Genomic DNA, 111,990 nt, shown 5'->3' on the forward strand with positions numbered 1-111,990 from the left:
GTGTCCCGGTCGATCCCGGTGCAGAACGCCCGGCCGCCCGCCCCGGTCAGGACCACCGCCCGCACCGTGTCGTCGTGCCGGAACGCCCGCCAGGTCGCGGCCAGCTCACCCGCCGTGGCCAGGTCGATCGCGTTCAGCCGCTCCGGCCGGTCCAGGGTGACGAGCGCGACCCCGGTCGCCTTGTCCGTCTCGGTGCGCAGCGCCATCGACGCTCACCGCTCCAGCAGCCAGCGCACCAGCGTCCGCCCGGAGGCGTCCGGGCAGAACACCGCCCGCACCGTCGCGCCGATCCGCAGCCGCGCCGGGTCGACCGAGTCCAGCGGGGCGTCCGGCCCGCTCACCACGTTCCCGACCAGCCGGATCGACGGGGCCTCCGCCAGCTCCACCACCACCGCGTTGTACGGGGCGTGGGCCGCGTAGGCGGGCAGCAGCGGCGGATGCGGCAGCACGTACGACCAGATCCGGCCCCGCCCGCTCATCCGCCGCCACTCGCTGTCGAAGGACTGGCAGTGCGGGCAGCACGGCCGGGGCGGGAACCGGAGCTTGCGGCACCCCTCGTCGGCGCAGGCCTGCACCCGCAGCTCGCTGCGGGCCGCGTACTCCCAGAACGGCGCGCCGTCCTCGTCCACCACGGGCGTCAGCAGCCCGTCCGTCTCCGTTGCCATGACGACTCCTCAGCTCCTCAGCAGTACGGCGGAGGTGGGCACACCCTCACCGGCGGTGACCAGGCACGTCCCGGCGTCCGGGACCTGGGCGGTGGAGACGCCGCGCAGCTGCTTCACGCCCTCGGTGATCAGGTTGAAGCCGTGCACGTACGCCTCGCTCAGCCCGCCGCCCCCGGTGTTGATGGGCAGCCGCCCGCCGCTCTCCAGCGCCCCGCCCTCGGTGAACGCCGCGCCCTCGCCGCGCCCGCAGAAGCCGTACCCCTCCAGGGAGAGCGGGATGAGCGGGGTGAACGCGTCGTAGATCTGTGCCACGTCCACGTCCCCGGGCCCGAAGTCGGCCTGCTTCCACAGCTGCCGGGCGGCCGTCCAGGCGGGGCCGGAGAGCGGGTCGTCGTTCCAGTAGTTGACCATCCCGTGGTGCTGGGCGGGCAGCCCCTGCGCGACGGAGTGGATGTACACGGGCTTCTGCCGGCAGTCCCGGGCCCGCTCGGCCGAGACGATCACGCAGGCCAGCGCGCCGTCCGTCTCCAGACAGTTGTCGAAGAGGCAGAGCGGCTCGCTGATCCAGCGCGAGGTCATATACATGTCGCGGGTCAGCGGCCGTTCGTACATCATCGCGGCCGGGTTCTGGTTGGCGCGGTTGCGGCAGGCGAGGGCGACGTTGAAGAGGTGGTCGCGGGTGGCCCCGTACTCGTGCATGTACCGGCGGGCCAGCATCCCGATCTCGTCGGCCGGCCGCAGCAGCCCGTACGGGCGGGTCCACTGCGCCGGGGTGGGCAGTTGCGCGGTGGTGTTCTTCCAGGGCCGTGGCCCCGAGCCCCGCTTCCTCGACCGCCAGGCGACGCCCACGCTCGCCTGCCCGGTCGCGACCGCGGCGGCCAGATGGGCGATGGTCGCGCAGGAGCCGCCGCCCCCGTACCCCACCTTGCTGAAGAAGGTCACGTCGCCGGCGCCGATGGCCTTGGCGATCTCGACCTCGTCGGTCTCCTCCATCGTGTACGAGGCGAACCCGTCCACCTCGGACGCGGGGATGCCCGCGTCGTCGAGCGCCGCGACGATGGCCCGGCAGGCCAAGGTCTTCTCGGATTCCGGCAGTTGTTTCGCGAAGGCCGTCTGCCCTATTCCGGCTATCGCCGTCGCGTCCTTGAGCGCCGCCACCGCCACCTCCCAGGCCGTCATGACTGCTGACAGCGGCAGAGGCTACAGCTAATCTGACGGATAGTCAGCTACTGCGTCAGGGAGGGCGAGCGATGCGCGGCGACGAGGAGTGGGGCACCATCCCGGAGCTGGTTCAGGCGGCGGCGCGCCGGTACGGGGACCGGGAGGCGGTCGTCGAGGGCCGCGTCCGGGTCTCCTACGCCGAACTGGGCGAGCGGGTGGAGCGGGCCGCCGCCGCGTGCCTGGCCTCGGGCGTCGAGCCGGGGGACCGGGTCGCGATCTGGGCCCCCAACACCCTGGACTGGATCGTCTCCGCGCTCGGCGCCGTCACCGCGGGCGCGGTCCTCGTCCCCCTCAACACCCGCTTCAAGGGCACGGAGGCGGCGTACGTCCTCGACCGCAGCCGGGCGAAGCTCCTCTTCGTCACGGGCACCTTCCTCGGCACCTCGTACGTGGCCTCACTGCGCCGCGCCGAGGCCGAACTCCCGCACCTGGAGAAGGTGGTGGTGCTGGCCGACACCGCCCCCGACGACTACCTCACCTGGAAGGACTTCCTGGCCGCGGGGGAGGCCGTGCCGACCGGGGCGGTCCGGGCCAGGGCCGCGAGCCTCGCCCCCTCGGACCTCTCCGACATCATCTACACCTCGGGCACCACGGGCCGCCCCAAGGGCGCGGCCATCACCCACGCCCAGACGCTCCGCTGCTACGCGATCTGGAGCGAACTGGCGGGCCTGCGCGAGGGCGACCGCTATCTGATCGTGAACCCCTTCTTCCACACCTTCGGCTACAAGGCGGGCGTCCTTGCCTGTCTGATGCGGGGCGCCACGATGGTCCCGCAGCCGGTGTTCAACGTGGACACCGCCCTGGCCAACATCGCCGCCGAACGGATCTCGGTGCTGCCCGGCCCGCCCACCCTCCACCAGTCGCTGCTGGACCACCCGGCCCGGGACGCGCACGACCTCTCCGCCCTCCGCCTGGTGGTGACGGGCGCGGCGGTCGTCCCGCTGCGGCTGGTGGAACGGCTCCGCACGGAGCTGCGGGTCTCCACGGTCCTCACCGCGTACGGCCTCTCCGAGGCGAGCGGCATCGTCACCATGTGCCGGCGCGGCGACCCGGCGGAGACCATCGCCGCCACCTCGGGCCGGGCGATCCCGGGCACGGAGGTCCGGGTGCTGGCCGAACCGGGCCAACCCGGCGAGATCCTGGTCCGGGGCTTCCACGTGATGGGCGGCTACTTCGAGGACCCGGAGACCACGGCCGCCGCGATCACCCCGGACGGCTGGCTGCGCACCGGCGACGTCGGCGTGCTCGACGAGCACGGCAACCTGAGGATCACCGACCGGATCAAGGACATGTTCATCGTCGGCGGCTTCAACGCGTACCCGGCCGAGATCGAGCAGCTCCTCGGCCTCCACCCGGACGTGGCCGACGTCGCCGTCATCGGCGTCCCGGACCCCCGCCTGGGCGAGGTCGGCAAGGCGTACGCGGTCCGCCGGCCCGGCGCCACGCTCACCGCCGACGACCTGATCGCCTGGTCCCGCCGCGAGATGGCGAACTACAAGGTCCCGCGCGCCGTCGAGTTCGTCCCCGACCTCCCCCGCAACGCCAGCGGCAAGGTCCTGAAGGGCGAACTCCGCGCGCGCCGCGCCTGAACCGGGCGGCCCGTGCGAAGAGGGGTACGGGCCCCCAGCCCGTACCCCTCTTCCGGTGCGCGGTGCGCCCACGTCCCCCGTGGCGCGCCCGCGCTGTGCGGCGATCGCGACGGCTCCCCCTCCGCGCCGCCGCGGCCGCTCCCCCGTGCCCCTGAAGTGGCTCTAGTTGGCCGGCTCGCTCGTGGCGTGGGTGTTGTCGGTCGTGTTCTCGGCCTCACCCTCCGGCGCCGTGGTGGCGTGGGTGTTGAGCGGCTTGATCTCGCCGTTCGTTCCCCGGACGTCCACCGGAGCGCTGGTGGCGTGGGTGTTGAGCGGCTTGATGGTCGGCTTGGTGCTCTGAGCATCCGCCATGATGTGTCTACTCCCCTAGATGGTTCGGAGTTGCCGGGGTCGGCGAGGCCCGTCCAGCTGTTCCCCCGTTGGACGGCCGGACGGGCCCTGTGTGGGGCCGTTCACATTAGTGCCACGGCCTTCAGTCGCCCCGTCTGCCCCCCGACGCGACGGATCGACTAGGCAGAGAGTGTCGCGCGCGGATAAACGAACGATGAACGACCTGGCCGGAACGCGTTAGGTGACCGGAGCCCCGTCGAGAAGGTCCTGGACGGCGGCGGCCTCCGGCGAGTCGAGGGACTCGAAGATGGTCAGTGCCTCGCGCCAGCAGACCTGGGCACGGCCCTCCTGCCCTATGGCGGCCAGCGCCTTCCCGAGTACCGCGAGCACGTTGCCGCGCCGCCATTCTCCGCCGATGCCCCGGAGGACGGTGAGCGCTATCTCGGAATTGGTGGCGGCCTGGGCCGGGCGCCGGGCCGCTATGTCGACCTCGGCCAGGCGGAACAGCGCCATGCCTTCCCAGAGCCGCTGCCGACTGTCCTTGAAGACCTGGTACGCCCTCTGCAGGCTTTCGGCGGCCGCCTCCAGCCGTCCGCTCTGGGTGAGCGCGAGTCCGAGCGCGTAGCGGCCGTTCGCGCCCTTGAGCGCGTGGTTCATCTCGTCGTACATCGCCGTTCCCCGCTGCGCGAGGGACACGGCTGTGGCGGTCCGCCCCATGGCGAGGTGAACGCGCGACAGGTTGCACAGGGCGGACGCCTCTCCCGGTCGGTCCGCGATCTCCCGGAAGTTGTCTATGGCGCGCGTCAGGTGCTCCTCGCCGTCCGCGTGCCGGTTCTCGTAGAGCGCGACGATGCCCAGCAGGTTCGATGCCCAGCAGGCGGGGAGCGGGTCCTGGGCGACGGCGGAGAGCCGCAGCGCCCGCTCGCATTCCTCACCGGCCAGGTCGAAACGGCCGGAGACGTGGTGCACATTGGCGAGCGTGAGAAGTGCCCGGCCCTCCGACTTGGCGTCCCCAGCGCGTTCGGCGGCCTCGCAGGCGACGGTGACGGTCGCTTCGTACTCCTTCGAATTCGCCCCGGACTCCGCCAGGTCGATGGCCACCCAGAGCAGGTCGACGGCGTACGGCAGAGTCTGCGCCCGCGCGGACTGGCGGGCGCAGGCCAGCAGCGGCCCGGCCTCCGCGTAGAGCCAGTCCTGGGCCTGGCGTCTGCTGGCGAACGCCAGACCACTCGCGGAAGTGGGCGAGAGATGGCTGACCAGGGTGTCGCCGGGCTTCTCCAGCGCACTGACCCGTGCGACGGTCGCCAGGTAGAAGTCCAGCAGCCGGGAGAGCGCCGACTCGCGCTCGTCCGGGCCCCGTTCGTCCCGTTCCGCGCAGGAACGCGCGTAGAGGCGCACCAGGTCGTGGTAGCGGTACCGGCCCGGTGCCGCGGACTCCAGGAGGCTGGTGTCGACCAGGGCCTCCAGGAGGTCCTCCGTGGTGTGGGGCTCCAGGTCGAGCAGGGCGGCCGCGGCGGCCAGCGAGATGTCCGGGCCGTCCGCCAGGCCCAGGAGCCGGAAGGCGCGGGCCTGGGCGGGCTCCAGCTGGCCGTAGCCCAGCTCGAAGGTGGCCTTCACCGCGAGGTCGCCCGCCTGGAGTTCGTCCAGGCGGCGCCGCTCGTCCGCGAGCTTGGCGGCCAGCACGGAGACCGTCCAGGTGCGGCGGGCGGCCAGGCGGGAGGCGGCGATGCGGATGGCCAGCGGGAGGAAGCCGCAGGCGGCGACCACGTCGAGGGCGGCCTCCCGCTCCGAGGTGATGCGCTCCTCGCCCACGATCCGGGTGAAGAGCTGGAGCGCCTCCTCCGGCGACATCACGTCCAGGTCGACCAGATGCGAACCGGCCAGGTCGACCATCCGCACCCGGCTGGTGATCAGCGCCGCGCATCCCGCGGTACCCGGCAGCAGCGGGCGGACCTGGGCCGCGTCGTGGGCGTTGTCGAGGAGGATCAGGACGCGGCGGCCGTCGAGCGTGGAGCGGTACAGCGCGGCGCGCTCGTCCAGCGAGTCGGGGATCGCCGAGTCCGCGGTGCCCAGGGCGCGCAGGAACGCGCCGAGCACGGTCTCCGGCTCGGCGGCCCGCGCCCCGGCACCCTGGAGGTCCACGTACAGCTGGCCGTCCGGGAAGTGCTGGCGGGCCTGGTGGGCGACGTGCACGGCGAGGGTCGTCTTGCCGACGCCCCCGATGCCGGCCAGCGCCGAGACGGCCATCACGGAGCCCTCGGCGGTCGCCAGCCGGTCGCCGAGTTCGCGGACGAACGAGGCGCGGCCGGTGAAGTCCGGCACGGTGGCCGGGAGCTGGGCGGGCCGCACCGGCGCGCCGGCCGGGGCCGGTGCGGCGGCGGAGCGGGCCAGCTCCTCGTCGGCGCGCAGGATGCGCTGCTGGAGCTGGGCCAGCTCGGGGCGCGGGTCCACGCCCAGTTCCTCGGAGAGCAGCCGCCGGGTGTCGGCGTAGACGGCGAGGGCCTCGGCCTGCCGGCCGCTGCGGTACAGGGCGATCATCAGGAGCTCGCGCAGCCGCTCCCGCAGCGGGTGCGCGGCCGTCAGCGCGGTCAGCTCGGAGACCGCCTCCGCGTGGTGGCCGACCTCCAGGTCCAGGTCCAGCCGGGTCTCGGTGAGCTGGAGCCGCCACTCCTCCAGCCGGGTGCGCTGGTTCTCCGCGTACGGGCCGGGCACGGAGGCGAGCGCCTCGCCGTCCCACAGCCCGAGCGCCTTGTCGAGCAGGGCCCGGGCCCCGTCGCGGTCCCCGCCCGCGGCGGCCTTCTCCGCCTCGGCCGCCAGGTCCCGCACGACGTCGACGTCGAGACCGTCCCGGCCGGCCCGGATCGCGTACCCGCCGGCATCACTGACCAGCGTCTCCGGGTCGAGGACCTTGCGGAGCCGGGAGGCGTACGTACGTATCGCGGCGAGCGCCTGCGAGGGCGGTTCCTCGCCCCAGATCGCGTCGATCAGCTCGGCGGCGGTGGCCGTGCGGCCGCCGCGCAGCAGCAGCGCCGCCAGCAGGGCCCGCTGCTGCGGCGAACCCGAGGACAGGGCCTCGCCGCCGCGCCAGGCCCGTACCGGACCGAGCACGGCGAACCGCAGACCGGCGCCGCGCGCCTCCCGCTGTTGCGGAACGCGTTGTTCCGGAACACGCGTGTGCGGTTCGTTGTCACGGTCCATTGCCGCCCCCTGCCCTGCTCGCCCCGCCGGTGCTGCCCTTCGCGCTGACGCGGTCCGCCTGGATGTGCCCGCCCGTGCGCCGGTTGGGGGCGGGTGGATCCGGATTGGCCGGTACCGCTGGTATCGCGCTCAACAGTCTGCCTTGTCCGGGGCGGGCGCGTCAGCAGTGGGTGGCTCTCTGCACAAGCCCTACAAGCCCTCGGCGACGTTTCCGGACGGGGTCCGGTCCAGGGAGCTGACGGTTCGTCAGATCAGCGCTACCGTGGAAAGCATGGAGACCTTCCCGAAGATCATCTCGGTGGACGACCACACGGTGGAGCCCGCTCATGTCTGGCGGGACCGGCTCCCGTCCAAGTACCTCGACCGCGGCCCGCGGATCGTTCGTGCCCCGCTGAAGGAAATGACCTTCATGGGCGGAAAGTTCGCGCCCGTGATGGGGGAGAAGGGCGACGACGGGCCGGTCGGCGACTGGTGGGTGTACGAGGACCTGCATCGCCCGCTCACCCGCCTCGACACCGCGGTCGGCTACGACCGGGACGAGATCAAGCTGGAGATCATCACCTACGAGCAGATGCGTCCCGGTTCGTTCTCGGTGCCGGAGCGGCTCGCCGACATGGACGTCAACCACGTGCAGTCCGCGCTCTGTTTCCCCACCTTCCCGCGCTTCTGCGGCCAGACCTTCACCGAAGCGAACGACCGCGAACTGGGGCTGCTCGGGGTGCGGGCGTACAACGACTGGATGGTCGAGGAGTGGTGCGGCCCCGAGGCGCGGGGCCGGCTGATCCCGCTCACCCTGATCCCGCTCTGGGACGCGGAGCTGGCCGCCGAGGAGGTCCGGCGCAACGCGGCACGGGGGGTGCGCGCCGTGGCGTTCTCCGAGATACCCCCGCATCTGGGGCTCCCGTCGATTCACACGGACGAGTGGGACCCCTTCCTGCGGGCCTGTGACGAGACGGGGACGGTGATCGCGATGCACATCGGTTCGTCCTCGAAGATGCCGTCCACCTCGGCCGACGCCCCGCCCGCGGTCGGTTCCACGATCACCTTCGCCAACTGCTGCTTCTCCATGGTCGACTGGCTGATGAGCGGCAAGTTCGAACGGTTCCCCAACCTCCGGATCATGTACGCGGAAGGACAGATCGGCTGGATCCCGTACATCCTGGAACGCGCCGACGTGGTCTGGGAGGAGAACCGGGGCTGGGGCGGCGTCGCCGACAAGGTGCACCGTCCGCCGTCGGAGCTGTTCGCCGACCACGTCTACGGATGTTTCTTCGACGACGCCTTCGGGCTGCGGAACCTGGACGCGATCGGTGTCGGCAACGTTCTGTACGAGACGGACTACCCGCACTCCGACTCCACCTGGCCCAAGTCGCGCGAGGTGGGCGAAACGCAGATGGGGCACCTGGACGCGGACGTGGTCGACCGGATCGTCCGGCGGAACGCGATCGACCTGCTGGGACTCACGGACGACGGTCTGTGGCCGGGCCCCGGCGGCGGGCGGTAGCGGGGCAGAGGCAGGGGGGTGGAAAAGAGATGTGACACTTTCAGGGGAAGTGTCACATCTTTTTTTCCGGTACCCCCTCCCGGCGGCCCGCCGGGAGCCCGGTGAGGCGTCCTGCCGTCAACTCTTCCGATGGGATCCCCGGTTCGGGTGAATTCCGCCCATCGCCGCCGACGCCGGTGTCCGAACGGACGACCGCGACCCGCCCCCTCGGCGGTGCCCCGGTCCCGGTTCCGGGACGGCCCGACGCCGCGTCGGCTCTGACAGGATCCCGGGCATGCCCCACCACCAGCCCCCGACAGCCGGCCCCGACGACGCTCCGTGGAGCGCCCTGTACGAGCAAGCCGCCGACCGGTACAGCGACCTCGTCACGGAGGTGCGCGACATGGTCGAGCACGGTGTGCACGACCCCGAAGGATCGACGGAGATGGCCTGCGCGGCCGCCGAGACCGCCGGAGCCGCGGCCCGCGCCCTGTCGGATCCCTGGTCCCTCTACACCACGCGGGACGCCGCGACGGTCGCCTCGGCACTCTTCGTCCAGCTCCGGCACGGCGCCGACGCGCTCCGGGAACTCGCCCTCGCCACCGGCCGGATCGCCGAACGCGGCGAGGCCGGACCGTCGGCGGACCTGGACGACGCCCTGGAGGCGCTGCGGTCGGCGTCCGAGACGGTCCACGGACTGGTCGCCCGGCACGCCGCCACCACGGTGCGCGCCCTGCACGCGACTCCCTGCTCGGCCCCGGTGCCCGCCGACGTCCACCGGACCGTGGTCGCCGTGGCGGCCCTGCTCGACGCACGGCACGACGGGGCCGTGACGCTGAACACCCGCCACGAGGACGGCGCGTACGACCCGGACGACGACGAGGGGTTCGGGTGCGGTTGCGACGTCACGATCGTCGCCGACCACGACACGTACACCTTCCACCGCGGCGACTCGGAGTGGTCGGTCGTCAAGAAGTCGGACGGTGTGGCGGGCCCGGGAGGATCCGTCCACTACTCCACCTGGATCGGCCTGAGCACGCGCCTGGAGACCGCCCACCCGCAGCAGCTCGCCGACGAGATCCTGAGCCTCGTCGCGCACGACCGCGACGAGGCCCGGAGCTCCGACGGCGCTCCGGTCCCCGCCCCGGCCGGCACCCTTTAGGGCGGGTCCGGCGGTACGGGGCGGAGGGAAAGCGGCGCGCCCGCCGCCCCGACCCTCCGCGTCACGCCCCGGTGATCGGCTCCTGGAGCTCCGTCACCCACTGGCTCCGGTCCTCGGGGCACTCCAGGCTGACCTCCCGGCTGTACCCCCGGGACCGGTAACCGTTCGCGTCGATCCAGTGGGCCAGGGCCTGGGAGGTCGGCAGCACGCCGTCCATCGAGCCGTGGTGGACGATGGTCGCCGCCTCGATCGCGGGCAGCTCGACCACCGTGATCCCGGTGTCGCCCACCGGGCCCACCGGGGCGGACACCGTGACCCCCGCGTGGACGACGACCGCGCCGCCGCCCTCCGGGGCGTCCTCGTAGTACGCGATCCCCGGACCGCTCGGGCGGACGCCCGTGCCGCCGAGCAGCGGGAACAGCCGCTCGTACAGCGGCCCGATCACGGGCGTGATGTGCTCCGGCCCGTAGCTCGCCGCGATGCCGGACAACTCGGCGACCCGTACCGCCGGGACCTGCTTGACGACGACGTCGTTCGTGGACATGCGTCCCTCGCTCTCGATCGACCGGAGCCTCGCCTCGACCTGCGCCAGCCGTGCGGCCGCCGCCCGCATGGCCTCCTCCAACTCGGCCCGGCGCAGCCGCAGCATCCCGCGCAGCTCCTCCGGCCCCACCTGCTCGTCGAGGATGGCCTGCACCTGCTGAAGGGTGAAGCCGAGATCCTTGAGAGCGATGACGCGGTTGAGGCGCGAGAGCTGGGCGGCTCCGTAGAAGCGGTAGCCGGTGGCGGGGTCGGTGCGGTCGGGGTGCAGCAGCCCGATGGCGTCGTAATGACGCAGCATCCGGGCCGATACCCGCCCGTACCTGGCGAAGTCTCCGATGGTGAACATGACGTCTCCGAGTCGACCGCTTCACACGGTGTCAAGGTCAAGCACCGCCCTCGCACGCCCGGCGGCGGAAGAAAGGAACGCGGCGGAAAGGGGGCGGAGAAAGGCGCACGGAACGCCGGCCGGCCGACGCGTGAACGGCGGGAGAAATGCGCCGGGAAGGCGGGAGGGCGGGCGGTGGAACAGGGCGGGAAAAGGCAGGAGCCCCGTTCCCCGCCGAAGCGGAGGAGCGGGGCTCCTTGGGTACTACTAGCCGGCCGCGATCGGCCGACCCGGGCAACTAGGCCGGGGTGACGTTCTCAGCCTGCGGACCCTTGGGTCCCTGAGTGACGTCGAAGTTCACGACCTGGTTCTCCTCGAGGGAGCGGAACCCGGACGCGTTGATCGCGGAGTAGTGGACGAAGACATCCGGGCCGCCGCCGTCCTGGGCGATGAAGCCGAAGCCCTTTTCAGCGTTGAACCACTTGACGGTTCCGGTAGCCATAAGCCCTCCTTGGGCCAAAGGGTTGCCCTGCTCCAGAACCTGCATAGAAGTCTGAAAACTACAAAAGCCTGCGGGTTACATGCTCCGCAGGCTCTGTACTGCAAGGGAAACCAAACTGCAACTTGCGTCGAGCCTAGCACGCAGCGTGTATCGAACGGTAGAGGGAAAGATCACTTCACCCGGATGTTTGATTGGCCCCTCCACCCGCCACTTGAAGTGGGCCTACGGGAGGGTGTCGCACGGGTTACTTCTCGGCGTACGAAGTGACCCTTCCGGGTGGCTTCCGGCCGGTCCCGGAACGTCTTCGGGGGTGGTGCGGGGCGCGTCCCGAGCCCCCGGTGGCGTCGGTTTCGGGTCACAGGTCTAGCCTCGCGATGTGGACAATTCAACCGTCTCAACCGTCTCGGCCGTCGAAGGCGACGACCGCCGCAGCCGGCCGCGCGTCGGCCACATCCAGTTCCTGAACTGCCTTCCCCTCTACTGGGGCCTGGCACGGACCGGAACCCTGCTCGACCTGGAGCTGTCGAAGGACACCCCGGAGAAGCTCAGCGAGCAGCTGATCAAGGGCGATCTGGACATCGGCCCCGTCACGCTGGTCGAGTTCCTGCGCAACGCCGACGACCTGGTCGCCTTCCCCGACATCGCGGTGGGCTGCGACGGGCCCGTCATGTCGTGCGTGATCGTGTCGCAGGTGCCGCTGGACCAGCTGGACCGGGCCCGGGTGGCGCTCGGCTCGACGTCGCGGACCTCCGTGCGCCTGGCCCAGCTGCTGCTGGCCGAGCGGTACGGGGTCACCCCCGACTACTACACCTGCCCGCCGGACCTCGGCCTGATGATGCAGGAGGCGGACGCCGCGGTGCTCATCGGCGACGCCGCGCTGCGCGCCAATCTGCACGACGCGCCCCGGCTCGGCCTCCAGGTCCACGACCTGGGCCAGATGTGGAAGGACTGGACGGGGCTGCCGTTCGTCTTCGCGGTCTGGGCGGCCCGCAAGGACTTCCTGGCGCGCGAGCCCGAGCAGGTGGCCAAGGTGCACGAGGCGTTCCTGGCCTCGCGGGACCTCTCGCTGGAGGAGGTCACCAAGGTCGCGGAGCAGGCGGCGCGCTGGGAGGCGTTCGACTCCGAGGTGCTGGAGCGGTACTTCACCACCCTGGACTTCCGCTTCGGCCCGGACCAGCTGGCGGGCGTGCGGGAGTTCGCCCGCCGGGTCGGCCCCACGACCGGCTTCCCGGCCGATGTGACCGTGGAGCTGCTCGGCGGCTGACCCGGCGCGGAGCGCACGCCGCACACCCCCGCCATGGGCCCCTGCCCGGGCCGGTCCCGTTCCGGCCGGGACAGGGGCCCCGAGGCATGCCCCCGGGCAGGGGCCCGGGGCATGCCCCAAAGGCGCGGCATGGATGAATGTCGTACTTTCCCGGCCGCTTATCCGGGGCCGTCCTTCCGGCGTTCTCCCGGGCGTTCTTCCCGGTGTTCTCCCCGGCGTTCCCCCGACGTTCCTTCTGCCGTCCGCCCGGTCGTCCGGTGTTCCTTCCGTCGCGCCCCGCGCTCCGCGGTGTTCCTTCCGTCGGTCCGCCTGGATTCGGACGAATAAGCGATGAATAACCGATTCCCGGACGGGTCTGGACCAGGTCCGGACCCTGGCTCGGAATCGCTCGGATGAACGACTCATTCGCGCCTTTTGTTGTGCCGAAAGTTGTTCTTCGTTCCCTTGGGGGCGAAATAGGCGGATGGTTTCCCCTGGGACCTGATGACCTTCGCCCCCTAGGCTTCGGTCGGAGGTCGGGCCGGTACAGCAGGGGAGTCCACATATGCAGCCGCTGGAAGCCGGCGAACCGCTGACCGTCGGTTCCTACCGATTGCTCGGCAGACTCGGTGCGGGCGGCATGGGACGGGTCTATCTGGGGCGCAGCGCGGGCGGACGCACCGTCGCGGTCAAGGTCGTGCACCCGCATTTCGCGCTCGACGAGCAGTTCCGCGCCCGGTTCCGGCGCGAGGTGGACGCGGCGCGGCGGATCGGCGCGCAGTGGACGGCCCCCGTGCTGGACGCGGACCCGGACGCGCCCATTCCGTGGGTCGCCACCGGCTACGTGGCGGGTCCGCCGCTCTCCGACGCGATCCAGGAGCACGGTCCGCTGCCCGAGAGCGCGGTACGGACCCTGGGGGCGGGGCTCGGCGAGGCGCTGGCCGCCGTCCACGAGCAGGGCGTCATCCACCGCGACGTGAAGCCGTCCAACGTAATGCTGGCCGTGGACGGCCCCCGGCTGATCGACTTCGGGATCGCCCGCGCGCTCGATGCCACCGCCTCGCTCACCTCGACCGGGGTCTCGGTCGGCTCGCCCGGCTACATGGCGCCGGAACAGATCCGGGGCACCGACATCTCGGGCGCGGCCGACGTCTTCTCGCTCGGCGCGGTACTCGCGTACGCGGCGACCGGCAGCGCCCCCTTCCTCGGCGACTCCTCGGCGGTGCTCCTCTACAAGGTGGTGCACGAGGAACCGGAGCTGGGGGAGCTGACCGGGGATCTGCTGGAGGTCGTCGCCGGGTGCCTGGAGAAGGAGCCCGGGGACCGGCCCACGCCCCGGGAGCTGGCCCGGCGGCTGGCGCCGGACGGGGCCGCCGCGCTGGTGACGGCGGGCTGGCTGCCCGGCCCGGTGGAGCGCGAGGTCAGCCGGACCGCGGTGGCGCTGCTGAACCTGGAGCCGCAGGACACGCCGGAGCAGTCGGGTCCGGTGCCGTTCAGCGGCGCGGCCTGGGGGCCGGGCACCACGCAGGGCGACGCGGGCGGGGCGACCGGGACCAGCGGTGTGGGCGGCGGGTTCGGCTCGCCGGCCAGGCCGTTCCCCACCCACGACCCGACCCGGCTGACCCACCCGGGCGTGCTCCCCTCATGGCCGGCGGAGCCCGGCACGGGCGGCGGGCCGGGCGGGACGACGAGCGGCTACGGCACGTCGGGGAGCCTCCGCGCGGCGCCGCGCGGCGGTGCGTCCGGGTTGCCCGGACCGCGCAGACGTGAGGTCCACGGCGCCCTCACCGCCGGGGTGGGCCGGGACCGGGACGGGGACGGGGGCCCGGACCGGCGCCGGAGGGTGAGCTGCACCGTCGCCCTCGCCGTGGCGGGCGCGCTCGCGGCGGTGACCGTGGGCGGCGCGTTCCTCCTCGACCTGTTCCCGGGCGGCACCACCCACTCCGACGCCGGGCACGGCGGGGAGGCCGCCAGCCCGCCCGCCGCGACCGCGGGCCCGGAGGAGATCGACGAGCTGCCGAAGGAGTTCGTCGGCACCTGGAAGGGGCCGGTCACCGAGAAGACCACCGGCCAGGCGCACGGCACGCTCACCGCCGTCTTCACCGCGGGGAAGCGGGGCACGGACGTGGTCCGCATGACCACCGAGATCAGCAGCCTCGGCCTCACGGTCCGCTGCAACAGCGTCGCCAGCCTCACCTCCGGCACCGCCCGGGAGCTGAAGCTCCGCGAGCGCGTCGACCCGGACCGGCCCAGCACCCCGGCCCTGTGCACCGCCACCACCACCGACGTCCACTTCACCCGGGCCGCCGACGGCACCCTGCGCTTCCAGTCCGACGAACGCGACGCCGGACTCCCGTACGCCACGCTCAGCAGGTCCGACGACTGAGCCCGAAGACGGCTGGCGTACGCTGACCCGGTCCGTGGATCCGCTCAAAAACCGCCGAAAGGTGACGCCCGGTGACCGAGAAGGCCGACCTCCAGCCCATCCTCGACCGAGCCGCCGAGGGCGGCCGGATCACCCCCGAGGAGGCGCTCGACCTCTACCGCTCGGCGCCGCTGCACGCGCTGGGCGCGGCCGCCGACGCCGTGCGCCGCCGCCGCTACGCCGGTACGGAGCACATCGCGACGTACATCATCGAGCGCAACATCAACTACACGAACGTGTGCGTCACGGCCTGCAAGTTCTGCGCCTTCTACGCCGCGCCGAAGGACACCGCCAAGGGCTGGACCCGCGACCTGGACGACATCCTGCGCCGCTGCGCGGAGACCGTCGAGCTGGGCGGCACGCAGATCATGTTCCAGGGCGGACACCACCCGGACTACGGCGTCGAGTACTACGAGAAGCACTTCTCCGCGATCAAGAAGGCGTTCCCGCAGCTGGTGATCCACTCGCTGGGCGCCTCCGAGGTCGAGCACATGGCCCGGATCTCCAAGGTCTCCGTCGAGGAGGCCGTCCAGCGGATCCACGCCGCCGGCCTCGACTCCTTCGCCGGTGCCGGTGCCGAGCTGCTGCCCGCCCGGCCGCGCACCGCGATCGCCCCGCTGAAGGAGTCCGGCGAGCGCTGGCTGGAGATCATGGAGATCGCCCACCGGCTCGGTGTCGAGTCCACCTCCACCATGCTCATGGGCACCGGCGAGACCAACGCCGAACGCATCGAGCACCTGCGGATGATCCGCGACGTGCAGGACCGCACCGGCGGCTTCCGCGCCTTCATCCCGTACACGTACCAGCCGGAGAACAACAAGCTGAAGGGGCAGACGCAGGCCACGCTCTTCGAGTACCTGCGGATGATCGCCATCGCCCGGATCTTCCTGGACAACGTCGCCCACATCCAGGGCTCCTGGCTGACCACCGGCAAGGAGGTCGGCCAGCTGTCGCTGCACTACGGCGCCGACGACCTCGGCTCGATCATGCTGGAGGAGAACGTCGTCTCCTCCGCCGGGGCGAAGCACCGCTCCAACCGGCTGGAGATCATCGACCTGATCCGCCGGGCGGACCGCGTCCCGGCCCAGCGCGCCACCACGTACGAGCACCTCGTCGTGCACGACGACCCGGCCAACGACCCGGTCGACGACCGGGTGGTCTCGCACATCTCCTCCACCGCGCTGGAGGGCGGCACCGCCCACCCGGAGCTGAAGCTCCTCGACGCCAACTGAGGCGGCGGCCGTGCTGACGGTGCACGCCGCCGACGCGGTGCACGGCGGGCCGGGCGGCGACGTACCGGCGGACGCGGACGCCGTGGTCGTGGAGGGCTCCGCGGTCCTGGCCGTCGGCACGTTCCGGGAGCTGACCGCCGCGCACCCGGGGGCCCGGGTCCGGCGGTGGTCCGGCCTGATCACGCCGGGGCTGCTCAACGCGGCCGCCCCGGCGCTGCTGGAGGCCGCCTACCACCCCGACCCGCGCGAGGCCGGTGAACTCGGCACCGAACCGATCACCGGCACCGCCCTCGCCGCGCTCGGGATGGACGACACCCGCTGGGGCGCCGGCGCCCGGCGCGGCCTGCAACGGATGCTGCGGCACGGCACGACCGCCGTACGCGGCCCGTTCACCCGCCCCGCCGTGCGCACCGCCGTCGCCCGCTCGGGGCTGCGCACCTACCCGCCCGGTCCGGCCGCCGCACCGGCCCTCCTCGACCCGCTGGCCGCCGGTACGGGGGACGAGGTCTTCGCGTCGGGCCTCACCGCGGGCGGCCCCGCCGACCTGGCGGTGTTCGGCGTACCGGACCTGGCCGCGCTGTACGCCGGGGGCGCCGGGAGCTGTGTGGCGACGGTGCTCGGCGGGCGGCTGGTCTTCCGCCGGGGCTGACACCCCGGGCGCGTCCGGCTCCGGGCCGCCGACTACGGAACGGCGGGGCCGCCGAGGTACCGGCCGTCGGCACCGTACGGCCAGGCGTTGGCGACGCACCCCTTCAGCCCGTAGATCTGCTGCATCATCGCGGGGGCGGGGCGTCCGGGGCCCGGGCACGTCTCGTGGCCGTGGCCCAGCCAGTGGCCGACCTCGTGGTTGACGATCAGCGCCCGGTACTCGGCGAGCGGCCCGTGGAACTCGGGCGAACCCTGCCGCCAGCGCTTCAGATTGACCATGACGTCGGTGCCGACCCGGCAGTTGACCTCGCCGTGGGTGTCGAGGCCGCTCTTCCCGCAGACGGCGTCGGTGGTCGCCGGGGTGGCGATGCGGATGACGAGCCCGGCCGGGCCCGAGGAGACCCGGTGGAAGCGGTGCTCGCCGTGGTGCGCCCAGCCCCGGGGCGCGGCCAGGATCCCGGCGATCTCGGCGGCGGCCCCGTCCGGGTCCACGCCCGAACCGTCCTCCACCTCGACCCGGTACGCCTTGCTCCCGCGCCCGCCGGAGCCGTCCGGGCCGCCCCGGGCGACGGTGAACGTACCGGTGGCCGCCGGGCCCGCGGACGAGGTGGGCGACGCGGACGCGCCCGACGCGCCGGAGGCCGCCGCCCGGTCGTCGGCGTCCGTGTTCCACCGGGGCCCCAGCACGACGGCGGCACAGATCACCGCGACCGGCACGGCGGCACCCAGCAGCCGTCCTCGACGTCCACCCGGCCCCTGCCCGGCCCCCGTGCGTGCACCTCGTGCGGACATCTGGGCTCCCCCCGGCTCCGGGCGGCGGCGCGCCCCCCTGCCTGTACTGACCGTCGGCGCGGGCGATCGGTTCAGTCCGCCCGGGTACCGGTCCGGGCCGGACCCACCACCGGGGCCGGGCGCCGGGGAGCGGGCTGCTTGAATGGGTGGGTGACCCGAGCTTCCCTGGACAAGCAGCCGCACGAAGTCGCCGAGATGTTCGACGGCGTGGCGGCGAACTACGACCTCACCAACGACGTGCTGTCCCTCGGCCAGGCCAGGCTGTGGCGCAAGGAGGTCGCGAAGGCGGTGCACGCCCGCCCTGCGGAGAAGATCCTCGACCTGGCCGCGGGCACGGCCACCTCCTCGCTGCCCTTCGCCGCGACGGGCGCGTACGTCGTGCCCTGCGACTTCTCCCTCGGCATGCTCCAGGAGGGCAAGAAGCGCAACTCCTGGCTGCCGTTCACGGCGGGCGACGCGACCCGGCTGCCGTTCCGCGACGAGACCTTCGACGCGGTGACGATCTCCTTCGGGCTGCGCAACGTCCAGGACACCGAGGCGGCGCTGCGCGAGCTGTACCGGGTGACCAGGCCGGGCGGACGGGTGGTGATCTGCGAGTTCTCGCAGCCGACCTGGGCGCCGTTCCGCACCGTCTACACCGAGTACCTGATGCGGGCGCTGCCGCCGGTCGCGCGCGCCGTGTCGTCGAACCCGGACGCGTACGTCTACCTCGCCGAGTCCATCCGCGCCTGGCCCGACCAGCCGGGGCTCGCGGCCGCGCTCCAGCGGGCCGGCTGGTCGAAGGTCGCCTGGCGCAACCTCACCGGCGGCGTGGTGGCCCTGCACCGGGGCGTACGCCCCTGAGACACCGGTCCGGCGGCTTCCGCCGCGCGGAACCGGACGGCCGGAAGGACGGGTCGGTGGAGCAGCACGGGCTCCACCGACCGTCGCGGACACAGGCCCGCTCCGGCTCCCGCCACCCGCCTACCCGTCACCGAAGCGAAGTCCGGAAGGCTGTACGAGAGCCGGGCGAAGGCCGTAGGACGGCTTCGTACGAAGGTCGGGCGAAGTCGGCTGACGCCGTGAACGTCTAAGCCTCCGCCCGGTCCGTCAACGTCAGCCGGTAGCAGACCGCTTCCTGGCCCGGCCGCGCCGTCGGGAAGGTCTCCGCCCGCTCCATGCCCAGGCGCCGGGCCACCGCGATCGACCGCTCGTTGGCCACGTCGATCACCGCCACCACCCGCTCCACCCCGGCCGCCCGCAGCCGCTCCAGCGTGAGGCGGGCCGCGGCGGTGGCGTACCCCCGGCCCCAGGCGGAGCGGGCCAGCCGCCAGCCGATCTCGATCTCGCCGACCGGGCCGAAGTCCCGGGGCCAGGGCTGGGCACCGGCGAACCCGGCGACCTCCCCGTCCTCGCCCAGGACCGTCCACAGGCAGTAGCCGAGTTCGGCGTCGAAGCGGCGCTGCCGGGCCGTCAACTCCTCGTACAGCGAGATCTCCTCCGGCACACCGCCGAAGAACTTCATCACCTCGGGGTCGTCGAAGGCACGGTGCCAGGCCAGCGCGTCCTCGTCGGTCGGGACACGCAGTTGCAGGGCGGGAGCGCCGGGAAGCACGGTCGACATCGGGGAGCCCTTCGGAAAGTCGATCAGCCAACCCCCCTAGACTGCATGGGACAGGTGCCGCGCGGCACGCGATTTCGAGTCTTCGGGAGATCCGACCGTGACCGAGCAGCTCCTCTCCGAGCACAGCGCGGATGTGATCGTCGTCGGTGCGGGCCCGGCCGGCTCCACCACGGCCTACTACCTCGCCAAGGCCGGGCTGGACGTCCTCCTCCTGGAGAAGACGGCCTTCCCCCGCGAGAAGGTCTGCGGCGACGGCCTCACCCCGCGCGCCACCAAGCAGCTCGTGTCGATGGGCATCGACATCTCCGAGGAAGCCGGCTGGCTGCGCAACCGGGGCCTGCGCATCATCGGCGGCGGCGTCCGCCTCGAACTGGACTGGCCCGACCTCGCCGCGTACCCGAACTACGGACTGGTCCGCAAGCGCGACGACTTCGACGAGCAGCTGGCCCGCCAGGCGCAGAAGGCGGGCGCCCGGCTGTACGAGCGCTGCAACGTCGGCGCCCCCGTCGTCGACGACCGCACCGGCCGCATCACCGGCGTCCACGCCAAGCTCGGCGAGGAGAAGACCCCGGTCACCTTCCACGCCCCGCTCGTCGTCGCCGCCGACGGCAACTCCACCCGGCTGTCCCTCGCCATGGGCCTGCACCGCCGCGAGGACCGCCCGATGGGCGTGGCCGTGCGTACGTACTTCACCTCGCCCCGCCACGACGACGACTACCTGGAGTCCTGGCTGGAGCTGTGGGACCGCCGCGGCCCCCAGGACCGCCTGCTGCCCGGTTACGGCTGGATCTTCCCGATGGGCGACGGCACGTCCAACGTCGGCCTCGGCATCCTCAACTCCTCCTCCGCGTTCAAGGAGCTGGACTGGCGCGAGGTCCTCAAGGCGTGGTGCGCCTCGATGCCGGAGGACTGGGGCTACACCCCGGAGAACATGACGCAGCCGATCCGCGGCGCCGCCCTCCCGATGGCCTTCAACCGCCAGCCGCACTACACCCGGGGCCTGCTGCTCGTCGGCGACGCGGGCGGCATGGTCAACCCGTTCAACGGCGAAGGCATCGCGTACGCCATGGAGTCGGGCCAGATCGCCGCCGACGTCATCGTCCAGGCGCACGCCCGCTCCACCCCCGCCCAGCGAGAACTGGCGCTGAACAACTACCCGAAGGTCCTCAAGGAGACCTACGGCGGCTACTACACGATGGGCCGCGCCTTCGTGAAGCTGATCGGCAACCCGAAGGTGATGAAGATCGCCACCCAGCGCGGGCTCACGCACCCCCTCCTGATGAAGTTCACCCTCAAGATGCTCGCCAACCTCACCGACCCCACCGGCGGCGACGCGATGGACCGCATCATCAACGGCCTCTCCAAGGTCGCCCCGAGGGCCTGAACCGCCCATCCGCCCGAACCCGTCGCGACGCGGCGCACCTGTTCCGTAACGTACGGTAGTGACGGCGCGAACGGGGGAGGGCCCTTATGGCATGGGACGAGTGGGAGCGGCTGAAGTCGGAGGCCGCCGCACGGCGCACGGATCCGCCCGGAGGCGGCGACGGCGGCGGCGGAACGCTGCGGCACACGCGTGGCCCGTGGACGAAGGCGGCCGCCACCGCCGACGAACTCCAGACCCGCACGATCACGGCCAGGACCGATCTGCGAGGGGCCCACGACGGCACGGCGGACGGCCTGGCCGGGCTGTCCTGCCGGCGGACGCTCGGCACCGTTCTCACCTCGTGGGACGAGCGCCTCGGCCGGGTCCGCGACGAGTGCGGCAGCCTGGAGCCGAAACTGCGGCGGGTGGCCGTGGAGCTCGGCGAGGCGGACGCGGAGGCGGGCAGGAGCGTCGGGGCCGTCGTGGTGCCGGGTACGAGGAGGGGCGAGTAGCCCATGAGTACCGCACCCGGGCTGAGCTGGCAGCAGCTCCGCGACCTCGAACTGTCCCGGCTCACCGGCGCCGCCGACGGCTGGCGTGCCGCCTCCGCGTTCGCCGACGACGCCCGTGAGCGTGTCGACAGGGACATGGCCGGCAGGCTCGCCAGGACCCAGGACAGCGAATCCGCCCGCGCGGCGGTCGAGCGGTTGAAGCGGCTGAGCGAGAACTACCACTACGTCCACACCGAAACCGCCCTGGTTCGGGGTGTCCTGGACGGCCTCGCCGGTGAACTCGGCGCGCCGCAGCGCCGATTACGCGACGCGCTCGCGGACGCCGCCTCCCTCGGATACTCCGTCAACGACAACGGAAGCGTCGGCTTCCCGGCCGGCGGCCGGAACGAGCTGACCGGAGAGCCGCTGCCCGGCGGCTCGGCCGTGGGTGACAACGGGCTGATCGGCGCCGGGAACCCCGGGCTGTACTTCGACGCCAACGGGATGTACGACCCGGCCAGGGCATCGGGCGCACCGGCCCTGAAGAGTCCCAACCCGCACCGCGCCAAGGCCCAGGACATCGCGGACCGCCTCGCCCACGCGTTACGGGAGGCGCGCGAGATCGACGAGCGGTACGACACCGCCCTCGCCAGGCTCAAGGCGGCCCCCGGCCTCACGGTGGACACCGGAACGTGGGCGGACGCGGCGGCGGACGCCGACGCGGTGAGCGGCGCCGCCCAGCAGTACCTGGAGAAGAACATTCCGCTCGACGCCTCGCCCGCGGAGCGCAAGGACTGGTGGGACCGCCTCGGCGAGGAACAGCGCGAGGAGTACATCTCCGCCTTTCCCGGGCTGATCGGGAACCTGGACGGAATTCCGGCGCTGGCACGAGACGAGGCGAACCGGGAGAACCTCCACCTCCTCATCGGGGAACTCGGCGCGAGGCACGACGAAGCCTCCCGGGACATGCTGGGCGGTCTGAAGGGCATCCAGGAGAAACTGGAACAGGGCGGCGAACCGCCGATGTACCTGCTGGGCATCGGCGACGAGGGCAACGGCCGCGCGATCATCGCCTACGGCAACCCCGACACCGCCGACAACGTCTCGGCGTACGTGCCGGGTCTCGGCACCAAACTGGACGCGGATTTCGCCGACGGAACGGTGAACCGCGCGCTGCAGACGGCTCTTGGCGCGCAGGAGGTCGACCCCGGCAGCAGAAACGCGTCGATCGTGTGGCTCGGCTACGACGCGCCCCAGCTGACACCGGGCGACCTGACCAGTGGCAAAAGCGTGATGTTCACGAATGACGCCGCGGCCGGAGCCCCCGACTACAACGCCTTCATGGCGGGGATCTCCGCAACGCATGAAGGTCGCGCTCCGCATACCACCGCCATCGGGCATTCCTACGGCTCCCTCACGGTGGGGCTGGCGGCCCGGTCGGAAGGAGGAATCCCCGGCGCCGACGACATCATCCTGGTCGGAAGCCCCGGAACCGGCGCGGACAACGCCGGGGAGTTCCATGTGGGCAAGGGGCATGTGTTCGTGGGTGCGGCCGAGAACGACATTGTCACCAAGCTCCCGAGCCATGCGGAAGCAACCGGAATGGTCTCCGGCGCGGTCGGCGGAGGCTCGACCGGACTTGTTCTGGGCGCCGGCATCGCCGGACCTCCGGGCGCGTTGATCGGGGGTGGTTCCGGCGCCATCGTCGGAGGGATCGGCAGCTTCATGGCGCAAGACGCGCAGACCGACCCCAGTGAGCGCTGGTTCGGTACGGACCCAGCGAGCAAGAACTTCGGGGCGACCCGATTCTTGGTGGCCGATGGGGAAACCGTAGTGGAAGACCGGGGGCAAATGTCGGCTCATTCGAATTACTTCGACCCGACGAAAGATCAGGATTCGGCCGACAACATCGCCCGGATCGTGGCCGGAAAACCGGAGGCGATCAAGCAGGAGACGCCTCGATGAAGAAATGGGGATCCGTGATCCTGGCAGCCGGGATGCTGTTCGCGGCCGGATGCGGGGCGGGTGGCGATTCGACGAACAGGGGAGTGAGGATGGACATGCAGGAGGCGGCGACGAGGGCGGACGACATCCTCGACGGCACCTTCGCCGCCATCAAACCGGCAGTGCATTGGACGCATGGGCGTTCGACGGAAGGTAGCTGCGACGTGCAGAGGCGCCGGGCGGTGATGACGATCATCTCCAAGGAGCGGCGAGGAAGCTTCCTGGGGGTGATCGAACGCTACTGGGCAAGCAAGGGATACAAGCAGCTCTCAGTGAACACCTCGGAGATCCCCGCCATGTATTACCGGACTCCCGATCAGTTCAACGTGCGCGTCCTCATCGGCAGCAACGGACAGGCTTTCTTCGAAGTTGCTACACCGTGTGTGGATCGTTCCGAGGTCGCGCCGCCGAAGGCAGAAACGGTCGGGCCGAACTACGCCGACGGGAAGATTCCGTTCCCCGATGTCACGTCGGACTTCTGGTCCGCGAAGAGCCCGCTTCCTTCACGGACCTGACCCAAGAGGCGTCCGGCGCGCTCGTCAGTGGCGGCTTGCTCGGGCGTAGCAGCGGGACAGGGCGTGGAAAGCCTGCTTCGGCTCCCAGTGCCAGTCGGACGCCGGGTCGTCGAACCGGTTCTTGACCGGCTTCACCACGGCGTAGCTCGCCATGTCCAGGTCGTAGCGCGGGTCGGGGGAGTACGGGGCGTCCGGGGTGAGGAACTCGAAGGCCATCGCGGCGTAGAGGCCCAGCTCCTCGAAGACGCCGAGAAGTTCGGTGAGGTAGGCGGCCTGGGTGCGTTCGCTGCGGACCAGGTCGCCCTTGATCTCGGGCGGCTGCTTCGTGTAGTCGACGGTGTCCCAGCCCATGCCGCCCAGTTCGGGCGCTCCCCGGTACGCGCACGTGCCGAACTCGGTGATCGCCAGCGGCTTGCCCCAGCGCAGGTAGCGGCGGAGTTCGCGGGCGTACTGGGCCCGGTCGGGGAAGTACGAGTAGTAGTCGATGCCGACGATGTCGAAGAGGTTCCAGTCCACTTCGTCGTCCTGGGCGGCCGCGTACGACAGCTTGCCGCCGAAGACCGACCGGCCGACCGCCGCGGCCCGTTCCGTGAACGCGGCCAGGCGCCGCATCATCAGCTCCGGGTCGAAGTTCCCGTCCATCAGGTTGCGGATGCGTTCCTGCGCGTTGTCGCCGGGCACGATGCCCGGTACGAAGAGCCAGAACTCGCATCCCACGCTCAGGTCGGCGCGCGCCCCCTGGCGGCGGAGCCGTTCCAGGTGGCGGCCGGTCTCCGCGAGGTGGTCGAGGATCTCCTCGGCGGGACGGTCGCCCAGGGTCGGCTGGAGCCAGATGTGGAGGCCGAGCTCGGCGGCTTCGGACGCGGTGGCGTTGAGGCGGTCGACGCCGTCGCCGGTCACCTCGACCGACGTGGCGTGCAGGTCCTCCTTGATGGCGCGGAGGTCCGCGCGCATACGGGTGGTGCTCCAGGCGGTGCCGGGGGTCTCGCCGGCGCCGATCGTGTAGCAGACCCCGCGATGGGTGAGGCCCCGGCCGGACTTCGGTGCCGGGGTTGCCGCGGCGGGGGCGCTGGTCAGGAGCGGTCCGGTGGCTGCGGCGGCCCCGATCGCCCCGGCCCCGGCCAGGAACCCGGCTCGGCTGATCCTCGCGTTGGGCTTGCTGTGGTGACGCACTTCGGCTCCCGGATGGTCGGCTGCTCGGGCGGTACCGTCAGCATGCCGAGCGGGTCCGGGCGGGGGCGTCCGCCGAAAGTCCACGACGGCCCGACCAAAGGATGAACCGGCCGCGCGGGGAAGGGCCCCGGGACGGTCCCGGAACCGCCGGACCCGTCAGGCGGCTCGGTTCCCGGCGTCCACGGAGGCGCGGGGGGCGTCGGCCGGGGTGCTGCCACTGGCGATGACGCGGCCCTTGCGGCGGCGGGCGAACAAGCGCCGGGGGAAGCGGTTACGGGGGAACAGACGGCGGGTGAGGCGGGCCTCGTAGCGCGGCTGGAGCAGCAGGAACAGGCCCAGCGCGCAGACGCCCGCGATCCCGTACAGCATCCAGGACTTGGCGCCCCGCGCCGAGAAGGCCACGATTCCGAACGAGAAGAGCGCCGACCAGAAGTACATGAGCAGCACGGCCCGGCGGTGCGAGTGGCCGAGCTGGAGCAGCCGGTGGTGGAGGTGGCCCTTGTCGGCGGCGAACGGGGACATCCCGTTCCAGGTGCGCCGGACGACGGCCAGCACCAGGTCCGCGACGGGCAGCGCGATGACGGAGAGCGGAAGCAGCAGCGGAATGTAGACCGGCACCATCGCGGCCGAGCCGGACGTGCCGTCCACCGACTGGTTGAGGAGGCTCGGGTCGACGTCCCCGGTGACGGAGACGGCGCATCCGGCGATGAGCAGGCCGAGCAGCATGGAGCCCGAGTCGCCCATGAAGATGCGCGCCGGGTGGGAGTTGTGGATGAGGAAGCCGAGGCACATGCCCGCGAGGATCGCGGAGACGAGCGTGGTGGACGCGGCGGCCTCGATCCCGTAGCCGTACCAGAGCCGGTACGCGTACAGGAAGAACGCCGTCGCCGCGATGCCCATCGTGCCCGCGGCCAGTCCGTCGAGTCCGTCGACGAAGTTGACCGCGTTGATGGAGACGACGACGAGTCCGACGGTCAGCAGGGTGCTCTGCCAGTCGGAGAGGTAGATGCCGTCCGTGCCCGGCACCGGGAGCCAGGGGATGGTCAGCCCCTGGAAGACCATCACTCCGGCGGCGAGGACCTGTCCGCCGAGCTTGACCAGCGCGTCGACGCCCCATTTGTCATCGAGCACACCGAGGAGGCAGATCAGCGTCGCCCCGGACAGCAGGGCCCGGGGCGTGGAGCTCTGGGTGAAGATCTCTTCCAGCTGCGGGAGGTGCGAGGCGACCAGCAGTCCGGCCAGCAGTCCGCCGAACATGGCCATGCCGCCCAGGCGCGGGGTGGGCTCGCGGTGCACGTCACGCGCCCGGACCTCGGGGACCACCCCGATCGCGATGGCGAACTTCCGTACCGGCGCGGTCAGGAGATGCGTCACCGCAGCCGTGACGAACAGCATCAGCACATAGTCCCGCACGGGCCGCCTCACATCCTGGCCCAACAGGCCGGTACCTGCACAGGCGCCCGGTCCGGGGCCCCTGATCGCACCCCGGCGAGCCTAGCTCATACGGATTCCCGCGCTGCGGGGAGCGGGGAGCGGGGCGGCCAGGGCGGGCTTCTTGGGTACGGCCTTCCCGGGCACGGGGTTCTCGCGTACGGGCTTCCCGGGCACGGGCCTCTCGGCCACGCGCCTCTCCTGCGCGGCGAACAGGGCCGCCAGCACCAGCAGCACCCACAGCACCGGAGTCGGTGTCCCGTCGGGGGCGACGAAACCCTGGGCGGCGAGGCCGAGGAGACCGGCGGCGGCGAGCACCGCGGCGGCGGCGACCCGGCCGGGGCCCGTCCGTACCACCGCACCGGAACCGGCGGAACGGCGCCGGAATTCGAAGCGGCCGAATATCCGGGTGAAACACACCAGGAAGAATCCCGCGGTGGAGACCCAAATCGGGACCATCGCGAACCACAACGCGCTGCCGGGGGCCGGAGTGGCGAAACCGAATCCGACCACGAATATTCCGGCCGTCATGACAAGAGCGGGCATGTGCCAGAGATACAGGGTCATGAACCGCGCCCCGCACCAGCCCAGTACGGCCGTGACCCGGGGGCGTCCGGCACATCGGACGATCAGCGGCTTGAGCGTCAGCCAGAGGCCGAGTTGTCCCGCCGTCAGCGTGAGCATCACCGCGGTCGGCGGGCTCATGTTGGAGACCGGTGCCCCGGGCATTCCGATCATCGACGCCGGATACGGGCCGAGGACCACGGCGACGGCGGTGAGTCCGAAACCGGCAACGGCCAGGGCCGGGGCCGTCCAGCCGCTCCGCATGCGCAGCCCGCCGTCGGCGTAGTGGAAGCCGAGCTGATGGGCGGCCAGCCAGACGAACAGGGCGTTCAGGAAGCCGACCGCCGGGCCGATCTGGAACCGCAGCACGTCGATGACCAGGGCGGACGCGGCGAGCACGCCGAGCACCCGCCAGCCGTGGCGGCGGTACCACCGGTACATCAGCGGGGTGACCGCGACGACGAGCACGTACACCGCGAGGAACCAGAGCAGTTGCCCCGCGATCTTCCCCGCCATCAGCACCGGCTGCCGGGGCACGCCCGCGCCGATCAGGAGGTGGGGCAGCAGCAGCCATACGCCGGCCAGGGGCACGACCGGCACCAGGAGACGCGCGATCCTGCCCCGGAGCCATTCGGGAACCGAATCCACCGAACGGAACGAGAAGAAATTCGCCGCGCCACCGGCGAAGAAGACCATCGGCATCACCTGGGTCAGCCAGGTGACGATCCACCAACCGGGACCGGCGAGTGCGTTCCCGGTATTCAGCCGGCCGTTCTCATAGGTCAGTACCGGCATGAGCCAGTGCTGGGAAATGACCGCCAGAACGCACAGGGCTCTGATGATGTCTATGAAGGGATCACGGGCGCGACCGGGTGAATGCGCGGGCGTTGACTGCATGTATTCATCGTGCTGTCGGCAGTCGGAACAGGCAGTAAAGCGGCCCCCCGAATAGTTCGGGGGGCCAGCACCGAGCCCATGGTGGGGGCAGCACCACCCCGGCCGGGAACGGCGAAGGGCCGTCGCTCCCGAGCGGGGGAGGCGACGGCCCTTCCACGGCGTACGGCCCGTGGGCGTCGGCGTGCCGACGTATCGGCCAACGGACGCGCCGACGCACCGGCGTGCCGGTGCGCTGGTGGATCAGAGAACGCGGACCGCGCCCGACGGCGGGTCGTAGGAGAGCGGACGCTGCACCACACCGGTGCTGGAGTTCTGCGCACCGACGAACTGGCCGCCGCCCACGTAGACGCCGACGTGGTACGCGCTGCCCGCGCCGCCCCAGTACAGGATGTCGCCCGGCTGGAGGTTGCTCAGCGAGACCTGGGTGCCCGCGGTGGACTGGGCCTGCGAGACGCGCGGCAGGTCGACGCCGACCGTACGGAACGCGGCCTGGACCAGGCCGGAGCAGTCCCACGAGTTGGGGCCGGTGCCGCCGGACACGTAGGCGTCGCCGACCTGGGCCTTCACGAAGGCGATGACGGACGCGGCGGAGCCGGTCGCGTTCGACGAGACGGACGGGGCGCCGGCGGTGCTCGTGGAGCCGGCGGACGCGCTGAGCGTCGTACGCGTGGCGGTGCGGGAGGCGCGCTCGGCGGCCTCGGCCTTCGCCTTGGCGGCGGCCTCCGCCTTCTTCTTGGCCTCGGCCTTGCGGACCGCCTCGGCCTTGGCCTTCTTGGCGGCCTTCGCCGCGGTGGTCGCGGCGGCGTCCTGCTGGGCCTGCGTCTGCAGGTCCTGGGCGACCTGCTGGGTGGCCTCGGCGGACGCGGCGACGGCGGTGGAGAGCCCGGAGGTGAGGGTGGGCATCTCGATGGTCTGGGTCACCGGCTCGGCCTGGGCCGAACCGGCGGTGCCCGCCACGGCGATGGTGCTGAGGACGCCACCGGCAACTCCGGCACGCAGCGCCGTCTTCGGGGCGTTCCGGCGGGGCTTCCGGTGGCTGGGTATGTGAGCGGTGTGGGACATGGGTACTAGCGCTATCAGGGCTCCGGGCCTCCCATCAAGAAACGTGTGTTGCGACACAGTTACGTTCGGAATCTGTGAATCCGCTTCCTGGAGGGCTTTATTGACGCCGTAACGGGCAAAACGGGCATGCCTGATCACCGCTGTGATCACGGACTTTCGGCAATACGCCCGAATTGCCCGGCGCCTACCATCCGCCCGCACTGATGGCCAAGCCCGCTTTTACCGCGCCCCTGGGTGCGTGACGCAGGTCACAGTGCGATCGGCGCATGAGGGGCAGTTATGCGCCATGCGCCCAAGGCGGCGCCTCGCGGGGGAGATGCTCCATTCGTCCGTAAAGGCGCACATGTTCGCGTGGGTCCACTTTGCTCTCCGGGCTGCCATGCGCGGGTGAGTTCCGGTGGCGCGGGCGGAGGGGGCGCCGCCCTCGGGGTGTGGCCGGGGCGTCCGGGGGCGGGGTTCGGAGCGGGGGTCTCTATCACCCCGTGACGTCCATCGCCAATTTGCTTGGTAAGGCCATCTCTTGATAGGGCGACAGCCGTTTGACCAGCGGTAACAACCTCGGATGTCACGTCTCGTGATCACTCGACCGCTTCACGTGTGAAGATCACCGCTCATCCGACTTCATGATCCTTCGTCAGGTGGTGGAGATCACAAAGACGTTGCTGCACCCCGTGTCGCAGATCACAGGATGGCGGGCATAGGATGCGGGGCAGTCGGGCTTGTGAACTGCCTCACATGAGCACGATCTTGGTGAGGCGGTGAGCCGGTCGCCCGATGCGGTCCAACGGTCAAGGACGACTGGAAGGAGCGAGGAGCGTGAATGCCTACGCGCCCATCCTCGTGCTCGGCGCCCTCGGGGCAGGGTTTGCGATCTTCTCCGTGGTCATGGCCACGCTTATCGGCCCCAAGCGGTACAACCGGGCAAAGCTCGAAGCGTACGAGTGCGGGATCGAACCCACCCCCACTCCGGCCGGAGGCGGCCGCTTTCCCATCAAGTACTACCTGACGGCGATGCTCTTCATCGTCTTCGACATCGAGATCGTCTTCCTCTATCCCTGGGCCGTCTCCTTCGACGCCCTGGGGATCTTCGGGCTCGTGGAGATGCTGCTCTTCGTGCTCACCGTCTTCGTCGCCTACGCCTATGTGTGGCGTCGCGGCGGCCTGGACTGGGACTGAGGACTAGGGGCTGAGGAGCACACCATGGGACTCGAAGAGAAGCTGCCCAGCGGCTTCGTACTGACCACTGTCGAACAGGCCGCCGGCTGGGTGCGGAAGTCCTCCGTCTTCCCCGCCACCTTCGGCCTCGCCTGTTGCGCCATCGAGATGATGACGACCGGGGCCGGGCGGTACGACCTGGCCCGGTTCGGGATGGAGGTCTTCCGCGGATCGCCGCGGCAGGCGGATCTGATGATCGTCGCAGGACGGGTCAGCCAGAAGATGGCTCCCGTCCTGCGGCAGGTCTACGACCAGATGCCCAATCCCAAGTGGGTCATCTCGATGGGCGTTTGCGCGTCATCGGGCGGAATGTTCAACAATTACGCCATTGTTCAGGGTGTTGATCATATTGTCCCGGTCGATATCTATCTGCCGGGCTGTCCGCCCCGGCCCGAGATGCTGATGGACGCGATCCTCAAGCTCCACCAGAAGATCCAGGGCTCCAAGCTCGGGGTCAACGCGCAGGAGGCCGCCCGCGAGGCGGAGGACGCCGCGCTCAAGGCACTGCCCCTGATCGAGATGAAGGGGCTGCTGCGGTGAGCGAGAGCCGTAACCAGGACGAGCAGAACCCGAACGCCGTGCCCGCCCCCCGCGCGGACACCGGCGAGGTCATCGGCGTACGCAAGGGCATGTTCGGCGCCGAGAACGGCGGCGACACCTCCGGCTACGGCGGCCTCGTCCGCACCGTGACCCTGCCCGGCGCGGCCTCCCGCCCCTACGGCGGCTGGTTCGACGAGGTCGCCGACGAACTCGAAGGCGCCCTGGAGGAGCAGGACCTCCTCCCGGAGAACGCCATCGAGAAGACCGTCGTCGACCGGGGCGAGCTCACCTTCCACATCGCCCGCGAACACCTGCCCCGGGTCGCCCGGACCCTGCGCGACGACCCGGCGCTGCGCTTCGAGCTCTGCACGGGGGTGAGCGGTGTCCACTTCCCCGGCGACAAGGGCCGCGAGCTGCACGCCGTCTACCACCTGCGCTCGCTCACGCACGGCCGGCTGATCCGCCTGGAGGTGTCGGCCCCGGACGAGGACCCGCACATCCCGTCCCTCGTCGCGGTCTACCCGACCAACGACTGGCACGAGCGCGAGGTCTACGACTTCTTCGGGCTGGTCTTCGACGGGCACCCCGCCCTCACCCGGATCATGATGCCGGACGACTGGCAGGGCTTCCCGCAGCGCAAGGACTACCCGCTCGGCGGCATCGCCGTTGAGTACAAGGGCGCCCAGATTCCGGCTCCGGACCAGCGGAGGTCGTACTCCTGATGACCACTCCCCACGCAACCCCGCGCGCGACGACCGAGGGCACCGTATATACGGTCACCGGCGGCGACTGGGACGAGGTCGTCGACTCCGCGGTCAAGTCCGACGACGAGCGCATCATCGTCAACATGGGCCCCCAGCACCCCTCCACCCACGGCGTGCTGCGGCTGATCCTGGAGATCGACGGCGAGACCGTCACCGAGGCCCGCTGCGGCATCGGCTACCTCCACACCGGCATCGAGAAGAACCTCGAATACCGGAGCTGGACCCAGGGCACCACCTTCGTCACGCGCATGGACTACCTGACGCCGTTCTTCAACGAGACGGCGTACTGCCTCGGCGTCGAGAAGCTCCTCGGCATCGAGGACCAGATCCCCGACCGGGCCAGCGTCCTGCGCGTGCTCCTGATGGAGCTCAACCGGCTCTCCTCGCACCTGGTGTGCATCGCCACCGGCGGCATGGAGCTCGGCGCCACCACGATCATGATCTACGGATTCCGCGACCGAGAGCTGGTGCTCGACCTCTTCGAGCTGATCACCGGCCTGCGCATGAACCACGCGTTCGTCCGCCCCGGCGGGCTCGCCCAGGACCTGCCGCCCGGCGCGGTCGACCAGCTCCGCGAGTTCGTGAAGACCATGAAGAAGAACCTGCCGGAGTACGACAAGCTCGCCACCGGCAACCCCATCTTCAAGGCCCGCATGCAGGACGTCGGCTACCTCGACCTGACCGGCTGCATGGCGCTGGGCGCCACCGGCCCGATCCTGCGCTCCGCCGGACTCCCGCACGACCTGCGCAAGACCGACCCGTACTGCGGGTACGAGACCTACGACTTCGACGTCCCGACCGCCGACAGCTGCGACGCCTACGGCCGCTTCCTCGTCCGCCTGGAAGAGATGCGCCAGTCGCTGCGGATCATCGAGCAGTGCATCGACCGGCTCGCCCCCGGACCGGTGATGGTCGCCGACAAGAAGATCGCCTGGCCGGCCCAGCTCGCGCTCGGACCGGACGGACTGGGCAACTCGCTCGACCACATCAAGAAGATCATGGGCACCTCCATGGAGGCCCTGATCCACCACTTCAAGCTGGTGACCGAGGGCTTCCGGGTCCCGGCCGGGCAGGCGTACACCGCCGTCGAATCGCCCAAGGGCGAGCTCGGCGTGCACGTCGTCTCGGACGGCGGCACCCGCCCCTACCGGGTCCACTTCCGCGACCCCTCCTTCACCAACCTCCAGGCCATGGCGGCGATGTGCGAGGGCGGCCAGGTCGCCGACGTCATCGTCGCCGTCGCGTCCATCGACCCCGTGATGGGAGGCGTCGACCGGTGACCGAAGCACCCAAGGAAGTCAGTCTGGGGATGCCGCAGCTCCCCGCCCCCGCCTACCCGGCCGAGGTGCGCGCCAGGCTCGAAGCGGACGCGAAGGAGGTGATCGCCCGCTACCCCGGCAGCCGCTCCGCCCTGCTGCCCCTGCTCCACCTGGTGCAGTCCGAGGAGGGCTACGTCTCCCGCACCGGCATGGCGTTCTGCGCCGACATGCTCGGCCTCACCACCGCCGAGGTCACCGCCGTCGCCACCTTCTACACGATGTACCGGCGCCGCCCCAGCGGCGACTACCAGGTCGGCGTCTGCACCAACACGCTGTGCGCGGTGATGGGCGGCGACGCCATCTTCGAACGGCTCCAGGAACACCTCGGCGTCGGCAACGACGGTACGGACATGACCACGGTCGACGGGAAGATCACCCTCGAACACATCGAGTGCAACGCGGCCTGCGACTTCGCCCCCGTGGTGATGGTCAACTGGGAGTTCTTCGACAACCAGACGCCCGAGAGCGCGACCCGACTGGTCGACGACCTCATCGCCGGGCGCACCGTCGAACCCACCCGCGGCGCCCCGGTCTGCTCGTACAAGGAGACCGCCCGCATCCTGGCCGGATTCCCCGACGAGCGACCCGGCGCCGTCGAGGCCACCGGCGGCGCGGGCCCCGCCTCGCTGGTCGGCCTCCGGCTCGCCAAGGGCGAGGAGCCGCACGCGCGCGTCGTCGCCCCGCGCGGTGAACGCCCGACCGACGAGGAGGGGGAGTGATGACGTTGACGACCGAACTCGACGACAACGGAGGCGGGAACGGGGACAGCCCCGAGAAGCTCCTCTCCCCCGTCCTCTCCGCGTTCTGGGACGCACCGGAGTCCTGGACGCTGGAGACCTACCGGCGCCACGACGGGTACGAGGGGCTGCGCAAGGCCCTCGCCATGACGCCGGACGACCTCATCGCCTACGTCAAGGACTCCGGCCTGCGCGGCCGGGGCGGCGCGGGCTTCCCCACCGGGATGAAGTGGCAGTTCATCCCCCAGGGCGACGGCAAGCCGCACTACCTGGTGGTCAACGCCGACGAGTCGGAGCCGGGCACCTGCAAGGACATCCCGCTCCTCTTCGCCAACCCGCACAGCCTCATCGAGGGCATCGTGATCGCCTGCTACGCGATTCGCTCCTCGCACGCCTTCATCTACCTGCGCGGCGAGGTCGTCCCCGTACTGCGCAGGCTCCACGAAGCCGTGCGCGAGGCGTACGAGGCGGGCTACCTCGGCAAGGACGTCCTGGGCTCCGGGCTCGACCTGGAACTCACCGTGCACGCGGGCGCCGGCGCGTACATCTGCGGTGAGGAGACCGCACTGCTCGACTCGCTGGAAGGACGACGCGGCCAGCCCCGGCTGCGGCCCCCCTTCCCCGCCGTCGAGGGCCTGTACGCCTGCCCCACCGTGGTGAACAACGTCGAGTCCATCGCCTCGGTTCCCGCGATCCTGAACCGGGGCAAGGACTGGTTCCGGTCGATGGGCAGCGAGAAGTCCCCCGGCTTCACCCTGTACTCGCTCAGCGGGCACGTCGCGACCCCCGGCCAGTACGAGGCGCCGCTCGGCATCACGCTGCGCCAGCTGCTCGACATGAGCGGCGGCATGCGCCCCGGCCACCGGCTGAAGTTCTGGACCCCGGGCGGCTCGTCCACCCCGATGTTCACCGACGAACACCTCGACGTACCGCTCGACTACGAGGGCGTCGGCGCCGCCGGATCCATGCTCGGCACCAAGGCGCTCCAGTGCTTCGACGAGACCACCTGCGTCGTACGCGCCGTCACCCGCTGGACCGAGTTCTACGCCCACGAGTCCTGCGGCAAGTGCACACCCTGCCGCGAGGGCACGTACTGGCTCGTCCAGCTGCTCCGCGACATCGAGGCGGGCAAGGGGCGGATGTCCGACCTCGACAAGCTCAACGACATCGCCGACAACATCAACGGCAAGTCCTTCTGCGCCCTCGGCGACGGCGCCGCCTCGCCGATCTTCTCCTCGCTGAAGTACTTCCGCGAGGAGTACGAGCAGCACATCACGGGCAAGGGCTGCCCCTTCGATCCCGCCCGGTCCACCGCCTGGGCCGACGACAAGAACGCTCACCAGGGGGTGAACGCATGACAGTCACCACGAGTGCGCCCTCCGGGGGCGGCGAGGCGGCGATCCCGCCCGAGGACCTGGTCACGCTGACCATCGACGGCATCGAGATCAGCGTGCCCAAGGGCACCCTGGTCATCCGGGCCGCCGAACTCCTCGGCATCGAGATCCCGCGCTTCTGCGACCACCCGCTCCTCGACCCGGTCGGCGCCTGCCGCCAGTGCATCGTCGAGGTCGAGGGCCAGCGCAAGCCGATGGCCTCCTGCACCATCACCTGCACCGAGGGCATGGTGGTCAGGTCGCAGCTCACCTCGCCCGTCGCCGAGAAGGCCCAGAAGGGTGTGATGGAGCTGCTGCTCATCAACCACCCGCTGGACTGCCCGGTCTGCGACAAGGGCGGCGAGTGCCCGCTGCAGAACCAGGCGATGTCGCACGGCGAGGCCGACTCCCGCTTCGAGGGGAGGAAGCGGACGTACGAGAAGCCCGTCCCGATCTCCACCCAGGTCCTGCTGGACCGCGAGCGGTGCGTGCTCTGCGCGCGCTGCACCCGGTTCTCCAACCAGGTGGCGGGCGACCCGATGATCGAGCTGATCGAGCGCGGCGCGCTCCAGCAGGTCGGCACCGGCGAGGGCGACCCCTTCGAGTCGTACTTCTCCGGGAACACCATCCAGATCTGCCCGGTCGGCGCGCTGACCTCGTCGGCGTACCGGTTCCGCTCCCGCCCCTTCGACCTGGTCTCCTCGCCTTCGGTCTGCGAGCACTGCTCGGGCGGCTGCGCCACCCGCACCGACCACCGGCGCGGCAAGGTCATGCGGCGGCTCGCCGCCAACGACCCCGAGGTCAACGAGGAGTGGGTCTGCGACAAGGGCCGCTTCGGCTTCCGCTACGCCCAGCAGCGCGACCGGCTCACCACCCCGCTGGTCCGCAACGCCGAGGGCGTCCTGGAACCGGCGAGCTGGCCCGAGGCGCTGGCCGCCGCCGCGACCGGACTGGCCGCCGCGCGCGGCCGCACGGGCGTGCTCACCGGCGGCCGGCTGACCGTCGAGGACGCCTACGCGTACAGCAAGTTCGCCCGGGTCGCCCTGGACACCAACGACATCGACTTCCGGGCCCGCGTGCACAGCGGCGAGGAGGCCGACTTCCTGGCCGCCCGGGTCGCCGGCCGCGGCCGGGACCTCGACAACACGGGCGTCACGTACGGCTCGCTGGAGAAGGCGCCGACGGTGCTGCTGGTCGGCTTCGAGTCGGAGGAGGAGGCCCCCGGCGTCTTCCTGCGGCTGCGCAAGGCCCACCGCAAGCACAAGCAGCGCACGTACGCGGTCGCCTCGCACGCCACCCGGGGCCTCACCAAGGCCGGCGGCACGCTGCTGCCCGCCGCCCCCGGCACCGAGACCGAGTGGCTGGACGCCCTCGCGGGCGGCGTCGGACTCGACGGCGAGGGCGCGGCGGCAGCCGAGGCCCTGCGCGCCGAGGGCTCCGTGATCGTGGTCGGCGAGCGGCTGGCCGGAGTGCCGGGCGGGTTCACCGCCGCGCTGCGGACGGCCACCGCGACCGGGGCGGCGCTGGTGTGGATCCCGCGCCGGGCCGGGGAACGCGGCGCGGTGGAGGCGGGCGCGCTCCCGTCGCTGCTGCCCGGCGGCCGTCCGGCGACCGACCCGCGGGCCCGCGGCGAGGTGGCCTCCATCTGGGGCGTCGGCGAACTCCCCGGCCGCTTCGGCCGCGACACCGGCCAGATCATCGAGGCCGCCGCCACCGGCGAACTGGCCGCGCTGCTGGTCGCCGGGGTCGGGACCGAGGACCTGCCGGACCCGGCCCGCGCCCTAAAGGCCCTGGACCGGGTCGGATTCCTGGTCTCGCTGGAGCTGCGGCCGAGCGAGGTCACCGACCGCGCCGACGTGGTGCTCCCGGTCGCCGCGGTGGCCGAGAAGCCCGGCACGTTCCTCAACTGGGAGGGCCGGGTGCGGATGTTCGACGCCGCGCTGAAGCCCGAGCAGATGACCCGTACGCTCGCCCCGGCCGACGCCCGGGTGCTGCACATGCTGGCCGACGCCATGGCCCGTACCGGGAACGTGACGGCCGCCGCCCGCTTCGCGCTGCCCGACCTGAAGTCCGTACGCCGCGAGCTGGACCGGTTCGGCGGCTGGACCGGAGCGCACGGCGCCGAGCCGAACGAGGCGGCGCGCCCGCTGCCCCGGCCCGGCGACGGCGAGGCCGTCCTCGCGGGCCACCGGATGCTGCTCGACCTGGGCCGGCTCCAGGAGGGCGACGAGGCGCTGGCCGGCACCCGGCACGCCGCGGTCGCCCGGCTCTCCCCGGCCACCGCCGCCGAGGCCGGGGTGAAGGACGGCGACCTGCTGGCCGTCACCGGCCCGACGGGCAGCGTCACCTTCCCGCTGCGGGTCACCGACATGCCGGACCGGGTGGTCTGGGTGCCGCTGAACTCCGCCGGGCGGGGCGTGCTGGCCGACACCGGTGCCCTCCCCGGCGGCCTGGTCCGGATCGGCCCCGCCACGCCGGGGACCCCCGACGTCACACCGGAGGTGGGGGCGTGAGTGCCTTCGCGCAACTGGCCGCGGCACCGCACAGCGTCGTGCTCGCCGCCGAGGACCTGTCGATGTTCGGCACCGACCCGTGGTGGCTCGTCGTCATCAAGGCGGTGTTCTGCTTCGCGTTCCTGATGGTGACCGTGCTCTTCTCGATCGTGTGGGAGCGCAAGGTCGTCGCCTGGATGCAGCTGCGCATCGGCCCCAACCGGCACGGTCCCTGGGGCATGCTCCAGTCGCTCGCCGACGGCATCAAGCTGATGCTGAAGGAGGACGTGATCGTCAAGCGCGCGGACAAGGTGGTCTACGTCCTCGCGCCGATCATCGCCGCCGTCCCGGCGTTCATGGCGATCGCGGTCATCCCCTTCGGCCCGTCCGGCAACGAGGTCTCGATCTTCGGGCACCGCACCACGATGCAGCTCACCGACCTGCCGATCGCGATGCTCTACATCCTCGCGGTCGCCTCGGTCGGGATCTACGGCATCGTCCTGGCCGGCTGGTCGTCCGGATCGACGTACCCGCTCCTGGGCGGTCTGCGCTCCTGCGCCCAGATGATCAGCTACGAGATCGCGATGGGCGCCGCGTTCGCCTCGGTCTTCCTCTACTCCGGGTCGATGTCGACCTCGAAGATCGTGGAGGCCCAGCAGGACCGGTGGTTCATCCTTCTGCTGCCGGTCTCGTTCATCATCTACATCGTCACGATGGTCGGTGAGACCAACCGGGCCCCGTTCGACATGCCGGAGTCCGAGGGCGACCTGGTCGGCGGCTTCAACACCGAGTACTCGTCCATCAAGTTCGCGATGTTCATGCTCGCCGAGTACGTCAACATGGTCACCGTCTCCGCCGTCTCCACGACCCTGTTCCTGGGCGGCTGGCGGGCCCCGTACCCGATCAGCACCTTCTGGGAGGGCGCGAACCACGGCTGGTGGCCGATGCTCTGGTTCGTCATCAAGGTCCAGCTGCTCCTCTTCTTCTTCATCTGGCTGCGCGGCACGCTGCCCCGGGTCCGCTACGACCAGCTGATGAAGCTCGGCTGGAAGGTCCTCATCCCGGTCTCGGTGGTCTGGCTGATGCTGGTCGCCACCGTGCGGGCGCTGCGCAACGAGGGGTACGACTTCTCGGGGATCGTGCTGTACGTGGCCGGGGCGGTGCTCGCGATCCTGCTGCTCTCCTTCGTCGCCGACCTCTTCCGCGACAAGAAGGAGCGGGCCGCCGACGCGGCCGCCGGGCCGGAGCCGGCCTTCGACCCGATGGCGGGCGGATTCCCGGTGCCGCCCCTGCCCGGACAGACCCTGCCGCCGGTGCCGCGCCGCAGGCCGCGGGGCGAGCGGGAGCTCGTTGTCAGTGGCGGGGCGGATACTCAGAGTGACGGAAACGCGAGTGACGGAAAGGAGGCCGACGGTGTCTGAGTCGCCCAACTCCCCGGGGACTCCGGGGTCCGAGGGATCCTCGGGATCTTCCGGATCCTCCGGAGAGAAGTTCCTGAACCCCGTCGCCGGCTTCGGCGTGACCTTCAAGGCCATGTTCAAGAAGCGGCTGACCGAGCAGTATCCGGAGACGCCGAAGGTGACGGCGCCGCGCTTCCACGGCCGGCACCAGCTCAACCGCCACCCGGACGGGCTGGAGAAGTGCGTCGGCTGCGAGCTGTGCGCCTGGGCCTGCCCGGCCGACGCGATCTACGTCGAGGGCGCGGACAACACCGACGAGGAGCGCTACTCCCCGGGTGAGCGCTACGGCCGCGTCTACCAGATCAACTACGCCCGCTGCATCCTGTGCGGACTGTGCATCGAGGCCTGCCCGACCCGGGCGCTGACGATGACCAACGAGTTCGAGCTGGCCAACACCACCCGCGAAAGCCTCATCTACACCAAGGACGAGCTGCTCGCGGGCCTGGAGGAGGGCATGGTCGACACCCCGCACGCGATCTTCCCGGGGATGGACGAGCAGGACTACTACCGGGGTCTGGTCACCGAGGCCGCCCCCGGTACGGAACGCCAGACCGCCGTCTCCAAGGGCGAGAAGCCGGACGACGACACCCACCACGAGAACAACGGCTCGGCGCAGGGGGTGGGCGCATGACCGCCCTGGCCGCCGCGGCCTCCCAGACCTCGACCGGCGAGGCCGTCCAGTTCTGGGTGCTCGCCGTCGTCGCCGTGATCGGCGCGCTGTCCACCATCCTCATGAAGAAGGCCGTGCACAGTGCGCTGAGCCTCGCCGGGACCATGATCGTCCTGGCGGTGTTCTACCTCGCCAACGGCGCGTACTTCCTGGGCATCGTCCAGATCGTCGTCTACACCGGCGCGATCATGATGCTCTTCCTCTTCGTGGTCATGCTGGTCGGCGTCACCGCCGCCGACTCGCTGAAGGAGACCCTGAAGGGCCAGCGCTGGCTGGCCGCGGGCTGCGGCCTCGGCTTCGGGGTCCTGCTGATCGCGGGCATCGGCAACGCCTCGCTGAGCAGCTTCAACGGGCTCGGTACCGCCAACACCGAGCACGGCGGAAACGTGGAGGGGCTGGCCAGCCTCATCTTCACCAAGTACGTCTTCGCCTTCGAGATCACCGGCGCCCTGCTGATCACCGCGACGGTCGGCGCGATGGTGCTCACCCACCGGGAGCGCACCGAGCGCGCGAAGACCCAGCGCGAGCTGTCCGAGGAGCGGGTGCGCGGTACGCAGCTCCCGCCGCTGCCCGCCCCCGGCGTCTACGCCCGGCACAACGCGGTGGACATCCCGGGTCTGCTCCCCGACGGCACGCCCTCCGAGCTCACCGTCATGGGCACCCTGCGCGACCGCGGCCAGATCCGCGACGTCTCGCACGAATCGCTGGACCGACTCCGGGCGCTGGAGCAGCGCTCCGAGGAGCGGCTCGGCCGGGACAACGAAGAAGAGGAGGTCGCCAAGTGAATCCGGTCAACTACCTCTATCTCGCTGCCCTGCTGTTCACCATCGGTGCGGCCGGTGTGCTGATCCGGCGGAACGCGATCGTGCTGTTCATGTGCGTGGAGCTGATGCTCAACGCCTGCAACCTCGCGTTCGTGACCTTCTCCCGGATGCACGGCAATCTCGACGGCCAGATCATCGCCTTCTTCACGATGGTCGTCGCCGCCGCGGAGGTCGTGGTCGGGCTCGCGATCATCGTGTCGGTGTTCCGTTCCCGCCACTCGGCCTCGGTCGACGACGCCAGCCTGATGAAGCTGTAAGGGGACGTTGAATCGTGGAGAACCTGATCGCGCTGCTCGTGGCGGCGCCCCTGCTCGGAGCGGCGGTCCTGCTCTGCGGCGGACGACGGCTGGACCGCGCCGGGCACTGGCTCGGCACCCTGCTCGCCGCCGCCTCCTTCGTCATCGGCGTCGTGCTCTTCCTCGACATGCTCGGGAAGGGCGCGGAGGACCGGGCCCTGCACCAGAAGCTGTTCAGCTGGGTACCGGTCGAGGGCTTCCAGGCCGACGTGGCCTTCCAGCTCGACCAGCTGTCGATGACGTTCGTCCTGCTGATCACCGGTGTGGGCACCCTGATCCACATCTACTCGATCGGCTACATGGAGCACGACGAACGCCGCCGTCGCTTCTTCGCCTATCTGAACCTGTTCCTCGCGGCGATGCTCCTGCTGGTCCTCGCCGACAACTACCTGCTGCTGTACGCCGGGTGGGAGGGCGTCGGCCTGGCGTCGTACCTGCTCATCGGCTTCTGGCAGCACAAGCCCAGCGCGGCCACCGCCGCCAAGAAGGCGTTCCTGGTCAACCGGGTCGGCGACATGGGCCTGTCGATCGCGATCATGCTGATGTTCACCACCTTCGGCACCTTCGCCTTCGGCCCGGTCCTAGAAGCGACCGGGGAGACGAGCGAGGGCAAGCTGACGGCGATCGGCCTGATGCTGCTCCTCGCGGCATGCGGCAAGTCGGCCCAGGTGCCGCTCCAGTCCTGGCTCGGTGACGCGATGGAGGGCCCGACCCCGGTCTCCGCCCTCATCCACGCCGCGACCATGGTCACCGCGGGCGTCTACCTCATCGTCCGCTCCGGCGCGATCTTCAACGGGGCGCCGGACGCCCAGCTGGTCGTCGTGGTCGTCGGCGCGGTCACCCTGCTCTTCGGGGCGATCGTCGGTTGCGCGAAGGACGACATCAAGAAGGCCCTCGCCGGTTCGACGATGTCGCAGATCGGCTACATGATCCTGGCCGCCGGGCTCGGCCCGATCGGCTACGTCTTCGCGATCATGCACCTGGTGACGCACGGCTTCTTCAAGGCCGGGCTCTTCCTCGGCGCCGGTTCGGTCATGCACGGCATGAACGACGAGGTCGACATGCGGAAGTTCGGCGGCCTGCGGAAGTACATGCCGGTCACCTTCATCACCTTCGGCCTCGGCTATCTGGCGATCATCGGATTCCCCGGACTGTCCGGCTTCTTCTCCAAGGACAAGATCATCGAGGCGGCGTTCGCCAAGGGCGGCACCGAGGGCTGGATCCTCGGCTCCGTGGCCCTGCTGGGCGCCGCGATCACCGCGTTCTACATGACGCGCGTGATGCTGATGACGTTCTTCGGCGAGAAGCGCTGGCAGCCCGACGCGGACGGCAACGAGCCGCACCCGCACGAGTCCCCGAAGTCGATGACCATCCCCATGATCGTCCTCGCCTTCGGCTCGGTCTTCGCCGGCGGGCTGTTCTCCATCGGCGACCGCTTCCTGAACTGGTTGGAGCCGGTCACCCAGCACAGCCACGGACACGCGCCCGTCAGCGCCACGACGGTCACCGCCGCCACCATGGTGGTCCTCGTCGTCGGCGTCGCCCTCGCCTGGGCGATGTACGGACGCAAGCCCGTTCCGGTCACCGCCCCGCGCGGCTCGCTGCTCACCCGGGCCGCCCGCCGCGACCTCCTCCAGGACGACTTCAACCACGTGGTCCTGGTCCGCGGCGGCGAGCACCTCACCCGCTCCCTGGTCTACGTCGACCACACCCTGGTCGACGGCGTCGTCAACGGCACGGCGGCCTCGATGGGCGGTCTCTCCGGCCGGCTGCGCAAGCTGCAGAACGGCTACGCCCGCTCCTACGCGGTCTCGATGTTCGGCGGTACGGCGGTCCTCATCGCCGTGACCCTGCTGATGAGGGCGGTCTGATCACATGTCCTTTCCCCTCCTGACAGCGACCGCGGCGCTCCCGGCGATCGGGGCGGTCGCCACCGCCGCCGTCCCGGCCGCGAAGCGCACCGCCGCGAAATGGACGGCGCTGGTCTTCTCGCTGGCCACGCTCGTCCTGGCGGGCCTCGCGCTCGCCCGCTTCGAGCCCGGCGGCGAGCGCTACCAGCTCACCGAATCGCACGCCTGGATCAAGGACTTCGGCGTCCGCTACGAACTGGGCGTCGACGGCATCGGCGTCGCGCTCATGGCGCTCACCGCCCTGCTGATCCCCTTCGTCATCCTGGCCGGCTGGAACGACGCCGATCCGTCCCCAAGCTCTCAACTCCGTTCGAGCGGGGGAGGCCCCAACGAGACGAAGCCGTATCGATGGCGCCCGACCCAGGGCTTCTTCGCCCTGATCCTCATGGTCGAGGCGATGGTGATCCTCTCCTTCGAGGCCACCGACGTCTTCCTCTTCTACATCCTCTTCGAAGCCATGCTCATCCCGATGTACTTCCTCATCGGCGGCTTCGGGGACCGGGCGCACTCCGGGAGCGACGAGAACGCGGCGGCGCAGCGCTCGTACGCCGCGGTCAAGTTCCTCCTCTACAACCTGGCCGGCGGGCTCATCATGCTGGCCGCCGTGATCGGCCTCTACGTCGTCGCGGGGACGTTCTCGCTGTCCGAGATCGCCGAGGCCCGCGCCAACGGCTCGCTCTCCATGGCGACCGGCACCGAGCGCTGGCTCTTCCTCGGGTTCTTCTTCGCCTTCGCGGTGAAGGCCCCGCTGTGGCCGCTGCACACCTGGCTGCCCAACGCGATGGGCGAGGCGACCTCCCCGGTGGCCGTCCTGATCACCGCGGTCGTCGACAAGGTCGGCACCTTCGCGATGCTCCGCTTCTGCCTCCAGCTCTTCCCGGAGGCCAGCAAGTGGGCGACGCCGGTGATCGTCGTCCTGGCGCTGATCAGCATCGTCTACGGGGCGCTGCTCGCCGTCGGCCAGCGCGACATCAAGCGCCTGATCGCCTACGCGTCGATCTCGCACTTCGGCTTCATCATCCTGGGCATCTTCGCGATGACCAGCCAGGGCCAGTCCGGCGCCACGCTCTACATGGTCAACCACGGGATCTCGACCGCCGCGCTGATGCTGGTGGCGGGCTTCCTGATCACCCGGCGCGGCTCCCGGCTCATCGCCGACTACGGCGGGGTCCAGAAGGTGGCGCCGATCCTGGCCGGCACCTTCCTGATCGGCGGTCTGGCGACCCTGTCGCTGCCCGGGCTCGCCCCGTTCGTCAGCGAGTTCCTGGTCCTGGTCGGCGCGTTCAGCGCCTACCCGGCGGCGGGCATCGTCGCCACCACCGGCATCGTGCTCGCCGCGCTCTACGTACTCGTCCTCTACCAGCGGACGATGACGGGCCCGGTGAAGGCCGAGGTCCAGGGCATGGCGGACCTCAAGGTCCGGGAGCTGGCGGTGGTCGTCCCGCTGATCGCGCTGCTGCTCTTCCTGGGCGTCTATCCGAAACCGCTGACCGAGATCGTCAACCCGGCGGTGCAGCACACCATGTCGGACGTCCAGAAGAAGGACCCCCAGCCTGAGGTGGAGGCCGCCAAGTGAGCGCAACAGCTGTCCACGGTCTGTGGACGACGGCGGGCGGGGTGACGGCGGCCGCCCCCGTCGAGAGGTTCAAGGCGCCGGTCATCGAGTACACCCAGCTCATGCCGGTCCTCATCGTGATCGGTGTCGCCGTGGTGGGCGTGCTCGTCGAGGCGTTCGTGCCGCGCCGGGCCCGCTACTACACGCAGGTCTTCCTCACGGTCGTCGCGCTGGCCGCCGCGTTCGCCTCGGTGGTCGGCCTGGCGGCCAGCGGCTACGCGACGACGAAGGCGCACATCGCCGCGATGGGCGCCATCGCGATCGACGGGCCGACGCTCTTCCTGCAGGGCACCATCCTGCTGACCTCGCTGGTCGCCGTCTTCACCTTCGCCGAGCGCAGGCTCGACCCCGCCTCGCACGGCAACCACGTCGACTCCTTCGCCGCCCAGGCCGCCTCGGTCCCCGGCAGCGACAGCGAGAAGGCCGCGGTCAAGGCCGGGTTCACCACCACCGAGGTCTTCCCGCTGGTGCTGTTCTCGGTGGCCGGGATGCTGGTCTTCCCGGCCGCCAACGACCTGCTGACGCTCTTCGTGGCCCTGGAGGTCTTCTCCCTCCCGCTCTACCTGCTCTGCGCCGTCGCCCGCCGCAAGCGGCTGATGTCGCAGGAGGCCGCGGTGAAGTACTTCCTGCTCGGCGCGTTCTCCTCGGCCTTCCTGCTCTTCGGGATCGCCCTGCTCTACGGGTACGCGGGCTCCGTCTCGTACGCCCGGATCGCCCAGGTCGTCGACGGCTCGGTCACCCAGATCGACCCGGCGCTCGCCGCCACCATGGGCAACGACGCGCTGCTGCTGATCGGCGGCGCGATGATCCTCACCGGCCTGCTCTTCAAGGTCGGCGCCGTGCCCTTCCACATGTGGACCCCGGACGTCTACCAGGGCGCCCCGACCCCGGTCACCGGCTTCATGGCCGCGGCCACCAAGGTCGCCGCGTTCGGCGCGCTGCTGCGGCTGCTGTACGTGGTGCTGCCGGGCCTCGCCTGGGACTGGCGCCCGGTGATGTGGGCCGTCGCGATCGTCACGATGCTGGGCGGGGCGATCGTCGCGATCACCCAGACCGACATCAAGCGGCTGCTGGCCTACTCCTCGATCGCGCATGCCGGGTTCATCCTCGCCGGTGTGATCGCGACGACCCCGGACGGCATCTCGTCGGTCCTCTTCTACCTCGGCGCGTACTCCTTCGTGACGGTCGGCGCCTTCGCCGTCGTCACCCTGGTGCGCGACGCGGGCGGCGAGGCCACGCACCTGTCGAAGTGGGCCGGGCTCGGCCGCCGCTCGCCGCTGGTCGCCGCGGTCTTCGCGGTGTTCCTGCTGGCCTTCGCCGGTATCCCGCTCACCTCCGGCTTCTCCGGGAAGTTCGCCGTGTTCAAGGCGGCGGCGGACGGCGGCGCGGGCGGACTGGTCGTGGTCGGTGTGATCTCCTCCGCGATCGCCGCGTTCTTCTACATCCGGGTCATCGTGCTGATGTTCTTCAGCGAGCCGAAGGCGGACGGCCCCACGGTCGCCGTCCCGTCGCCGCTGACGATGACGACGATCGGGGTGGGCGTCGCGGTCACGCTGGTGCTGGGCCTGGCCCCGCAGTACTTCCTGGACCTGGCGAGCCAGGCGGGGATCTTCGTGCGGTAGCGCACCGCGCACGCCACGAACAGCGCCGGACGGGCCTTGCCGAGTCAAGCCCGTCCGGCGCTGTCGTATGCGGCGCCTATCGTGGCAGGGAGACGGCAACACGGAGCAGGGCAGAGCGATGGGCGCGGGCGGAACGATGGATGTGACGGAGAGCGACGCACGGCGGACGCTGCACAAGGTGTTCGGCTACGAGGCGTTCCGCGGTGAGCAGGAAGCGATCGTCGACCATGTGGTGGCCGGCGGCGACGCCGTCGTGCTCATGCCCACGGGCGGCGGGAAATCCCTCTGCTACCAGATCCCGGCCCTGGTCAGAGCCGGTACGGGCGTGGTGGTCTCCCCGCTGATCGCCCTCATGCAGGACCAGGTCGACGCGTTGCGGGCGCTCGGCGTGCGCGCCGGGTTCGTCAACTCGACGCAGGACTTCGACGAGCGCCGCTCGATGGAGGCGCAGTTCCTCGCCGGTGAGCTCGATCTGCTCTACCTGGCCCCGGAGCGGCTCCGGCTCGACTCCACGCTCGACCTGCTCGCGCGCGGCGAAATCTCCGTCTTCGCGATCGACGAGGCGCACTGCGTCGCCCAGTGGGGCCACGACTTCCGCCCCGACTACCTGGCCCTCTCGGTCCTCGGCGAGCGCTGGCCCGACGTACCGCGCATCGCGCTGACCGCGACCGCCACCGACGCCACGCACCAGGAGATCACCCGGCGCCTCGGCATGCCCGACGCCAAGCACTTCGTCGCCAGCTTCGACCGCCCCAACATCCAGTACCGGATCGTGTCCAAGTCCGACCCGAAGAAGCAGCTCCTCACCTTCCTCAAGGAGGAGCACGCCGGGGACGCGGGCATCGTCTACTGCCTCTCGCGCAATTCGACGGAGAAGACCGCCGAGTACCTCTCCCGCAACGGCATCGAGGCCGTCCCGTACCACGCGGGGCTCGACGCGGGCACCCGCGCCGCCCACCAGTCCCGGTTCCTGCGCGAGGAGGGGCTGGTCGTCGTCGCGACGATCGCCTTCGGCATGGGCATCGACAAGCCGGACGTGCGGTTCGTCGCCCACCTCGACCTGCCGAAGTCGGTCGAGGGCTACTACCAGGAGACCGGCCGCGCCGGCCGCGACGGGCAGCCGTCCACGGCCTGGATGGCGTACGGCCTCCAGGACGTGGTCCAGCAGCGCAAGCTCATCCAGGGCGGCGACGGCGACGAGGCGTTCCGCCGCCGCGCCGCCTCCCACCTCGACGCGATGCTGGCCCTGTGCGAGACGGTCCGCTGCCGCCGGGCGCAGCTCCTGACGTACTTCGGCCAGGTGCCCACCACGACGGACTGCGGCAACTGCGACACCTGCCTGACCCCGCCGGAGAGCTGGGACGGCACGGTGGCCGCGCAGAAGCTGCTGTCGACGGTGGTGCGGCTGAAGCGGGAGCGCGGGCAGAAGTTCGGCGCGGGCCAGATCATCGACATCCTGCTCGGCCGCCGCACCGCGAAGGTCATCCAGTTCGACCACGACCAGCTCTCCGTCTTCGGCATCGGCGAGGAGCTGAGCGAGGCCGAATGGCGCGGTGCCGTACGGCAGTTGCTCGCGCAGGGGCTGCTCGCCGTCGAGGGCGAGTACGGGACGCTGGTGCTGACCGAGGAGAGCGGCTCGGTCCTCGGGCGGCAGCGCGAGGTCCACCTGCGCAAGGAGGCGCCGAAGCCCGCGTCCCGGTCCACCAAGGCCGAGCGCAGGACGAAGTCGCAGGCGGCCGCCGCCGAGCTGCCCCCGGAGGCCGTTCCGGTCTTCGAGGCGCTGCGGGCCTGGCGCGCCGCACAGGCGAAGGAGCAGGGCGTCCCGGCGTACGTCATCTTCCACGACGCGACCCTGCGCGAGATCGCCGCGGCCCGGCCGGACTCGGTCGCCGCGCTGGGCGGCATCAGCGGCCTGGGCGAGAAGAAGCTGGCGACGTACGGGGAGGGCGTGCTGGAGGTCCTGGCGGAGCTCGGCGAGGCGGCGCCCCAGGAGTCCCCGGCGCCCCAGGAGTCCTTGGCGGCTCCGGAGTCCCGGACGGCCCCGGAGCCCCGGGCGCCCGAGGCGACCCCGGCGGCCCAGGATCCCGCCCCGGCGCCCCGCGCCCAGGCCCCGGCGGCGCCCTACGACGACGCGGAGTTCGGCTGGGACGAGGAGCCGCCCGAGTACGCGTGAGCGCGCGGGCCGGGTGGCGGGCGGTCCACTACCGCTCCGCCGCCCGGCGCCGCGCGGTGATCTCCGTGAGGTCGAGATCGACGGGGAAGGGGACGGAGACCTTCATCCGGTCGTGGAAGATCCCGGTGGAGGTGTAGGCCCCGGTCGACGGCTCCAGCTCGAAGACGTAGACCACGGCCCGGTCGTCGTGGTTCTCCACCCGCCAGTAGTGCGGGATCCTCGCCCGCGCGTACTTCACGGGCTTGGTCTCGCGGTCCCGGGTGACGGATTCCTCGGACACGACCTCGATCGCCAGCAGCACGCTGTCCGCGGGGAAGCGGGTCTGCCGCAGCCCCTCGACGACGTCCGCCCGCACGATGACCACATCGGGTTCGGGCCTGTTCTGGAAGTCGACGTCGATGGTGAACTCGCGGAAGACCTCCAGGTCGGCCGGAGCGAGGGACTGCAACTGCCACTTGAGGTAGTCGATCGCACGCTCGTGAAATACGGTCTGCGGACTCACGAAAACAAGGCTCCCGTCGATCAGCTCCGTGTGTGGAGGCAGATTCGGGAGTGTGTCCAGGTCATCGGCGGTCCAGCCGCCCACGGGCGGAACCGCCCACCGCGGCTCGTTGGCCTCGGGTCCGACGCTCATCAGTGCTCCCATGACGTGGAGTCTCGCGGGGCTTTTCAGCGTATCCGTCGGGAACGGGACATGGCTCCCCCGAACGCGTGAACGCCTGGTGCGTGGCTGACCAGGGGCTTTCCAGGGGAGCCGGGTCCGTCAGTCGTCGCTGGAGGAGGTCTTCGAGGTGAAGGACGGGGCGCGGTGGGACGACCGGTCCCGGCGGACGTTGTGGTGGACGGCGCGGGCGGCCCAGTCGTCGTCGATCAGGCCGTGCATCGTCCAGCTGGACCGCAGCCCGCCCCGCCCCACCTCCGACGCCAGGCCGACCGCTGCGACCAGGGCGGCCAGCGCCCGGCCGCGCGGTTCCGGGAAGCCCGCGGCCTGTGCGGCGGCGAAGCGGTCGCGGACCGCGAGCGGCAGGCCCGGGTCCTCGGCCAGATGGCGGTGGAACGGCAGCAGGCCCAGCAGGCGGCCGGTCTCCCGGCGCAGCACCGAGCGGCGCACCAGGTGCTCCAGGCAGAGCTCCCCGGTGTACTGCCCGGTCTGCCGCACCCAGCCCCGCGCGCCGAGTCCGCGCGCCCGCGGGGTCGCCAGGCTGTCCAGCACCTGCCCGAGAAAGGGGTCCGCGGGAGCGGGCAGGCCGGTCACCCCGACCCGGCCGCGCTCCTCGGTGACCCGCCCCTGGAGCTCCAGCTCCCGCAGGGCCGCGCCGGCCGTCCCGTACTCCAGGGACCGGGCGCGGCACAGCGGCCGGCCGCGCAGCGGGTGGAGTGCGAGCAGCAGCAGTTCTTCGGGGAGCGTGAGCTCCGGGGCGGGCTGGGTCATGACGCGGGGACGATCCGGCCGGTGACCTCGCCGATGCCGATCCGGGTGGAGTCCGGCCCCGGCGCCCAGGCGGTCAGCGTCACCGTGTCGCCGTCCTCCAGGAAGGTGCGCTTGCCGTCCGCGAGTTCCAGCGGCTCGGTGCCGTTCCAGGTCAGCTCCAGCAGGGAGCCGCGCTGTCCGGGCTCGGCGCCGCTGACGGTGCCGGAGCCGTACAGGTCGCCGGTGCGCAGCGAGGCGCCGTTCACCGTCATCTGGGCCAGCATCTGGGCGGCGGTCCAGTACATGGTGGAGAACGGCGGCTCCGCGACCGTCTCGCCGTTGATCGCGACGGAGATCCGCAGGTCGAGGCCGCCGGGCTCGTCCGCGTCGGCGTCGTCCAGGTAGGGCAGGAGCGGGAGGTCGCGGGCCGGGGGCGCGATCCGGGCCGCCTCCAGGGCCTCCAGCGGGGTCACCCAGGCCGACACGGAGGTGGCGAAGGACTTGCCGAGGAACGGGCCGAGCGGGACGTACTCCCACGCCTGGATGTCCCGCGCCGACCAGTCGTTGAGCAGGCAGAGCCCGAAGACGTGGTCCCGGAAGGAGCCCAGCGGGACCGGGGTGCCCTGCGCGGAGCCGACGCCGACGACGAAGCCGACCTCGGCCTCGATGTCCAGCTTGACGGAGGGGCCGAAGACCGGGGCCGGGTCGGCCGGGGCCTTGCGCTGGCCGGACGGGCGGACCACGTCCGTGCCGGAGACGACGACGGTGCCGGAGCGCCCGTGGTAACCGATCGGCAGGTGCTTCCAGTTGGGCGTCAGCGCCTCGGCGTTCGGGCGGAAGATCTTCCCGACGTTGGTGGCGTGGTTCTCGCTCGCGTAGAAGTCGACGTAGTCGCCCACCTGGTACGGCAGGTGGAGGGTCACGGCGTCCAGCGGGTGGAGCAGCGGCTCGATGTCCGCGCGGTGCGCCGGGACGGTGACCCAGGCGGTGAGGGCCCGCCGGACGTCCCGCCAGGCGGTGCGGCCCGCCGCCAGCAGGGCGGTCAGGTCGGGCTGGGCGAGGAGGCGCGCGTAGGGCGAGCCGAGCGCGTGCGCCGCGGCCCCGGCGTCCAGGACGTGGTCGCCGATGCGGACGCCGACCCGGCGGTCCTCGGGGTGGTCGGGGGTGGAGAACACACCGTAGGGAAGGTTGTGCGGGCCGAAGGGGTCGCCCTCGGCCAGATCGAGCGGGCTGCTCTGCTCGGGCATGTGTTGCTGCCTCGCTTTCCAGGTCGCTTGGGGGACACGTTACGTCGGCGCCGCCCCGTCGCGGGAGTGTCCCAACTGGGGCCGATGCCCGGAAAGTTCCACGGTGTCCGGGCACCGGCCCGGCTCACCCCGCCGTGCGCGGGATGCGCCGCTCCCAGGTGCGGTGGAAGACGACCTCGCCGCCCTCCGTGCAGACGACCTCGTCGGAGGTGACGAAGTCGTCCGCGTCCGCGGTGATCTCCGAGCGGGTCGAGATCCGCACGTCCCAGGCCAGTTCGGGCCGGTGCAGCCGGACCGTCCAGTCGGAGCGGGTGCGGGCGGAGAGCGGGTCGTCCTCCTGGATCGTGTACGTCTCCAGGGCGTCCTCGGTGAACTCCAGGCCGTCCGGGTAGACCCGGGTGCCGCCGTAGCGGGGGTCGACCTCCAGCCGCCACTCGCCCTTGGCGACGTCCCGGACCACCAGCCGCTCCGGGCGCTGCTCGTCGAGGGTCGCCGGGTACACCACGCCGAGCGGCTCCGACTGCTCCGGTTCCTCGAACCGGATCTCCGGCTCCGCGGCGGCGCGGCGCACCGGCAGCTCGACCTGGCTGCCGTCGGCGTCGAGGGTGAAGCCCACCGAGCCGGCCTGCGGCCAGATCCACGGCCAGTACGCGGAGGAGACCGCGAGCCGGATGCGGTGGCCGGGCGGGAAGGTGTGCCCGATCCCGTTCAGCTCGAAGGTGACGTCCTCGGTGGCGCCGGGCGGCCACTCCACCACCCGGTCGCGGCCGTGCCGGGCGGAGAGGTTCAGCGCGCCCCGGGTGACCAGGGTGGAGGAGCCGTCCGGGGCCACGTCGCAGAGCCGGGCGATCGCCTGGCCGCGCGGTACGTCCATCCGGATGCGCAGCGTCACCCGGGGGCGGCCGAGGATCTCGATCGGGGCGCCCTCGACCGGGAACTCGAAGCAGACCGACTTGGCGTCCTCGTCGCGCTGGTCGGGCGGCAGGTCGGCGTCGTTGCCGAACGGGAAGAAGCGCCCGGCGTCCAGCCCGGTGCGCTGCGGCGAATCGACGGTCTGCGGGCCGCCGCCGAGCGCGTACGCGACGGGGGAGACGTTCGGGGACGGCCAGGCGTCGTCCCCGACCCAGCGCCCCGGCAGCGTCTCGTAGACCGTGGCGGGGCGGTGCGAGGCGCTGATCCAGGACCGCAGCAGCGGCTCGGCCATCACGCCGGTGTCCTCGTCCTTCAGGTGCTGGTCCCACCAGCGCAGCGTCTCCTGGAGGAAGCCGATCGACGGCCCCGGCGGCAGCCCCCGGTCCGGGTACTGGTGCGACCAGGGCCCGATCAGCCCGCGCACCCGGTCCGCCGGGAGGTGCTCGACGAGCCGGAGCACGGTGTCGCGGTACGGGTCGTGCCAGCCGCCCACCGCGAGGACCTTCGCCCGGATCGCGGAGTAGTCCTCGCAGACGCTGCCGTGCTTCCAGTACGCGTCGCGGGTCTGGTGGGCCAGCCAGGTGTGGATGAACGGCTCGACCTTCTCCAGCCGCTCCAGCCACATGTCCTTCCAGCCCGCGCCGACGTGCGCCGGGTCCGGCGGGCGGGAGACGAAGGCCAGCATGGTGGCCGCCCAGGCGTGCATGTCGACGCCGAGGACCGAGCCGCCCATGTAGTGGACGTCGTTGTCGTAGCGGTCGTCGGTGGAGCAGACGGTGACGACCGCCTTCAGCGGCTCGGGGGCCAGCGCGGCGATCTGGAGCGAGTTGAAGCCGCCCCAGGAGATGCCGAACATGCCGACCCGGCCCGAGCACCACTCCTGCTCGGCCAGCCAGTGGACGACGGCGACGCCGTCCGCCAGTTCCGTCGCGTCGTACTCGTCGCCCGGCATCCCCTCGCTGTTGCCGTGGCCGCGCACGTCGACGCGGACGGAGGCGTAGCCGTGTCCGGCGTACCAGGGGTGGCGCTGCCAGTCGCGCGGCGCCGTCCAGTCGGTCAGCCGGTACGGCAGGTACTCCAGGAGCGCGGGCACCGGCTCCTCGGTGACCGGGCGCCAGACCCGGGCGTACAGCAGGGTGCCGTCCGGCAGCGGGATGCGGACGTCCTCGCGGACGGTCTCGTACGGGAACGTGGTGCGGATGTGCATGGTGGTACCTCAGTGGACGGGGTGCATGGTGCGCCTGAGCCAGGGGGCGGAGGCGACGACGGCCAGGCCGCCCACCACCGCGATCGCGCCGTTGACGCCGAAGTAGACGGGGTTGGAGACCTCGCCGTAGACCTTCACGACCTGGGCCTGGATGCCGTTGGCGAGGGCCAGCGAGAGGAACCAGAGCGCCATCGTCTGGCTGGTGAACGCCTTGGGGGCGAGCTTGGTGGTCGCGGACATGCCGGAGGTCTCCAGCAGGATGTCGCCGAGGCCGAGCAGCAGGTAGGAGCCGACGATCCACCAGGCGGCCATCTTGTACGTGTCGCCGGTGTGGCCCGAGGTGGGCAGGACCATCAGCAGGAACGACAGCCCGCCGAGGATCACCCCGATCGCGATCTTGTTGGAGGCGTGCGGCTGGCGCGGCCCCATCCGTGCCCAGACGGCGGCGACCACCGGGGCGAGCGCCACCTCGAAGGCGCCGAGCGCGGAGGCGTACCAGCTCGCCGGGAAGTGGAAGCCGAGGATCTCGGTGCGGGCGTTGGTCGACGCGAGCAGCATCATCGTCGAGTACGCCTGGAACAGGATGAAGTTGAACACCACCGAGGCCAGGAAGAGCACCACGTACGGGCGCAGCCTGCCGCGTTCCTCGGCCGTGACCCGGGGGCTGCGGAACATCACCGCGAAGTACACCACCGGCGCGATCACCGAGATCAGGGTGAGCAGGTCGACGAGGCGGCCCATGGTGAGCCACCCCGCCAGGGACAGGGCGGTGGCGAGGACGGCGACGACCACGGCCCCGGCCACGATGAGCCGTACGGCCCGCCGCATCGCCTCCGGGGAGAGGGCGAATTCGGCCGAGTGCTTTCGCCCGGCCAGGTGACGGCGGCCCAGTACGTACTGGATCAGGCCGAGGGTCATGCCGAAGGCGGCGGCCGAGAAGCCCCAGTGCCAGCTCGCGTGGTCGCCGAGCCAGCCGGTGACCAGCGGGCCGAGGAACGCGCCGATGTTGATGCCCATGTAGTAGAGCGCGAATCCGGCGTCCCGGCGCTCGTCGTCGGTGCGGTAGAGCTTGCCGACCATGGTGGCCACATTGGGCTTGAGCAGGCCCGTTCCCGCGCTGATCAGTCCGAGGCCGGTCCAGGTCATCGCGTCGGTGGGCACCGCCATGGCGTAGTGCCCGCAGGCGATGAGGACTCCGCCGTAGAGCACCGCGCGGTACGAGCCGAGCATCCGGTCGGCCAGCCAGCCGCCCGCGACGGACACCAGATAGACGAGTGTGCCGTAGGCGGCCGAGACCGAGGCGGCGGTGCCGGGCGACATGCCCATGCCGCCGCGGGACACCGTGTCGGCGAAGTAGAGGACCAGAATCGCCTGCATGCCCAGGAACGAGAACCGCTCCCAGACCTCCAGGCCCGACAGGGTCATCAGACCCCGTGGCTGGCCGAAAAAGGCATGGTCGTCCGTGCGGGGCGGTTTGGTCGGCTGGGTGTCGGAGGCCGTGGGGGACAAAGGGAGAACTCCTGATCGTATGAGCTGATCCCGAACATACCGGCGGTGGCGGGAAGGCGCCCACGGTGATCCAAAGGGGACCGGATACGCTGACTTGAGTGATGGCAGCGACACATCGACATTCCGTGTGATCGACAGCAGACAGGAGAACCCCTCGTGACCGTCGTCGGGCCGTTCGGGCTGAGCGTGCGGGACCAGGCGCTTGAGGCCGGTGTCCAGGCCGGTTTGGCCGCTGTCGAGTCCGGGCTGCTCGATGCCACCAAGAGCAGCGTGCCCTTCATCACGGAGGCCGCGCAGCACCTGGTCCGCGCCGGGGGCAAGCGCTTCCGGCCGCTGCTCGGGATACTGGCCGCCCAGTTCGGTGACCCGGACGCGCCGGGCGTGGTGCCCGCCGCCGTCGTCGTCGAGCTGACGCACCTCGCGACGCTGTACCACGACGACGTGATGGACGAGGCGGAGGTGCGCCGCGGTGTGCCCAGCGCCAACACCCGCTGGAGCAACTCGGTGGCCGTGCTGACCGGCGACTTCCTCTTCTCCCGGGCCTCGCACATACTGGCCGACCTCGGCCCTGAGGCCGTGCGCGTCCAGGCGGAGGCGTTCGAGCGGCTGGTCACCGGCCAGATCCTGGAGACCGCCGGCCCGGCCGAGGGCGCCGACCCGGTGGAGCACTACCTGGAGGTGCTGCGCGGCAAGACCGGCTCGCTGATCGCGGTGGCCTGCCGCTTCGGCGCGATGACGGCCGGCGCGGACGATGCGGCGGTCGACGTGCTGACCCAGTACGGGGAGCGGCTCGGCGTCGCCTTCCAGCTCGCCGACGACGTGCTCGACATCGCCTCCGACTCCCACGAGTCCGGGAAGACCCCGGGCACCGACCTCCGCGAGGGCATCCCGACGCTCCCGGTGCTCCATCTGCGGGCCCGGGCCGCGGCCGAGGGCAGGCCCGAGGACGTGGAGCTCGTCGAGCTGCTCGACGGCGACCTCGGTGACGACGCCCGGCACGCCGAGGCGCTGCGCAGGCTGCGCGCCCACCCGGCGCTGGAGCAGGCCCGGCGGGACACCGTGCGGTACGCGGAGGAGGCGCGCGCCACGCTGGCGCCGCTGCCCGACGGCTACGCGAAGGCCGCGCTGTACGAGCTGTGCGACGCGGTGGTCCACCGCGCGGGCTGAGAGCCTGTCGGGCGGCCTCCGGCCGAGCTGCCACGTCCTGTCCGCCCATCGGCCGAAGGCCACCCGGCACAGGCCCTGAGCCCCCGTCACCCCCTTGCGGGGCCCCTGCGGCCGGTGGGGTGTCAGGGACATCCCCGACGCGGTTCGCGGTACGGCGGGGCGCGGTGTCATCCCGTAGAGGTAGGCGGAGTTGCTTCCGCGGGCTGACGTTCCGGGGCCGCCGATTTGGTCAGATGGAGAACAACCACTCCTGACCGAACCGGGTGAGAATGGCGGCGCGGAGTGGGCACGGAACGGGCAACCGGACGGAAAGCCGCCGACCACGGAGGTAGGGCACAGATGGCACCGAACGACAGCGCAGCGACCGGCACCACGGCCGACGGCGGCGTCGGACGCCGCAAGGCGGCGCGCTACATCGTCCCGGTCGCGGTGGCCGGGGTGGCCGCCGCGACGATCGGGCTCGTCCCGGCGCTCGCGAGCTCCGGCGACCCCGAACTGCCGAAGATCGGCGCGCAGGAACTCATCGAGAAGATCGCCGCCTCGGACACGCAGCGGCTCTCCGGCACGATGCGGATCAGCACGGACCTCGGCATCCCCTCGCTCGGCGGCCTGGCCGGCGCCTTCACCGGCGGCGAGGACGGGCCGGGCGGCCGGGGCGGCGCGAGCGCCGACCCGAAGGACCGGATGACGGAGCTGGTGTCGGGCACGCACACGCTCCGGCTGGCCGCCGACGGCCCCGACAAGCAGCGGCTGTCCATCCTGGACGACGCCGCCGAGTACAGCCTGATCCGCAACGGCGACCAGGTCTGGGCGTACGACAGCAAGTCCGACACGGCCTACCACGCCACCGCGGACGAGGCGGGGAAGGACGCCGGGCACCGCGCCGGGAAGCGGTCCGTGCCCGAGGGCGTGCCCACCACCCCGCAGGCCCTGGCCGAGCAGGTGCTGGAGGCCGCCGGACCGACCACCTCGGTGACGGTCGACGGCACCGCGCGGGTCGCCGGGCGCGACGCGTACCGGCTGGTGGTCAAGCCGAAGCAGAGCGGCTCCACGATCGGCTCGGCCACCATCGCGGTCGACGCGGAGAACGGCGTACCGCTCAAGTTCACCCTGCTGCCGAGCTCGGGCGGCAAGGCGATCGTCGACGCCGGGTTCACCAAGGTGGACTTCGCGAAGCCGGACGCCTCCCTGTTCACCTTCACCCCGGCCAAGGGCACCGAGGTGACCGAGGCCCAGGAGGACGAGGACGGCGGGAAGGCCGGCCGGTCCGACGCGAAGGGGCTGGAGGGGCTGGAAGGCCTGGTCCCGGGCGCCGGGCAGCTCGGCGCGGGGGACCAGGGCGTGAAGGGGGCCCGGGTCATCGGCGAGGGCTGGAGCGCCGTCGCCGAGTTCAAGGTCCCGGGCGCCGCCGGGCTCCCCGACAAGGCGTCGCAGGAGGCCCCGGCCGAGGCCCGGCAGTTCCTGGACGCGCTGGGCGACAAGGTCAGCGGGAAGTTCGGCTCGGGCACCGTCTTCCAGACCCGCGTCGTCAACACGCTGATGACCGACGACGGCCGCGTCTACGTCGGCGCCGTCACCAAGGAGAAGCTGGTCGAGGTCGCGAACGGCGCCTCCTGACGGTACGGGCGCGGGCCCTTCCCCGCGCACCGCGTGCTCCGCACGCACCGTCGCACCACGCACCGCCCGGCCGCCCCGTCGTACGCTCCGTACGGCGGGGCGGTCCCGTCCGACCCCTGGGGGAGTACGTATGACACAGCCCGCGACGGCCGCCGCCCCCGGCCCCGTGATCGAGACCCGGGGCCTCACCAAGCGGTACCGGGGCGGCCAGCTCGCCGTCGACGGCCTGGACCTCACGGTCCCCGGCGGCAGCGTCTTCGGCTTCCTCGGCCCCAACGGCTCGGGCAAGACCACCACCATCCGGATGCTGATGGGCCTGATCACCCCGACCTCCGGCACCGCCCGGCTCCTCGGCCACCCGGTGCCCGACGCCGCCCGCACCGTGCTCCCGCAGGTCGGCACGTTGATCGAGGGCCCCGCCCCGTACGGCTTCCTCAGCGGCCGGGACAACCTCCTGCGGTACGACTCCGCCGACCCGACCGCCGATCCGCGCACCCGCCGGGCCCGGGTGGCCGAGGCCCTGGACCGGGTCGGCCTCGCCGCCGCGTCCGGGAAGAAGGCCAAGGCGTACTCGCTCGGCATGAAGCAGCGCCTCGGCCTCGCCGCCGCCCTGCTCCGCCCGCGCCGCCTGCTGGTCCTCGACGAACCGACCAACGGCCTGGACCCGCAGGGCATGCGGGAGATCCGCACCCTGGTCCGGGAGCTGGCGGCGGACGGCACCACGGTCTTCCTCTCCTCGCACCTCCTCGACGAGATCGAGCAGGTCTGCACGCACGCGGCGGTGATGGCCCGGGGCCGCCTCCTCACCCAGGGCCCGGTCGCCGAGCTGGCGGCGGGCGCCCGGGGCCGGCTGGCCGTCACCACCCCCGACCCGGGCGACGCCGCCCGCGTCCTGGGGGAGCTGGGCGTCACCGGGATCACCGTCGACGGCGACCGGGTCGACGCCGAGGCCCCGCCACCCGGCACCGAACTCGCCGACCTCAGCGCCGCCCTGGTCCACGCCGGCGTCCGCCTGCGGTCCTTCGGGATCGAACGGGCCTCGCTGGAGGACGCCTTCGTCGCACTCACCGGAGAGGGTTTCGATGTCGCAGGCTGAAACCGCCCCCGCCCCCGCCCCCGCCTCCGTTTCCGGGCGGGTGTCCCGCAACCCGCTGTGGACCTTCGGCATCCTCCGCTCCGAGCTGTCCCTGACCCTCCGCCGCTGGCGCACCCTGGCCCTGCTCGGGCTGCTGGCCGCGGTGCCCGTGCTGATCGGCATCGCGGTACGGATCGAGACCGGGCACGGCTCCTCGCCCGGCCCGGACGGGGGCGGCGACGCGGCGGGACCGGCCTTCCTCTCCCAGGTCACCAACAACGGCCTCTTCCTGGTCTTCGCGGCCCTCGCCGTCACCCTCCCGATCTTCCTGCCGATGGCCGTCGGGGTCGTCGCGGGCGACGCGGTCGCGGGCGAGGCCGCCGCCGGAACGCTGCGCTACCTGCTGGTCGCCCCGGCCGGCCGGACCCGGCTGCTGCTGACGAAGTACGCCTCGGTGCTGGTGTTCTGCCTGCTCGCGACCCTGGTCGTGGCGGTGTCGGCCCTGGCCGTGGGCCTGCTGCTCTTCCCGGCCGGTGACGTCACCACCATCTCGGGCACCCGGATCGGCTTCGGCGAGGGACTGCTGCGGGCCGGACTGATCGCGGTCGTCGTCGCGGCCTCGCTGATCGGCTTCGCCGCCGTCGGCCTCTTCGTCTCGACGCTCACCGGCAGCGGCGTCGCCGCCATGGCCGCCACCGTCGGCCTGCTGATCACCGTGCAGATCGTCGACGGCATCCCGCAGCTGAGCGCGGTCCACCCCTACCTCTTCCCGCACTACTGGATGTCGTACGCGGACCTGCTGCGCGCCCCCGTCTACTGGGACGAGGTGGTCAAGAACCTCGGGCTCCAGGGGCTGTACGCGGCGGTGTTCGGCTCGGCGGCCTGGGCCCGGTTCACGGCGAAGGACATCACCGCGTGAACGGCGGTGGCGGGCGGGGCACCTGCCCGTCGCACCGTCGGCCGGGCGAGCCGTCCCCCGATCGGCTCGTCGCGGCACGAACGGCACGAACGGTGCGGATCACCGGAACGACACGACACGGCACGTTCCGTTTCCGCCTCGATATTGTTCGACCTGTGACGACAGGCTGTCAACAAGGCCCTGTTCAAACACCCCTATGCTCACCGAATGATCACATCGCCGTTTTCAGAGCGCCGTAGCGAGCGATCACGGAGGGCCACGCTGACGGCGGCCCTCGAACTGTGCACGGAGAAGGGGTACGGCCGGGTCACCGTCGAGGCCATCGCGGCCCGGGCCGGTGTCAGCAAGAAGACGATCTACCGCTGGTGGCCGTCGAAGAGCGCGGTGCTCCTCGAAGCGTTCGCCGAGGGCCTGGTCGACACGATGACGTACCAGGACACCGGGGACGTCGTCGCCGATCTCCGGGCCACGCTGGAGAGCGCGTCCCGGCTGGTCTCCACCCCGCCGCTGGGCCCCGCGTTCGCCGGAATCCTCTCCGAGATGCACCACGACGAGGAACTCACCCGCACGGTACGCGGCAAGCTGCTCGACCCCCGCTTCGAAGAGGCGGTCGACCGGCTGCGACGGGCCCAGGAGCAGGGCCAGATACCGCCGGACGCCGATCTGCGGCTGGCGGTGGAGATGCTGATCGGGCCGCTGTACTTCCGCCATGTGCTGCGCAGACCGATGCAGGACGAGAAGGAGATCGCCGACCTGGTCGCGCATGTGCTCCGCTCGATCGGGGCGACACCCACCCCCTGAGCCGGGGCCCTGCACCACCGGACCGGACGGATTGTCAGACCCGCGTGCCAGCATGCGGGCATGGGGATCTTCTACGACTACTTCAGCGCGCCGGACGACGCGGCGGCGCTGGCCGCCTTCGAGCGCGGCATCGAGGAGTCCGGCCACCCGCTGCTCCCGGTCAAGGGGATCGAGCCGTACGTGCAGCTGGGCCAGGCCGAGAGCGGGCTGACCGGCACGCCGTACGAGGACGTCAGGTCGCTCCCGCGCTTCAACCGGCTCCTCAGCTCCCCGGAGGACGACTCCCGCTGGCTGGTCACGCTCACCGACGAGCTGCGCGACGCGCTCACGGCGGCGAGACCCGGCGGCTTCGCGGCGGTGGCCGAGACCTGGTCGGGGATCGAGGAGTTCGGGGGAGACGCCGAGCCCGAGGAACTGGCCGGCTTCCTGGACGATCTGGCGGAGCTGGCCGAGGAGGCACGGGCCCACCCCGAGCCGCACCGGCTCTACTGCGTCATGACGCTCTGACGGCCGGCGCGCCCCGTGTCGCCCCCCGAAGCCCGTGCCTTCGCCGTCCGGGCCCCCGTCGCCCGTTTCCTCGTCGCCCCTCGGGCCCGCCCGTCAGCCGTACAGCCGCTCCAGCACCTGCGCGACCCCGTCCCGGTCGTTCGACCCGGTCACCTCGTCCGCGGCGGCCCGCAGCTCCGGATGGGCGTCGGCCATGGCCACGCCGTGCCCGGCGGTGCGGAACAGCGGCAGGTCGTTGGGCATGTCCCCGAACGCGATCGAGGCCCCGGGGTCCACGCCGAGATACGCGGCGGCCAGCGCCAGCCCGGTGCCCTTGTCGACGCCGTACGGCTGGAGTTCGACCGTGCCGGGGCCGGAGAGGGTGACGGTGGCGAGTTCGCCGACGGTCGCGCGGGCCGCCGCGGCCAGCGCGTCGTCGGTGAGCCTCGGATGACGGACGAGCACCTTCAGTACGGGCGCGGACCACAACTCGGCCCGCTTCTCGATCCGTTGGGCCGGGAGCCTCGGGTGGGGCATCCGGAAGCCCGGCTCGATCAGGGTCCGCCCCTCGGTCCCTTCCTGGTCCACGGCGGCGAAGACCGGCCCCACCTGGGCCTCGATCTTGCCGAGCGCCGTCTCGGCCGCCTCCCGGTCCAGGGTGAGCGCGTGCAGGAGCCGCCCGGACCCGGCGTCGTACAGCTGGGCCCCCTGCCCGCACACGGCGGGCCCCCGGTAGCCGAGCCCGTCCAGGAGTCCGCGTATCGCGGGCACCGGCCGTCCCGTCACCACGATATGCCGGGCGCCCGCGCGCGCGGCCAGCGCGAGCGCCGCCCGGGTCCGGAGGCTCACGGTGTCGTCGCTGCGCAGCAGGGTGCCGTCCAGGTCGGTGGCGACGAGGGCGTACGCGGAAGGGCTGACCATGGCGATAAGCGTAGGAGACCGCTCCGGTTATCGGTCCTGGGGCGCGGGCCGCGCCCCAGGACCCGATGAGTTCTCCGGCTCGGAACAGTCCTCACCTGCACGGAAGATCCACAGTCCGAACCGGCGCGGCAGGCCTGCCGTACCGGACCACACATGGGAAGAGAGACATGGGACAGCTGCTGAAGGTCCAGAACTTCTGCGTGTCGAGCGACGGTTTCGGGGCGGGGGAGGGCCAGAGCCTGGAGACGCCCTTCGGGCACGCCGACCCCGGAGCCATGCTTTCCTGGGCCGGGGCCACCGCGAGCTGGCCGAACCGGACCGACCCCGGCGGCAGCCGGGGCCTCGACGACTACCTCACCCGGGACTTCCACCACAACATCGGCGCGGAGATCATGGGCCGCCGCAAGTTCGGCCCGCAGGTGGGCCCTTGGCAGAATCACGACTGGCTCGGCTGGTGGGGCGACACGCCCCCGTTCCACACCCCGGTGTTCGTGATGACGCACCACCCGCGCCCGTCGTTCACGCTCTCCGACACCACGTTCCACTTCGTCGACGACACACCGGCCGCGGTGCTCGAACGGGCGAAGGAGGCGGCGCGGGGCAAGGACGTGCGCCTGGGCGGCGGGGCCACCCTCATCCGGGCGTTCCTCGAAGCCGACCTGGTGGACACGTTGCACGTGGCGGTGGCGCCGGTGGAGCTGGGGGCCGGTTCGCGGCTCTGGGAGTCCCCGGACGAGCTGCGCGACCGCTTCCACCTGGACGTCGTCCCCAGCCCGAGCGGGGTGACGCACCACCTGTTCTGGCGGAAGTGACCCGGCGCACGCGCCGCCCCGCGCCCCGTTCCGCGTCCCCCGGATCGCGTACCGGGGCGTGACCCGGGCCGGAGGCGTTCGTTCCTCCGGCATGAAGACGATTCTGGCCGCCGCGGCGCTCGCCGTCCTGAGCCTCACCGCCACCGTGCCCACCCATGCGGCGACCCCCGCCGCCGCCCCGGCCCCGGCCGCCCCCGTCCCGGGCGTCTACGTGATCCACAACGTGGCCTCCGAGCCGGGGTCCGGCCTGGGCATCGGTCCGGTTCCGCTGATCTACCCGCCGATCGACGTCCCGCTGCGGTACTTCGGCGGCCGGCTCGTCGAGAAGTGGACGGTGAAGGAGGTCTCCCCCGACCGGTACACGATCAGCGCGGGCCCGGCCCAGTTCGGCCACTACGCCTTCGTCCCTCAGGAGGACGCGGTCTTCCTCTCGGCGACGAAGAAGCCCGGCGAGTGGACCATCGAGTCGGCGGGCAACCGCAGGTTCACCATCGGGCTCCCCGGCGCCGACCGGATCGCCACGCTGGACCGGGACGACGTCCCGCAGGTCAAGCTGGACCGGCGCAGCGGCTCGCCCACCCAGCTCTGGGAGTTCGACCGCGTCGACATCGACGACTGAGCCAGCGCTCCGACGCGCCGATGCTCCGACGCGCGAGGAAGGTGCCCGGCCGCCACTCCGGGGGCGGGGCGGCGGCCGGGCGCCCTACTCCACCCACACCCCGTCGCGCATGACGACCCGGCCGTGCAGCTCGGGCACGCCGCGCCAGGCGCGTACGGTCCGGGGCGCGACACGCACGTACAGGTGGGAAGCCTCCTCCGTCCGCGGGTCCCAGCCGAACTTCGCGGTGTACGCGTCCGCCACCTCCCCCGGCACCTCCCGGTCCGAGAAGCACTCCGCCTCGCCCTGGAGGAGCACCACGTCCATGGTGTCCTGGAGCGCCAGCCGTACGCGGGGCTCCACCCGGACGTTCCGCGCGGTCGCGGAGGCGGCGGTGGTGCACATCCAGACAGCCTGACCGTCCCACAGGAACCACAGGGGCACCTGATGCGGCCCGTGCTCGGGGTGCGCCGTCGACACCCAGATGTCGCGTTCACCGCCGAGCCGCTCCAGCGTGTCGCGCCTGCGTTCTTCCATCCGGCGCCGGACGTTCCCGGTGGTCGTCTCCATGAGCGCCGACCCTAGAGGCCGGGCCCCGCGGCGCGCATGGGGCGCGGGCCCTACTCCCCGCGACCGACCCCCGGCCTCCACCTCGACGGACCGGGCGGCCTTCGTCCGGGGCCGCACGCTGATCCACCAGGGATTGCGGGACAGCCCTCAGGACGATTCTTCGGCCTGGGCGGCGCGGACGGCCGGTTCCCCGCCGCCGGCCGGTACGAGTTCGGCGATCAGCTCCTCCACCAGGGCCCTGATCCGGTCCCGGACGGCGCGGACGGTGTCGATGCCCTGGCCTGCCGGGTCGTCGAGCACCCAGTCCAGGTAGCGCTTGCCCGGGAGGACGGGGCAGGTGTCCCCGCAGCCCATCGTGACGACGGCGTCGGCGGCGCGGACGGCGTCGGTGGTCAGGACCTTGGGCACTTCGGCGGAGATGTCGACCCCGGCCTCGGCCATGGCGGCGACGGCGACCGGGTTGACGGCCCCGGCCGGTGCGGAGCCGGCGGAGCGGACCTCGATCCGGTCCCCGGCGAGGTGGCTGAGCCAGGCCGCGGCCATCTGTGAACGGCCCGCGTTGTGGACGCAGACGAACAGCACCGAGGGCTTCCGCCCGGCGCCGGGGGCCTCAGTCACGTACGGTCCCTTCGGGGGTGCCGGCCGGGAAGAACCGGCGGGCGGCGAGCGCGACATGGACCAGCCCGATGAGGACCGGCACTTCGATGAGCGGGCCGACCACTCCGGCGAGCGCCTGGCCCGACGAGGCGCCGAAGGTGGCGATGGCGACCGCGATGGCCAGCTCGAAGTTGTTGCCCGCCGCGGTGAACGCGAGGGTCGTGGCACGCGGGTGGTCCAGGCCGACCAGGCGCCCCAGCGCCATGGAACCCGTCCACATGACCGCGAAGTACACCAGCAGCGGCAGCGCGATCCGGGCCACGTCGAGCGGCCGGGAGGTGATGGCGTCGCCCTGGAGCGCGAAGAGCACCACGATGGTGAACAGCAGCCCGTACAGGGCGAACGGCCCGATCCGGGGGATCAGCTTCGACTCGTACCAGGTGCGGCCCCGGGCCCGTTCGCCCAGGCGTCGGGTGAGGAACCCGGCGAGCAGCGGGATGCCGAGGAAGATCAGTACGGAGCGGGCGATCTCCCACACCGACACGTCCAGCACGGTCTGCTCCAGCCCGAGCCATCCCGGCAGGACGGACAGGTAGAACCAGCCGAGACCCGCGAAGGCGAGGACCTGGAAGACGCTGTTGAGCGCGACCAGCACGGCGGCGGCCTCCCGGTCCCCGCACGCCAGGTCGTTCCAGATGATGACCATGGCGATGCAGCGGGCGAGGCCCACGATGATCAGCCCGGTCCGGTACTCGGGCAGGTCCGGCAGGAGGAGCCAGGCCAGCGCGAACATCAGCGCCGGGCCGACGATCCAGTTCAGCAGCAGCGAGGGCAGCAGCAGGCGCCGGTCGCGGGTGACGGTGCCCACCCGGTCGTAGCGGACCTTCGCGAGCACCGGATACATCATCACCAGCAGGCCGAGCGCGATCGGCAGCGAGACGCCCGTGACGGTCACCTTCGCGAGCGCGTCACCCAGCCCCGGCACCAGCCGTCCCAGGCCGAGTCCGGCCCCCATCGCCACCAGGATCCACACGGCGAGGAACCGGTCGACGAACGACAGCCGCCCCGCGACCCGACCCGCCCCGGGCTCCGAAGCCGACGCCGACGCCGATGCCGAAGCCGAGGCCGACTCCGATGCCGACGCGGATGCGGATGCGGTCTCCGTCCCGGTCACGAGGCGTCCGCCACGGTCTCGTCCGGCCGGGCCAGTACGGCGGCGAGCCGGTCGGTGGTCTCGGGGACGAGCCGGTAGTAGACCCAGGTGCCCCGCCGCTCGGAGGCGATCAGCCCGGCCTGCTTCAGCAGCTTCAGGTGGTGGGAGACGGTCGGCTGCGACAGCTCGAACGCCGGGGTCAGGTCGCAGACGCAGATCTCGCCGCCGGCCCGCGAGGCGATCATCGACAGCAGCCGCAGCCGGACCGGGTCGCCGAGTGCCTTGAACACCTTCGCCAGCTCGGTGGCCCGGTCCTCGTCCATGGGTGCGGTCAGCAGCGTCGGGCAGCAGCCCTCGGAGCCCGTTCCCTCGTCCTGGCCGAGCACGACCAGCTCTTGATTCGACATCCTTCTATGTTGACGAACTTCGATCCAGAGCACAAGCTTGCATCGATGAACGTCAATGCAGAGCATGTGTCCCGTGCGACGAACCGAGGAGCGGCCATGACCGACCCCACCGAACTCCGTGAGACCGTCCGCCGCCGTTACGCGGCCTCCGCGCTCCAGGTCACCGAGGGTGCCGGGGGCGCCGAGGGTTCGGAGGGCGTCGGCGCGGGCTGTTGCGGCGTCGAGCCGGTGGAGGTCGACGAGAACTTCGGCTCGGCCCTGTACGCCGACGACGAGCGCGGCGCGCTGCCCACCGAGGCCGTCGCCGCCTCCCTCGGCTGCGGCAACCCCACCGCCGTCGCCGATCTCCGCGAGGGCGAACGGGTCCTCGACCTCGGGTCCGGCGGCGGTATCGACGTCCTGCTGTCCGCCCGCCGCGTCGGCCCCACCGGCAAGGCGTACGGGCTCGACATGACCGAGGAGATGCTGGCGCTGGCCCTCGCCAACGCGGCGCGGGCGGGCGCGCGGAACGTCGAATTCCTCAAGGGCACGATCGAGGCCGTCCCGCTTCCGGCGGCCACGATCGACGTCGTCATCTCCAACTGCGTGATCAATCTGTCCACCGACAAGCCGGCCGTGTTCGCCGAGATGCTTCGCGTTCTGCGGCCGGGCGGCCGGATCGGGATCTCCGACGTCGTCGCCGACGATGCCCTCACCCCCGCCCAGCGGGCCGAGCGCGGCGACTATGTGGGCTGCATCGCCGGGGCCCTCTCGTTCGCCGAGTGCCGGTCCGGTCTGGCGGCCGCCGGGTTCACGGACATCGAGATCGTGCCCACCCACACGGTGGCCGACGGCATGCACGCGGCGATCGTCCGCGCCGTCAAGCCGTCCACGGCGCCCACCCCCGCCCCGGCGGCGGCCGCATCCGGGGCCGGGGGCTGCTGCGGCTGAGGCGTGTGCCGGGAATGTCGCGTCGGCGAGCGGCCGTGCTCGCCGGCGCGACGGACGGAGGGGAAAGCCCCCATGACGGAGACCTGCGTCGGGGGGCTCGGAAGAGAATGTGACGATCGACCGGTGAAGGGTCACATCTTCCTTCCAGGGGGGTGCAGGTCCTGCCCGCGGGCGGGGTTCGGGCACTGGCGATAATCGACCGATGAGCGCCATCGACCGACCCATGCCGCCCCTGAACGCCGACGAGCGCACGACGCTCGAAGGCTGGCTCGACTTCCACCGCACCACCCTGGCCATGAAGTGCGAGGGACTGGACGACGAGCAGGCCGCCACGGCCTCCGTACCACCGTCCGATTTCACGCTGACCGGCCTGGTCCAGCACATGGCGGAGGTCGAACGGAACTGGTTCCGCCGCGTCTTCGCCGGTGAGCAGGCCCCGCCCATCCACGACCCGCAGGCCGACCCGGACGGCCCCGACGGAGGCTTCGACGTGGCCGCCGACGCCACCCTGGGCGCCGCCCTCGCCACCTGGCACGCGGAGATCGCCCACGCCCGCGAGCACTGCGCCGGGCGCCCACTGACCGACACGGGCCGCTTCATGGGGCAGGAGGTCAGCCTCCGCTGGATCTACGTCCACATGATCGAGGAGTACGCCCGCCACAACGGCCACGCCGACCTGGTCCGCGAACGCGTCGACGGCGCCACCGGCGTGTAGCCGCCCCGGGCCGACGTCCCTTCGGTGCGGAGGAGAACCACCGCGTTCAGCCGGCTTCACACATGCCGAAGCGTGTACTCCGCATCGGCATAGGCGCCGCCCTGCAGGCTGCTCGCCGCGTCCCCGCCCGGTGGGAGACCCGGCGCATACGCTTCCGCGTCGTCCATGGGCACGTATCCCAAGGCCGCTCCGGCTTCGATGTCCCAGAACCGGCGGGCATTGGCGGAAACGGCATAGACGGTCTCGAAGTGGACGTCGCGGGCGAGGAGGGCCGCACGAATGAAACCGAGGCAGTCGCGGGGGCTCAGCCACGTCGCCAGGTGACGATGCTCGGTTGGTACGTCCTCGAAGCTTCCGATGCGCAGACACACCACGGACAGGCCGAACTTGTCCGCATACAGGCGCCCCAGGGCCTCGACCGCGACCTTGCTCACCCCGTAGAGACCATCCGGTCGTGGAGGCATCTCGGCAGTCACTGTCTGCGACGCCGGATAGAAGCCGGTGAGACGGTTGCTGCTGGCGAGCAGCACCCGCCCGACCCCTTGCCGCCGTGCCCCCTCCAGCACGTTGTGCGTCCCCAGAACGTTGCCGTCCAGCAGGTCCGGCAAGGGCGCTTCATCCGGGACCCCGCCCAGATGCACCACCGCGTCGGCCCCCGCCAAGGCCGCCGTCACCGCCTCGGCGTCACGCAGGTCGAACTGCCGCACCTCCTCGGCCGCGTCCTGCACGGCGAGACCAACACGATCGACAAGCACCAGGCGCTCGACGTCACCGCGCAAGCCGACCCGCACCGCCGACCCAACTCGCCCGGCCGCACCGGTGATTACCACAGTCCCCAGACTTGTTCCCATACGGCCACTCTGCCGCACTCCACCGTCAGCCCGGCCACGAAAACCCGCATCGGCCTGTCCGCCCCGATCTGCTGGGCTTTGTGGCGACCGCTGAATCCGAGAGCCCGCCAGTACCTAGGCCGGGCTCCCGCCGAAGTCTCCGCTCTTGACGCCTGTGACGAAGGTGGTGAAGGGGGTGGGGGTGGTGCGGAGTACGGGTCCGTGCGGGTTCTTGGAGTCGCGTACGGAAACGATGCCGTGCGGGGCGGCGAGGTTGGTGGCGACCTCGATGCAGGAGCCGCCACCGCCGCTGTAGGAGGAAGTGAACCAGAGGGGAGCCTTGACCGTCATGGGAACCCTTTCGTGACTGTCCGGGGTGCGAACGCGAAAGCCGTGCCGCGTTCCAGGTGCCCTTCGGGCCGAGGGGGCAAACCGGCGGGAGCGGAGAGTGCGAAGGCCCCACCGTGCGCTGCACGGTGGGGCCTTGCGGATGAGAAGTGCGGGACGGCCGTTGGTCAGGCGGCTCCGAACTCTCCGCTCTTGACGCCTGCGACGAAGGTCGCGAAGGCGGTGGAAGAGGCGTGCAGCACGGGGCCACCCGGGTTCTTGGAGTCGCGTACGGGGACGACGCCGGTGGTGGGCACCTGGGCCGGGGCCCACTCGACGCAGGTCCCGCCGTTGCCGCTGTAAGAGGACTTGATCCAGAGGGGGGAGGGGGAATCAGTCATCGGGGGGTGCCCTTTCGTGCCTCGTCGAACATGGCCACGGAGGCCGCCTGGGAGTGCGCCTCGGCTTGAAGCTGATGGTAGTACCTCACCAACGGCAGCACAGACGTCAATTCCCTGTCCAAGTACCCGTTGGTTTCGGACTCCACGTAGGACATCACCGAGCGGTCGGGCATGGTCAGCAGGTTCACCTGTCGGCCGAACGGGCGGCGCTCGCCCATGGTGAAGGGGGCCACCTGGATCATGGTGTTGGGTCGTTCGGCGAACTCGATCAGATGGGCCATCTGGCGCTCCATGACAGCGGGGCTGCCGATCACGCGGCGGATGCAGCTCTCGTCCAGCACCACGATCAGGATCGGCGGGTTGCGCCGCGTCAGAATGGACTGTCGGTCCATCAGTGCCTCGACCCGCTCGGCGGCCTGGTCCGGAGTGATGGTGCCCCGTCGCACGTTGCCCTCTTCCAGGACCGTTGCGTACTCCGGCGTCTGGAGCAACCCCGGCACCACGCCGATGTCGAACAATCGGATCTCAGCCGCGCGGTTCTCCTGGCTCAGGTACTCCGGGAAGCCCTCCAGCAGGCTGCCGTTCCGCAGCTCTGTCCACGCGCGTTCGAACGATTCGGCGGTACTGGTGAATCCGAAGACAGTATCCATGCTCCGCGAGAACGGGAGCGTTGGCGGTTTGCGGCCAGTTTCCACCGCAGAGATGTGCCTGCCCGAGTACCCTCCCAGGCCAGCGAGTTCATCCTGCGTCCAGCCGCGCGACTCGCGCGAACTGCGTAAGCGGGCCCCATAAGCGGCCCTCGGGCTTGCTTCCGGGTTCAACGGCTTGATGTTGACCAACGTGCCCTCCCTTTCCGGAACGTTGAAGACGGCCCGACTCTAGGCCACTCTGAAGCCTCTTGGTAGTGGGACAACTACGGAGCGGAGTTGACGTGTGCGAGAACGCGGGTGTTCCGAACGGTCAGGGGCCCTCGGAGGGGCGCTCGGAGGGGCCTTCGGGTGAGCCCGAAGTGCCGCCTCCTGGGGCGTTGTTCCGGGATGAGGGGCGTGGGGGTCGGGTGGGGGAGTTCCGTGGGGTGGCGGGGCCGTACTGGTCGTTGCGGCCGGTGGGGGGTGGGGTGGAGTGGGAGGCGGAGCCGGGGTGGGTGCGGGCGTTGACTCCGGCGGAGCGGTTGAGTGTGGAGAACGCGTTGCGGAATCTGCGGAGCAGCAGGGGTGGCGTGTGAACAGGGCGAAGGGGCTGCCGGGTTACCGGTGTGAGGTGTTGGCGGTGGAGTTCTTCGGGGGTACCGGGCGGATGGCGCGGTATGTGCTGGGGAGGTTCGAGACGATCTCGCCGGTGTTGGCGGTGCGGTGGCTGGGGGGTCAGGCGTTGTGGATCGCGGACCGGCTGGACAGCGATCCCGAGGACGGTCCGCGTCTGGACCTGGAGGGAAAGGCGTGGGTGCAGCACCTGCGTCCGCACCGGCCGGCCGGTGCCCCGCCGAATCGCCCGGCCGAGCTGCGTGAGTGGTACGCGGACCGCAAGGGTCAGCGCGAGGCGCAGGCCCACCTCAGGGGAGGCAGCCCGCTCCTCGTCGTCGTCCCGGACACCGACATGACGTACACCCTCTCCGCCCACCCGAGATGAGCAACCGTTGCGCCGACCGCGTCGGTCGTGCCGCGCGCAGAAGCCGAACCCGGTGTCATCGATGCCGGCTTGGTCGGCGCGCGGATGGCGGATGTGCCGAGCGATGGTGCGGGCCAGAAGGGGCGCGTGAATCCAGTCATTCCCCCGAGAACACGTTGAACGGCAAGCAGGCGGCTGTACTTCGGCCTGATTCGGCGATGAGATGCCCATCCGAAGCTACGTTGTTTCGGGAGCGGAGAGATCGCCGAGCGGATTCTTCTTCCCGTGCGGTACCTCGAAGCGTGTGCGTGCACCACCGCCCTTTTGTCTAACTCCATGCATCGAGACCGGAATTGAGTTCATGAGCGCGAAGATCATCACCGAACATCCCGGATGGCAGAACACGGCCGACGGTCATCGGGCCCGTCTTGTTGAGCACGCCGGAACCACGTGGCTCGCCCTCTGGGATGGCTCGGACGGATGTCTCTCCTTCTCGCCCATCGAAGGGGACGGTGACGGCGAGCAGCCGTGCCCATCCCTCACGTCTTCGGTTGAGCTGCCCACTTTCGAAGGGGCCGGTCCGCTGCTCGCCGAGTTGGTGGGCATGGATACGGTCGTCCGCCTCGACAACCCCTCGTTGTGGGACGCGATCGCGACGGCGATCCTCCGCCAGGTGGTGAGTGCGAAGCAGGCCCTGCGGAAACACCGGGCGTTCTATGGCGCGTACGGACAGACGGTCTCCACCATGGCCGGCGACTTCGCACGTGTGCCGACTGCCGAGACGGTCCTCGGTCTCTCCGACGAGGAGTTCGCGTCCGCTGGGACGAAGTTCAACCGAGTGGCCCTGCGTGCCGCCGCCGAGGCGTACCTCGAACGGGGTGAGCACTGGTCCACGCTCGACCCCGAGAGCCTGGTCAAAGAGCTCGTCGAAGTGCCTCGTATCGGCCCGTGGACGGCGGGCGCGGCCGCAGCCGACTTCACCGGCGACTTCTCGATCTATCCGCACGGTGATCTCGCCGTACGGACATGGGCCCGGAAGGCGGCCCCCAGTCTCGAATTTCCGCGAGGGGAGACGGAATTCGAGGCCATGTGGCGCCGGTGGGCGCCTTCTCGCCCTCAACTGCATGCCCTGACTCTGTTCACTCTCACGTGGGGGAGCAATGACCTTAACGACCGCAGAGGACACCCGCGCGACCACTGATCTGATCGCCGGTGCCGAGTCGAGCCGGGCGCTCGACGCCCTGTTCGTGAACGCGCCACTCCGTGACTACGCCCTGCGTCCCAGGACCAACGACTACACGTTGCCCGTCCTGGGCATGGCATACATCGCCACGTACGCCCAGCAGGCCGGTTTCAATGTGGGTGTGCTGGATGCCGAGGCACATGGGCTCGGAGTCGACGCGACGGCGCGACTGGTCAACAGCGTCGGGCCCCGGTGGGTGGGGATGAACCTGCTCGCCCCCACCTACGAGATGTCGGCCCGCATCGCCGCCGGGCTCGATCCCGGCATCGCGCTCATGGTCGGCGGGCACCACGCCCGTGCGATGCCCGCCCGTATTCTCGACGACCCCCGCATGGCCAACCTGCGGGCCCTGGTCGTCGGTGAGGGCGAGTCCCGGGTCGCCGCGCTCCTGGCCGATGACCGGCGGCGCACCGAACTTCCCGGAGTGATGTGGCGGGACCGTCTGCTCGGCACGCATGCCGTCGGTATCGCGCGTGAGAAGGCGGCCGACTGGCTCAGCCCGGACATCGACGCCCTGCCGCTCGTGAACCGCGAATTCCTGCCCCAGGACCCGTATCTCGCGGACGACGGCCGGATCGAGGCGAACATCGTCGGGTCACGCGGGTGCCCGTACGATTGCGGGTTCTGCGGCGCCGCCGTCTCGGCCAACCCCGACGTCAGGATCCGGCCCCGATCGCCCGAGAGGATCGTCGGCGAGCTCGATCACCTGCACGAAACCTACGGGGCGACTGCGTACCGATTCGTCGACGACCTGTTCCTCGGCGCCAAACGTGTGATCATCCCGCAGATGGAGGCGTTCACCCGGCACCGGATCGGTGACCGGTACGTGTGGGACGCCACGGGGCGGATCAACGTGTTCGACCGGCTCGACGACGACATGCTCGACACGCTCAAGGCGAACGGGCTGCGCGAGGTTGCCCTCGGGATCGAGTCGGGGAGCGACCGGGTTCTCGCCGGTATGGACAAGCGGATCACCGCAGGGATGACCGAGCAGGTCACTGCCCGCCTGCTTATGCGTGGCATCGGCGTGAAGGGATATTTCATCCTGGGGTATCCGGGGGAGGACCAGGGAGACCTCGACGCCACGGTGCAGCACATCCACAACCTGTGGGGCATGGCGGACCGGTATGGCGCGGGACGCTTCCGGGCAAGTGTTTTCGAGTTCCGCCCCTACCCCGGCACGCCCGTCTGGGCGGCGCTCACTGATGCGGGACACGCCCCCGACACCCTGCTCGCGTATTCCGATGTCGACCTGACCGACGACGGCGCGCACGAGGGCATGAGGCAGCGCGACGAGTTCAATTTCTCGGTCGGTGTCCAGTTCGGAGCCGTACCTCTCCGCAGGTTGCGAAAGACACTCGCCGAACTGACGCGCGAGCAGCACGAGCGGAACCGCCTCGGGCACACCGTATGAGCAGGCGCCCCGGCACATTCATCAGCGTGGACGGGCCGAGCGGCGTCGGGAAGTCGACCACGGTCGCCGAACTCGGCCGCGTGCTCTTCGGACGTGGCGTTCCTGTCCACACGACGACCGAACCCTCGACGAGCGAACTCGGTGAGTTCACCCGGTCCAGGGCGAACCACATCCACGGGCGTGCCCTGGCCTGTCTCGTCGCGGCCAACCGGTACGAGCACATCGAGGTCGAGCTCGACCCCCTTCTCACCTCCGGCCGGACCGTCGTCTGTGACCGCTACCTCGCATCGAGTCTCGTCCTTCAGCGGCTCGACGGCGTTCCCGAGCCGTTCGTGCTCGCCCTGAACCGGCACATTCCACTGCCCGACCTCGCGGTGATCCTCACGGCCGAACCCGGACACATCTCGGCTCGCCTCGCCGAGCGCGGGAGACGCCACCGTTTCCATGACGATCCGATGGGGCCACGTCGCGAGCTCGACCTCTACCGAGAGGCGGCACAGACCTTGAGGGGCCTCGGCGTCGAGGTGTTCTTGGTCGACTCGACGGACTCCACCCCTGCGGACGTGGCGACGCGAATCGCCGACGCTCTGCCCGCGGCCAGGAGTAGCGTCGGGAAACCCGAACCCCACGACCCCCGGTGAGTACATGAACGCGACACCCGCGACCCCCGTGATCGATACGCACGTGATTCTGCGCGACGGCGACAAGGTGCTGTTGTCACAGCGCGGAGGACCGTACGGCTACGGGCGGTGGCACGCTCCGTCGGGGAAACTGGACGCCGGTGAACCGCTCACCGCCGGCGCCGCCCGCGAGTTGCGCGAGGAGACCGGGGTCGAGGTCGATCCCCGGCACCTTCGGCTGGTGCACGTCGTGCACCACAAGCAGAGCCCCGAAATCGAACGGGTCGGCCTGTTCTTCGAGGCCACCAGGTGGCAGGGCGAACCGGTCAACCGCGAGCCCGAGAAATGCCTCGACCTGCGGTGGTGGTCCGTGTACGACCTGCCCGAGGACATTATCGAATACCCCCAGGCCGGCCTGCTCGGCTACATCGAGGGTGGTGATCCGCTCACGGAGCACGGTTGGCCGTAGACCGCCTCCGGCCCCGTCTCCGCCTGCTCACGGACTTCCTCGCCCGACGCGAGGTCGATCCCGGGAAGTACTCACGGGTGGACTCATCCGGCCCAGCGGGAAGTGGCTGTGCGGGCCGTCGCGGGAGGCCCGTACTTCGGACCGAAGACGTCGTCAGCCCGCTCCGCCACTGTTGAGTCGCTGAACCCGGGTGATCGCGCGGCACGTCTCTCGTCGCGGGTCGGGGAAAAGCGCCGGATGCCGGGGCGGACGGAGATTCCCTCGGGGTCAGTGCCCCGGAAACGCCGCGGGCTACTTGCGGCGCAGTGCGTCGCGTACGGCCGTGGGGCCCGTGCCTCCCGGGGAGGGGAGGTTGACCGCCTGGTCGACGAGCCATGCGCCCGCCTTGCCGGGGACGAGTCGCAGCGCGGTGTGCGCGACCCGGCCCGGTCCGTCGTCGACGGTCACCCGAAGTCCGGTCCCCGCCGGGTGGTCGCCGAACGCCTCGACGTCGAATGCCGTGCCGGTGCTCATCCGGGCGTCCCGGTGATCGCCGATCCCGGGCGTTCCGATGATCTGGACGCATTCGTCGAGCGTTTTCGCGTCTATCCGGCGCCGCAGGCGTTCGGTCATGCCCTCGCAGACCGCCCTCCAGTCCCGGTGCAGCGAGGCACGCTGGTAGGCCCGCGCCGCTTCGACCGCGGCCGCCGTGGACGCGGTCGTCTCGGCGCCGTCGCCACTACTGCCGCCGCAACCGGTCAGCGGCAGCACCGCCGCTGCCACCAGCAGTCCGGCGGCGCGTCTGGATCCAGCAGCCATGTCCTGTCCCCCAACTCTTCGACCTTGGAAGGAGGATTACAGCACGAGGCTCGATACGTCGGATTCCGGTTGGTACCCGTTGGCGCCCGGCCGGTCATCGGCGCGGAGCCGCAGGCGGTGCACCCCCTCCGACGCGCCGCTTGCTCAGCGCGGTGCGGGGGTGCTGGTCGCGCGGGTGAGATAGGCGGTGACCGTGTCGGGTTCGGTGGCCGGGGCGATCAGGGCCACGTGGTTGTCCGGGCGGATCAGGACGAGCGTTCCGGTCGGCGCGGGCGGGGTGAGGCCGTAGGCGGTGCGGGCGTGGCCGGCGTCGTCGACGAGGCAGCGTGCACCGTCCGTCTCCGCGCCGGCCGTTCCCGCGTCCGCGCCGGACCCGTCCCCGTACGGGCCCGCGTCCACGCCGTACGCGCGTACGGCCGGGCCGTACGCCGCCTCCGTCGCCCGGAGCGCCTCGGCCGTGTCGGGGCCGAAGCCCAGCAGGGTGAAGTGCGGGCCCGCGAAAGCGTCGAACAGGCGGATCGGCGCGCCGGTCGCGGCGGAGCGACAGGGGGCGTCCGGGGCCCGGTCGCCCGGCCGCAGCCGGGGTGTGGAACCCGGGCCCGCCAGCGACGACCACGGGTAGCCGACGCCCAGGCCGGTCGTGTCGCCGGAGACCGCCGTGTCCAGGCCGCCGCCCGGTCGGCGGATCGCCTCCAGGGTCGCCCGGAGCCGGTCCGCCGTCACGTCCAGGGTCCAGGCGGCCACCGGCAGCCGCTCCTCCTCGTACGTGTCCAACAGGCGCGGGTCCGCCGAACCGGCGGCGACCCGCGCGAGCTTCCAGCCCAGGTTGAACGCGTCCTGGATGCCCGTGTTCATGCCCAGTCCGCCCGCGATGGAGTGGACGTGCGCGGCGTCCCCGGCGAGCAGGACGCGGCCCACCCGGTAACGGTCCACCATCCGCTCGTTGACCCGGTACGTGGACAGCAGCGTGGCCCCGGTCAGGCGGTCGGCCGGGAGGCGGGTGTGCTTGGCGAACAGCCGCCGGAAACTCTCCAGGGAGGGCGGTACGGGCGCACCCGCCGCGTCCCGCTCCGGGCCCGCCTGGAACCACCAGCCCGCCCGCGTGCCCGGGATCGGGCACAGCATCACGGCACCGTCCTCGTCGAACCACTGGTGCCAGAGGGACCGGTCCAGGCCCTCCACCTCCACGTCCCCGCAGACCATCGACTGCTCCGGCGCGGTCTTCCCCTCGAACGGGACCCCGAGCAGCTTGCGCACCCGGCTGTGGGCGCCGTCGCAGCCCACCACGTACCGGGCGTCGATGCTCCGGCCGTCCGCCAGCGCGACCGTCACCAGGTCGTCCGCCTCCGTCAGCCCGACCGCCTCCGCCCCCAGCTCCACCCGCACGCCGAACTCCGCGAGGCGCTCCCGGAGGATCTCCTCCAGTTGCCACTGGGCGATCAGCCGGCCATGGGCGTACGGGGCATCGGGCGTCGGGCGCAGCGACGCGGCCGGATCGGCGTCGGCGACCGGCACCCCGTCCCGGTACTTCCGCATCGGCAACGGTGCCGAACCCGCCGCCAGCACCCGGTCGGCGACCCCCAGGTCCGCCAACACCTCCAGGGACCGGGGATTCGGGCCCTTCGCCCGGGAACTGCGCGGGAACCCGGGCGAGCGGTCGATGATCCGCACGCCCACCGAGCGGCGGGCCAGATCGCAGGCCAGGGTCAGGCCGGTCGGACCCGAACCGACGATCAGTACGGGGACGGGTGACGAAGGTAGGGCGGCAGGCATGCGGGCTCCTCGGTCGCGGTTCCGTGGACGACCAGAGAACCGCAACCGAGTTAAAAATGCAACCGGGTAACGTTATGGGTCAGGGGTGGGGGGAAGGGCTCGGCTCCCCGGCCGCCGGGAGGGGAGCCGGGGCGGAGGGGATGTGCGGGGGCGCGACCTTCCCGGCTGCCGCCTCCCCGGCCGCTGCTTCCCGGGCCACTGCCTCTCGGGCCACTGCCTCCCGCGCCGCGCGCGCCCGCACCCGGTTCCGTCGCGCCGTACGGAACGCGTCCCAGGTCAGCACGGTCAGTGCCAGCCACACCAGGCCGAACCCGGCCCACCGCGCCGGCGGCATCGCCTCGTGGAAGTAGACGACGCCGAGGACGAACTGGAAGACCGGCGCCAGATACTGCAACAGCCCCAGGGTGGAGAGCGGCACCCGGATCGCCGCCGCCCCGAACAGGATGAGCGGAACGGCCGTGACGAGCCCCGCCGACGCCAGCAGCGCCGCGTGGCCGAGCCCCTCGGAGGCGAAGGACGACTCGCCCCGGGCGCCCAGCCACAGCAGATAGCCGAGCGCCGGCAGGAACATCACGGCGGTCTCGGCGGTGAGCGACTCCAGGCCGCCCATGTTGACCTTCTTCTTCATCAGGCCGTAGGTCGCGAAGGAGAACGCCAGGGTCAGCGAGATCCACGGGGGACGCCCGTAGCCGATCGCCAGCACCAGCACCGCCGCGAACCCCGTGCCGACCGCCACCCACTGCACGGGGCGCAGCCGCTCCCCGAGGAAGAGGACGCCCATGGCGATGGTGACCAGCGGGTTGATGAAGTAGCCGAGCGACGCCTCCACCACGTGCCCGTTGTTCACCGACCAGATGTACAGGCCCCAGTTGACGGTGATGGTGACGGCGGCCACCGCGAGGAGGCCGAGCTTGCCCGGCTGCCGCACCAGCTCGCCGATCCACGACCAGCGGCGCAGTGCCAGCAGCGCGAGGAGGACGAAGCCGAGCGACCAGGTCATGCGGTGGGCGAGGATCTCGATCGATCCGGCGGGCTTCAGCAGCGGCCAGAAGAGCGGGACGAGCCCCCACATGGCGTAGGCGCTGAAGCCGGACAGGAGACCCGCCCGCTGTTCGTCGATCCCCTTCACGGGCCCTCCAGGCGTATCTGTTCCACCGCACGAAGGTAGCGCCGGGAAGGGCCCGGTGTCATACCCGTATCGGGATACGGTCATGACACGCGAGGTCCCTGGGGGTGAGGGAACGGGTGTTACGCGCGGGCCACCGCGGCGGCCACCGTGTCGGCGAGCGGGGTCGTCGGGCGGCCGATCAGCCGGGCCAGATCGCCGCTGGTGAGGGCGAGCCGGCCGCGCGCGATCGCCTCGTCCACGTCGACGAGGATCGACGCGAAGAACTCCGGGACCCCGGCGCCGGTCAGGATCTCCTGGTGCACCGCGGCCGGGACGTTCCGGTACGCGATCTCCCGGCCGGTGGCGGCGGAGACGACCGCCGCGTACTCGGCGAGCGACCAGGCGACGTCGCCGCTCAGCTCGTAGGCCGCGCCGAGGTGGCCCTCGCCGGTCAGCACGGCGGCGGCCGCGGCGGCGAAGTCGGCCCGGGTGGCGGAGGCGATCCGCCCGTCACCGGCGTTGGCGACGACGGCGCCGTGGGCCAGGACCTGGCCCAGGTTGGCCGTGTAGTTCTCGGTGTACCAGCCGTTGCGCAGGAAGGTGTACGGCAGACCGGAGTCGAGGATCAGCCGCTCGGTGGCCCTGTGCTCGTCGGCCAGCCGGAAGTCGGCCTCGGGGCCGCCCAGGACACCGGTGTACGCGAACTGGGCCACGCCCGCCGCCACGGCCGCGTCGATCACCGCAGCGTGCTGCGGCACCCGCTTGCCGACCGCGCTGCCGGAGATCAGCAGCACCCGGTCGCCGGCCCGGAAGGCGCCCTTGAGCGACTCCGGGCGGTCGTAGTCCGCGACCCGGACCTCCACGCCCCGGGCGGCCAGCGGCGCCGCCTTCTCCTCGTCCCGGACGACGGCGACGACCTCGCCCGCGTCCACGGTGGTCAGCAGCTCCTCGACGACCAGACGGCCGAGTTCTCCGGTGGCTCCGGCGACGACGATGCTCATGGGTGGTTCCTCCTGGGGGTACGCGGTCCGGGGCTCGATCCACCGGCCCGCACGGCTCACCGTAGGGGGTGTACTCACTATTCGAAAGTACCCACTTGTAGGTAAGGTACTGGTATGAATGTAAGTGGAATGGACCCGCGCCCCGATGTGAACCGGCCGCTGTGTCCCTCCCGGCCGGTGCTCGAACACGTCACCAGCCGGTGGGGCGTCCTGGTCCTGGCCGCCCTGCTGGAGCGCTCGTACCGCTTCAGTGAGCTGCGCCGCGAGGTGGGCGGGGTCAGCGAGAAGATGCTGGCCCAGACCCTCCAGACGCTGGAGCGGGACGGCTTCGTGCACCGGGACGCCAAGCCGGTGATCCCGCCCCGGGTCGACTACGCGCTCACCGCCCTGGGCCGGGAGGCCGCCGAGCAGGTGTGGGCACTGGCCCGCTGGGCCGAGCGCAGCGTGGACGCGGTGCGGGTGGCGCGCGAGGAGTACGACGAACGCAAGGCGCGGGCCTCGTAGCGGCGCCCGCCCCGCTCAGTCCGGGTCCGGGGTGCGCCCCTCCTCCAGGGCCCGCAGCGCCCGGGACACGTCGAACGGCAGGATCGTCACCGCCACGTGCGGCAGCGGGGCCAGCGCCTTGGCCATCTGCTCGCCGGTGCCCCGGTGCAGCAGCTTGCCGAGCACGTTGGAGTAGGTCCGGCGCGGCACCAGGACCGTCAGCGCGGTGTGGCCGTCCTCGGTGGTGCGGGCCGCCAGCTCCCGCATCGCGTGGCGCAGCCGCCGGTCCGGGCACGCCACCAGGTCCAGGGGCACGGAGGTGGCGGCGGTCGCCTCCCAGCGGGCGGCCAGCCGCCGGGCGTGCGGCTCGTCGATCGCGAAGTGCACGGCCCGGATCCCGTCCGGGCGCAGCTCATGGGCGTACCGCAGCGCCTTCAGCGTCGCCAGGTCCAGCGTCTCGACCAGCACGAGGACCAGGTGGCGCCGGTCGCGGGGGCGGTCGGCGCCCGGCGCCTGGATGCTCCGGAGCGCGGCGGCCTCGCGGCGGTACTCGCGGTTGATCCGGATCAGCCCCCACACGCCGAGCGGGAAGACCACCACGACCAGCCAGGCCCCCTCGGTGAACTTGGTGACCGCGAAGATCAGCACCACGGCGGCCGAGATCGCCGCGGCCAGCGCGTTCACCCCGATCTTGAGCCTGCGGTGCGGTTCGCGGCGCCGCAGGTGGTACGCGGTGAGCCCGGCCCCGGCCATGGTGAACGCGGTGAACACGCCGATCGCGTACAGCGCCACCAGCCGGTCCACGCTCGCCCCGGTGGCCAGCAGCAGGGCCAGCGAGACCACGGCCAGCGAGATGATGCCGTTGGAGAACGCGAGCCGGTGACCGCGCCGGGTCAGCACCCTCGGCAGGAACCGGTCCTGGGCCACGAAGCTGGCGAGGAACGGGAACCCGGTGAACGGGGTGTTGGCGCCGGTGTAGAGGACCAGCGCCGTCGCCAGCTGCACGAAGACCAGCCCGGCCGTGCCGAGCGGGCCGTCACCGAAGGCGAAGTGCGCCTCCTGCGCGATGACCGTCGGGGTGCCGTCGGCGTACGGGACGGCGTGGGTGAAGTGGGCCAGCGTGGAGACGCCGAGGACCAGCGTGCCGAGGATGCAGCTCATCGTGATCAGGGTGCGGCGGGCGTTGCGGCCCTGCGGCTCGCGGAAGGCGGAGATGCCGTTGGAGATCGCTTCGAGGCCGGTCAGGGACGAGCCGCCGTTGGCGAAGGAACGCAGCACGATGAAGAGCGAGGCGCCGTAGAGCCAGCCGTCCCCCGGGGTGCCCAGTGGCACGACACCGGGGGCGTGCAGATCGGCGTGCGGCAGCTCCCCGGTGAGCCCGCGCACCGCGGCGGCGACGAGCACCAGCCCGACCGCCGCCATGAACAGATAGGCCGGCAGCGCGAACGTCCGCCCCGCCTCCCGGATCCCGCGCAGGTTCCCGTACGCGAGCAGCACGATCACCCCGACGGAGACGGGGAGCTGGAGGTGGTCGAGGCCGGTGAAGCCGTTCCCGGCCAGATGGGCCAGCGAGATCAGCGCGTTGGTGCCGGCCGAGACCTGCACGGCGACGGTGACGATGTAGTCGACGAGCAGGGCGACGGCGGCGATCTGCGCGACGTCCGGCCCGAAGTTCTCCCGCGCGACGACGTACGAACCGCCCGCCCGGGTGTAGATCATGACGACATCGCTGTAACAGAGCGTCAGGAGCAGCAGCACCAGCAGGATCGCGCCGGTCACCGGCATCAGCAGGGTGAACGCCGCCGTGCCGATCACGGGCACCAGGACCCGCAGCATCTCCTCGGAGCCGTACGCGGACGAACTGATGCAGTCGGAGGCGAGCACCCCGAGCGCCGTCCGGTTGTCCAGCTTCTCCTGACTGATGCGCTCGGTGGTCAGCGGCCTGCCGAGCAGACGCCGTTTGATGCGGTACGCGGGACGGTCCAGGGTCATGGCCACATCGTGCGCGGCGACCGGCCGCCGTCCCGGGACGCCGACGCCGGACGGGCCGAAGTTCAGCCCGTCCGGCGACGGCGGTACGTACCGGTGGCGGGGTCAGCCGACGACCGTCCAGTTGTCGTTCCCGGCGAGGAGCGCGCCCAGGTCGCCCTTGCCGTGCCGCTCCTCGGCGGTGTCGAGCTGCTCCGCCATGAGCGTGTCGTACACCGGACGGTCCACATCGCGCAGGACGCCGATGGGGGTCTGGTGCAGGGTGTCCGGGTCGGCGAGGCGGGAGAGCGCGAACGCGGTGGTCGGGGACGCGCTGTGGGCGTCGTGGACCAGGACGCGGGACTCGTTCTCCGGGGTGACGTCGACGACCTGGAGGTCACCGGTGGCCGGGTCGCGGACGACGCCCTTGGCGTCGTCGGTGCCGAAGCGGATGGGCTGCCCGTGCTCCAGCCGGATCACCGCCTCCTGCGCCCGGTCCTTGTCCTTCATGGCCTCGAAGGCGCCGTCGTTGAAGATGTTGCAGTTCTGGTAGATCTCCACGAGCGCCGTGCCCGGGTGGTCGGCGGCGGCGCGCAGCACGCTCGTGAGGTGCTTGCGGTCGGAGTCGATGGTGCGGGCGACGAAGGACGCCTCCGCGCCGAGCGCCAGGGAGACCGGGTTGAACGGGGCGTCCAGCGAGCCCATCGGCGTCGACTTGGTGATCTTCCCGATCTCGGAGGTGGGGGAGTACTGGCCCTTGGTCAGCCCGTAGATCCGGTTGTTGAAGAGGAGGATCTTGAGGTTGACGTTGCGGCGCAGGGCGTGGATCAGGTGGTTGCCGCCGATGGACAGGGCGTCGCCGTCACCCGTGACGACCCAGACGGACAGGTCGCGGCGGGAGGTGGCCAGCCCGGTGGCGATGGCCGGGGCGCGGCCGTGGATGGAGTGCATCCCGTAGGTGTTCATGTAGTACGGGAAGCGGGAGGAGCAGCCGATCCCGGAGACGAAGACGATGTTCTCCTTCGCCAGGCCCAGTTCGGGCATGAAGCCCTGCACGGCGGCGAGCACGGCGTAGTCGCCGCAACCGGGGCACCAGCGGACCTCCTGGTCGGACTTGAAGTCCTTCATGGTCTGCTTGGCCTCGGCCCGGGGCACCAGGTTGAGGAGCGGGTTGGCCGTGTCGGTGTCAGGCATCGATGGCCTCCTTGAGTGCCGTCGCGAGCTGTTCGGCCTTGAACGGCATGCCGTTGACCTGGTTGTAGCTGTGGGCGTCGACGAGGTACTTGGCCCGGACGAGGGTGGCGAGCTGGCCGAGGTTCATCTCGGGGACGATCACCTTGTCGTAGCTCTTCAGGACCTCGCCGAGATTCTTCGGGAAGGGGTTCAGATGGCGCAGATGGGCCTGCGCGATGGGCAGCCCCTCGCCGCGGAGGCGGCGCACGGCGGCGGTGACCGGGCCGTACGTGGAGCCCCAGCCCAGGACCAGGGTGCGGGCGCCGTCCGGGTCGTCGACCTCCACGTCGGGGACGGTGATCCCGTCGACCTTGGCCTGGCGGGTGCGGACCATGAGGTCGTGGTTGGCCGGGTCGTAGGAGATGTTGCCGCTGCCGTCCTGCTTCTCGATGCCGCCGATGCGGTGTTCGAGACCGGGGGTGCCGGGGACCGCCCAGGGGCGGGCCAGGGTCTGCGGGTCGCGCTTGTAGGGCCAGAACACCTCGGTGCCGTCGGCCAGTTCGTGGTTGGCTTCGGTGGCGAACCGGACGCGCAGGTCGGGCAGGTCGGTGACCTCGGGGATCCGCCAGGGCTCGGAGCCGTTGGCGAGATAGCCGTCGGAGAGGAGGAAGACCGGGGTGCGGTACGTCAGGGCGATCCGGGCGGCGTCCAGCGCGGCGTCGAAGCAGTCCGCCGGGGTCCGGGGGGCCACCACGGGCACCGGGGCCTCACCGTTGCGCCCGTACATCGCCTGGAGCAGGTCGGCCTGCTCGGTCTTGGTGGGCAGGCCGGTGGACGGGCCGCCGCGCTGGATGTCGACGACCAGCAGCGGCAGCTCCAGGGAGACCGCCAGCCCGATCGTCTCGGACTTCAGCGCCACCCCGGGGCCGGAGGTGGTGGTGACCGCGAGCGAACCGCCGAAGGCGGCGCCCAGCGCCGCGCCGATCCCGGCGATCTCGTCCTCCGCCTGGAAGGTCCGCACACCGAAGTTCTTGTGCTTGGACAGCTCGTGCAGGATGTCGGAGGCCGGGGTGATCGGGTACGAGCCCAGGTACAGCGGCAGGTCCGCCTGGCGGGCGGCGGCGATCAGCCCGTACGACAGCGCCAGGTTCCCCGAGATGTTGCGGTACGTGCCCGGCGGGAACGCGTGCGAGGCGGGCGCCACCTCGTAGGAGACGGCGAAGTCCTCCGTCGTCTCCCCGAAGTTCCAACCCGCCCGGAACGCCGCCACGTTGGCCTCGGCGATCTGCGGCTTCTTCGCGAACTTCTGGCGCAGGAACGCCTCGGTGCCCTCGGTCGGCCGGTGGTACATCCACGACAGCAGGCCCAGCGCGAACATGTTCTTCGAGCGTTCGGCCTCCTTGCGGGACAGGCCGAACTCCTTCAGCGCCTCGATCGTCAGCGTCGTCAGCGGCACCGGGTGGACGTGGTAGCCGTCCAGCGAACCGTCCTCCAGCGGACTGCTCGCGTACCCCACCTTCGCCATCGGGCGCTTGGTGAACTCGTCGGTGTTCACGATGATCTCCGCGCCGCGCGGGATGTCGCCGATGTTGGCCTTCAACGCCGCGGGGTTCATCGCGACCAGCACGTCCGGCGCGTCCCCGGGGGTGAGGATGTCGTGGTCCGCGAAATGCAGCTGGAACGACGAAACCCCCGGCAGGGTGCCTGCGGGGGCGCGGATCTCGGCGGGGAAGTTCGGCAGCGTCGACAGATCGTTGCCGAACGACGCGGTCTCCGAGGTGAAGCGGTCACCGGTGAGCTGCATACCGTCTCCGGAGTCACCCGCGAAACGGATGATCACCCGGTCCAGACGGCGGATCTCCTTCTCGCCTGCTCCCGTGTCACCGGAGCGGGGGGCACGCTGGCCCCCGACGAGCGCCTCGCTGGCCTCGTCGGCCTGTCCGGCTGGGCTACTGACCTGGCTGGTCACTGAACTGGACCTCCCTAGCGGCGGCGGCTCGGGTTCCGCCGGTACGCCGACGGTCCCCCTGCCCACCCTACTTCTGTAAGGGGTGCCTTACTCGGAGCGATCACATAATGGATGGGGTTTCGAGGCGCGAATTGATCCCTGATGTGGCGCGTTCCGTGTTCCGGGCGCCCTGGGGGGCCCGAGGTGCCCGGGGTCCGCACGTTAGCTGACGGTGCGTCAGGTCTCCAGGTCCGCCGCCACCGCCGGTCGGGGCGGGGCCGACCGGGGAGGGCCCGGCCGGCGCCGGGCGCCCGGCGCCGGCCGGGCCCGGGACTCAGGAGTTCAGGTACGTCAGGACCGCCAGGACACGCCGGTGGTCCCCCTCGCTGGGGGACAGCCCCAGCTTCAGGAAGATGTTGCTGACGTGCTTCTCCACCGCGCCGTCGCTCACCACCAGCTGCCTGGCCACCGCGGAGTTCGTCCGGCCCTCCGCCATCAGCCCGAGCACCTCGCGCTCGCGCGGCGTCAGCCCGGCCAGGACGTCCTGCTTGCGGCTCCGGCCCAGCAGCTGCGCCACCACCTCGGGGTCCAGTGCCGTCCCGCCCCGCGCCACCCGCACCACCGCGTCCACGAACTCCCGGACCTCGGCGACCCGGTCCTTCAGGAGATAGCCCACGCCCCGGCTGGATCCGGCCAGCAGCTCCGTCGCGTACTGCTCCTCCACGTACTGCGACAGGACCAGCACCCCGATCCCCGGGTGGTCCTTCCGCAGCCGCACCGCCGCGCGCACGCCCTCGTCGGTGTGGGTCGGGGGCATCCGCACGTCGGCTACCACCACGTCCGGCGCCGCGCCCTGCGCCGCCAGCTCGTCCACCGTCCTGATCAGGGCCTCGCCGTCGCCCACCCCGGCGACGACGTCATGCCCCAGATCGGTCAGCAGCCGGGTGAGCCCTTCCCGGAGCAGTACCGAATCCTCGGCGATGACCACTCGCACCCTGTTCTCCACCATGAAAGCCGCATCCCCCACTGGTCCGCCCGCGCTGTTCGGGTCCGTTCGTACGGTCCCCAGCATTACAGCTTTCCGGTGAGGGTGTGCGGTGCCCCGTTCATCCTGTTGCTGCGCATACGTCCGCTCAGCCACGCCAGGGCAGCTCGGCGGTGATCCTGGTCGGGCCGCCCTGCGGGGAGTCCACGGCCAGGACGCCGTCCACCGCGTCCAGCCGCTCGGCCAGCCCCGCCAGCCCGCTGCCCGCCGAGGGGTCGGCGCCTCCCCGGCCGTCGTCGGTGACCTGGAGCATCAGCCGGTCGCCGGTGCGCCAGACCTCGACGGTCGCCGAGCGTGCCCCGCTGTGCTTGCTGACGTTCTGGAGCAGTTCGGAGACGGTGAAGTACGCGATGCCCTCGATGGCCTGGACCGGCCGTTCGGGCAGGTCGACGGTGACGGTGACGGGGACGGTGCAGCGGGAGGCGATGGCGGAGAGGGCGGCGTCGAGTCCGCGGTCGGTGAGGACGGCGGGGTGGATGCCGCGGGCGAGGTCGCGGAGTTCCTGGAGGGCGATCTTGACCTCGCCGTGGGCCTCGTCGACCATGCGGGCGGCGGCTTCCGGGTCGGCGGTCAGCTTCTCCTTCGCCAGCCCCAGATCCATGGCGAGGGCGACGAGACGGGCCTGGGCCCCGTCGTGCAGGTCGCGCTCGATGCGGCGGAGGTCGGCGGCGGCGGTGTCCACGACCACGCCCCGGTCCGTCTCCAGCTCGGAGACCCGGCTCGCCAGCCGGGACGGCCCGAGCAGCCCGCGCACCAGCGCCCGGTCCACGTGCGCCAGCCCCCGGACCAGCCATGCCGTCAGCGTCACCAGCACCAGGCCCGTCACGAAGGCCAGCACCATCCCGACCGGGGTGTCGACGTACACCGTGCGGCCCGTGTCGGAGTACACCTGGAGGCCGTCGTGGCTCAGCCGGGCGGGCAGGACCCAGTACCACAGCGGATACGTGAGGAGGGTCCAGCCGCACATCCAGAGCGGCAGTCCGAGGCCGAACGAGATCAGCGCCCACGGGAACTGCACCACCGAGTAGAGCACGTGCCGCCAGGACGCCCCGTTCTTCAGCGACGCGCCCATCCAGGACATCAGCCCGCCGGTCCGCCCGCGTACCGGCTCCGGGGCCGCCACGTCCACCCCGAGCAGGGCCCGCGCCCGCTCCCGCTCCACCGCGCCGAACCCCCGGCACAGGGCCAGCGTCCCGGCCAGGATCGGGACCCCGAGGAAGGTGATCAGCATGCCCACGCCGAACGTGGTCAGGGTGATCGAGAAGCCGAACAGGAGCAGCCCGACCGGCACGCTCAGCACCTGGTACAGCAGCGCGCGCCAGGTCCTGCCCTCGAACGGGGCCCGCAGCGCGGCGGGCAGCAGACGCTTCAGCGGGGAGCCGTCCCCGGGACCGGCCGCCCCGGACCACCGAGGGTCCCGCGTGTCCGGTCCGTATGCCGTGGCCATGGGTGTGTCCGTTTCCTCTCGGCGTGCGCGTGCGCGTGCGTGGTGCGCGGGTAGGTGGGGTGCGGGGCGGGGGAGCGGCTCAGCCGCGCCGGATCCGCTCGGCCGCGGCCTTCTTCGACGGTTCGCGGTCGCGCCAGGGCAGCTCGGCGGTGACCGTGGTGGGCCCGCCGGCCGGCGAGTCCAGGACGAAGAGCCCGTCGACGGCGCCCAGCCGCTCGGCCAGCCCCGCCATCCCCGTGCCCCCGTCCATCCTCGCGCCTCCCCGGCCGTCGTCGGTGACCTGGAGCATCAGCCGGTCGCCGGTGCGCCAGACCTCGACGGTGGCCGAGCGTGCCGCGCTGTGCTTGCTGACGTTCTGGAGGAGCTCGGAGACGGTGAAGTACGCGATGCCCTCGATGGCCTCCGCGGGACGCGCCGGGAGGTCGACGGTGACGGTGACGGGGACGGTGCAGCGGGAGGCGATGGCGGAGAGGGCGGCGTCGAGTCCGCGGTCGGTGAGGACGGCGGGGTGGATGCCGCGGGCGAGGTCGCGGAGTTCCTGGAGGGCGATCTTGACCTCGCCGTGGGCCTCGTCGACCATGCGGGCGGCGGCTTCGGGGTCGGCGGTCAGCTTCTCCTTCGCCAGCCCCAGGCCCATCGCGAGGGCGACGAGACGGGCTTGGGCGCCGTCGTGCAGGTCGCGTTCGATGCGGCGCAGGTCGGCGGCGGCGGTGTCCACGACCACGCCCCGGTCCGCCTCCAGCTCCGCGATCCGGCGCTCCAGCTCGTCGGAGGGCGAGAGCAGCCCGCGCACCATCGCCCGGTCCCCGTTGGCGAGGAACCGCGTGATGTACGGGACCACCGGCCACAGCGCGATCAGGCCCACCAGCGTCACCCCGAAGGTGAGCACGCCCCACGGCAGCCGGACGAAGGAGTAGAGCACCGCCCGCCACCCCACCGGGTCCTTGATGCTCGACCACAGCCACGGGAAGAACCCCGTCTCCCGCCGCGACAGCACCACCGGGCTCGGCTCGTCGATCCGCACGCCCAGCAGCGCCCGCGCCCGGCCCCGCTCGAACCGGCCGATCAGCCGCGCCCCGTGCAGCGAGACGGCGAGCAGGGGCAGACCGACGACCGTGACCGAGAGCGCCGCGCCGACGCCGATCGTCGCCACCGTGTAGACGAACGCGAGGAGCGTCATCGGCAGATCGGCCAGAAGATGGCCGATCTCGCGCCGCGTCCACCGGTCGGGGATGGCGCGGGCGGGCGGCGGCCGGTCGTCGTCCGGCACCTGGGGGCTCATGGTCATGGGACAAGCCTGCCGGTACGGATCGCCGCACGCCATGGGGCTCATGGGTGCCCTGGGGTGGGGATAACCCCACCTCGGGGCATTCACGACAGGCCCCTCGCCCGACGCGGCTGCTTACCCTCCCTTTAACAGGGCCTAGACTCCCGTGCGTACGGACACCGGACGGATTCCAGGGGAGCGAGGGGCGGACGTGGCTGACCTGCCGGATGCACCGGGCCTGCCGGAACTGCCGGACCTGACGGGATCGGCATCGACGTCGGCCGTTCTCGCGTCGGACTACTTCCGGGGATACGCGGTCGTCGGACTGCTCGCCGTGATCGGGGTGCTCTTCGTCGCCGTCGCCTTCGGGGCCGGCCGGCTGCTGCGCCCCGTGGTGCCGACGCCGGAGAAGCTCCTCACCTACGAATGCGGCGTCGACCCGGTGGGCGAGGGCTGGGCCCACACCCAGGTCCGCTACTACGTCTACGCCTTCCTGTACGTGATCTTCGCCGTCGACTCGATCTTCCTCTTCCCGTGGGCGACGGTCTTCGCCGCACCGGGATACGGGGCGACGACGCTGATCGAAATGTTCGTCTTCCTCGGTTTCCTGGCCGTGGGACTGCTCTACGCATGGAAGAAGGGCGTCCTCGAATGGACGTGACCAGCACGCAGGCCGACGGGGGAGCCGAGCAGCAGCCCGTGCCGACCTTCCTGCCGGAGCCCAAGCGGCTCGGCGTCCTGTCGCGCCTGGCACCCGAACCGATGAAGGTGGTCCTGAACTGGGGCCGCCGCTACAGCCTGTGGGTCTTCAACTTCGGGCTGGCCTGCTGCGCCATCGAGTTCATCGCCGCCTCCATGGCCCGGCACGACTTCATCCGGCTCGGCGTGATCCCGTTCGCCCCGGGCCCGCGCCAGGCCGACCTCATGATCGTCTCCGGCACGGTGACCGACAAGATGGCCCCGGCGGTGAAGCGGCTCTACGAGCAGATGCCCGAGCCGAAGTACGTCATCTCCTTCGGCGCCTGCTCCAACTGCGGCGGCCCGTACTGGGACTCGTACGCGGTCACCAAGGGCGTCGACCAGATCATCCCCGTCGACGTCTACGTACCCGGCTGCCCGCCCCGGCCGGAGGCGCTGCTCCAGGGCATCCTCAAGCTCCAGGAGAAGATCGCCCGCGAGTCGCTGGGCGAGCGGTACGCGACGGGCGGCACCCGCCCCTCGACCGCCGCACTGCGCAGCGGACTCGTCGCCGCGCCGCCGAAGCCGGACACGGGGGAGGAGCCCGCGTGACCACCACCCCGGACGACGCGTACGACCGGCTGCCGGACGCCGCCGCCGAACTGTTCGGCGAGGGCGCGACGGCGGAGTACGCCTACGAACTGCTGACCGTCGACGTACCGGCAGCCGCCTGGATCACCGCCCTCGAAACCGCCCGTGACCGGCTGGGCTGCACGTATTTCGACTGGCTGAGCGCCGTCGACGAACCGGACACCGGCTTCCGGGTCTGCGCCCATGTCGTGGCCCTGGCCGGCGGCCGGGTCCGCCGCCTGATGCTCCGTACGACCGTGCCGCACGCGGCGCCGGTCCTGCCCACCGCCGTCGGCGTCTACGCGGGCGCCGCCTGGCACGAGCGCGAGACGCACGAGATGTTCGGCATCGGCTTCGACGGCCACCCGCACCTGGTGCCGCTGCTGCTGCCCGAGGGCTTCGAGGGCCACCCGCTGCGCAAGGACTTCGTGCTGGCGGCCCGGGTCGCGAAGGCGTGGCCCGGAGCGAAGGAGCCGGGCGAGTCGGAGCACGGTGGGCCGAAGCGGCGCACGATGCTGCCGCCCGGGGTGCCCGACCCGAACGAATGGGGGCCCCTGAAGGGGCAGCTCCCGCCCGCCCCGGCCCGACCGGCGCGCGCCGCGCGTGCGGCGGGCGACCGGCCGGTACGCCGGACCCGCAGCGCGAGCGAGGGCTCGGCCGCCCAGCGAACCGCCGGAGCCACCGCCCCGGAAGCCATCACCCCGGAAGCCGCGGCTCCGGCCGTTCCCGGGGCGGCCGGGGAGGCGCCCGCGCGCCCCACGAGGCCGCGCCGCAACCGCAGCGCCTCCCAGGGCTCGGCCAGCCAGCAGAACGAACCCCAGCAGAACGAACCCCAGCAGAACGAACCCCAGAAGGACACCCCGGCGAAGCCGGGCCCGGACGCCCCTACGGACGCGGGCACCGGCTCCGGCACGGCCGCGAGCGACGCCCCCTGGCACCACGCCCGCCCGGCCTTCGACCCGGAAACGCCTCCCGAGGCCGCGGGGAAGTCCGAGGCCGCGGGAGAGCCTGAGGCCGCCGGGAAGTCCGAGGCCGCAGAAAAGCCTGAGGCCGCCGGGAAGTCCGCGACCCCTGAGGCTCCTGCGGCTCCCGAGACTGCCGGGGCTCCTGCGGCCGCAGGAACTCCCGAGGCTCCTGAGGCCCAGGAAACCCCTGAACCTCCGAAGCCCCCCGAACACCCCAAGACACCCGAACCCCCTGAACCCCCCGAGTCCGCCGGAGGCGATCCCGCGTGAACGACGTACTGGACGTCGCCCTCCGCCTCGTCGCCGTCTTCGTCGCCTTCCTGGTCCTCCCGCTCGTCGTCGGGCAGACCGAGCACAAGGTGATGGCGCACATGCAGGGCCGCCTCGGCCCCATGTACGCGGGCGGCTTCCACGGCTGGGCCCAGCTCGTCGCGGACGGCGTGAAGTTCGCGCAGAAGGAGGACGTGGTCCCGGCCGACGCCGACCGCCGCGTCTTCCAGCTCGCCCCGGCCGTCGCGCTCCTGCCGTACCTGCTGGTGCTCGTCGTCATCCCGATCGGCCCCGGCGAGGGCGGGGCCGGGCAGTTCATCGACGCGGGCGTCTTCTACGTACTCGCCGTCATGGGCGTCGGCGTGCTCGGCTCGCTGATGGCCGGCTGGGCCTCGGCGAACAAGTTCTCCCTCCTCGGCGGGCTCCGCACCGCCGCCCAGCTGCTCGCGTACGAGCTGCCGATGCTGCTCGCCGCCGCCTCCGTGGCGATGGCGGCCGGAACCGTCTCGCTCACCGGCATCCTCGACTCCTTCGAGTGGTGGTGGCTGCCCTGGCAGATCGTCGGCGCCCTGGTCTTCTTCGTGGCCGGGCTCGCCGAACTCCAGCGCCCGCCCTTCGACATGCCGGTCGCCGACTCGGAGATCATCTTCGGCGCCTACACCGAGTACACCGGTCTGCGTTTCGCGCTCTTCCTGCTCGCCGAGTACGCGGGCATCGTCGTCCTGTGCGGACTGACCACCGTCCTCTTCCTCGGCGGCTGGCACGGACCGCTCGGCGCCGACGGACTCGGCTGGGTCTGGACGCTCCTCAAGACCGCGGTCCTCGCCTTCGTCGTCATCTGGCTCCGGGTCACCTACCCCCGGCTCCGCGAGGACCAGCTGCAGAAGCTCGCCTGGACCACGCTCATCCCGCTCGCCCTCGCGCAGATCGCGCTCACCGGCATCGTGAAGGTGGCGATCAGTTCATGACCGCGCGCATCCCCGGCTCCGGACTGGCCAAGGGCCTGGCCGTCACCCTGCGGACGATGACCCGGAAGACGGTCACCGCGCAGTACCCCGACGTCCAGCCCGAACTGCCGCCCCGCTCGCGCGGCGTCATCGGGCTGTTCGAGGAGAACTGCACCGTCTGCATGCTCTGCGCCCGCGAATGCCCCGACTGGTGCATCTACATCGACTCCCACAAGGAGACGGTGCCCGCCGCCACCCCCGGTGGCCGCGAACGCAGCCGCAACGTCCTCGACCGCTTCGCCATCGACTTCTCCCTCTGCATGTACTGCGGTATCTGCATCGAGGTGTGCCCCTTCGACGCGCTGTTCTGGTCGCCGGAGTTCGAGTACGCGGAGACGGACATCCACGAGCTCACCCACGAACGCGACAAGCTCCGCGAGTGGATGTGGACGGTGCCGGAACCGCCCGCGCTCGACCCGGCCGCCGAGGAGCCGAAGGAGATCGCCGCCGCCCGCAAGACGGCCGAGAAACTCGAAGCCCAGCGCGCCCAGGAAGCCCAGCAGGCGCAAGAGGCCCAGCAGGCCGCCCAGGAGAACCAGCAGGCCCGGGAGAACCGGCGCCCGGAAGGAGAAGGAGAGGCGTGACACTCGCAGCAGCCGCGGCCCACCCCGGCTTCCTCTCCCCGACCGGCGTCGAGATCGTCTTCGTCCTCGTGGGCCTCGCCACCTTCGGCGCGGCCCTCGCCACCGTCACCACCAGGCAACTGGTGCACGCCGCCCTCTGGCTGGTCGTGGCGCTCGGCGGACTCGCCGTCGAGTACCTCCTGCTCACCGCCGAGTTCATCGCCTGGGTGCAGGTGCTGATCTACGTCGGTTCCGTCGTCGTCCTCCTCCTCTTCGGACTGATGCTCACCCGGGCGCCCATCGGCCGCTCCCCGGACGCCGACTCCGGCAACCGCTGGGCGGCCCTCGCCGTGGCGCTCGCCGCCGCCGGGTCGCTCGTCTGGGTCGTCGTCGACGCCTTCCGCACCACCTGGATCGACCTGGCCGGACCGGCCCGGGGCTCCACCGAGGTGACCGGCGCCTCCCTCTTCCGGCACTGGGTGCTGCCGTTCGAAGCACTCTCCGTCCTGCTGCTCGCCGCCCTGGTCGGCGCGATCGTCCTGTCCCGCAAGCGCGGTAAGGAGCAGAGCTGATGCACCTCGCCTATCCCGCCGTGCTCGCCGCCCTCCTCTTCTGCACCGGGCTGTACGGAGTGCTCGCCCGCCGCAACGCGATCCTGGTCCTGCTCTCCGTCGAGCTGATGCTCAACGCCGTCAACCTCAACCTGGTCGCCTTCGACGTCTGGCTCCGCGACACCCTCCACGCCGGCCAGGCCCTCACCCTCTTCACCATCGCCATCGCGGCCGCCGAGATCGGCATCGGCCTGGCGATCGTCCTCGCCGTCCACCGCAACCGGGGCAGCTCCGACATCGACCGGCTCCGCGACACCGCCGAGACCGACGCCGCCGAGGACCTCCCCGACCTCTCCGACGACGAGGCGCCCGCGCCCCCCGACGGCACCGATGACCAGGCCACTGCTGCGGCAGGGAAGGCAAAGAAGGCAGAGGCCACCGCGTGACCACCACGACCCTCGCCGTCCTCGTCCCCCTCCTCCCGTTCCTGGGCGCCGTCGCCGGCCTCCTGACCGGGCGCACCGCCCCCGGCTTCGTACGCCCCCTCGCCGTCCTGCCGACCGTCGCCGCGTTCGCCCTCGCCGTGCTCGTCGCCTCCCGCCAGGGCGGCGGCCGGGCCATCGACGCCGCGACGCGGCTCACCCCCACCGGCTCAGTCCCGATCGACCTCGCCCTGCACCTCGACGGCTTCGCGGTCCTCGTCGCCGTCCTGGTCGGGCTCGTCGCGAGCTGTGTGCAGATCTACTCGACCGCCTACCTCCGCGACGACCCCCGCTACCCCTCGTACGCGGCCCTGGTCTCCCTCTTCACCTCCGCGATGCTGCTCGTCGTCTACTCCGGCGACCTGATGGTGCTCCTGGTCGGCTGGGAGATCATGGGCATCTGCTCGTACTTCCTCGTCGGCCACTACTGGGAGACGCCCGAGGCCCGCGCCGCCTCCCTCAAAGCCTTCCTGGTCACCAAGCTCGGCGACGTCCCCTTCCTGATCGGCCTGTTCGCGCTCGCCGCGGACACCGGCACCTTCCGCATCACCGGCATCCTGGGCGCCGTCGCCAACGGCGGCCTCGACCACCCCACCCTCATCGCCCTGCTGCTCCTCGCGGGCGTCGCCGGGAAGTCGGCCCAGTTCCCCCTGCACACCTGGCTGCCCGACGCGATGGCCGGCCCCACCCCCGTCTCCGCGCTCATCCACGCCGCGACGATGGTCGCCGCCGGCATCTACTTCGTGGCCCGCCTCCTGCCCGTCTTCGCCCAGTCCGGCGCGGCGCTCGTCGTCCTCGCCGCGATGGCCGCGATCACGATGGTCGGCTCGGGACTCGCCGCCCTCGCCCAGGACGACATCAAACGCGTCCTCGCCTACTCGACGATCGGCCAGCTCGGCTACATGGCCGGTGCCCTCGCCGTCGGCGACCGGGCCGCCGCCGTCTTCCACCTCCTCTCCCACGGCGCGTTCAAGGCCGTGCTCTTCCTCGCCGCCGGAGTCGTCATCCACGCCGCCGGCACCAACTCACTGGCCGCCATGTCCCGCATGGGCGGCCTGGCCCAGCGCATCCCGGACGCCTACTGGACGATGACCGTCGCCCTGTTCGCCCTCGCCGCCATCCCGCCGTTCGCCGGCTTCTTCTCCAAGGAAGCCGTCCTCGTCGCCGCCGAGCACACCGCACTCGGGGACCGGCACGTCGCCCCGGCCGCCGCGGGCTGGACCGTACTCGTCGCCGGACTGCTCGCCGCCCTCCTCACCGCCGCGTACGCCACCCGCCTCTGGCTCCTCGCCTTCCGGGGCCGCGGCGCCGAGGCACCCGACCACGGCAGGCAGCCCGCCGCGATGACCGCCGTCCTCTGGATCCTCGCCGTGCCCACCATCGCCTTCGGCCTGAGCGTCGGCGTGATCGGCGACTGGTTCGACGGCCGCAGCCTCGCCCCCACCCTCACCACCGCCGTCCTGTCCACCGGTGTCGCGCTGGCCGGCGGACTCATCACCTACGGCGCCTGGCGGCACACCTCCGCCCTCGCCGCCCGCACCCGCGTCGGCACCGTCGTCGCCCACCCGGACGCCGAACCCGCCGTCATCGAGGCCCAGGCCATGACCGCGCACACCGCCGCCTACGGAACCGACGGCGACGCCCCCGACCCGGCCGACCCCGGCCGCCTCCTGCTCGGGCCGCTGCACCACCACGCCGCCGCCGGTTTCCACCTGGACGCCCTGTACACGGCGCTGTTCGTCCGCCCCGTCCAGGCCGCGGCGAGCCTCGTCCGCTTCCTGGACCGCGAGGTCGTCGACACCTACGTACGCGGCTCCGGCACCGGCGCACGCTGGTTCGGCACCGCCGTCCGCCGCGCCCAGACCGGCAACGTGCAGACCTACCTCGGCGCGCTGCTCGCCGGCTCCCTGGTCCTGGTGATCGCCGCCGTCGTCTTCGCCAACGTCAACGCCGGGTCGTGAGCCGTGATCGATATCAGTGAATCCGTGATGCAGTTCCTTCTCGCGCTGGTCATCGCCGGCCCGCTCGTCGGCGCCGCGGCCGCCCTCCTCCCGGCCCCGCCCGGACTGAAGGGGAGCAGCCCCGACCAGGCCGTGCTCCGCCACGGCGTGACCGTCACCGGCGCCGTTCTCCTCGGCGCGCTCGTCCTCGCCGCGGGCTTCGACCACGACCACCCGTCGAAGATGCAGGCCACCACCGACATCGGCTGGATCCCGGCGCTCGACGTCCGCATCCACCTCGGCATCGACGGCATCTCGCTCCCCCTTCTCGTCCTGACCGCGCTGCTGGCCTTCCTCTGCGCGCTCCACAGCTACTTCAAGCCCCCCGAGGGCCCCTCCCCGAAGGCGTTCGTCGCCCTCCTGCTCCTCCTGGAGACCGGCACCCTCGCCACCTTCGCCGTCCTCGACCTGATCCTCTTCTTCCTCGCCTTCGAGACGGTGCTCGTCCCGATGTACTTCCTCATCGCCCGCTGGGGCGGTGCCGGACGGCAGGCCGCCGCCTGGAAGTTCATCCTCTACACACTGCTCGGTTCGGTCGTCATGCTGCTGGGCCTGCTCCTGATCGGGCTCAAGAGCGGCACCTTCGACATGGTGGCACTCGCCACCGACAACGGCCGTGGGCTCACCTCGTCCGTGCAGGTCATCGCCGTTCTGGCGATCGGGATCGGGCTCGCCGTGAAGACCCCGATGTGGCCGCTGCACAGCTGGCTGCCGGACGCCCACACCGCCGCCCCGACCGTCGGCTCCGTCCTGCTCGCGGGCGTCCTGCTGAAGATGGGCACCTACGGATTCGTCCGCATCCTGCTCCCCGTCGCCCCCGACGGGATGCACACCTTCGCGCCCTACCTCGCCGCCTTCGCCGTCGTCGGCATCGTCTACGGATCGCTGGCCTGCCTCGCCCTCGTCCGCCCCGGCGCCAAGGGCGACCTCAAGCGCCTGATCGCGTACTCCTCCGTCGGCCACATGGGTTTCGTGCTCCTCGGCATCGCGAGCATGACCCCCACCGGGGTCAACGGCGCGCTCTTCGCCAACATCGCCCACGGCCTCATCACCGGCCTGCTGTTCTTTCTGGTCGGCGCCATCAAGGACCGGTACGGCACCGCCGACCTGGACACCCTCTCCGGCGCCACCGGGGCCGCGCTCTACGGTCGGGCCCCCCGGCTCGGCGGCCTCCTCGCCTTCGCCGCCGTCGCCTCCCTCGGCCTGCCCGGCCTCGCCGGGTTCTGGGGCGAGATGCTCGCCCTCTTCGGCTCCTTCGACCCCGCCGACGGCCTCAGCAGGCCCGCCTTCCTCACCTTCATGTCGATCGCCGCGTTCGGCACCCTGCTCACCGCCGCGTACATGCTCATGGTCGTCCGCCGGGTCTGCATGGGCGAGAAGCGCGAGGCACCGGCCCTCGCCGACATCCGGACGTACGAGTTCGCCGCCTGGACCCCGCTCGCCGCGCTCACCGTCCTCGCCGGTCTCTGGCCCGCCGTCCTCCTCGGCCTCACCGACCCGGCCGTGCAGAAGCTCCTCGCAGGAGGCAAGTCGTGACCACCGCCGTCGCCGTCCCGGGCGTCGTCACCGCCGCCGGGAGCACCCCCGACCTCGTCCAGTCCGTCGACTGGCTCGCGATCGCGCCCCCGGTCGCCGTCGCCGCCATGGCCCTGGTCGTCCTGGTCGCCGACCTCTTCCTCCCCGAACACCGCAAACCGCTGCTCGGCACCCTGACCGCCGCCGGGCTCGTCGCCGCCCTGGCCCTGCTCGTCCCGCTGCGCGCCGGCGACCGCTCCACCTTCTGCCTCACCGAATCGGCCGCCGCGACCTCCGGCACCGCCTGCAGCTACACCGCCGACCACTTCGCCCTGGTCATCCAGGTCCTGGTGCTCGGCGGCGCCCTGCTCACCGCCCTGCTCTCGCTCGGCGACACCCGAGGGCGGCGCCCCGGGGAGTACTGGTTCCTGCTGCTGTCCTCCGCGGCCGGTGCCGCCCTGCTGCCCGCCGCCCGCGACCTCGCGACCCTGGTCATCGCCCTCGAAGTCGCCTCGCTGCCCGCCTTCGCGCTCGTCGGCATCAAGCGCGGCGACCGGCGCTCCTCCGAGGCCGCGCTCAAGTTCTTCCTCTCCTCCGTCGTCGCGACCGCCGTCATGCTGCTCGGCGTCAGCTTCGTCTACGCCGCCACCGGCACCCTGCACCTCACCGAGATCGCCGCCCGCCTCGACGACGTGCCCGGACAGCTCGACACCCTCGTCAAGGCGGGCGTCGCCCTCACCCTCGTCGGCTTCGCCTTCAAGACGGCCGCCGCGCCCTTCCACTTCTGGGTGCCCGACACCTACGTCGGCGCCCCGCTGCCGATCGCCGCGTACCTCTCGGTCGTCGGCAAGGCGGTCGGCTTCTCCGGCCTCATCCTCGTCACCGTGATCGCGTTCCCGGCCTACGCCGACGTCTGGGGACCGGCCCTCGCCGTCCTCGCCGCGCTCACCATGACCCTCGGCAACGTCGCCGCCCTGCGCCAGCGCGCCGACCGGGCCCGCGGCGCCGTACGCCTGCTCGCCTGGTCCTCCGTCGCCCAGGCCGGCTACCTCCTGGTCCCGATCGCCGCCGCCGCGTACTCCAGCGACGAGCACATCGGCTCCACCGTCGCCTACGCCCTCATGTACGCCGTCGTGAACCTCGGGGCCTTCGGAGTCGCCGCCCTGGTCGCCCGGACCAGCCCCGGCAACCGCCTCACCGACTACCGCGGCCTGTACGCCACCCGACCCCTCGCCGCCCTGGCGATGGCCTTCTTCCTGCTCTGCCTGGCCGGACTGCCGCCCGGCATCATCGGGCTCTTCGCCAAGGTCACGGTCTTCTCCGCGGCCGTCGACGCCGGACTCGGCTGGCTCGCCGTCGTCATGGCCGTCAACGTCGTGATCGCGTTGTACTACTACCTCCAGTGGACCGCGACACTCTTCCGCGCCCCCGAGGAGGCCCCGGGGAACGCCCCGGCGCCCGCCCCCGCCGCGGTCCCCGTGGACGGCGCCGCACCCGCCCCCACCAGGCACGCCGTTCCGGCCCCCCTCACCGCCGTGATCGCGCTCACCACCGTGGCCGGAGTGCTGCTCTCCGGCGCCCCCCAGGCGATCCTCCGCTTCGCCGCGGTCAATCTCTTCTGACGTCACGAAGATCGGTTTGCCCGGGGCGCCCCGTACAGGGCATGGTCTTGCCCGCACATCCCCCCACACGGACACATCCCCAGAGGAGCAGAGCGGTGCTGAACGGGTTCAAGGACTTCATCCTGCGCGGAAACGTCATCTCCATGGCCATCGGTCTGGCCGTCGGAGCCGCGTTCACCGCGGTCGTCACCGGATTCAGCACGGCCTTCATCACCCCGCTGATCGGCCTCGCCACCGGATCCGTCGGCGACTTCAGCTCGGCGCAGTTCACGGTCGAGGGCGCCATCTTCCCGTACGGGAAGTTCCTCGCCGCCGCCATCGCGTTCCTGATCACCGCCGCCGTCCTCTACTTCGGCGTCGTCGTGCCCATGGCGAAGGTCCAGGCCCGGTTCGCCAAGGCGGAGAAGGTCGACATCAAGGCCGTCGTCCGCGACTGCCCCCGCTGCTACACCGAGATCCCGGCCATCGCCTCCCGCTGCGCCCACTGCACCAGCGAGATCAAGCCGGACCCCGCGGCCCTGGAGACCGCCGGACTTCCGGTGCCCGCCCAGCGCTGACCCGTACGGCCCAGTGCCCGCTCCGGCCCGCAAGGGCCGGACAGGCCCTGCCCGGCGGCGGTACGGCCCCGGGGAACTCGCTCCTCCCGCCTGGCGTTGACCCGTACGGGAGGCTCCACTGGGGTAGTGGAGACCACCAAGCAAAGGGTTCCCCTGCCGCACCACTTGGAGGGCGTACCGTGCACCGCCGGCACAACGGGCTGAGAACCGCCGTACTCCTCGGGGGCCTGTCCGCCCTCATCATCGTCATCGGAAGCTTTTTCGGGCGTACGGGCCTGATCGTCGCGGTCCTCGTGGCCCTCGGCACCAACGCCTACGCGTACTGGAACAGCGACAAGCTCGCGCTGAGGGCGATGCGGGCCCGCCCGGTGAGCGAGTTCGAGGCCCCGCAGCTGTATCGGATGGTCCGCGAGCTCTCCACCGCCGCCCGCCAGCCCATGCCCCGGCTCTACATCTCCCCGACGCAGGCCCCCAACGCCTTCGCCACCGGCCGCAACCCGCGCAACGCCGCCGTCTGCTGCACCGACGGCATCCTCCAGATCCTGGACGAGCGCGAGCTGCGCGGCGTCCTGGGCCACGAGCTGAGCCATGTCTACAACCGCGACATCCTGATCTCGTCCATCGCCGGGGCGCTCGCCTCCGTCGTCATGTTCCTGGTCAACTTCGCCTGGCTGATCCCGGTGGGCCGGTCCGACAACGACGACGGCCCCGGATTCCTCGGCATGCTGCTGATCATGATCCTCGGCCCGGTCGCGGCCTCGATCATCCAGCTCGCCCTCAGCCGCTCCCGGGAGTACGAGGCGGACGCCTCCGGAGCCCAGCTCACCGGCGACCCACTGGCCCTGGCCAACGCGCTGCGCAAGCTCGAAGCCGGTACGAAGCAGCTGCCGCTGCCCCCGGAGCCCAGGATCGAGACCGCGAGCCACATGATGATCGCCAACCCGTTCCGCCCCGGCCAGGGCCTGTCCAAGCTGTTCTCCACGCACCCGCCCATGGCGGAGCGGATCGCCCGGCTGGAACGGATGGCGGGCCCCCGCGCCTGAAGGGCCCGCCGTCCGGAGGCTCAGCGGGCGCCGAACGCCTGGTCGCTGGGGACCACCTCGCGGCCCAGCGGCATCAGCGAGATCGGGATCAGCTTCAGGTTCGCCCAGCCGAAGGGGATGCCGATGATCGACACGAACAGCGGGATGCTGGTGAGCAGGTGCCCCAGCGCCAGCCACCACCCCGCGAAGACGAGCCAGATCACATTGCCGACGCAGGACGGCGCCCCCGCCTCCGGCCGTTCCACGGTCGTCCGCCCGAACGGCCACAGCACATAACCGGCGATCCGCAGCGACGCGATGCCGAACGGGATGGTCACGATCAGCACGAAACAGATGAGTGCCGCGACGAGATAGCCGAGGGCCATCCAGAATCCGCAGAACACCACCCAGATGATGTTCAGGATCAGCTGTATGGGCTTCATGTCGCTCGCCTTCCGGGGGTTGCCCGTAGTTGCTCCGATGGCCAGTATCGGCCCCGTCCGGGGGCAGAGGTAACCGGAGCGGTCCGCGTAGGTGACCGATCCGGCACCGGCCCGTTCGCCGGAGCCGCCCCTCACCAGGAACGCGCGAACCGCACCGCACAGTTGCTCGCGCGGGCCCGGCCTCCCGGGCCGCGGGCCGGAACCCCGGGCAACCACGCCACCGTCATCGGCGTCCTGGATTCCAGGAACGAGTGATGGGTAGGTTCGCGCGCATGAGCATTATCGGATGGATCATTCTGGGCCTGGTGGCCGGTGTCATCGCCAAGGTCCTGCTGCCGGGACGTGACCCGGGCGGCCTGGTCGGCACCACCCTGATCGGAATCGTCGGCGCCTTCCTCGGTGGCTGGATATCGTCGCGCTTCCTCGACCGCCCCATCGACAACGACTTCTTCGACATGGCCACCTGGATCGCCGCCATCGGCGGCTCCCTGATCCTGCTGATCCTCTACCGGCTGCTGTTCGGGAACTCCCGCGAACGCCGCTGACGCCCCGTGCCGGCCAGTCCGGTCTCGCGCAGGGTGATGTTGAGCCGGCCATGGCTCAGCCCCGTCGCGGGACCGGCCGTCCCCGGCCGCACCTTCGGCACCCCGTGGAAGGCGTAACGGGACGGCCCGCCGAAGACGAACAGATCGCCCGAGGCCAACTCCACGTCCGTGTACGGCCTTCCGCGGCCCTCCGGGTTGCCGAAGCGGAAGACGCAGCTGTCGCCGATGCTGAGCGACACCACCGGGGCGTCCGAGCGCTCCTCCTTGTCCTGGTGCATGCCCATACGGGCCGCCCCGTCGTAGAAGTTGACCAGCGCCGCGTCCGGCGCGTACGCCGCCGCCGGGCCCTCCTCCCCGTACGCCGCGGCCACCGCCTCCCGCCCCAACTCCGCCAGCCAGTCGGGGAATTCGGCCACCCGGGCCCCGTTCACGTCGTCGGCCGTACGCGTGTACCGGTACGGCTGCCAGTGCCACCCCAGGCAGACCGTCCGCACCGACATCACCCCGCCGCCCGGCAGTGCGGTGTGCCGCAGCGGCACCGGCCCGCGCGCCCACTCCCGGCAGGCCGCCACCAACTCCCGCTGCCGCTCGACCGGAAGCCACTCCGGCACGTGCACCGCGCCCGGCGCGACCACGGCCCGGGGACGGGGGAAGAGCCCGGTCACCTCAGCGCACCGCCCCGGCGCCTTCCAGCCCCAGCAGCAACTCCTTGCGCTCCAGGCCGGCCGCGTACCCCCGCAGCGACCCGTCGGCGCCGATCACCCGGTGGCACGGCCGCACGACCAGCAGCGGATTGCGCCCGATGGCCGTCCCCACGGCCCGCACCCCGGCCCCCGAGGAGCCGACCCGCGCGGCGATCTGCCCGTACGAGACGGTCTCCCCGTACGGCACGGTGTCCAGCGCGGCCCACACCCGCCGCTGGAAGTCGGTGCCGACGCCCTCCGCGTACCTGAGGTCGAAGCGGGTCAGCCGGCCCGCGAAGTACTCGCGCAGCTGGGCGGCGACCGGCTCGAAGGCCGCCTGCGCGCGCACCCAGCCCTCCTCGACCACCGCGCCGCCCTTCTGGCCGGGCAGCGAGAGCGAGGCGAGTGCCACCCCGTCGCCGGTCTCCTCGCCGACCAGCAGCAGTTCGCCCAGCGGGCTGTCGACCGTCGCGTACATGGTCATGGCTCGTACCCTTCTCGCACGTCCTGCCGGATTCCGGGGGAAACCGTCACCCGATGTGGACCAGTCTGCGTCCCCCGCGCCGACCGGACCGGCGGTTTTCGGACGTCGAGCCCCGCGCGTTCCACCCGGCTCACGCCCCGCCGCCCGCGCGAACGCGACGGGGCCCGTCGCCGGAGTCCTCCCCGGCGACGGGCCCCCGCCGCACCCTGTCCGGTCAGCTCACCGGTAGTTCACGTACTGCAGCGCGAAGTCGAAGTCCTGGCCCTTCAGCAGCGCCTGCACGGCCTGGAGGTCGTCCCGGCTCTTCGAGCTGACCCGCAGTTCGTCGCCCTGGACCTGCGCCTTGACGCCCTTCGGGCCCTCGTCGCGGATGATCTTCGCCACCTTCTTGGCGTTCTCCTGGGAGATGCCCTCCTCGATCGTGGCGGTGATCTTGTACTCCTTGCCGGACAGCTGCGGCTCGCCCGCGTCCAGCGACTTGAGCGAGATGCCGCGCTTGATCAGCTTGGACTGGAAGATGTCGAGGATGGCCTTGACCCGCTCCTCGCCGTTCGCCGCCATCAGGATCTTCTCGCCGGACCAGGCGATCGAGGCGTCGGTGCCCTTGAAGTCGTAACGCTGCGAGATCTCCTTGGCGGCCTGGTTGAGGGCGTTGTCGACCTCCTGCCGCTCGACCTTCGAGACGATGTCGAAACTGGAGTCGGCCATGACGTGTGGCTCCTTGGATCGGGGTACCGGGAATCGGAACGCGTCGGAATGCGCACGGCGCCGTGCGCGCGTACGAGCGGCGGCGGACCCACCGGTCCCGCGCGCCGTGGTCAAAGCCTAAGGGCTGTCCCGTCGTCCCCGGCGGGCGCGCGACGACAGCCGCGGCACCTCGCCGCGTTGTCGGACCATCCGAATACATGCAGTACGCGGACGCCCCTCCGTCTTGCGGTGCACCGCGTCCGACGCCGCGCGCCGATCCGCCGGGGGCGACGGGACAGCCCTCGGCATCCCCGCCCCCGGAGCCGCTGACGGATCCGCCGGCCAAGCCGCTGATCAACCGGGTGGCGAAGCACCCCCGGGCATCGGGTATCGTTTACGTCGTTGCCAGAGAGCACCGCCGAAAAGCGGGAATCAGCGGCAGCGAATCCCGGCGGTGTGCCCGAGTGGCCAAAGGGAGCAGACTGTAAATCTGCCGGCTCAGCCTACCCAGGTTCGAACCCTGGCGCCGCCACATCGAAGGGCCCCTGTCTCACGACAGGGGCCCTCTTTGTTTCTGCTGCGAAAGGGCCGTGACGATGGAATCCGTACTGGTCAGTGCCTGTCTGCGCGGGGTGCCCTGCCGGTTCGACGGCCGGGCCAAGGAATCCGGCGCGGTGGCCGAGGCGCTCGGCGAGCGCAGTCCGGTCGCCTTCTGCCCCGAGACCGCCGCCGGGCTCGCCACCCCGCGCCGCCCCGCCGAGATCGTCGGCGGCGACGGCCACGACGTGCTCGACGGCCGCGCCCGCGTCGTCGACGACACCGGCCACGACGTGACGGCGGAGTTCGTGGACGGCGCACAGCGGGCGCTGGCGGCCGCGCGGCGGGCCGGGTGCACCGAGGCGCTGCTGATGGACCGCAGCCCCTCCTGCGGGCGCGGAACGGTCTACGACGGCACGTTCACCGGCACGCTCCGCCCGGGTGACGGCGTGACCGCCGCGCTGCTGGAGCGCCACGGCATCGCCGTACGCCCCGCGCCGCGCGGCTGACGCCGGGCCGGCTCAGTTCCCGGCGACGTCCTTCACCGCGACCGAGACCGGTACGTTCCCCGCGATCAGCTCCAGCGTCAGCCCCGCCGTCGCCGGGGTGTCCAGCAGCTCCAGCAGCGCCACCGCCACGTCGTCGCGCGGCACCGGGCCACGGCCGGTCGACGCGGCCAGCAGGACCGTCCCCTTGCCCGCGTCGTTGGTGAGCATGCCGGGGCGCAGGATCGTCCAGTCGAGCGCCGTCCGGGAGCGCACGTCCGCGTCCGCCGCGCCCTTGGCCCGCAGGTAGGCGTCGAAGACCTCGTCGCCCGGATGGTCCGGGTCGGCGCCCATCGACGAGACCACGACGTAGCGCCGTACGCCCGCCCGCTCGGCCGCGTCGGCGAACAGCACCGCCGCCCCGCGGTCCACCGTCTCCTTGCGTGCCGCGCCGCTGTCCGGGCCCGCCCCGGCGGCGAAGACCGCCGCGTCGGCCCCGTCCAGCACCCGCGCCACCTCCTCCACGGAGGCCGATTCGAGATCCAGGACGACCGGCTCGGCGCCCACCGCCCTGAGGTCCTCGGCCTGGGCCGGATTGCGGATGACGCCCACGGCTTCGTCCCCGCGCGCGGCGAGCAGCCGCTCCAGCCGCAGCGCGATTTGACCATGTCCACCTGCGATGACGATGCGCATGGTCACGACGGTACGCCGGGACGGGCCGCCGCGCTCAGGGCCCGCCGGAGGGACCGTGGTCGGATCGCCCCTGGCGGGGCAGGCCGAGGCCCACGGCGGTCTCGGAGTCGCAGTACTCGCGCACCGCGCTCGTCCGCGCCACCACCCGGCCCCGGTGCACCACGATCCGGCTGTACGCGAGCGAGAGCGCGCCCGGCAGCCCCTCCCCGCGCACGGCGAGCAGCTCGGCGGGGAACCCCGCCTCGACCCGGACGGCGGGCAGCCCCATCACCTCCCGGGCCACCGAGGACACCGCCCCGTACGCCTCCTCGGGCGATAATCCGTGCTGCGAGGCCAGCAGGTAGGCGGCCTCCAGGGGATCGCCCCGGCCCACCGGGTTCGCCACGTCCCGCAGCGCCCCGCTCCCCGCCGCGACCCGCACCCCGGCCGACCGCAGCAGCCGCACCGGCGCACTGCCCCACCCCTCGGCCCCGCAGCAGCCGCCCTGGGGCAGGCAGATCACCGTCACCCCGGCCGCGGCGAGCTGATCGGCGGCTCGCCCCGCGACCTGCGCGGGAAGCCGGGAGAGGCCCGCCAAGGGGCCCAGCGAGACGCCGGGGCGCAGCCCTCCCGCCATGGCGGCGAGCCGGGCGAGCCGGGCCGGGTCGGCGCCGTCCGTGTGCAGGTCGACGGGGCAGCCCTGCTCGGCGGCGACCTCCAGCACGGCCTCCGCGTACCCCGCCGGGTCCGGATCGAGGTCCGGGCAGCCGCCGACCGCGCCGGCCCCCATCTTCACCGCGTCGCGCAGCATCGCCAGGTTCCCGGCGCCCGCGACACCAGTGAGCAGCCGGGGCACGGCGACCGGGGTCAGCTCGGCCAGCCCCCGCAGCGACCGTCGGGCCTGCAGCACGGCTTCGAGCGCGGCCAGGCCCTGGACGTCCCCGATCCGGACGTGCGAGCGCAGCGCGGTGGCGCCGTGGCCGAGCTGGAGCAGGGCGGCCTCGGTGGCGCGGCGCCGGATGTCCTCCGGACGGTCCGAGGCGGGTCCGGGGAGGCCGGGGCCCGCGCCGTCGGCGGTGAGGGCGGTGTCGCCGTGGGCGTGGGGCTCGGCGGGGGCGGGGAGCAGCAGATAGCCCCGCAGGTCGAGCCGCGGGCCGGAGGAGGCGGTGAGGCTGTCCGCCGTGCCGACGGCCTCGATGCGGCCGCCGCCGAGCCGTACGTCCACGACGCGGCCGTCGGCGAGACGGGCGCCGCAGAGCACCGGTCCGGTCCCGGCCGGGGAGGCGCCGCGGGAGGCGCCGGACGCGTCGGCGGCCCGGTCGTCCGGCTGCCGCGGCTGGCTGTCGGGCATCGTGCTCCAGGTAGCAGGCGATCGAAGGTGGGCGAGGGACGGGCGCGAGGAGAGGGGCAAAAGGGGGAGGGAACGAGGGAAGAGGGGCAAGATCACGCAGAGTGGGACGAGCCTAGGGGCGTGTCCGGCGCGGTTCGGGGAGGAGCGGAATAGTCGTACCGGTGCGGCCCGGCGGGATGTGCGGGGCGGAAACGCGTCGGCGCGGTACCGGGGGCCGGGGTCGGGGAAGCCCTGCTCAGAGGGGCGGCAGGGGCTCCCGGGGCGTGCGGTGCGCGGCCCGAGGGCCCGCGCGGCACGGGATCGGCGGTGCGTGCGTCCGGGCCGCGGGAGGGGGCCCGGAATCGGATTTGGGCGATCGGCGACGGACCGTGTAATGTCTTCCTCGCTCGCCCCAATAGCTCAGTCGGTAGAGCGTCTCCATGGTAAGGAGAAGGTCTGCGGTTCGATTCCGCATTGGGGCTCTGGTGATCGAGATCCCCCGCTTCGGCGGGGGAGATCAGTCATCAAAGCGGTGTAGCTCAGTCGGTAGAGCAAGCGGCTCATAATCGCTGTGTCACCGGTTCAAGTCCGGTCACCGCTACACACGGTAGCCGATTGTGGGGTCGGTCCTTCGATCGGCTACTCTTCTTTGCGTTCATCCGTCCATCCGTCCGTCCAAGGAGCACTCACGTGGCTGCCACCGACGTCCGCCCGAAGATCACGCTGGCCTGCGTGGAGTGCAAGGAGCGGAACTACATCACCAAGAAGAACCGGCGCAACAACCCGGACCGTCTTGAGATGAAGAAGCACTGCCCGCGCTGCAACTCGCACACGGCGCACCGCGAAACGCGCTGAATCAGGCTCGTACACGAGGCCGTCCCCTTTGGGGGGCGGCCTCGTGTCGTTGTATGAAGGCTGTTCTGTCTTCGGCCTGTTCACATTTCACCAGGAGGTAGCGAGCCCATGGCGCTCGACCAGTCCTTCGTGGGGCGGACCTATCCGCCCACCCCGCCGTACGAGGTGGGCCGGGAGAAGATCCGCGAATTCGCCGAGGCGGTGGGCGACGCGAATCCGGCGTACGTCGACCCCGAGGCCGCCAAGGCGCTCGGCCACAGCGATGTGATCGCCCCGCCCACCTTCGTGTTCTCCATCACCTTCAAGGCCGCCGGCCAGGTCATCCACGACCCGCAGCTGGGCCTGGACTACAACCGGGTGGTGCACGGCGACCAGAAGTTCAGCTACGTACGCCCCGTGCGGGCGGGGGACCGGCTGACCGTCACCTCGACGATCGAGTCCATCAAGTCCCTGGCGGGCAACGACATCCTGGACGTCCGGGGCGAGGTCCACGACGAATCGGGCGAGCACGTGGTGACCGCGTGGACGAAGCTGGTGGCGCGCGCCGCCGAGGAGGCGTGATGACGGCGAAGGTCGCCTACGAGTCGGTCGAGGTCGGTACGGAGCTCCCGGCGCAGTCCTTCCCGGTGAGCCGGGCGGCGCTGGTGCGGTACGCGGGTGCCTCCGGGGACTTCAACCCGATCCACTGGAACGAGAAGTTCGCCCGCGAGGTCGGGCTGCCGGACGTGATCGCGCACGGCATGTTCACCATGGCCGAGGCGATCCGGGTGGTCACGGACTGGGCCGGTGACCCGGCCGCGGTCGTCGAGTACGGGGTGCGGTTCACCAAGCCGGTCGTCGTGCCGAACGACGACGAGGGTGCCCTCATCGAGGTCAGCGCCAAGGTGGCCGCCCTGCTGGACGACAACCGGGTGCGGGTGGACCTCACGGCCATGAGCGCGGGCCAGAAGGTGCTGGGCATGTCCCGCGCCGTGGTGCGGCTCGCCTGAGACCGCGGCGTACGAGGCATGAGGGGCGCGGTCCGCGGGGCCGCGCCCCTCAGCTCTTCCCCGTGACCGGAAGCGGGTGGCGGCCGCCACCCGTGCCCCGCCCGAGCGGCGGGGACACGGACCGTACCCTTGTCCCCGTGCAGGAACTCCATGACGCGCCCCTCGCCCCGCTGACCACCTTCCGGCTGGGCGGCCCCGCCACCCGCCTCCTCACGGCCACGACCGACGACGAGGTGGTCGCCGCCGTCCGCGAGGCCGACCGGAACGGCACCCCGCTGCTCCTCATCGGCGGCGGCAGCAATCTCGTCATCGGCGACAAGGGCTTCGACGGCACCGCCCTGCGCATCGCCACCCGGGGCTTCGCCCTGGACGGCACGCGCCTGGAGCTGGCCGCCGGCGAGGTCTGGACGGACGCCGTCGCCCGCACCGTCGAGGCGGGGCTCGCGGGCATCGAGTGCCTGGCCGGAATCCCCGGCTCCGCGGGGGCCACACCGATCCAGAACGTCGGCGCGTACGGCCAGGAGGTCTCCTCCACCATCACGGAGGTCGTCGCCTACGACCGCCGGGCCGGCGAGACGGTCACCATCCCGAACGCCGACTGCGCGTTCTCGTACCGGCACAGTCGTTTCAAGGCCGAACCCGACCGGTTCGTGGTGCTGCGGGTCCGTTTCGAGCTGGAGGACGCGGGTGGCCTCTCCGCGCCGCTGAAGTACCCGGAGACGGCCCGGGCGATGGGCGTCGAGCAGGGCGAGCGGGTGCCCGCGGCGGCCGCCCGCGAGACGGTGCTCGCGCTCCGCGCGGGCAAGGGCATGGTGCTCGACCCGCAGGACCACGACACCTGGTCGGCGGGGTCCTTCTTCACCAACCCGATCCTCGACGAGGCGGCGTACGAGGCCTTCCGCGCCCGGGTCGCCGACCGGCTCGGCCCCGAGGTCTCACCCCCCGCCTTCCCCGCGGCCGGGGGACACGTCAAGACCTCGGCGGCCTGGCTCATCGACCGGGCCGGCTTCACCAAGGGCTACGGCACCGGCCCGGCGCGCATCTCCACCAAGCACACCCTGGCCCTCACCAACCGGGGCGAGGCGAGCACCGAGGACCTCCTCGCACTGGCCCGCGAGGTCGTCGCCGGGGTCCACGAGGCGTTCGGCGTCACGCTCGTCAACGAACCGGTGACGGTCGGCGTGCGGCTGTAGGACGCCCCCGCCCGCCGGATCAGGCGGCGGGCTCCGCCAGCCAGGCGTCGACGCCCGCCAGCAGCTCCTCCCGCACCGCGGCCGGGGCGGCCGAGCCCCGCACCGACTGCCGGGCCAGCTCGGCCAGCTCCTCGTCCGTGAACGCGTGGTGGCGCCGGACGAGCTCGTACTGCGCCGCCAGCCGGGAGCCGAAGAGCAGCGGGTCGTCCGCGCCCAGGGCCATCGGCACCCCGGCGTCGAAGAGGGCGCGCAGCGGGACGTCGGCGGCCTTCTCGTACACGCCCAGCGCCACGTTCGACGCGGGGCAGACCTCGCAGGTCACCTGGCGCTCCGCGAGCCTGCGCAGCAGCCGGGGGTCCTCGGCGGCCCGCACCCCGTGCCCGATCCGGGCCGCGTCGAGGTCGTCCAGGCAGTCCCGCACGCTGGACGGGCCCGACAGCTCACCGCCGTGCGGCGCGGCCAGCAGGCCGCCCTCCCGGGCGATGGCGAAGGCCCGGTCGAAGTCCCGGGCCATTCCGCGGCGCTCGTCGTTGGAGAGCCCGAAGCCGACCACGCCCCGGTCCGCGTACCGCACCGCGAGCCGGGCGAGCGTGCGGGCGTCCAGCGGGTGCTTCATCCGGTTCGCCGCGATCACCACCCGGATCGGCAGGCCGGTCTCCGCGGAGGCGCTGTCCACCGCGTCCAGGATGATCTCGATCGCCGGGATCAGCCCGCCGAGCAGCGGGGCGTAGGAGGTCGGGTCGACCTGGATCTCCAGCCAGCCGGAGCCGTCCGCGACGTCCTCCTGGGCCGTCTCGCGGACCAGCCGCCGGATGTCCTCCGGCTCCCGCAGACAGGACCGGGCGATGTCGTAGAGCCGCTGGAAACGGAACCAGCCGCGCTCGTCCGTGGCCCGCAGCTCGGGCGGCTCGCCGCTGGTCAGCGCGTCCGGGAGCCGGACGCCGTACTTGTCGGCGAGTTCGAGCAGGGTCGTTGGCCGCATCGACCCGGTGAAATGCAGGTGCAGGTGGGCCTTGGGCAACAGCCGTACATCACGCTCCATCCCCGGATCCTGCCGTATGCGCGGGGTTCGGTGGTAGCCGGTTCCCGAATCAGGGGTGAACCCCGAACAAATGAGCGGCCCCCGGCCGGAGCCGGGGGCCGCCCACTCACATAGCAGCCGCTCAGGCCTTGGCCTCGGCGAGCAGCTTCTGGATCCGCGAGACACCCTCGACCAGGTCGTCGTCGCCCAGGGCGTACGACAGCCGGAGGTAGCCCGGCGTACCGAACGCCTCACCCGGGACGACCGCGACCTCGGCCTCGTCCAGGATGAGCGCCGCCAGTTCGACCGAGGTGGCCGGACGCCGGCCCCGGATCTCCTTGCCGAGCAGCTCCTTCACCGAGGGGTAGGCGTAGAACGCGCCCTCGGGCTCCGGGCAGAACACCCCGTCGATCTCGTTGAGCATCCGGACGATGGTCCGCCGGCGCCGGTCGAAGGCCGTGCGCATCTCGGCGACCGCGTCCAGGCTCCCGGAGACGGCGGCCAGCGCGGCGACCTGGGCCACGTTGGAGACGTTGGACGTGGCGTGCGACTGGAGGTTGGTCGCGGCCTTGACCACGTCCTTCGGGCCGATGACCCAGCCCACCCGCCAGCCGGTCATCGCGTACGTCTTGGCGACGCCGTTGACCACGATGCACCGGTCGCGCAGCTCGGGCACGATCGCGGGCAGCGAGGTGAACTTCGCGTCGCCGTAGACCAGGTGCTCGTAGATCTCGTCGGTCAGCACCCACAGGCCGTGCTCGGCGGCCCAGCGGCCGATCGCCTCGGCGTCGGCCTCGCTGTAGACGGCGCCGGTCGGGTTCGACGGGGAGACGAACAGGACGACCTTGGTGCGCTCGGTGCGCGCCGCCTCCAGCTGCTCGACGGAGACCCGGTAGCCGGTCGTCTCGTCGGCCACGACCTCCACCGGGACACCGCCGGCCAGCCGGATCGACTCCGGGTAGGTCGTCCAGTACGGGGCGGGGACGATGACCTCGTCGCCCGGGTCGAGGATCGCGGCGAACGCCTCGTAGATGGCCTGCTTGCCGCCGTTGGTCACCAGGATCTGGGAGGCGTCGACCTCGTAGCCCGAGTCGCGCAGCGTCTTCTCCGCGATGGCGGCCTTGAGCTCCGGGAGGCCCCCCGCCGGGGTGTAGCGGTGGTACTTCGGGGTGCGGCAGGCCTCGACGGCGGCGTCGACGATGTAGCCGGGCGTCGGGAAGTCGGGCTCGCCGGCACCGAAGCCGATCACCGGGCGGCCGGCGGCCTTGAGGGCCTTGGCCTTGGCGTCGACGGCGAGGGTGGCGGACTCGGAGATGGCAGCGATACGGGCGGAGACCCGGCGCTCGGAGGGGGAGGTTGCAGCGCTCATGGCTCCCATGGTCCCAGACCGTGATCCCAGTCGGCGCAAGGGTTTCAGGGTCCGGACACCGCCCGGACAGCATGTGGACGGGATACGACCAGGAGTTGTCGGAAGCTATCTGTTCGACGCGGGGCCGATGAGCACGTACACTCACCTGTCGTTGGCCTTCACCAGCCGCACCGTTCCTGCATCGGAGTCATCCGGGAAGATGCGGTAGGTTGGTGGAAACCACAAAGGGTCGTAGCTCAATTGGTAGAGCACTGGTCTCCAAAACCAGCGGTTGGGGGTTCAAGTCCCTCCGGCCCTGCTACACACTCCTTCGCCAGGATGTGTGCGCATGTACGTACTTCAATGCACCGCCGTGCGGCTCCACCGGGCGCGGCACGGCCATGACCCGGAATCAGGTGAGAAGCGTGACGGACGCCGTGGGCTCCATCGACATGCCTGATGCCGAGGATGAAGTACCCGAGTCGAAGAAGAAGACCCGGAAGGGCGGAAAGCGCGGGAAGAAGGGCCCTCTGGGTCGCCTCGCGCTGTTCTACCGCCAGATCATCGCCGAGCTGCGCAAGGTCGTCTGGCCCTCTCGCAGCCAGCTGACGACGTACACCACTGTGGTGATTGCTTTCGTCGTCGTCATGATCGGCCTGGTGACCGTGATTGACTTCGGATTCCAGCGGGTCATCAAGTACGTCTTCGGCTGATCCCGCGGAGGGCGCCTCATGGGCGCCCCTTTCGCATGTTCCACCCATTTGTATTCCAGGAAGAAGCAGCCACGTGTCTGACCCGAACCTGAACGACGCCGTCGAGCCGACGGCGGGCGCCTTCGAGTCCGCCGAGGACGAGCTCGACATCGTCGAGGCGGCGGACGCCGAGGACCCGGACCAGGCCGAAGCTGCCGACGCCGCCGCGGGTGAGCCCGCCGAGGAAGCCGCCCTGCACGCCGAGGACGCCGACGAGGCCGCGGAAGAGGCCGGGGACGCGGACGTGGAGGAGGCCGAGGAGGCCGCCCCCGTCGACGCCGTCACGGCGCTCCGCGAGGAGCTGCGCGGTCTGCCCGGCGAGTGGTACGTCATCCACACGTACGCCGGTTACGAGAAGCGCGTGAAGGCCAACCTGGAGCAGCGCGCCGTCTCGCTCAACGTCGAGGACTTCATCTACCAGGCCGAGGTGCCCGAGGAAGAGATCGTCCAGATCAAGAACGGTGAGCGCAAGAACGTCCGCCAGAACAAGCTCCCGGGCTACGTCCTGGTGCGCATGGACCTGACGAACGAGTCCTGGGGCGTCGTCCGCAACACCCCCGGCGTCACCGGCTTCGTGGGCAACGCCTACGACCCGTACCCGCTGACGCTGGACGAGATCGTCAAGATGCTCGCCCCGGAGGCCGAGGAGAAGGCCG

Annotated in this window: 109 protein-coding genes and 4 tRNA genes (2 of these 113 running past the window's edge); 68 read left to right on the forward strand and 45 right to left on the reverse strand. The window is 71.5% G+C overall.

Features of this window, described 5'->3' with window-relative positions:
• The 3 genes in view from ACF08W_RS23470 to ACF08W_RS23480 are tightly spaced (at most 9 nt apart) and all read right to left on the reverse strand, a layout consistent with a single transcriptional unit that may run on beyond the window.
• Positions 1-206: the beginning of an enoyl-CoA hydratase/isomerase family protein gene (locus ACF08W_RS23470; protein ID WP_385207904.1), read on the reverse strand. It extends 592 nt beyond the left edge of the window; 206 of the gene's 798 nt are visible here — the first part of the coding sequence; the start codon lies at positions 204-206; its stop codon lies off the left edge, out of view.
• Positions 207-212: 6 nt separating this feature from the next.
• On the reverse strand, positions 213-665 hold the full coding sequence (locus ACF08W_RS23475) for a Zn-ribbon domain-containing OB-fold protein (RefSeq protein WP_385207907.1): 453 nt from the start codon (positions 663-665) through the stop codon (positions 213-215).
• 9 nt (positions 666-674) lie between these two features.
• Positions 675-1,844 carry a lipid-transfer protein gene (locus ACF08W_RS23480; RefSeq protein ID WP_352275970.1) on the reverse strand — a complete coding sequence of 390 codons (1,170 nt, stop codon included), beginning with the start codon at positions 1,842-1,844 and terminating at the stop codon, positions 675-677.
• 71 nt (positions 1,845-1,915) lie between these two features.
• Here ACF08W_RS23480 and ACF08W_RS23485 point away from each other — a divergent pair, with 71 nt between their 5' ends.
• Positions 1,916-3,475, forward strand: coding sequence for a FadD3 family acyl-CoA ligase (locus ACF08W_RS23485; RefSeq protein ID WP_392280425.1), 1,560 nt, complete (start codon positions 1,916-1,918; stop codon positions 3,473-3,475).
• Positions 3,476-3,637: 162 nt separating this feature from the next.
• Here ACF08W_RS23485 and ACF08W_RS23490 read toward each other — a convergent pair whose 3' ends face one another.
• Both ACF08W_RS23490 and ACF08W_RS23495 read right to left on the reverse strand, forming a co-directional pair.
• On the reverse strand, positions 3,638-3,826 hold the full coding sequence (locus ACF08W_RS23490; RefSeq protein WP_385207915.1) for a hypothetical protein: 189 nt from the start codon (positions 3,824-3,826) through the stop codon (positions 3,638-3,640).
• Positions 3,827-4,042: 216 nt separating this feature from the next.
• Complete coding sequence (locus ACF08W_RS23495; protein ID WP_392280426.1) at positions 4,043-7,003, reverse strand: BTAD domain-containing putative transcriptional regulator; 2,961 nt, start codon at positions 7,001-7,003, stop codon at positions 4,043-4,045.
• Between the two features lie 271 nt (positions 7,004-7,274).
• Between ACF08W_RS23495 and ACF08W_RS23500 the strand changes: the two genes are divergently transcribed.
• Entirely contained in the window at positions 7,275-8,507 is a 1,233-nt protein-coding gene (locus tag ACF08W_RS23500; protein WP_392280427.1) for an amidohydrolase family protein, read from the forward strand.
• 274 nt (positions 8,508-8,781) lie between these two features.
• Positions 8,782-9,648, forward strand: coding sequence for a hypothetical protein (locus ACF08W_RS23505; RefSeq protein ID WP_392280428.1), 867 nt, complete (start codon positions 8,782-8,784; stop codon positions 9,646-9,648).
• A gap of 61 nt (positions 9,649-9,709) precedes the next feature.
• On the opposite strand, the gene ACF08W_RS23510 is transcribed toward ACF08W_RS23505, so the two are convergent.
• Together ACF08W_RS23510 and ACF08W_RS23515 are read right to left on the reverse strand one after the other, a co-directional pair.
• Complete coding sequence (locus ACF08W_RS23510) at positions 9,710-10,537, reverse strand: MerR family transcriptional regulator (RefSeq protein ID WP_392280429.1); 828 nt, start codon at positions 10,535-10,537, stop codon at positions 9,710-9,712.
• 277 nt (positions 10,538-10,814) lie between these two features.
• Positions 10,815-11,018 carry a cold-shock protein gene (locus ACF08W_RS23515; RefSeq protein WP_003967102.1) on the reverse strand — a complete coding sequence of 68 codons (204 nt, stop codon included), beginning with the start codon at positions 11,016-11,018 and terminating at the stop codon, positions 10,815-10,817.
• Positions 11,019-11,394: 376 nt separating this feature from the next.
• On the opposite strand from ACF08W_RS23515, the gene ACF08W_RS23520 reads away from it, so the two are divergent.
• From ACF08W_RS23520 to ACF08W_RS23535, 4 genes are all read left to right on the forward strand, one after another.
• Positions 11,395-12,282, forward strand: coding sequence for a menaquinone biosynthetic enzyme MqnA/MqnD family protein (locus tag ACF08W_RS23520; protein WP_385207930.1), 888 nt, complete (start codon positions 11,395-11,397; stop codon positions 12,280-12,282).
• Between the two features lie 544 nt (positions 12,283-12,826).
• Entirely contained in the window at positions 12,827-14,647 is a 1,821-nt protein-coding gene (locus ACF08W_RS23525; RefSeq protein WP_392280430.1) for a serine/threonine-protein kinase, read from the forward strand.
• Between the two features lie 71 nt (positions 14,648-14,718).
• A complete protein-coding gene (mqnC, locus tag ACF08W_RS23530) occupies positions 14,719-15,918 on the forward strand; it encodes a cyclic dehypoxanthinyl futalosine synthase (RefSeq protein WP_352275985.1) in 1,200 nt (399 codons plus the stop codon).
• Positions 15,919-15,928: 10 nt separating this feature from the next.
• On the forward strand, positions 15,929-16,567 hold the full coding sequence (locus ACF08W_RS23535) for a hypothetical protein (RefSeq protein WP_385207937.1): 639 nt from the start codon (positions 15,929-15,931) through the stop codon (positions 16,565-16,567).
• A 32-nt stretch (positions 16,568-16,599) separates the two neighbouring features.
• Here ACF08W_RS23535 and ACF08W_RS23540 read toward each other — a convergent pair whose 3' ends face one another.
• A complete protein-coding gene (locus ACF08W_RS23540; RefSeq protein ID WP_392280431.1) occupies positions 16,600-17,358 on the reverse strand; it encodes a DUF3152 domain-containing protein in 759 nt (252 codons plus the stop codon).
• Positions 17,359-17,508: 150 nt separating this feature from the next.
• Between ACF08W_RS23540 and ACF08W_RS23545 the strand changes: the two genes are divergently transcribed.
• A complete protein-coding gene (locus ACF08W_RS23545) occupies positions 17,509-18,201 on the forward strand; it encodes a demethylmenaquinone methyltransferase (RefSeq protein ID WP_352275988.1) in 693 nt (230 codons plus the stop codon).
• A gap of 226 nt (positions 18,202-18,427) precedes the next feature.
• Here the strand turns inward: ACF08W_RS23545 and ACF08W_RS23550 are convergent, their stop codons facing one another.
• Positions 18,428-18,961: a GNAT family N-acetyltransferase gene (locus tag ACF08W_RS23550; RefSeq protein WP_385207940.1), complete on the reverse strand. Its 534-nt coding sequence runs from the start codon at positions 18,959-18,961 to the stop codon at positions 18,428-18,430.
• 97 nt (positions 18,962-19,058) lie between these two features.
• Between ACF08W_RS23550 and ACF08W_RS23555 the strand changes: the two genes are divergently transcribed.
• The 4 genes from ACF08W_RS23555 to ACF08W_RS23570 all read left to right on the forward strand — a co-directional run bounded on the left by ACF08W_RS23555 (position 19,059) and on the right by ACF08W_RS23570 (position 23,334).
• Complete coding sequence (locus tag ACF08W_RS23555; protein WP_352275991.1) at positions 19,059-20,345, forward strand: geranylgeranyl reductase family protein; 1,287 nt, start codon at positions 19,059-19,061, stop codon at positions 20,343-20,345.
• Positions 20,346-20,431: 86 nt separating this feature from the next.
• Positions 20,432-20,836: an amino acid ABC transporter permease gene (locus ACF08W_RS23560; protein WP_392280432.1), complete on the forward strand. Its 405-nt coding sequence runs from the start codon at positions 20,432-20,434 to the stop codon at positions 20,834-20,836.
• A 3-nt stretch (positions 20,837-20,839) separates the two neighbouring features.
• Positions 20,840-22,780, forward strand: a complete 1,941-nt coding sequence (locus ACF08W_RS23565; RefSeq protein WP_392280433.1) for an alpha/beta hydrolase — start codon at positions 20,840-20,842, stop codon at positions 22,778-22,780.
• Positions 22,777-23,334: a hypothetical protein gene (locus tag ACF08W_RS23570; protein WP_392280434.1), complete on the forward strand. Its 558-nt coding sequence runs from the start codon at positions 22,777-22,779 to the stop codon at positions 23,332-23,334. Before ACF08W_RS23565 ends, ACF08W_RS23570 begins: the two co-directional genes overlap by 4 nt.
• Positions 23,335-23,358: 24 nt before the next feature.
• On the opposite strand, the gene ACF08W_RS23575 is transcribed toward ACF08W_RS23570, so the two are convergent.
• The 4 genes from ACF08W_RS23575 to ACF08W_RS23590 form a co-directional block, all read right to left on the reverse strand.
• Positions 23,359-24,507, reverse strand: a complete 1,149-nt coding sequence (locus ACF08W_RS23575) for an abortive phage infection protein (protein WP_392280435.1) — start codon at positions 24,505-24,507, stop codon at positions 23,359-23,361.
• A 156-nt stretch (positions 24,508-24,663) separates the two neighbouring features.
• On the reverse strand, positions 24,664-25,932 hold the full coding sequence (locus ACF08W_RS23580; RefSeq protein WP_392280485.1) for an MraY family glycosyltransferase: 1,269 nt from the start codon (positions 25,930-25,932) through the stop codon (positions 24,664-24,666).
• Between the two features lie 69 nt (positions 25,933-26,001).
• Positions 26,002-27,399: an acyltransferase gene (locus ACF08W_RS23585; RefSeq protein ID WP_392280436.1), complete on the reverse strand. Its 1,398-nt coding sequence runs from the start codon at positions 27,397-27,399 to the stop codon at positions 26,002-26,004.
• A gap of 240 nt (positions 27,400-27,639) precedes the next feature.
• Complete coding sequence (locus tag ACF08W_RS23590) at positions 27,640-28,461, reverse strand: C40 family peptidase (protein ID WP_385207961.1); 822 nt, start codon at positions 28,459-28,461, stop codon at positions 27,640-27,642.
• Positions 28,462-29,277: 816 nt separating this feature from the next.
• Here ACF08W_RS23590 and ACF08W_RS23595 point away from each other — a divergent pair.
• The 15 genes from ACF08W_RS23595 to recQ all read left to right on the forward strand — a co-directional run bounded on the left by ACF08W_RS23595 (position 29,278) and on the right by recQ (position 47,471).
• Complete coding sequence (locus ACF08W_RS23595; protein WP_352276004.1) at positions 29,278-29,637, forward strand: NADH-quinone oxidoreductase subunit A; 360 nt, start codon at positions 29,278-29,280, stop codon at positions 29,635-29,637.
• A 24-nt stretch (positions 29,638-29,661) separates the two neighbouring features.
• Entirely contained in the window at positions 29,662-30,216 is a 555-nt protein-coding gene (locus tag ACF08W_RS23600) for an NADH-quinone oxidoreductase subunit B family protein (protein WP_352276005.1), read from the forward strand.
• Positions 30,213-30,938, forward strand: coding sequence for an NADH-quinone oxidoreductase subunit C (locus ACF08W_RS23605; protein ID WP_352276006.1), 726 nt, complete (start codon positions 30,213-30,215; stop codon positions 30,936-30,938). The genes ACF08W_RS23600 and ACF08W_RS23605 overlap by 4 nt, the downstream gene beginning before the upstream one ends.
• The gene (locus ACF08W_RS23610) at positions 30,938-32,260 is read left to right on the forward strand and encodes an NADH-quinone oxidoreductase subunit D (RefSeq protein WP_352276008.1); all 1,323 of its coding nucleotides are present in this window, start codon (positions 30,938-30,940) and stop codon (positions 32,258-32,260) included. Before ACF08W_RS23605 ends, ACF08W_RS23610 begins: the two co-directional genes overlap by 1 nt.
• A gap of 29 nt (positions 32,261-32,289) precedes the next feature.
• Entirely contained in the window at positions 32,290-33,018 is a 729-nt protein-coding gene (gene nuoE, locus ACF08W_RS23615; RefSeq protein WP_385208657.1) for an NADH-quinone oxidoreductase subunit NuoE, read from the forward strand.
• Entirely contained in the window at positions 33,018-34,394 is a 1,377-nt protein-coding gene (gene nuoF, locus ACF08W_RS23620) for an NADH-quinone oxidoreductase subunit NuoF (protein ID WP_352276010.1), read from the forward strand. The genes nuoE and nuoF overlap by 1 nt, the downstream gene beginning before the upstream one ends.
• Complete coding sequence (locus ACF08W_RS23625; RefSeq protein ID WP_392280437.1) at positions 34,391-36,922, forward strand: NADH-quinone oxidoreductase subunit G; 2,532 nt, start codon at positions 34,391-34,393, stop codon at positions 36,920-36,922. Before nuoF ends, ACF08W_RS23625 begins: the two co-directional genes overlap by 4 nt.
• Entirely contained in the window at positions 36,919-38,322 is a 1,404-nt protein-coding gene (gene nuoH, locus ACF08W_RS23630) for an NADH-quinone oxidoreductase subunit NuoH (RefSeq protein WP_392280438.1), read from the forward strand. Before ACF08W_RS23625 ends, nuoH begins: the two co-directional genes overlap by 4 nt.
• Entirely contained in the window at positions 38,315-38,992 is a 678-nt protein-coding gene (gene nuoI, locus ACF08W_RS23635) for an NADH-quinone oxidoreductase subunit NuoI (RefSeq protein WP_392280439.1), read from the forward strand. Before nuoH ends, nuoI begins: the two co-directional genes overlap by 8 nt.
• A complete protein-coding gene (locus ACF08W_RS23640) occupies positions 38,989-39,816 on the forward strand; it encodes an NADH-quinone oxidoreductase subunit J (protein WP_352276015.1) in 828 nt (275 codons plus the stop codon). The genes nuoI and ACF08W_RS23640 overlap by 4 nt, the downstream gene beginning before the upstream one ends.
• A complete protein-coding gene (gene nuoK, locus ACF08W_RS23645; RefSeq protein WP_352276016.1) occupies positions 39,813-40,112 on the forward strand; it encodes an NADH-quinone oxidoreductase subunit NuoK in 300 nt (99 codons plus the stop codon). Before ACF08W_RS23640 ends, nuoK (ACF08W_RS23645) begins: the two co-directional genes overlap by 4 nt.
• A 14-nt stretch (positions 40,113-40,126) precedes the next feature.
• Positions 40,127-42,022 carry an NADH-quinone oxidoreductase subunit L gene (gene nuoL, locus ACF08W_RS23650; RefSeq protein ID WP_352276017.1) on the forward strand — a complete coding sequence of 632 codons (1,896 nt, stop codon included), beginning with the start codon at positions 40,127-40,129 and terminating at the stop codon, positions 42,020-42,022.
• A gap of 4 nt (positions 42,023-42,026) precedes the next feature.
• Entirely contained in the window at positions 42,027-43,637 is a 1,611-nt protein-coding gene (locus ACF08W_RS23655; protein WP_352276018.1) for an NADH-quinone oxidoreductase subunit M, read from the forward strand.
• Entirely contained in the window at positions 43,634-45,298 is a 1,665-nt protein-coding gene (gene nuoN / locus ACF08W_RS23660; RefSeq protein ID WP_352276020.1) for an NADH-quinone oxidoreductase subunit NuoN, read from the forward strand. Before ACF08W_RS23655 ends, nuoN begins: the two co-directional genes overlap by 4 nt.
• Before the next feature lie 136 nt (positions 45,299-45,434).
• Positions 45,435-47,471, forward strand: a complete 2,037-nt coding sequence (gene recQ / locus ACF08W_RS23665; protein WP_392280440.1) for a DNA helicase RecQ — start codon at positions 45,435-45,437, stop codon at positions 47,469-47,471.
• Between the two features lie 28 nt (positions 47,472-47,499).
• Here recQ and ACF08W_RS23670 read toward each other — a convergent pair whose 3' ends face one another.
• From ACF08W_RS23670 to ACF08W_RS23690, 5 genes are all read right to left on the reverse strand, one after another.
• Positions 47,500-48,105: a Uma2 family endonuclease gene (locus ACF08W_RS23670; protein ID WP_352276022.1), complete on the reverse strand. Its 606-nt coding sequence runs from the start codon at positions 48,103-48,105 to the stop codon at positions 47,500-47,502.
• Positions 48,106-48,234: 129 nt separating this feature from the next.
• Positions 48,235-48,903, reverse strand: a complete 669-nt coding sequence (locus ACF08W_RS23675; RefSeq protein ID WP_392280441.1) for a GPP34 family phosphoprotein — start codon at positions 48,901-48,903, stop codon at positions 48,235-48,237.
• Positions 48,900-50,129: a fumarylacetoacetase gene (gene fahA / locus ACF08W_RS23680; RefSeq protein WP_385207992.1), complete on the reverse strand. Its 1,230-nt coding sequence runs from the start codon at positions 50,127-50,129 to the stop codon at positions 48,900-48,902. Before fahA ends, ACF08W_RS23675 begins: the two co-directional genes overlap by 4 nt.
• A 124-nt stretch (positions 50,130-50,253) precedes the next feature.
• Complete coding sequence (locus tag ACF08W_RS23685) at positions 50,254-52,248, reverse strand: CocE/NonD family hydrolase (protein ID WP_385207995.1); 1,995 nt, start codon at positions 52,246-52,248, stop codon at positions 50,254-50,256.
• A gap of 9 nt (positions 52,249-52,257) precedes the next feature.
• Complete coding sequence (locus ACF08W_RS23690) at positions 52,258-53,757, reverse strand: peptide MFS transporter (protein WP_392280442.1); 1,500 nt, start codon at positions 53,755-53,757, stop codon at positions 52,258-52,260.
• Positions 53,758-53,913: 156 nt separating this feature from the next.
• Between ACF08W_RS23690 and ACF08W_RS23695 the strand changes: the two genes are divergently transcribed.
• The 6 genes from ACF08W_RS23695 (at position 53,914) to ACF08W_RS23720 (ending at position 59,843) form a co-directional block, all read left to right on the forward strand.
• Positions 53,914-54,924, forward strand: a complete 1,011-nt coding sequence (locus ACF08W_RS23695; protein WP_352276031.1) for a polyprenyl synthetase family protein — start codon at positions 53,914-53,916, stop codon at positions 54,922-54,924.
• A gap of 339 nt (positions 54,925-55,263) precedes the next feature.
• Positions 55,264-56,541, forward strand: coding sequence for an outer membrane lipoprotein carrier protein LolA (locus tag ACF08W_RS23700; RefSeq protein ID WP_392280443.1), 1,278 nt, complete (start codon positions 55,264-55,266; stop codon positions 56,539-56,541).
• Between the two features lie 130 nt (positions 56,542-56,671).
• On the forward strand, positions 56,672-57,637 hold the full coding sequence (locus tag ACF08W_RS23705) for an ABC transporter ATP-binding protein (protein WP_352276034.1): 966 nt from the start codon (positions 56,672-56,674) through the stop codon (positions 57,635-57,637).
• On the forward strand, positions 57,624-58,535 hold the full coding sequence (locus tag ACF08W_RS23710) for an ABC transporter permease (protein WP_392280444.1): 912 nt from the start codon (positions 57,624-57,626) through the stop codon (positions 58,533-58,535). Before ACF08W_RS23705 ends, ACF08W_RS23710 begins: the two co-directional genes overlap by 14 nt.
• 207 nt (positions 58,536-58,742) lie before the next feature.
• Positions 58,743-59,336: a TetR/AcrR family transcriptional regulator gene (locus tag ACF08W_RS23715; RefSeq protein WP_352276037.1), complete on the forward strand. Its 594-nt coding sequence runs from the start codon at positions 58,743-58,745 to the stop codon at positions 59,334-59,336.
• A gap of 60 nt (positions 59,337-59,396) precedes the next feature.
• Entirely contained in the window at positions 59,397-59,843 is a 447-nt protein-coding gene (locus ACF08W_RS23720) for a hypothetical protein (RefSeq protein ID WP_392280445.1), read from the forward strand.
• Between the two features lie 93 nt (positions 59,844-59,936).
• Here ACF08W_RS23720 and ACF08W_RS23725 read toward each other — a convergent pair whose 3' ends face one another.
• The gene (locus ACF08W_RS23725; RefSeq protein ID WP_385208016.1) at positions 59,937-60,743 is read right to left on the reverse strand and encodes an HAD family hydrolase; all 807 of its coding nucleotides are present in this window, start codon (positions 60,741-60,743) and stop codon (positions 59,937-59,939) included.
• Between the two features lie 167 nt (positions 60,744-60,910).
• On the opposite strand from ACF08W_RS23725, the gene ACF08W_RS23730 reads away from it, so the two are divergent.
• On the forward strand, positions 60,911-61,555 hold the full coding sequence (locus ACF08W_RS23730) for a dihydrofolate reductase family protein (protein ID WP_385208019.1): 645 nt from the start codon (positions 60,911-60,913) through the stop codon (positions 61,553-61,555).
• A 91-nt stretch (positions 61,556-61,646) separates the two neighbouring features.
• Positions 61,647-62,174, forward strand: coding sequence for a hypothetical protein (locus ACF08W_RS23735; RefSeq protein WP_385208022.1), 528 nt, complete (start codon positions 61,647-61,649; stop codon positions 62,172-62,174).
• 84 nt (positions 62,175-62,258) lie between these two features.
• On the opposite strand, the gene ACF08W_RS23740 is transcribed toward ACF08W_RS23735, so the two are convergent.
• From ACF08W_RS23740 to ACF08W_RS23755, 4 genes are all read right to left on the reverse strand, one after another.
• Complete coding sequence (locus tag ACF08W_RS23740) at positions 62,259-62,723, reverse strand: pyridoxamine 5'-phosphate oxidase family protein (protein WP_392280446.1); 465 nt, start codon at positions 62,721-62,723, stop codon at positions 62,259-62,261.
• 147 nt (positions 62,724-62,870) lie between these two features.
• On the reverse strand, positions 62,871-63,341 hold the full coding sequence (locus ACF08W_RS23745; protein WP_392280447.1) for an arsenate reductase ArsC: 471 nt from the start codon (positions 63,339-63,341) through the stop codon (positions 62,871-62,873).
• Positions 63,334-64,380, reverse strand: coding sequence for an ACR3 family arsenite efflux transporter (arsB, locus tag ACF08W_RS23750; protein WP_392280486.1), 1,047 nt, complete (start codon positions 64,378-64,380; stop codon positions 63,334-63,336). Before arsB ends, ACF08W_RS23745 begins: the two co-directional genes overlap by 8 nt.
• A 110-nt stretch (positions 64,381-64,490) precedes the next feature.
• Positions 64,491-64,880: an ArsR/SmtB family transcription factor gene (locus ACF08W_RS23755; protein ID WP_392280448.1), complete on the reverse strand. Its 390-nt coding sequence runs from the start codon at positions 64,878-64,880 to the stop codon at positions 64,491-64,493.
• A gap of 96 nt (positions 64,881-64,976) precedes the next feature.
• Between ACF08W_RS23755 and arsM the strand changes: the two genes are divergently transcribed.
• Positions 64,977-65,810, forward strand: coding sequence for an arsenite methyltransferase (arsM, locus tag ACF08W_RS23760; protein ID WP_392280449.1), 834 nt, complete (start codon positions 64,977-64,979; stop codon positions 65,808-65,810).
• 202 nt (positions 65,811-66,012) lie between these two features.
• Positions 66,013-66,525, forward strand: a complete 513-nt coding sequence (locus ACF08W_RS23765; RefSeq protein WP_392280450.1) for a DinB family protein — start codon at positions 66,013-66,015, stop codon at positions 66,523-66,525.
• 56 nt (positions 66,526-66,581) lie between these two features.
• On the opposite strand, the gene ACF08W_RS23770 is transcribed toward ACF08W_RS23765, so the two are convergent.
• From ACF08W_RS23770 to ACF08W_RS23785, 4 genes are all read right to left on the reverse strand, one after another.
• Positions 66,582-67,376 (reverse strand): NAD-dependent epimerase/dehydratase family protein, encoded by a 795-nt coding sequence (locus ACF08W_RS23770; RefSeq protein ID WP_392280451.1) that lies wholly within the window; start codon positions 67,374-67,376, stop codon positions 66,582-66,584.
• A gap of 114 nt (positions 67,377-67,490) precedes the next feature.
• Complete coding sequence (locus tag ACF08W_RS23775; protein ID WP_392280452.1) at positions 67,491-67,706, reverse strand: DUF397 domain-containing protein; 216 nt, start codon at positions 67,704-67,706, stop codon at positions 67,491-67,493.
• Positions 67,707-67,870: 164 nt separating this feature from the next.
• A complete protein-coding gene (locus tag ACF08W_RS23780; RefSeq protein WP_352276054.1) occupies positions 67,871-68,083 on the reverse strand; it encodes a DUF397 domain-containing protein in 213 nt (70 codons plus the stop codon).
• Positions 68,080-68,922, reverse strand: coding sequence for a Scr1 family TA system antitoxin-like transcriptional regulator (locus ACF08W_RS23785; RefSeq protein WP_392280453.1), 843 nt, complete (start codon positions 68,920-68,922; stop codon positions 68,080-68,082). The genes ACF08W_RS23780 and ACF08W_RS23785 overlap by 4 nt, the downstream gene beginning before the upstream one ends.
• A 170-nt stretch (positions 68,923-69,092) precedes the next feature.
• On the opposite strand from ACF08W_RS23785, the gene ACF08W_RS23790 reads away from it, so the two are divergent.
• From ACF08W_RS23790 to ACF08W_RS23815, 6 genes are all read left to right on the forward strand, one after another.
• A complete protein-coding gene (locus ACF08W_RS23790) occupies positions 69,093-69,308 on the forward strand; it encodes a hypothetical protein (RefSeq protein ID WP_392280487.1) in 216 nt (71 codons plus the stop codon).
• 44 nt (positions 69,309-69,352) lie between these two features.
• Complete coding sequence (locus tag ACF08W_RS23795; RefSeq protein WP_385208056.1) at positions 69,353-69,712, forward strand: hypothetical protein; 360 nt, start codon at positions 69,353-69,355, stop codon at positions 69,710-69,712.
• Positions 69,713-70,052: 340 nt separating this feature from the next.
• Positions 70,053-70,892, forward strand: coding sequence for a hypothetical protein (locus ACF08W_RS23800; protein WP_392280454.1), 840 nt, complete (start codon positions 70,053-70,055; stop codon positions 70,890-70,892).
• On the forward strand, positions 70,852-72,348 hold the full coding sequence (locus tag ACF08W_RS23805; protein ID WP_392280455.1) for a B12-binding domain-containing radical SAM protein: 1,497 nt from the start codon (positions 70,852-70,854) through the stop codon (positions 72,346-72,348). Before ACF08W_RS23800 ends, ACF08W_RS23805 begins: the two co-directional genes overlap by 41 nt.
• Positions 72,345-72,989: a dTMP kinase gene (gene tmk / locus ACF08W_RS23810; RefSeq protein WP_392280456.1), complete on the forward strand. Its 645-nt coding sequence runs from the start codon at positions 72,345-72,347 to the stop codon at positions 72,987-72,989. Before ACF08W_RS23805 ends, tmk begins: the two co-directional genes overlap by 4 nt.
• A gap of 4 nt (positions 72,990-72,993) precedes the next feature.
• Positions 72,994-73,437 (forward strand): NUDIX domain-containing protein, encoded by a 444-nt coding sequence (locus ACF08W_RS23815; protein ID WP_392280457.1) that lies wholly within the window; start codon positions 72,994-72,996, stop codon positions 73,435-73,437.
• A gap of 291 nt (positions 73,438-73,728) precedes the next feature.
• On the opposite strand, the gene ACF08W_RS23820 is transcribed toward ACF08W_RS23815, so the two are convergent.
• From ACF08W_RS23820 to ACF08W_RS23835, 4 genes are all read right to left on the reverse strand, one after another.
• Positions 73,729-74,235: a hypothetical protein gene (locus tag ACF08W_RS23820; RefSeq protein ID WP_392280458.1), complete on the reverse strand. Its 507-nt coding sequence runs from the start codon at positions 74,233-74,235 to the stop codon at positions 73,729-73,731.
• A gap of 144 nt (positions 74,236-74,379) precedes the next feature.
• Positions 74,380-76,008 (reverse strand): FAD-dependent monooxygenase, encoded by a 1,629-nt coding sequence (locus ACF08W_RS23825; RefSeq protein WP_392280459.1) that lies wholly within the window; start codon positions 76,006-76,008, stop codon positions 74,380-74,382.
• Between the two features lie 79 nt (positions 76,009-76,087).
• Positions 76,088-77,137: an EamA family transporter RarD gene (gene rarD / locus ACF08W_RS23830; protein ID WP_392280460.1), complete on the reverse strand. Its 1,050-nt coding sequence runs from the start codon at positions 77,135-77,137 to the stop codon at positions 76,088-76,090.
• A gap of 119 nt (positions 77,138-77,256) precedes the next feature.
• On the reverse strand, positions 77,257-78,117 hold the full coding sequence (locus ACF08W_RS23835; RefSeq protein ID WP_392280461.1) for an SDR family oxidoreductase: 861 nt from the start codon (positions 78,115-78,117) through the stop codon (positions 77,257-77,259).
• Between the two features lie 114 nt (positions 78,118-78,231).
• Here ACF08W_RS23835 and ACF08W_RS23840 point away from each other — a divergent pair, with 114 nt between their 5' ends.
• A complete protein-coding gene (locus ACF08W_RS23840) occupies positions 78,232-78,621 on the forward strand; it encodes a winged helix-turn-helix transcriptional regulator (RefSeq protein WP_392280462.1) in 390 nt (129 codons plus the stop codon).
• Between the two features lie 15 nt (positions 78,622-78,636).
• Here the strand turns inward: ACF08W_RS23840 and ACF08W_RS23845 are convergent, their stop codons facing one another.
• The 6 genes from ACF08W_RS23845 to ACF08W_RS23870 all read right to left on the reverse strand — a co-directional run bounded on the left by ACF08W_RS23845 (position 78,637) and on the right by ACF08W_RS23870 (position 87,469).
• A complete protein-coding gene (locus ACF08W_RS23845) occupies positions 78,637-80,592 on the reverse strand; it encodes an APC family permease (protein WP_392280463.1) in 1,956 nt (651 codons plus the stop codon).
• Between the two features lie 102 nt (positions 80,593-80,694).
• Positions 80,695-81,762, reverse strand: coding sequence for a 2-oxoacid:ferredoxin oxidoreductase subunit beta (locus ACF08W_RS23850; RefSeq protein WP_392280464.1), 1,068 nt, complete (start codon positions 81,760-81,762; stop codon positions 80,695-80,697).
• A complete protein-coding gene (locus ACF08W_RS23855) occupies positions 81,755-83,710 on the reverse strand; it encodes a 2-oxoacid:acceptor oxidoreductase subunit alpha (RefSeq protein WP_392280465.1) in 1,956 nt (651 codons plus the stop codon). The genes ACF08W_RS23850 and ACF08W_RS23855 overlap by 8 nt, the downstream gene beginning before the upstream one ends.
• Before the next feature lie 313 nt (positions 83,711-84,023).
• Positions 84,024-84,698: a response regulator transcription factor gene (locus ACF08W_RS23860; protein ID WP_352276072.1), complete on the reverse strand. Its 675-nt coding sequence runs from the start codon at positions 84,696-84,698 to the stop codon at positions 84,024-84,026.
• A 124-nt stretch (positions 84,699-84,822) separates the two neighbouring features.
• Positions 84,823-86,181, reverse strand: coding sequence for a sensor histidine kinase (locus ACF08W_RS23865; protein ID WP_392280466.1), 1,359 nt, complete (start codon positions 86,179-86,181; stop codon positions 84,823-84,825).
• 79 nt (positions 86,182-86,260) lie between these two features.
• The gene (locus ACF08W_RS23870; RefSeq protein ID WP_352276075.1) at positions 86,261-87,469 is read right to left on the reverse strand and encodes a sensor domain-containing protein; all 1,209 of its coding nucleotides are present in this window, start codon (positions 87,467-87,469) and stop codon (positions 86,261-86,263) included.
• Between the two features lie 217 nt (positions 87,470-87,686).
• Between ACF08W_RS23870 and ACF08W_RS23875 the strand changes: the two genes are divergently transcribed.
• From ACF08W_RS23875 to htpX, 12 genes are all read left to right on the forward strand, one after another.
• Positions 87,687-88,109: an NADH-quinone oxidoreductase subunit A gene (locus ACF08W_RS23875; RefSeq protein WP_385208660.1), complete on the forward strand. Its 423-nt coding sequence runs from the start codon at positions 87,687-87,689 to the stop codon at positions 88,107-88,109.
• Positions 88,100-88,738, forward strand: coding sequence for an NADH-quinone oxidoreductase subunit B (locus tag ACF08W_RS23880; protein WP_392280467.1), 639 nt, complete (start codon positions 88,100-88,102; stop codon positions 88,736-88,738). Before ACF08W_RS23875 ends, ACF08W_RS23880 begins: the two co-directional genes overlap by 10 nt.
• Entirely contained in the window at positions 88,735-89,991 is a 1,257-nt protein-coding gene (locus ACF08W_RS23885; RefSeq protein ID WP_392280468.1) for an NADH-quinone oxidoreductase subunit C, read from the forward strand. The genes ACF08W_RS23880 and ACF08W_RS23885 overlap by 4 nt, the downstream gene beginning before the upstream one ends.
• Complete coding sequence (locus tag ACF08W_RS23890; RefSeq protein ID WP_392280469.1) at positions 89,988-90,959, forward strand: NADH-quinone oxidoreductase subunit H; 972 nt, start codon at positions 89,988-89,990, stop codon at positions 90,957-90,959. The genes ACF08W_RS23885 and ACF08W_RS23890 overlap by 4 nt, the downstream gene beginning before the upstream one ends.
• Positions 90,956-91,582, forward strand: coding sequence for an NADH-quinone oxidoreductase subunit I (locus tag ACF08W_RS23895; RefSeq protein WP_352276080.1), 627 nt, complete (start codon positions 90,956-90,958; stop codon positions 91,580-91,582). The genes ACF08W_RS23890 and ACF08W_RS23895 overlap by 4 nt, the downstream gene beginning before the upstream one ends.
• Complete coding sequence (locus ACF08W_RS23900) at positions 91,579-92,133, forward strand: NADH-quinone oxidoreductase subunit J (protein WP_385208098.1); 555 nt, start codon at positions 91,579-91,581, stop codon at positions 92,131-92,133. Before ACF08W_RS23895 ends, ACF08W_RS23900 begins: the two co-directional genes overlap by 4 nt.
• Entirely contained in the window at positions 92,133-92,558 is a 426-nt protein-coding gene (gene nuoK, locus ACF08W_RS23905; protein ID WP_352276084.1) for an NADH-quinone oxidoreductase subunit NuoK, read from the forward strand. Before ACF08W_RS23900 ends, nuoK (ACF08W_RS23905) begins: the two co-directional genes overlap by 1 nt.
• Positions 92,555-94,555, forward strand: coding sequence for an NADH-quinone oxidoreductase subunit L (locus ACF08W_RS23910; protein WP_385208101.1), 2,001 nt, complete (start codon positions 92,555-92,557; stop codon positions 94,553-94,555). The genes nuoK (ACF08W_RS23905) and ACF08W_RS23910 overlap by 4 nt, the downstream gene beginning before the upstream one ends.
• A 27-nt stretch (positions 94,556-94,582) precedes the next feature.
• Positions 94,583-96,130, forward strand: coding sequence for a NuoM family protein (locus tag ACF08W_RS23915; protein WP_392280488.1), 1,548 nt, complete (start codon positions 94,583-94,585; stop codon positions 96,128-96,130).
• Positions 96,127-97,731, forward strand: coding sequence for an NADH-quinone oxidoreductase subunit N (locus ACF08W_RS23920; protein WP_385208107.1), 1,605 nt, complete (start codon positions 96,127-96,129; stop codon positions 97,729-97,731). The genes ACF08W_RS23915 and ACF08W_RS23920 overlap by 4 nt, the downstream gene beginning before the upstream one ends.
• A 95-nt stretch (positions 97,732-97,826) precedes the next feature.
• Complete coding sequence (gene mscL, locus ACF08W_RS23925; protein WP_385208110.1) at positions 97,827-98,288, forward strand: large conductance mechanosensitive channel protein MscL; 462 nt, start codon at positions 97,827-97,829, stop codon at positions 98,286-98,288.
• A gap of 179 nt (positions 98,289-98,467) precedes the next feature.
• Positions 98,468-99,331, forward strand: coding sequence for a zinc metalloprotease HtpX (htpX, locus tag ACF08W_RS23930; RefSeq protein ID WP_392280470.1), 864 nt, complete (start codon positions 98,468-98,470; stop codon positions 99,329-99,331).
• A 20-nt stretch (positions 99,332-99,351) separates the two neighbouring features.
• Here htpX and ACF08W_RS23935 read toward each other — a convergent pair whose 3' ends face one another.
• Complete coding sequence (locus ACF08W_RS23935) at positions 99,352-99,753, reverse strand: YccF domain-containing protein (RefSeq protein ID WP_352276091.1); 402 nt, start codon at positions 99,751-99,753, stop codon at positions 99,352-99,354.
• A gap of 272 nt (positions 99,754-100,025) precedes the next feature.
• Here ACF08W_RS23935 and ACF08W_RS23940 point away from each other — a divergent pair, with 272 nt between their 5' ends.
• The gene (locus tag ACF08W_RS23940) at positions 100,026-100,298 is read left to right on the forward strand and encodes a GlsB/YeaQ/YmgE family stress response membrane protein (RefSeq protein ID WP_352276093.1); all 273 of its coding nucleotides are present in this window, start codon (positions 100,026-100,028) and stop codon (positions 100,296-100,298) included.
• Here the strand turns inward: ACF08W_RS23940 and ACF08W_RS23945 are convergent.
• From ACF08W_RS23945 to ACF08W_RS23955, 3 genes are all read right to left on the reverse strand, one after another.
• Positions 100,259-100,963: an alpha-ketoglutarate-dependent dioxygenase AlkB family protein gene (locus ACF08W_RS23945; protein ID WP_385208114.1), complete on the reverse strand. Its 705-nt coding sequence runs from the start codon at positions 100,961-100,963 to the stop codon at positions 100,259-100,261. The two genes, ACF08W_RS23940 and ACF08W_RS23945, sit on opposite strands and share 40 nt — an antisense overlap.
• Position 100,964: 1 nt before the next feature.
• Entirely contained in the window at positions 100,965-101,465 is a 501-nt protein-coding gene (locus ACF08W_RS23950) for a methylated-DNA--[protein]-cysteine S-methyltransferase (RefSeq protein ID WP_392280471.1), read from the reverse strand.
• 219 nt (positions 101,466-101,684) lie between these two features.
• A complete protein-coding gene (locus ACF08W_RS23955) occupies positions 101,685-102,173 on the reverse strand; it encodes a YajQ family cyclic di-GMP-binding protein (RefSeq protein ID WP_352276098.1) in 489 nt (162 codons plus the stop codon).
• A gap of 429 nt (positions 102,174-102,602) precedes the next feature.
• Between ACF08W_RS23955 and ACF08W_RS23960 the strand changes: the two genes are divergently transcribed.
• Positions 102,603-102,684 (forward strand) — tRNA-Tyr (locus ACF08W_RS23960).
• A gap of 64 nt (positions 102,685-102,748) precedes the next feature.
• Positions 102,749-103,198 carry a DUF523 domain-containing protein gene (locus ACF08W_RS23965; protein ID WP_385208171.1) on the forward strand — a complete coding sequence of 150 codons (450 nt, stop codon included), beginning with the start codon at positions 102,749-102,751 and terminating at the stop codon, positions 103,196-103,198.
• A gap of 12 nt (positions 103,199-103,210) precedes the next feature.
• On the opposite strand, the gene ACF08W_RS23970 is transcribed toward ACF08W_RS23965, so the two are convergent.
• Positions 103,211-103,867, reverse strand: a complete 657-nt coding sequence (locus ACF08W_RS23970) for an SDR family oxidoreductase (RefSeq protein ID WP_352276100.1) — start codon at positions 103,865-103,867, stop codon at positions 103,211-103,213.
• A 34-nt stretch (positions 103,868-103,901) separates the two neighbouring features.
• Positions 103,902-105,197, reverse strand: coding sequence for an amidohydrolase family protein (locus ACF08W_RS23975; RefSeq protein WP_385208175.1), 1,296 nt, complete (start codon positions 105,195-105,197; stop codon positions 103,902-103,904).
• 388 nt (positions 105,198-105,585) lie between these two features.
• Between ACF08W_RS23975 and ACF08W_RS23980 the strand changes: the two genes are divergently transcribed.
• The 6 genes from ACF08W_RS23980 (at position 105,586) to ACF08W_RS24005 (ending at position 108,213) form a co-directional block, all read left to right on the forward strand.
• Positions 105,586-105,658: transfer RNA gene (locus ACF08W_RS23980), tRNA-Thr, on the forward strand.
• Positions 105,659-105,704: 46 nt separating this feature from the next.
• A tRNA-Met gene (locus ACF08W_RS23985) sits at positions 105,705-105,777 on the forward strand.
• Between the two features lie 89 nt (positions 105,778-105,866).
• On the forward strand, positions 105,867-106,031 hold the full coding sequence (gene rpmG / locus ACF08W_RS23990; RefSeq protein WP_003956487.1) for a 50S ribosomal protein L33: 165 nt from the start codon (positions 105,867-105,869) through the stop codon (positions 106,029-106,031).
• A 108-nt stretch (positions 106,032-106,139) separates the two neighbouring features.
• Positions 106,140-106,592 carry a MaoC family dehydratase N-terminal domain-containing protein gene (locus ACF08W_RS23995; RefSeq protein WP_352276103.1) on the forward strand — a complete coding sequence of 151 codons (453 nt, stop codon included), beginning with the start codon at positions 106,140-106,142 and terminating at the stop codon, positions 106,590-106,592.
• The gene (locus ACF08W_RS24000) at positions 106,592-107,020 is read left to right on the forward strand and encodes a MaoC family dehydratase (protein ID WP_352276105.1); all 429 of its coding nucleotides are present in this window, start codon (positions 106,592-106,594) and stop codon (positions 107,018-107,020) included. Before ACF08W_RS23995 ends, ACF08W_RS24000 begins: the two co-directional genes overlap by 1 nt.
• A gap of 137 nt (positions 107,021-107,157) precedes the next feature.
• Positions 107,158-108,213: a UDP-N-acetylmuramate dehydrogenase gene (locus ACF08W_RS24005; protein ID WP_385208180.1), complete on the forward strand. Its 1,056-nt coding sequence runs from the start codon at positions 107,158-107,160 to the stop codon at positions 108,211-108,213.
• Between the two features lie 19 nt (positions 108,214-108,232).
• Here the strand turns inward: ACF08W_RS24005 and ACF08W_RS24010 are convergent, their stop codons facing one another.
• Together ACF08W_RS24010 and ACF08W_RS24015 are read right to left on the reverse strand one after the other, a co-directional pair.
• Positions 108,233-109,255, reverse strand: coding sequence for an adenosine deaminase (locus ACF08W_RS24010; RefSeq protein ID WP_385208183.1), 1,023 nt, complete (start codon positions 109,253-109,255; stop codon positions 108,233-108,235).
• A gap of 121 nt (positions 109,256-109,376) precedes the next feature.
• A complete protein-coding gene (locus ACF08W_RS24015; RefSeq protein ID WP_352276111.1) occupies positions 109,377-110,603 on the reverse strand; it encodes a pyridoxal phosphate-dependent aminotransferase in 1,227 nt (408 codons plus the stop codon).
• Between the two features lie 225 nt (positions 110,604-110,828).
• On the opposite strand from ACF08W_RS24015, the gene ACF08W_RS24020 reads away from it, so the two are divergent.
• From ACF08W_RS24020 to nusG, 3 genes are all read left to right on the forward strand, one after another.
• Positions 110,829-110,901: transfer RNA gene (locus tag ACF08W_RS24020), tRNA-Trp, on the forward strand.
• A gap of 106 nt (positions 110,902-111,007) precedes the next feature.
• On the forward strand, positions 111,008-111,295 hold the full coding sequence (gene secE, locus ACF08W_RS24025; protein WP_352276112.1) for a preprotein translocase subunit SecE: 288 nt from the start codon (positions 111,008-111,010) through the stop codon (positions 111,293-111,295).
• A 73-nt stretch (positions 111,296-111,368) separates the two neighbouring features.
• On the forward strand, positions 111,369-111,990 hold the 5' portion of the coding sequence (nusG, locus tag ACF08W_RS24030; RefSeq protein WP_392280472.1) for a transcription termination/antitermination protein NusG. The gene runs 233 nt beyond the window's last position; 622 of the gene's 855 nt are visible here — the first part of the coding sequence; the start codon lies at positions 111,369-111,371; the stop codon falls past the right edge of the window.

Source organism: Streptomyces sp. NPDC015144 (genome assembly GCF_043079735.1).
In the GTDB taxonomy this organism is placed as follows: Bacteria; Actinomycetota; Actinomycetes; order Streptomycetales; family Streptomycetaceae; genus Streptomyces.

Excerpts from the sequence above, each read along its gene's own strand:
- ACF08W_RS23475 (WP_385207907.1), bottom strand. The coding sequence starts at position 665 with ATGGCAACGGAGACGGACGGGCTGCTGACGCCCGTGGTGGACGAGGAC.
- ACF08W_RS23480 (WP_352275970.1), bottom strand. The coding sequence starts at position 1,844 with ATGACGGCCTGGGAGGTGGCGGTGGCGGCGCTCAAGGACGCGACGGCG.
- ACF08W_RS23485 (WP_392280425.1), top strand. The coding sequence starts at position 1,916 with ATGCGCGGCGACGAGGAGTGGGGCACCATCCCGGAGCTGGTTCAGGCG.
- ACF08W_RS23490 (WP_385207915.1), bottom strand. The coding sequence starts at position 3,826 with ATGGCGGATGCTCAGAGCACCAAGCCGACCATCAAGCCGCTCAACACC.
- ACF08W_RS23495 (WP_392280426.1), bottom strand. The coding sequence starts at position 7,003 with ATGGACCGTGACAACGAACCGCACACGCGTGTTCCGGAACAACGCGTT.
- ACF08W_RS23500 (WP_392280427.1), top strand. The coding sequence starts at position 7,275 with ATGGAGACCTTCCCGAAGATCATCTCGGTGGACGACCACACGGTGGAG.
- ACF08W_RS23505 (WP_392280428.1), top strand. The coding sequence starts at position 8,782 with ATGCCCCACCACCAGCCCCCGACAGCCGGCCCCGACGACGCTCCGTGG.
- ACF08W_RS23510 (WP_392280429.1), bottom strand. The coding sequence starts at position 10,537 with ATGTTCACCATCGGAGACTTCGCCAGGTACGGGCGGGTATCGGCCCGG.
- ACF08W_RS23515 (WP_003967102.1), bottom strand. The coding sequence starts at position 11,018 with ATGGCTACCGGAACCGTCAAGTGGTTCAACGCTGAAAAGGGCTTCGGC.
- ACF08W_RS23525 (WP_392280430.1), top strand. The coding sequence starts at position 12,827 with ATGCAGCCGCTGGAAGCCGGCGAACCGCTGACCGTCGGTTCCTACCGA.
- ACF08W_RS23540 (WP_392280431.1), bottom strand. The coding sequence starts at position 17,358 with ATGTCCGCACGAGGTGCACGCACGGGGGCCGGGCAGGGGCCGGGTGGA.
- ACF08W_RS23550 (WP_385207940.1), bottom strand. The coding sequence starts at position 18,961 with ATGTCGACCGTGCTTCCCGGCGCTCCCGCCCTGCAACTGCGTGTCCCG.
- ACF08W_RS23560 (WP_392280432.1), top strand. The coding sequence starts at position 20,432 with ATGGCATGGGACGAGTGGGAGCGGCTGAAGTCGGAGGCCGCCGCACGG.
- ACF08W_RS23565 (WP_392280433.1), top strand. The coding sequence starts at position 20,840 with ATGAGTACCGCACCCGGGCTGAGCTGGCAGCAGCTCCGCGACCTCGAA.
- ACF08W_RS23570 (WP_392280434.1), top strand. The coding sequence starts at position 22,777 with ATGAAGAAATGGGGATCCGTGATCCTGGCAGCCGGGATGCTGTTCGCG.
- ACF08W_RS23585 (WP_392280436.1), bottom strand. The coding sequence starts at position 27,399 with ATGCAGTCAACGCCCGCGCATTCACCCGGTCGCGCCCGTGATCCCTTC.
- ACF08W_RS23590 (WP_385207961.1), bottom strand. The coding sequence starts at position 28,461 with ATGTCCCACACCGCTCACATACCCAGCCACCGGAAGCCCCGCCGGAAC.
- ACF08W_RS23600 (WP_352276005.1), top strand. The coding sequence starts at position 29,662 with ATGGGACTCGAAGAGAAGCTGCCCAGCGGCTTCGTACTGACCACTGTC.
- ACF08W_RS23610 (WP_352276008.1), top strand. The coding sequence starts at position 30,938 with ATGACCACTCCCCACGCAACCCCGCGCGCGACGACCGAGGGCACCGTA.
- nuoE (WP_385208657.1), top strand. The coding sequence starts at position 32,290 with ATGCCGCAGCTCCCCGCCCCCGCCTACCCGGCCGAGGTGCGCGCCAGG.
- nuoF (WP_352276010.1), top strand. The coding sequence starts at position 33,018 with ATGACGTTGACGACCGAACTCGACGACAACGGAGGCGGGAACGGGGAC.
- ACF08W_RS23625 (WP_392280437.1), top strand. The coding sequence starts at position 34,391 with ATGACAGTCACCACGAGTGCGCCCTCCGGGGGCGGCGAGGCGGCGATC.
- ACF08W_RS23640 (WP_352276015.1), top strand. The coding sequence starts at position 38,989 with ATGACCGCCCTGGCCGCCGCGGCCTCCCAGACCTCGACCGGCGAGGCC.
- ACF08W_RS23655 (WP_352276018.1), top strand. The coding sequence starts at position 42,027 with ATGTCCTTTCCCCTCCTGACAGCGACCGCGGCGCTCCCGGCGATCGGG.
- recQ (WP_392280440.1), top strand. The coding sequence starts at position 45,435 with ATGGATGTGACGGAGAGCGACGCACGGCGGACGCTGCACAAGGTGTTC.
- ACF08W_RS23670 (WP_352276022.1), bottom strand. The coding sequence starts at position 48,105 with ATGAGCGTCGGACCCGAGGCCAACGAGCCGCGGTGGGCGGTTCCGCCC.
- ACF08W_RS23675 (WP_392280441.1), bottom strand. The coding sequence starts at position 48,903 with ATGACCCAGCCCGCCCCGGAGCTCACGCTCCCCGAAGAACTGCTGCTG.
- fahA (WP_385207992.1), bottom strand. The coding sequence starts at position 50,129 with ATGCCCGAGCAGAGCAGCCCGCTCGATCTGGCCGAGGGCGACCCCTTC.
- ACF08W_RS23685 (WP_385207995.1), bottom strand. The coding sequence starts at position 52,248 with ATGCACATCCGCACCACGTTCCCGTACGAGACCGTCCGCGAGGACGTC.
- ACF08W_RS23700 (WP_392280443.1), top strand. The coding sequence starts at position 55,264 with ATGGCACCGAACGACAGCGCAGCGACCGGCACCACGGCCGACGGCGGC.
- ACF08W_RS23705 (WP_352276034.1), top strand. The coding sequence starts at position 56,672 with ATGACACAGCCCGCGACGGCCGCCGCCCCCGGCCCCGTGATCGAGACC.
- ACF08W_RS23710 (WP_392280444.1), top strand. The coding sequence starts at position 57,624 with ATGTCGCAGGCTGAAACCGCCCCCGCCCCCGCCCCCGCCTCCGTTTCC.
- ACF08W_RS23715 (WP_352276037.1), top strand. The coding sequence starts at position 58,743 with ATGATCACATCGCCGTTTTCAGAGCGCCGTAGCGAGCGATCACGGAGG.
- ACF08W_RS23720 (WP_392280445.1), top strand. The coding sequence starts at position 59,397 with ATGGGGATCTTCTACGACTACTTCAGCGCGCCGGACGACGCGGCGGCG.
- ACF08W_RS23725 (WP_385208016.1), bottom strand. The coding sequence starts at position 60,743 with ATGGTCAGCCCTTCCGCGTACGCCCTCGTCGCCACCGACCTGGACGGC.
- ACF08W_RS23730 (WP_385208019.1), top strand. The coding sequence starts at position 60,911 with ATGGGACAGCTGCTGAAGGTCCAGAACTTCTGCGTGTCGAGCGACGGT.
- ACF08W_RS23735 (WP_385208022.1), top strand. The coding sequence starts at position 61,647 with ATGAAGACGATTCTGGCCGCCGCGGCGCTCGCCGTCCTGAGCCTCACC.
- ACF08W_RS23740 (WP_392280446.1), bottom strand. The coding sequence starts at position 62,723 with ATGGAGACGACCACCGGGAACGTCCGGCGCCGGATGGAAGAACGCAGG.
- ACF08W_RS23755 (WP_392280448.1), bottom strand. The coding sequence starts at position 64,880 with ATGTCGAATCAAGAGCTGGTCGTGCTCGGCCAGGACGAGGGAACGGGC.
- arsM (WP_392280449.1), top strand. The coding sequence starts at position 64,977 with ATGACCGACCCCACCGAACTCCGTGAGACCGTCCGCCGCCGTTACGCG.
- ACF08W_RS23765 (WP_392280450.1), top strand. The coding sequence starts at position 66,013 with ATGAGCGCCATCGACCGACCCATGCCGCCCCTGAACGCCGACGAGCGC.
- ACF08W_RS23770 (WP_392280451.1), bottom strand. The coding sequence starts at position 67,376 with ATGGGAACAAGTCTGGGGACTGTGGTAATCACCGGTGCGGCCGGGCGA.
- ACF08W_RS23775 (WP_392280452.1), bottom strand. The coding sequence starts at position 67,706 with ATGACGGTCAAGGCTCCCCTCTGGTTCACTTCCTCCTACAGCGGCGGT.
- ACF08W_RS23780 (WP_352276054.1), bottom strand. The coding sequence starts at position 68,083 with ATGACTGATTCCCCCTCCCCCCTCTGGATCAAGTCCTCTTACAGCGGC.
- ACF08W_RS23800 (WP_392280454.1), top strand. The coding sequence starts at position 70,053 with ATGAGCGCGAAGATCATCACCGAACATCCCGGATGGCAGAACACGGCC.
- ACF08W_RS23805 (WP_392280455.1), top strand. The coding sequence starts at position 70,852 with ATGACCTTAACGACCGCAGAGGACACCCGCGCGACCACTGATCTGATC.
- tmk (WP_392280456.1), top strand. The coding sequence starts at position 72,345 with ATGAGCAGGCGCCCCGGCACATTCATCAGCGTGGACGGGCCGAGCGGC.
- ACF08W_RS23815 (WP_392280457.1), top strand. The coding sequence starts at position 72,994 with ATGAACGCGACACCCGCGACCCCCGTGATCGATACGCACGTGATTCTG.
- ACF08W_RS23820 (WP_392280458.1), bottom strand. The coding sequence starts at position 74,235 with ATGGCTGCTGGATCCAGACGCGCCGCCGGACTGCTGGTGGCAGCGGCG.
- ACF08W_RS23825 (WP_392280459.1), bottom strand. The coding sequence starts at position 76,008 with ATGCCTGCCGCCCTACCTTCGTCACCCGTCCCCGTACTGATCGTCGGT.
- ACF08W_RS23835 (WP_392280461.1), bottom strand. The coding sequence starts at position 78,117 with ATGAGCATCGTCGTCGCCGGAGCCACCGGAGAACTCGGCCGTCTGGTC.
- ACF08W_RS23840 (WP_392280462.1), top strand. The coding sequence starts at position 78,232 with ATGAATGTAAGTGGAATGGACCCGCGCCCCGATGTGAACCGGCCGCTG.
- ACF08W_RS23845 (WP_392280463.1), bottom strand. The coding sequence starts at position 80,592 with ATGACCCTGGACCGTCCCGCGTACCGCATCAAACGGCGTCTGCTCGGC.
- ACF08W_RS23850 (WP_392280464.1), bottom strand. The coding sequence starts at position 81,762 with ATGCCTGACACCGACACGGCCAACCCGCTCCTCAACCTGGTGCCCCGG.
- ACF08W_RS23860 (WP_352276072.1), bottom strand. The coding sequence starts at position 84,698 with ATGGTGGAGAACAGGGTGCGAGTGGTCATCGCCGAGGATTCGGTACTG.
- ACF08W_RS23865 (WP_392280466.1), bottom strand. The coding sequence starts at position 86,181 with ATGGCCACGGCATACGGACCGGACACGCGGGACCCTCGGTGGTCCGGG.
- ACF08W_RS23870 (WP_352276075.1), bottom strand. The coding sequence starts at position 87,469 with ATGACCATGAGCCCCCAGGTGCCGGACGACGACCGGCCGCCGCCCGCC.
- ACF08W_RS23880 (WP_392280467.1), top strand. The coding sequence starts at position 88,100 with ATGGACGTGACCAGCACGCAGGCCGACGGGGGAGCCGAGCAGCAGCCC.
- ACF08W_RS23895 (WP_352276080.1), top strand. The coding sequence starts at position 90,956 with ATGACCGCGCGCATCCCCGGCTCCGGACTGGCCAAGGGCCTGGCCGTC.
- nuoK (WP_352276084.1), top strand. The coding sequence starts at position 92,133 with ATGCACCTCGCCTATCCCGCCGTGCTCGCCGCCCTCCTCTTCTGCACC.
- ACF08W_RS23915 (WP_392280488.1), top strand. The coding sequence starts at position 94,583 with ATGCAGTTCCTTCTCGCGCTGGTCATCGCCGGCCCGCTCGTCGGCGCC.
- ACF08W_RS23935 (WP_352276091.1), bottom strand. The coding sequence starts at position 99,753 with ATGAAGCCCATACAGCTGATCCTGAACATCATCTGGGTGGTGTTCTGC.
- ACF08W_RS23940 (WP_352276093.1), top strand. The coding sequence starts at position 100,026 with ATGAGCATTATCGGATGGATCATTCTGGGCCTGGTGGCCGGTGTCATC.
- ACF08W_RS23950 (WP_392280471.1), bottom strand. The coding sequence starts at position 101,465 with ATGACCATGTACGCGACGGTCGACAGCCCGCTGGGCGAACTGCTGCTG.
- ACF08W_RS23955 (WP_352276098.1), bottom strand. The coding sequence starts at position 102,173 with ATGGCCGACTCCAGTTTCGACATCGTCTCGAAGGTCGAGCGGCAGGAG.
- ACF08W_RS23965 (WP_385208171.1), top strand. The coding sequence starts at position 102,749 with ATGGAATCCGTACTGGTCAGTGCCTGTCTGCGCGGGGTGCCCTGCCGG.
- ACF08W_RS23970 (WP_352276100.1), bottom strand. The coding sequence starts at position 103,867 with ATGCGCATCGTCATCGCAGGTGGACATGGTCAAATCGCGCTGCGGCTG.
- ACF08W_RS23975 (WP_385208175.1), bottom strand. The coding sequence starts at position 105,197 with ATGCCCGACAGCCAGCCGCGGCAGCCGGACGACCGGGCCGCCGACGCG.
- ACF08W_RS23995 (WP_352276103.1), top strand. The coding sequence starts at position 106,140 with ATGGCGCTCGACCAGTCCTTCGTGGGGCGGACCTATCCGCCCACCCCG.
- ACF08W_RS24000 (WP_352276105.1), top strand. The coding sequence starts at position 106,592 with ATGACGGCGAAGGTCGCCTACGAGTCGGTCGAGGTCGGTACGGAGCTC.
- ACF08W_RS24010 (WP_385208183.1), bottom strand. The coding sequence starts at position 109,255 with ATGGAGCGTGATGTACGGCTGTTGCCCAAGGCCCACCTGCACCTGCAT.
- ACF08W_RS24015 (WP_352276111.1), bottom strand. The coding sequence starts at position 110,603 with ATGAGCGCTGCAACCTCCCCCTCCGAGCGCCGGGTCTCCGCCCGTATC.